103 protein-coding genes and 3 pseudogenes (2 of these 106 only partly in view) are annotated in these 115,343 nt (G+C 50.3%); 42 read left to right on the plus strand and 64 right to left on the minus strand.

Features of this window, described 5'->3' with window-relative positions; all coding sequences use genetic code 11:
• The 5 genes from DFR47_RS10310 to DFR47_RS10330 all read right to left on the minus strand — a co-directional run.
• Positions 1-162: the start of a 2-dehydro-3-deoxy-6-phosphogalactonate aldolase gene (locus DFR47_RS10310; RefSeq protein ID WP_113944323.1), read on the minus strand. 480 nt of this gene lie to the left of the window's left edge; 162 of the gene's 642 nt are visible here — the first part of the coding sequence; its start codon is at positions 160-162; its stop codon lies beyond the left edge, outside the window.
• 3 nt (positions 163-165) lie between these two features.
• Positions 166-1,116: a 2-dehydro-3-deoxygalactonokinase gene (locus DFR47_RS10315; protein WP_113944324.1), complete on the minus strand. Its 951-nt coding sequence runs from the start codon at positions 1,114-1,116 to the stop codon at positions 166-168.
• A 5-nt stretch (positions 1,117-1,121) separates the two neighbouring features.
• Complete coding sequence (gene araH / locus DFR47_RS10320; protein ID WP_113944325.1) at positions 1,122-2,072, minus strand: L-arabinose ABC transporter permease AraH; 951 nt, start codon at positions 2,070-2,072, stop codon at positions 1,122-1,124.
• A gap of 3 nt (positions 2,073-2,075) precedes the next feature.
• Positions 2,076-3,611 (minus strand): L-arabinose ABC transporter ATP-binding protein AraG, encoded by a 1,536-nt coding sequence (gene araG / locus DFR47_RS10325; protein WP_113944326.1) that lies wholly within the window; start codon positions 3,609-3,611, stop codon positions 2,076-2,078.
• A 104-nt stretch (positions 3,612-3,715) separates the two neighbouring features.
• Positions 3,716-4,717 carry an arabinose ABC transporter substrate-binding protein gene (locus DFR47_RS10330; RefSeq protein WP_113944327.1) on the minus strand — a complete coding sequence of 334 codons (1,002 nt, stop codon included), beginning with the start codon at positions 4,715-4,717 and terminating at the stop codon, positions 3,716-3,718.
• A gap of 249 nt (positions 4,718-4,966) precedes the next feature.
• Between DFR47_RS10330 and DFR47_RS10335 the strand changes: the two genes are divergently transcribed.
• On the plus strand, positions 4,967-5,701 hold the full coding sequence (locus DFR47_RS10335; protein WP_245416529.1) for a FadR/GntR family transcriptional regulator: 735 nt from the start codon (positions 4,967-4,969) through the stop codon (positions 5,699-5,701).
• A gap of 142 nt (positions 5,702-5,843) precedes the next feature.
• Here the strand turns inward: DFR47_RS10335 and DFR47_RS10340 are convergent, their stop codons facing one another.
• The 5 genes and pseudogenes from DFR47_RS10340 to DFR47_RS10360 form a co-directional block, all read right to left on the minus strand.
• Positions 5,844-7,046: a M20 aminoacylase family protein gene (locus DFR47_RS10340; protein ID WP_113944328.1), complete on the minus strand. Its 1,203-nt coding sequence runs from the start codon at positions 7,044-7,046 to the stop codon at positions 5,844-5,846.
• A 134-nt stretch (positions 7,047-7,180) separates the two neighbouring features.
• A complete protein-coding gene (locus tag DFR47_RS10345; protein ID WP_374788371.1) occupies positions 7,181-7,966 on the minus strand; it encodes an amino acid ABC transporter ATP-binding protein in 786 nt (261 codons plus the stop codon).
• Positions 7,963-8,880 carry an amino acid ABC transporter permease gene (locus DFR47_RS10350; RefSeq protein ID WP_113944329.1) on the minus strand — a complete coding sequence of 306 codons (918 nt, stop codon included), beginning with the start codon at positions 8,878-8,880 and terminating at the stop codon, positions 7,963-7,965. The genes DFR47_RS10345 and DFR47_RS10350 overlap by 4 nt, the downstream gene beginning before the upstream one ends.
• Positions 8,877-9,766 (minus strand): annotated as a pseudogene (locus tag DFR47_RS10355) (ABC transporter substrate-binding protein). Before DFR47_RS10355 ends, DFR47_RS10350 begins: the two are co-directional and overlap by 4 nt.
• 126 nt (positions 9,767-9,892) lie before the next feature.
• The gene (locus DFR47_RS10360) at positions 9,893-10,855 is read right to left on the minus strand and encodes a substrate-binding domain-containing protein (RefSeq protein ID WP_113944330.1); all 963 of its coding nucleotides are present in this window, start codon (positions 10,853-10,855) and stop codon (positions 9,893-9,895) included.
• A 102-nt stretch (positions 10,856-10,957) separates the two neighbouring features.
• Between DFR47_RS10360 and DFR47_RS10365 the strand changes: the two genes are divergently transcribed.
• Entirely contained in the window at positions 10,958-12,289 is a 1,332-nt protein-coding gene (locus tag DFR47_RS10365) for an aminotransferase-like domain-containing protein (RefSeq protein WP_210207292.1), read from the plus strand.
• Between the two features lie 49 nt (positions 12,290-12,338).
• Here DFR47_RS10365 and DFR47_RS10370 read toward each other — a convergent pair whose 3' ends face one another.
• The 4 genes from DFR47_RS10370 to DFR47_RS10385 form a co-directional block, all read right to left on the minus strand.
• The gene (locus DFR47_RS10370) at positions 12,339-12,785 is read right to left on the minus strand and encodes an iron-sulfur cluster assembly scaffold protein (RefSeq protein ID WP_113944331.1); all 447 of its coding nucleotides are present in this window, start codon (positions 12,783-12,785) and stop codon (positions 12,339-12,341) included.
• Positions 12,782-13,192 carry a DUF1641 domain-containing protein gene (locus DFR47_RS10375; RefSeq protein ID WP_113944332.1) on the minus strand — a complete coding sequence of 137 codons (411 nt, stop codon included), beginning with the start codon at positions 13,190-13,192 and terminating at the stop codon, positions 12,782-12,784. The genes DFR47_RS10370 and DFR47_RS10375 overlap by 4 nt, the downstream gene beginning before the upstream one ends.
• A 32-nt stretch (positions 13,193-13,224) precedes the next feature.
• Positions 13,225-14,415 (minus strand): NAD(P)/FAD-dependent oxidoreductase, encoded by a 1,191-nt coding sequence (locus DFR47_RS10380; protein WP_113944333.1) that lies wholly within the window; start codon positions 14,413-14,415, stop codon positions 13,225-13,227.
• 352 nt (positions 14,416-14,767) lie between these two features.
• Complete coding sequence (locus tag DFR47_RS10385) at positions 14,768-15,664, minus strand: LysR family transcriptional regulator (RefSeq protein ID WP_113944334.1); 897 nt, start codon at positions 15,662-15,664, stop codon at positions 14,768-14,770.
• A 105-nt stretch (positions 15,665-15,769) separates the two neighbouring features.
• Here DFR47_RS10385 and DFR47_RS10390 point away from each other — a divergent pair, with 105 nt between their 5' ends.
• Together DFR47_RS10390 and DFR47_RS10395 are read left to right on the plus strand one after the other, a co-directional pair.
• Complete coding sequence (locus DFR47_RS10390) at positions 15,770-17,182, plus strand: MFS transporter (RefSeq protein ID WP_113944335.1); 1,413 nt, start codon at positions 15,770-15,772, stop codon at positions 17,180-17,182.
• 16 nt (positions 17,183-17,198) lie between these two features.
• On the plus strand, positions 17,199-17,594 hold the full coding sequence (locus DFR47_RS10395) for a DUF4440 domain-containing protein (RefSeq protein WP_113944336.1): 396 nt from the start codon (positions 17,199-17,201) through the stop codon (positions 17,592-17,594).
• 31 nt (positions 17,595-17,625) lie between these two features.
• On the opposite strand, the gene DFR47_RS10400 is transcribed toward DFR47_RS10395, so the two are convergent.
• Positions 17,626-18,465 carry a LysR family transcriptional regulator gene (locus DFR47_RS10400; protein ID WP_245416531.1) on the minus strand — a complete coding sequence of 280 codons (840 nt, stop codon included), beginning with the start codon at positions 18,463-18,465 and terminating at the stop codon, positions 17,626-17,628.
• Between the two features lie 106 nt (positions 18,466-18,571).
• On the opposite strand from DFR47_RS10400, the gene DFR47_RS10405 reads away from it, so the two are divergent.
• The 11 genes from DFR47_RS10405 to DFR47_RS10455 all read left to right on the plus strand — a co-directional run bounded on the left by DFR47_RS10405 (position 18,572) and on the right by DFR47_RS10455 (position 31,721).
• The gene (locus DFR47_RS10405; protein WP_113944338.1) at positions 18,572-19,801 is read left to right on the plus strand and encodes an MFS transporter; all 1,230 of its coding nucleotides are present in this window, start codon (positions 18,572-18,574) and stop codon (positions 19,799-19,801) included.
• Positions 19,802-20,020: 219 nt separating this feature from the next.
• Complete coding sequence (locus DFR47_RS10410) at positions 20,021-22,351, plus strand: regulatory protein NosR (protein ID WP_113944339.1); 2,331 nt, start codon at positions 20,021-20,023, stop codon at positions 22,349-22,351.
• A 23-nt stretch (positions 22,352-22,374) separates the two neighbouring features.
• Positions 22,375-24,294: a TAT-dependent nitrous-oxide reductase gene (gene nosZ / locus DFR47_RS10415; RefSeq protein ID WP_113944340.1), complete on the plus strand. Its 1,920-nt coding sequence runs from the start codon at positions 22,375-22,377 to the stop codon at positions 24,292-24,294.
• Between the two features lie 125 nt (positions 24,295-24,419).
• On the plus strand, positions 24,420-25,751 hold the full coding sequence (locus tag DFR47_RS10420; protein WP_113944515.1) for a nitrous oxide reductase family maturation protein NosD: 1,332 nt from the start codon (positions 24,420-24,422) through the stop codon (positions 25,749-25,751).
• Positions 25,748-26,668 (plus strand): ABC transporter ATP-binding protein, encoded by a 921-nt coding sequence (locus DFR47_RS10425; RefSeq protein WP_113944341.1) that lies wholly within the window; start codon positions 25,748-25,750, stop codon positions 26,666-26,668. The genes DFR47_RS10420 and DFR47_RS10425 overlap by 4 nt, the downstream gene beginning before the upstream one ends.
• Positions 26,665-27,495 carry an ABC transporter permease gene (locus DFR47_RS10430; RefSeq protein WP_113944342.1) on the plus strand — a complete coding sequence of 277 codons (831 nt, stop codon included), beginning with the start codon at positions 26,665-26,667 and terminating at the stop codon, positions 27,493-27,495. The genes DFR47_RS10425 and DFR47_RS10430 overlap by 4 nt, the downstream gene beginning before the upstream one ends.
• Positions 27,492-28,028, plus strand: coding sequence for a nitrous oxide reductase accessory protein NosL (locus DFR47_RS10435; RefSeq protein ID WP_113944343.1), 537 nt, complete (start codon positions 27,492-27,494; stop codon positions 28,026-28,028). Before DFR47_RS10430 ends, DFR47_RS10435 begins: the two co-directional genes overlap by 4 nt.
• A 26-nt stretch (positions 28,029-28,054) precedes the next feature.
• Positions 28,055-29,065 (plus strand): FAD:protein FMN transferase, encoded by a 1,011-nt coding sequence (locus DFR47_RS10440; RefSeq protein WP_113944344.1) that lies wholly within the window; start codon positions 28,055-28,057, stop codon positions 29,063-29,065.
• Between the two features lie 97 nt (positions 29,066-29,162).
• A complete protein-coding gene (locus DFR47_RS10445) occupies positions 29,163-29,861 on the plus strand; it encodes a Crp/Fnr family transcriptional regulator (RefSeq protein WP_113944345.1) in 699 nt (232 codons plus the stop codon).
• Positions 29,862-29,977: 116 nt separating this feature from the next.
• Entirely contained in the window at positions 29,978-30,424 is a 447-nt protein-coding gene (locus tag DFR47_RS10450) for a pseudoazurin (protein ID WP_113944346.1), read from the plus strand.
• Between the two features lie 136 nt (positions 30,425-30,560).
• Entirely contained in the window at positions 30,561-31,721 is a 1,161-nt protein-coding gene (locus tag DFR47_RS10455) for an NnrS family protein (RefSeq protein ID WP_113944516.1), read from the plus strand.
• 7 nt (positions 31,722-31,728) lie between these two features.
• Here the strand turns inward: DFR47_RS10455 and DFR47_RS10460 are convergent, their stop codons facing one another.
• A complete protein-coding gene (locus DFR47_RS10460) occupies positions 31,729-32,253 on the minus strand; it encodes a DUF2249 domain-containing protein (protein WP_113944347.1) in 525 nt (174 codons plus the stop codon).
• A gap of 334 nt (positions 32,254-32,587) precedes the next feature.
• Between DFR47_RS10460 and DFR47_RS10465 the strand changes: the two genes are divergently transcribed.
• The gene (locus tag DFR47_RS10465; RefSeq protein ID WP_113944348.1) at positions 32,588-32,788 is read left to right on the plus strand and encodes a hypothetical protein; all 201 of its coding nucleotides are present in this window, start codon (positions 32,588-32,590) and stop codon (positions 32,786-32,788) included.
• Positions 32,789-32,919: 131 nt separating this feature from the next.
• Here the strand turns inward: DFR47_RS10465 and DFR47_RS10470 are convergent, their stop codons facing one another.
• The 6 genes from DFR47_RS10470 to DFR47_RS10495 all read right to left on the minus strand — a co-directional run bounded on the left by DFR47_RS10470 (position 32,920) and on the right by DFR47_RS10495 (position 38,904).
• A complete protein-coding gene (locus DFR47_RS10470) occupies positions 32,920-33,819 on the minus strand; it encodes a LysR family transcriptional regulator (RefSeq protein WP_113944349.1) in 900 nt (299 codons plus the stop codon).
• 197 nt (positions 33,820-34,016) lie between these two features.
• Entirely contained in the window at positions 34,017-34,850 is an 834-nt protein-coding gene (locus DFR47_RS10475) for an alpha/beta hydrolase (protein ID WP_113944350.1), read from the minus strand.
• 11 nt (positions 34,851-34,861) lie between these two features.
• Positions 34,862-36,106: a kynureninase gene (gene kynU, locus DFR47_RS10480; protein WP_113944351.1), complete on the minus strand. Its 1,245-nt coding sequence runs from the start codon at positions 36,104-36,106 to the stop codon at positions 34,862-34,864.
• A 41-nt stretch (positions 36,107-36,147) separates the two neighbouring features.
• Positions 36,148-37,068, minus strand: coding sequence for an ABC transporter permease (locus DFR47_RS10485; RefSeq protein WP_113944352.1), 921 nt, complete (start codon positions 37,066-37,068; stop codon positions 36,148-36,150).
• A 3-nt stretch (positions 37,069-37,071) separates the two neighbouring features.
• On the minus strand, positions 37,072-37,851 hold the full coding sequence (locus DFR47_RS10490) for an ABC transporter ATP-binding protein (RefSeq protein WP_113944517.1): 780 nt from the start codon (positions 37,849-37,851) through the stop codon (positions 37,072-37,074).
• Between the two features lie 72 nt (positions 37,852-37,923).
• Positions 37,924-38,904 carry an ABC transporter substrate-binding protein gene (locus tag DFR47_RS10495; RefSeq protein ID WP_113944353.1) on the minus strand — a complete coding sequence of 327 codons (981 nt, stop codon included), beginning with the start codon at positions 38,902-38,904 and terminating at the stop codon, positions 37,924-37,926.
• A 143-nt stretch (positions 38,905-39,047) separates the two neighbouring features.
• Between DFR47_RS10495 and DFR47_RS10500 the strand changes: the two genes are divergently transcribed.
• Positions 39,048-39,776, plus strand: coding sequence for a GntR family transcriptional regulator (locus tag DFR47_RS10500; protein ID WP_113944354.1), 729 nt, complete (start codon positions 39,048-39,050; stop codon positions 39,774-39,776).
• A 54-nt stretch (positions 39,777-39,830) separates the two neighbouring features.
• Positions 39,831-40,667, plus strand: coding sequence for a tryptophan 2,3-dioxygenase (kynA, locus tag DFR47_RS10505; RefSeq protein WP_113944355.1), 837 nt, complete (start codon positions 39,831-39,833; stop codon positions 40,665-40,667).
• 45 nt (positions 40,668-40,712) lie between these two features.
• Here kynA and DFR47_RS10510 read toward each other — a convergent pair whose 3' ends face one another.
• From DFR47_RS10510 to DFR47_RS10525, 4 genes are all read right to left on the minus strand, one after another.
• Positions 40,713-41,480, minus strand: a complete 768-nt coding sequence (locus tag DFR47_RS10510; RefSeq protein WP_245416532.1) for a DUF930 domain-containing protein — start codon at positions 41,478-41,480, stop codon at positions 40,713-40,715.
• 192 nt (positions 41,481-41,672) lie between these two features.
• Entirely contained in the window at positions 41,673-42,584 is a 912-nt protein-coding gene (gene prpB / locus DFR47_RS10515; RefSeq protein ID WP_113944357.1) for a methylisocitrate lyase, read from the minus strand.
• A 23-nt stretch (positions 42,585-42,607) separates the two neighbouring features.
• The gene (prpC, locus tag DFR47_RS10520) at positions 42,608-43,795 is read right to left on the minus strand and encodes a bifunctional 2-methylcitrate synthase/citrate synthase (RefSeq protein WP_374788372.1); all 1,188 of its coding nucleotides are present in this window, start codon (positions 43,793-43,795) and stop codon (positions 42,608-42,610) included.
• A gap of 126 nt (positions 43,796-43,921) precedes the next feature.
• Positions 43,922-45,436 carry an MmgE/PrpD family protein gene (locus DFR47_RS10525; RefSeq protein ID WP_113944518.1) on the minus strand — a complete coding sequence of 505 codons (1,515 nt, stop codon included), beginning with the start codon at positions 45,434-45,436 and terminating at the stop codon, positions 43,922-43,924.
• 279 nt (positions 45,437-45,715) lie between these two features.
• On the opposite strand from DFR47_RS10525, the gene DFR47_RS10530 reads away from it, so the two are divergent.
• The 3 genes from DFR47_RS10530 to DFR47_RS10540 all read left to right on the plus strand — a co-directional run bounded on the left by DFR47_RS10530 (position 45,716) and on the right by DFR47_RS10540 (position 50,485).
• On the plus strand, positions 45,716-47,137 hold the full coding sequence (locus DFR47_RS10530) for a short-chain fatty acyl-CoA regulator family protein (protein ID WP_113944359.1): 1,422 nt from the start codon (positions 45,716-45,718) through the stop codon (positions 47,135-47,137).
• Positions 47,138-47,292: 155 nt separating this feature from the next.
• Entirely contained in the window at positions 47,293-48,282 is a 990-nt protein-coding gene (locus tag DFR47_RS10535; RefSeq protein ID WP_113944360.1) for a TAXI family TRAP transporter solute-binding subunit, read from the plus strand.
• 154 nt (positions 48,283-48,436) lie between these two features.
• The gene (locus tag DFR47_RS10540; RefSeq protein ID WP_113944361.1) at positions 48,437-50,485 is read left to right on the plus strand and encodes a TRAP transporter permease; all 2,049 of its coding nucleotides are present in this window, start codon (positions 48,437-48,439) and stop codon (positions 50,483-50,485) included.
• A 32-nt stretch (positions 50,486-50,517) separates the two neighbouring features.
• Here the strand turns inward: DFR47_RS10540 and DFR47_RS10545 are convergent, their stop codons facing one another.
• The 7 genes from DFR47_RS10545 to DFR47_RS10575 form a co-directional block, all read right to left on the minus strand.
• A complete protein-coding gene (locus tag DFR47_RS10545) occupies positions 50,518-51,435 on the minus strand; it encodes a LysR family transcriptional regulator (RefSeq protein WP_113944362.1) in 918 nt (305 codons plus the stop codon).
• Positions 51,436-51,612: 177 nt separating this feature from the next.
• On the minus strand, positions 51,613-53,112 hold the full coding sequence (locus DFR47_RS10550; protein WP_113944363.1) for a serine hydrolase domain-containing protein: 1,500 nt from the start codon (positions 53,110-53,112) through the stop codon (positions 51,613-51,615).
• Positions 53,113-53,202: 90 nt separating this feature from the next.
• Complete coding sequence (locus DFR47_RS10555) at positions 53,203-53,943, minus strand: ABC transporter ATP-binding protein (protein WP_113944364.1); 741 nt, start codon at positions 53,941-53,943, stop codon at positions 53,203-53,205.
• Positions 53,943-54,770: an ABC transporter ATP-binding protein gene (locus DFR47_RS10560; RefSeq protein WP_113944365.1), complete on the minus strand. Its 828-nt coding sequence runs from the start codon at positions 54,768-54,770 to the stop codon at positions 53,943-53,945. The genes DFR47_RS10555 and DFR47_RS10560 overlap by 1 nt, the downstream gene beginning before the upstream one ends.
• An 8-nt stretch (positions 54,771-54,778) precedes the next feature.
• Complete coding sequence (nikC, locus tag DFR47_RS10565; RefSeq protein WP_113944366.1) at positions 54,779-55,681, minus strand: nickel transporter permease; 903 nt, start codon at positions 55,679-55,681, stop codon at positions 54,779-54,781.
• Positions 55,678-56,691, minus strand: a complete 1,014-nt coding sequence (locus DFR47_RS10570) for an ABC transporter permease (protein WP_113944367.1) — start codon at positions 56,689-56,691, stop codon at positions 55,678-55,680. The genes nikC and DFR47_RS10570 overlap by 4 nt, the downstream gene beginning before the upstream one ends.
• Positions 56,688-58,289, minus strand: a complete 1,602-nt coding sequence (locus tag DFR47_RS10575; protein ID WP_113944368.1) for an ABC transporter substrate-binding protein — start codon at positions 58,287-58,289, stop codon at positions 56,688-56,690. The genes DFR47_RS10570 and DFR47_RS10575 overlap by 4 nt, the downstream gene beginning before the upstream one ends.
• A 547-nt stretch (positions 58,290-58,836) precedes the next feature.
• On the opposite strand from DFR47_RS10575, the gene DFR47_RS10580 reads away from it, so the two are divergent.
• The gene (locus DFR47_RS10580) at positions 58,837-59,886 is read left to right on the plus strand and encodes a dipeptidase (protein WP_113944369.1); all 1,050 of its coding nucleotides are present in this window, start codon (positions 58,837-58,839) and stop codon (positions 59,884-59,886) included.
• A 68-nt stretch (positions 59,887-59,954) separates the two neighbouring features.
• On the opposite strand, the gene DFR47_RS10585 is transcribed toward DFR47_RS10580, so the two are convergent.
• A complete protein-coding gene (locus DFR47_RS10585) occupies positions 59,955-61,040 on the minus strand; it encodes an acyltransferase family protein (RefSeq protein ID WP_113944370.1) in 1,086 nt (361 codons plus the stop codon).
• A gap of 382 nt (positions 61,041-61,422) precedes the next feature.
• Here DFR47_RS10585 and DFR47_RS10590 point away from each other — a divergent pair, with 382 nt between their 5' ends.
• From DFR47_RS10590 to DFR47_RS10615, 6 genes are all read left to right on the plus strand, one after another.
• Positions 61,423-62,853 (plus strand): aldehyde dehydrogenase family protein, encoded by a 1,431-nt coding sequence (locus tag DFR47_RS10590; RefSeq protein ID WP_113944371.1) that lies wholly within the window; start codon positions 61,423-61,425, stop codon positions 62,851-62,853.
• A 235-nt stretch (positions 62,854-63,088) separates the two neighbouring features.
• Complete coding sequence (locus tag DFR47_RS10595; protein ID WP_113944372.1) at positions 63,089-64,015, plus strand: DMT family transporter; 927 nt, start codon at positions 63,089-63,091, stop codon at positions 64,013-64,015.
• 523 nt (positions 64,016-64,538) lie between these two features.
• Positions 64,539-65,849 carry a sn-glycerol-3-phosphate ABC transporter substrate-binding protein UgpB gene (ugpB, locus tag DFR47_RS10600; protein WP_113944373.1) on the plus strand — a complete coding sequence of 437 codons (1,311 nt, stop codon included), beginning with the start codon at positions 64,539-64,541 and terminating at the stop codon, positions 65,847-65,849.
• Positions 65,850-66,167: 318 nt separating this feature from the next.
• Positions 66,168-67,049 (plus strand): sn-glycerol-3-phosphate ABC transporter permease UgpA, encoded by an 882-nt coding sequence (gene ugpA, locus DFR47_RS10605; protein ID WP_113944519.1) that lies wholly within the window; start codon positions 66,168-66,170, stop codon positions 67,047-67,049.
• A gap of 9 nt (positions 67,050-67,058) precedes the next feature.
• Positions 67,059-67,907 carry a sn-glycerol-3-phosphate ABC transporter permease UgpE gene (gene ugpE, locus DFR47_RS10610; RefSeq protein ID WP_113944374.1) on the plus strand — a complete coding sequence of 283 codons (849 nt, stop codon included), beginning with the start codon at positions 67,059-67,061 and terminating at the stop codon, positions 67,905-67,907.
• Complete coding sequence (locus DFR47_RS10615) at positions 67,907-68,947, plus strand: sn-glycerol-3-phosphate import ATP-binding protein UgpC (RefSeq protein WP_113944375.1); 1,041 nt, start codon at positions 67,907-67,909, stop codon at positions 68,945-68,947. Before ugpE ends, DFR47_RS10615 begins: the two co-directional genes overlap by 1 nt.
• 262 nt (positions 68,948-69,209) lie before the next feature.
• On the opposite strand, the gene DFR47_RS10620 is transcribed toward DFR47_RS10615, so the two are convergent.
• The 6 genes from DFR47_RS10620 to DFR47_RS10645 form a co-directional block, all read right to left on the minus strand.
• On the minus strand, positions 69,210-70,265 hold the full coding sequence (locus DFR47_RS10620; RefSeq protein WP_113944376.1) for a polysaccharide deacetylase family protein: 1,056 nt from the start codon (positions 70,263-70,265) through the stop codon (positions 69,210-69,212).
• Between the two features lie 86 nt (positions 70,266-70,351).
• Positions 70,352-70,813, minus strand: a complete 462-nt coding sequence (locus DFR47_RS10625; RefSeq protein ID WP_113944377.1) for a Kazal-type serine protease inhibitor domain-containing protein — start codon at positions 70,811-70,813, stop codon at positions 70,352-70,354.
• Positions 70,814-70,936: 123 nt separating this feature from the next.
• On the minus strand, positions 70,937-72,172 hold the full coding sequence (locus tag DFR47_RS10630) for a saccharopine dehydrogenase family protein (protein WP_113944378.1): 1,236 nt from the start codon (positions 72,170-72,172) through the stop codon (positions 70,937-70,939).
• A 138-nt stretch (positions 72,173-72,310) separates the two neighbouring features.
• Positions 72,311-73,411 carry a carboxynorspermidine decarboxylase gene (locus DFR47_RS10635; RefSeq protein ID WP_113944379.1) on the minus strand — a complete coding sequence of 367 codons (1,101 nt, stop codon included), beginning with the start codon at positions 73,409-73,411 and terminating at the stop codon, positions 72,311-72,313.
• A gap of 310 nt (positions 73,412-73,721) precedes the next feature.
• Positions 73,722-74,597 (minus strand): carbon-nitrogen hydrolase family protein, encoded by an 876-nt coding sequence (locus DFR47_RS10640; protein WP_113944380.1) that lies wholly within the window; start codon positions 74,595-74,597, stop codon positions 73,722-73,724.
• Positions 74,597-75,190: a GNAT family N-acetyltransferase gene (locus DFR47_RS10645; protein WP_113944381.1), complete on the minus strand. Its 594-nt coding sequence runs from the start codon at positions 75,188-75,190 to the stop codon at positions 74,597-74,599. The genes DFR47_RS10640 and DFR47_RS10645 overlap by 1 nt, the downstream gene beginning before the upstream one ends.
• A 176-nt stretch (positions 75,191-75,366) precedes the next feature.
• Here DFR47_RS10645 and DFR47_RS10650 point away from each other — a divergent pair, with 176 nt between their 5' ends.
• On the plus strand, positions 75,367-75,768 hold the full coding sequence (locus DFR47_RS10650; RefSeq protein WP_113944520.1) for a ketosteroid isomerase-related protein: 402 nt from the start codon (positions 75,367-75,369) through the stop codon (positions 75,766-75,768).
• A 44-nt stretch (positions 75,769-75,812) separates the two neighbouring features.
• Here DFR47_RS10650 and DFR47_RS10655 read toward each other — a convergent pair whose 3' ends face one another.
• The 9 genes and pseudogenes from DFR47_RS10655 to DFR47_RS10695 form a co-directional block, all read right to left on the minus strand.
• On the minus strand, positions 75,813-76,571 hold the full coding sequence (locus DFR47_RS10655; protein WP_113944382.1) for an iron ABC transporter ATP-binding protein: 759 nt from the start codon (positions 76,569-76,571) through the stop codon (positions 75,813-75,815).
• Positions 76,568-77,464, minus strand: coding sequence for an iron chelate uptake ABC transporter family permease subunit (locus DFR47_RS10660; RefSeq protein ID WP_113944521.1), 897 nt, complete (start codon positions 77,462-77,464; stop codon positions 76,568-76,570). Before DFR47_RS10660 ends, DFR47_RS10655 begins: the two co-directional genes overlap by 4 nt.
• Positions 77,465-77,573: 109 nt before the next feature.
• Positions 77,574-78,533: an ABC transporter permease gene (locus tag DFR47_RS10665; protein ID WP_113944383.1), complete on the minus strand. Its 960-nt coding sequence runs from the start codon at positions 78,531-78,533 to the stop codon at positions 77,574-77,576.
• A 243-nt stretch (positions 78,534-78,776) separates the two neighbouring features.
• On the minus strand, positions 78,777-79,679 hold the full coding sequence (locus DFR47_RS10670; protein WP_245416541.1) for a siderophore ABC transporter substrate-binding protein: 903 nt from the start codon (positions 79,677-79,679) through the stop codon (positions 78,777-78,779).
• A 61-nt stretch (positions 79,680-79,740) separates the two neighbouring features.
• Complete coding sequence (locus tag DFR47_RS10675; protein ID WP_113944385.1) at positions 79,741-80,526, minus strand: siderophore-interacting protein; 786 nt, start codon at positions 80,524-80,526, stop codon at positions 79,741-79,743.
• 131 nt (positions 80,527-80,657) lie between these two features.
• Positions 80,658-81,788: an HPP family protein gene (locus DFR47_RS10680; protein ID WP_113944386.1), complete on the minus strand. Its 1,131-nt coding sequence runs from the start codon at positions 81,786-81,788 to the stop codon at positions 80,658-80,660.
• Positions 81,789-81,883: 95 nt separating this feature from the next.
• Complete coding sequence (locus DFR47_RS10685; RefSeq protein WP_147245533.1) at positions 81,884-82,402, minus strand: DUF6622 family protein; 519 nt, start codon at positions 82,400-82,402, stop codon at positions 81,884-81,886.
• A gap of 271 nt (positions 82,403-82,673) precedes the next feature.
• Positions 82,674-83,817, minus strand: a pseudogene (locus DFR47_RS10690) (branched-chain amino acid ABC transporter substrate-binding protein).
• Between the two features lie 329 nt (positions 83,818-84,146).
• The gene (locus tag DFR47_RS10695) at positions 84,147-85,091 is read right to left on the minus strand and encodes a helix-turn-helix domain-containing protein (RefSeq protein WP_113944388.1); all 945 of its coding nucleotides are present in this window, start codon (positions 85,089-85,091) and stop codon (positions 84,147-84,149) included.
• Between the two features lie 513 nt (positions 85,092-85,604).
• On the opposite strand from DFR47_RS10695, the gene DFR47_RS10700 reads away from it, so the two are divergent.
• From DFR47_RS10700 to DFR47_RS10710, 3 genes are all read left to right on the plus strand, one after another.
• Positions 85,605-86,132: an RNA polymerase sigma factor gene (locus DFR47_RS10700; protein ID WP_113944389.1), complete on the plus strand. Its 528-nt coding sequence runs from the start codon at positions 85,605-85,607 to the stop codon at positions 86,130-86,132.
• Between the two features lie 5 nt (positions 86,133-86,137).
• Positions 86,138-87,115 (plus strand): FecR family protein, encoded by a 978-nt coding sequence (locus tag DFR47_RS10705; protein ID WP_113944390.1) that lies wholly within the window; start codon positions 86,138-86,140, stop codon positions 87,113-87,115.
• Between the two features lie 128 nt (positions 87,116-87,243).
• Entirely contained in the window at positions 87,244-89,967 is a 2,724-nt protein-coding gene (locus DFR47_RS10710) for a TonB-dependent receptor domain-containing protein (protein ID WP_113944391.1), read from the plus strand.
• A 62-nt stretch (positions 89,968-90,029) separates the two neighbouring features.
• Here the strand turns inward: DFR47_RS10710 and DFR47_RS10715 are convergent, their stop codons facing one another.
• The 3 genes from DFR47_RS10715 to ahpC all read right to left on the minus strand — a co-directional run bounded on the left by DFR47_RS10715 (position 90,030) and on the right by ahpC (position 93,347).
• Positions 90,030-90,935 (minus strand): LysR substrate-binding domain-containing protein, encoded by a 906-nt coding sequence (locus DFR47_RS10715; RefSeq protein ID WP_113944392.1) that lies wholly within the window; start codon positions 90,933-90,935, stop codon positions 90,030-90,032.
• 13 nt (positions 90,936-90,948) lie between these two features.
• Positions 90,949-92,517, minus strand: coding sequence for an alkyl hydroperoxide reductase subunit F (gene ahpF / locus DFR47_RS10720; RefSeq protein ID WP_113944393.1), 1,569 nt, complete (start codon positions 92,515-92,517; stop codon positions 90,949-90,951).
• A gap of 266 nt (positions 92,518-92,783) precedes the next feature.
• The gene (ahpC, locus tag DFR47_RS10725) at positions 92,784-93,347 is read right to left on the minus strand and encodes an alkyl hydroperoxide reductase subunit C (RefSeq protein WP_113944394.1); all 564 of its coding nucleotides are present in this window, start codon (positions 93,345-93,347) and stop codon (positions 92,784-92,786) included.
• A gap of 416 nt (positions 93,348-93,763) precedes the next feature.
• Between ahpC and DFR47_RS10730 the strand changes: the two genes are divergently transcribed.
• Positions 93,764-94,465 carry an outer membrane protein gene (locus DFR47_RS10730; protein ID WP_113944395.1) on the plus strand — a complete coding sequence of 234 codons (702 nt, stop codon included), beginning with the start codon at positions 93,764-93,766 and terminating at the stop codon, positions 94,463-94,465.
• A gap of 94 nt (positions 94,466-94,559) precedes the next feature.
• Here the strand turns inward: DFR47_RS10730 and DFR47_RS10735 are convergent, their stop codons facing one another.
• From DFR47_RS10735 to DFR47_RS10760, 6 genes and pseudogenes are all read right to left on the minus strand, one after another.
• The gene (locus tag DFR47_RS10735; RefSeq protein WP_113944396.1) at positions 94,560-95,204 is read right to left on the minus strand and encodes a dihydroxyacetone kinase family protein; all 645 of its coding nucleotides are present in this window, start codon (positions 95,202-95,204) and stop codon (positions 94,560-94,562) included.
• A 9-nt stretch (positions 95,205-95,213) separates the two neighbouring features.
• A complete protein-coding gene (locus DFR47_RS10740) occupies positions 95,214-96,215 on the minus strand; it encodes a dihydroxyacetone kinase subunit DhaK (RefSeq protein ID WP_113944397.1) in 1,002 nt (333 codons plus the stop codon).
• Positions 96,216-96,238: 23 nt separating this feature from the next.
• Positions 96,239-97,261 (minus strand): ABC transporter permease, encoded by a 1,023-nt coding sequence (locus DFR47_RS10745; protein ID WP_113944398.1) that lies wholly within the window; start codon positions 97,259-97,261, stop codon positions 96,239-96,241.
• Positions 97,261-98,823 carry a sugar ABC transporter ATP-binding protein gene (locus DFR47_RS10750; protein WP_113944399.1) on the minus strand — a complete coding sequence of 521 codons (1,563 nt, stop codon included), beginning with the start codon at positions 98,821-98,823 and terminating at the stop codon, positions 97,261-97,263. Before DFR47_RS10750 ends, DFR47_RS10745 begins: the two co-directional genes overlap by 1 nt.
• 249 nt (positions 98,824-99,072) lie before the next feature.
• Positions 99,073-100,083 (minus strand): substrate-binding domain-containing protein, encoded by a 1,011-nt coding sequence (locus DFR47_RS10755; RefSeq protein ID WP_113944400.1) that lies wholly within the window; start codon positions 100,081-100,083, stop codon positions 99,073-99,075.
• 31 nt (positions 100,084-100,114) lie between these two features.
• Positions 100,115-100,995: pseudogene (locus DFR47_RS10760) on the minus strand (ABC transporter permease).
• Positions 100,996-101,194: 199 nt separating this feature from the next.
• Here DFR47_RS10760 and DFR47_RS10765 point away from each other — a divergent pair.
• Complete coding sequence (locus tag DFR47_RS10765; protein WP_113944401.1) at positions 101,195-102,247, plus strand: LacI family DNA-binding transcriptional regulator; 1,053 nt, start codon at positions 101,195-101,197, stop codon at positions 102,245-102,247.
• A gap of 105 nt (positions 102,248-102,352) precedes the next feature.
• Here DFR47_RS10765 and DFR47_RS10770 read toward each other — a convergent pair whose 3' ends face one another.
• Both DFR47_RS10770 and DFR47_RS10775 read right to left on the minus strand, forming a co-directional pair.
• The gene (locus tag DFR47_RS10770; RefSeq protein ID WP_113944402.1) at positions 102,353-103,486 is read right to left on the minus strand and encodes a sterol desaturase family protein; all 1,134 of its coding nucleotides are present in this window, start codon (positions 103,484-103,486) and stop codon (positions 102,353-102,355) included.
• Positions 103,483-104,103 (minus strand): phosphatase PAP2 family protein, encoded by a 621-nt coding sequence (locus DFR47_RS10775; RefSeq protein WP_113944403.1) that lies wholly within the window; start codon positions 104,101-104,103, stop codon positions 103,483-103,485. The genes DFR47_RS10770 and DFR47_RS10775 overlap by 4 nt, the downstream gene beginning before the upstream one ends.
• A 365-nt stretch (positions 104,104-104,468) precedes the next feature.
• Here DFR47_RS10775 and DFR47_RS10780 point away from each other — a divergent pair, with 365 nt between their 5' ends.
• From DFR47_RS10780 to DFR47_RS10800, 5 genes are all read left to right on the plus strand, one after another.
• Positions 104,469-105,377 (plus strand): 3-oxoacyl-[acyl-carrier-protein] synthase III C-terminal domain-containing protein, encoded by a 909-nt coding sequence (locus tag DFR47_RS10780; protein WP_210207294.1) that lies wholly within the window; start codon positions 104,469-104,471, stop codon positions 105,375-105,377.
• On the plus strand, positions 105,377-106,354 hold the full coding sequence (locus DFR47_RS10785; protein ID WP_113944405.1) for an NAD-dependent epimerase/dehydratase family protein: 978 nt from the start codon (positions 105,377-105,379) through the stop codon (positions 106,352-106,354). Before DFR47_RS10780 ends, DFR47_RS10785 begins: the two co-directional genes overlap by 1 nt.
• Positions 106,338-107,192, plus strand: coding sequence for an MBL fold metallo-hydrolase (locus tag DFR47_RS10790; RefSeq protein WP_170137481.1), 855 nt, complete (start codon positions 106,338-106,340; stop codon positions 107,190-107,192). The genes DFR47_RS10785 and DFR47_RS10790 overlap by 17 nt, the downstream gene beginning before the upstream one ends.
• Positions 107,193-107,194: 2 nt before the next feature.
• Positions 107,195-108,472, plus strand: coding sequence for a F390 synthetase-related protein (locus DFR47_RS10795; protein ID WP_113944407.1), 1,278 nt, complete (start codon positions 107,195-107,197; stop codon positions 108,470-108,472).
• A gap of 157 nt (positions 108,473-108,629) precedes the next feature.
• Positions 108,630-109,679, plus strand: a complete 1,050-nt coding sequence (locus DFR47_RS10800; RefSeq protein WP_113944408.1) for an LLM class flavin-dependent oxidoreductase — start codon at positions 108,630-108,632, stop codon at positions 109,677-109,679.
• A 167-nt stretch (positions 109,680-109,846) separates the two neighbouring features.
• On the opposite strand, the gene DFR47_RS10805 is transcribed toward DFR47_RS10800, so the two are convergent.
• The 3 genes from DFR47_RS10805 to DFR47_RS10815 form a co-directional block, all read right to left on the minus strand.
• The gene (locus DFR47_RS10805; protein ID WP_113944409.1) at positions 109,847-110,557 is read right to left on the minus strand and encodes an FkbM family methyltransferase; all 711 of its coding nucleotides are present in this window, start codon (positions 110,555-110,557) and stop codon (positions 109,847-109,849) included.
• A gap of 134 nt (positions 110,558-110,691) precedes the next feature.
• A complete protein-coding gene (locus DFR47_RS10810; protein ID WP_113944410.1) occupies positions 110,692-112,620 on the minus strand; it encodes a putative bifunctional diguanylate cyclase/phosphodiesterase in 1,929 nt (642 codons plus the stop codon).
• Between the two features lie 9 nt (positions 112,621-112,629).
• Positions 112,630-113,136: a putative pterin-binding protein gene (locus tag DFR47_RS10815; protein ID WP_374788373.1), complete on the minus strand. Its 507-nt coding sequence runs from the start codon at positions 113,134-113,136 to the stop codon at positions 112,630-112,632.
• A gap of 157 nt (positions 113,137-113,293) precedes the next feature.
• Between DFR47_RS10815 and DFR47_RS10820 the strand changes: the two genes are divergently transcribed.
• The 3 genes from DFR47_RS10820 to DFR47_RS10830 are packed head-to-tail and all read left to right on the plus strand — an operon-like array spanning position 113,294 to position 114,601.
• Entirely contained in the window at positions 113,294-113,608 is a 315-nt protein-coding gene (locus DFR47_RS10820; RefSeq protein ID WP_113944411.1) for an ArsR/SmtB family transcription factor, read from the plus strand.
• A complete protein-coding gene (locus tag DFR47_RS10825) occupies positions 113,605-113,961 on the plus strand; it encodes an SRPBCC family protein (RefSeq protein WP_113944412.1) in 357 nt (118 codons plus the stop codon). Before DFR47_RS10820 ends, DFR47_RS10825 begins: the two co-directional genes overlap by 4 nt.
• Positions 113,962-114,001: 40 nt before the next feature.
• The gene (locus DFR47_RS10830; protein WP_113944413.1) at positions 114,002-114,601 is read left to right on the plus strand and encodes an ATP-dependent Clp protease proteolytic subunit; all 600 of its coding nucleotides are present in this window, start codon (positions 114,002-114,004) and stop codon (positions 114,599-114,601) included.
• A 63-nt stretch (positions 114,602-114,664) separates the two neighbouring features.
• Here the strand turns inward: DFR47_RS10830 and DFR47_RS10835 are convergent, their stop codons facing one another.
• A protein-coding gene (locus DFR47_RS10835; RefSeq protein WP_245416533.1) for an alpha/beta hydrolase family protein crosses the window boundary here: on the minus strand, positions 114,665-115,343 show its 3' portion. The gene runs 209 nt beyond the window's last position; 679 of the gene's 888 nt are visible here — the last part of the coding sequence; its start codon lies beyond the right edge, outside the window; its stop codon occupies positions 114,665-114,667.

The following is a 115,343-nucleotide window of genomic DNA, read 5'->3' on the forward strand; positions in this document are numbered from 1 at the left end:
TTCAATCGAGACCCACGGTTCCGGTGAATTAAGCGGAATTTCAATAACCTCAAAACCTTCCGTAATCAGGGCTTCAAGAACCGGTTCAACCTCATCATTGCGGATACCGCGAATAATCGCGACCAGTGAGCGTTGTAATGATGGCCAGACGACAGAACCCATATTTTATTCCTTTGAACCCGACATGTTAGCAACCGGCCATAGCTGGCTTGCTGCTGCAAATAATCCCTGCCGGACGACTGTTTCACCATTATGCAAAATAATCTCAAAACCCGCCTTTTGTAGAACAGCCTGATAAAAACGGCCAAGCGTTCCCGAAGCCACCAATCCGATTGTACCGGTGCCATAGAGTTGCTTTACACGGCCGACCTCACTGCCGATCAGCAGGCCAGAGAGATGCGCTGCCCCATCTGATTGCTCTTCAAAACCAAGCAGTTGCGATGCGCGGACACCAAAGAGGCTTTCTGCCATAGATACCGGCTCTTTAAGCGCTGCTTCAACAGCACGGATAAAAGCAGGCGTGTTTTCATCGAAGCGCAAATCCGCTGCCACGGCATGCCGGAGAATGGAGTGCTGTGACAGAACCGCATATAATTCACCGGTCATGAAGGTGGTGAATTGGGTAACAATACCACCCTCAACTTTTGTCCATTTGCTGTGTGTGCCAGGCATACATACCAGACCATCGGGCATAGAAGCCGCGATACCTGCGAGTTGTGTTTCCTCACCACGCATCACATTTGCAGAGTGCTGTTCCCGCTGCGCTAAACCCGGCAGAATACGGATGTCCCGTGTCTGATGCTCAATTCTGAGGGCTTGCGTGGCCAGCCCGTCCAGTGCCGTCGGCAGGTTGATATAAGGTGCTTCCGCCCATCCCTGCCGAGCTCCGGCCATGCCGCAAATCATAACCGGCAGATTTACGGGCGCTGCCAGCTTTTGCAAATGCGTGTCCAGCACTTGCGCAAACCCCGCAGAGTCACCTGACGAAGCACAATGCATCATCCCTTCATCACTGCGGCTCTCACCCAGCACATGGCCTTGCGCATCCGTGACCCAGAGACGAAAGCTGCTCGTTCCCCAATCGACCAATGCGTAATTCATCACCGGCTCTGTCATGATGATTACCCTCGAAAGCCAATGATATTCGAGCGCAGATTATCCAGCAGCACCGCAATAAGAAGGATGCAGCCACGAACAACATACTGATAAAAAGCCTGAATATTCAAAAGGTTCATAACATTCTCGGCGATGCCCATAATCAGCACACCAACAATCACACCCAGCATCGCGGCGCGACCACCGGCAAGCGAAACGCCGCCGAGCACACAGGCCGAGATCACCGACAATTCCAGTCCGGTTGCCGCATTCGGCTGGCCAGATGTAATACGTGATGCCAGCAAAATACCGGCAATGCCGCATACCAGTCCTTGCAGCGCAAAAATCCAGATCCGCATGGAAACAACGTTGACACCGGCAAGACGTGAGGCTTCGGGATTACCACCGATGGCCAGTGTGTTTTTACCGAATACCGTACGGTTCAGAACAAAGCCAAACACCACGAACAACAATAACATCACCCAGATCGGTGTCGGAATACCAAGAAATTTTGACAGCGCCAGCTGATAGAATGACGGATCATTGATGCCGACAGCCCGTCCGTCGCTGGAGATCAGCGCCAGTCCGCGCACGATCTGCATAGTTGCCAATGTGGTAATCAGCGCATTGATACGAAATTTGGCAATGACAACGCCGTTAAACAGCCCAACGATAAAACCACCCGCCAAAGCAGCCAGCAAACCGAGAAGAATTGATCCCGTGGCATTGGAAGCCATCACCGCAATCATGCCGGTAAAAGCAACGGTCGAGCCAACCGACAAGTCAAAATCACGCGAGGCGAGACAGAACATCATCGTACAGGCAACAATGCCGATGGTGACCACAGATTGTAAAAGCCCGAGCATATTACGCTCAGTCAGGAAGTTCGGTACAGTCAGTGCGACCACTGCAAAAGCCAGCAGGAAGATAACCACAAGCCCTTGTTCACCAAGCAGAATTTTTTTAATTGAAGTCATCGTTCACGATACCTTTTGTAATGATCCGGCTGCCGCTTCAGAGACGGTCTTATCCGGTAGTGCCGCTTTGAGAATTGCACGGTCATTGAAATTGACGCGCTCAAAGCTGGCCGCAATCTGCCCTTCGCACATCACCATAATCCTGTCAGAAATGCCCATCACCTCGGGCAGTTCACTGGAAATCACCACAATCGCCATGCCGCTTTCAGCAAGCTGATAGAGAATTTCATAGATTTCAGCCTTGGCACCAACATCGATGCCGCGTGTCGGTTCATCAATGATCAGGACTTTGATATTCTGCTCGGCAAGCCAGCGACCAAGAATAACTTTTTGCTGGTTGCCGCCCGAGAGATTGACAATATCCTGCTTACGCGACGGCGTGCGAACCCGCAATTTTGCGATATAGGTCTCGGCCAGTTCTGCTTCCTTTTTCGGACGGATCAATCCGAATGGTGAAAAATGACGGCGGGCAGAAATTGCAATATTTTCCTCAATGGAACGTCCCTGCACAATACCATCGAATTTGCGATCTTCCGGACACAATACAATACCCGCACGGATGGAACTGCGCGGATCATCCGCAGCCACCATACGCCCCTCGACACTCACTTTGCCCGTGCGTCGCGGATCCGCGCCATAAATCAGGCGGCTCATTTCTGAGCGCCCTGCCCCGATCAGCCCGAAAAAACCTGTAATTTCTCCTGCCCGTACTTCAAAATTAACCGGAACCGGCAATTTGCTGCCACTGAGATTTTCAACCTTCAGCAGCACCTGACTGCCTATCTCACGGCTGCGCCAGCCCCAGATATTGCTGATTTCACGCCCGACCATCTCAGCAATGATCTGATCGCGTGTCACGTTTGCAAGGCTCGGGTGATGCGCAGCCAGTTTGCCGTCACGCAACACCGAGAGACTGTCGCAAAGCTGAAGAATCTCATCCAGTCGATGAGAAATATAGAGGATAATCTTACCCTCGGCTTTCAGCCGCCCGATCAAGCGGAACAGGATTTCGCTTTCCCGCGAAGACAGTGAAGATGTCGGCTCATCCAGCGCAATAATGCGCGCATCCAACATAACCGCCTTGGCAATTTCCACCATCTGGCGCTCGCCAATGGAAAGATGTGCAACTTTGGTGGCCGGATCAATGTCAATGCCGATCATCCGCAGCTTTTCACCAACCTCTTTGGCCAGCGTTTTAAAGCTGATAAGTCCGGCTTTTGCAGGATAACGCCCGAGCAATAAATTCTCAGCAACACTCAGCTCCGGCACAAGTTGCAATTCCTGATGGATCACGATCACACCGGCATCAAATGCATCCCGCACAGTGGCATATTTTTGCACTTCGCCATTAATAATAATGGTGCCGCTGTTCGGCTGCTGATCTCCTGACAGCACACGAATAAGCGTGGATTTGCCAGCGCCGTTTTCTCCCATCACCCCGTGCACGGCACCTTTAGCCACGTTGAAAGACACATCTGTCAGCGCTTTGACACCGGGATAGAATTTGGAGATATTTTTAAAAGTCAGGAAGTCATCCATGCTGCACCTGTCTCTCAGCAGTGGTTATGCCGTTTGAATAATATAGTCTTAGAAATAAGAGCCGGAATGTTGTGTCTTCCGGCTCTAAACCATTCAAAGCATAGTTATTCGATGCCAAGCTCTTTGCGGACAGCGGCATAATTATCGCGCAGTGCGAGCTGACCCGATGTCAAAGTCAGTTTTTCCGGCTCTTTACCATCGGCAAGCCATGCATACATATTCATGGCTGTTTCATAACCATGGCGTTTCGGTGAAATAATCACTGTGCCATAGAAACCCGTCGGGCTTGGCTTTTTGAATTCATTGATGGCAGATTCCGCACCACCAATACCAACTGCGACAACATTTTCCGAAGGAATGCCAACGCTTTCCGTAGCACGCACGGCACCCAGCACCGATTCATCATTCAGCCCGACTGCAACCCAATGCTTAATGCCGGCATTTTTATTGAGCACAACGGTTGAGGCATTCAGTGCCGCTTCTGTATCGGTTTTTGCCTGCGGAGCAGCGAAAATATTTGCTTCCGGCAGACCATTTTCTTTCAGGACAGAAAGTGCGCCCTCGACACGGTCAACAGCCGTCGGCAGCTGGTCATAGGAAACACGGATTGCACCGACATCTTTCCAGTCCCAGCCACGTTTTTTAACTTCTTCGCTGATTGCACGGCCAACTTCTTCACCAATTTTGGTGGCAGAAATGCCCATATGCACCACATCTTCGAGCGGCTTGCCAGCAGCACCGACAAGACGGTCATCAACAGTCATCAGTTTAAGACCATTGGCTTCTGCCTTGGCGATGATACCAGGTCCGAGTTTGACATCTGGCGTACAAATAATCACGCCCGTCGCACCCTGTGCAGCCAGATTATCCAGTGCAGACTGAACCTTTTCGCCGTCTTCCGCACCGATTTTAACCAGAGTGAAGCCTTTTTCCTTTGCCGCTACATCGGCAAATTTCCACTCATCCTGAAACCACGGTTCTTCCGGCTGTTTAACAACAAAACCAATCTTAACGTCTGCTGCATAGGCAGCCGATGATCCGGCAACAGCTGCAAAAACTGTTCCGGTCATAATACCGGCCAAAGCGGCCGCTTTCAGAAAATGCATTGCTTTCCTCCCAAAGAATGCCGCATCCAGTCTTTGCCTCCCGCGCAGAAAAAGATGCAATTGTTCTCCAACAATAAAGGAGGCTAAATCAAATCATCATACCAGTCAATATGTCTTGTATGATGATTTAAAATTCATCATAATACATAAGAAGACAAAAATATTATCTTGTGGCATATAACACCACAGATCAAAGCCCTGACGAATGAAATGCCTGTGATTCCAGCCATATCAATTGAGAGAAATAGCGTGACTGAAATATCGGAGCAGAAACAAACCGAGCCTTCCCGTGCGCAGCGTCCACGTGTGCAAAAAAATGTCACGGCAATGATGGCGGCGGATATTCTCAATGGCCGCTATGAACAGGGCACGATGCTGCCGCGGGAAAATGACCTCTGCGAAGAATATGAGGTGAGCCGCACCGTCATTCGCGAAACCATCAAGACTTTAGAGTCAAAAGGGCTGGTACGCGGCAAACCACGCATCGGCACTATGGTATGCGATCAGGATGACTGGAACCTGCTCGATCAGCAGGTGCTGGACTGGCTGGGGCCGCGCATTGTCGATCTTGATTTGCTGCTCTGTGTACTGGAAGCCAGACGCGCTATTGAGCCGGTGGCCGCAGAACTGGCAACCCAGCGTGCCTCCGCTATGGATATTGCCGCGCTGGAGATCGCGTGGAACCGTATGAATGAGGCGGGCGGCGATATAGAAGCATTCACGCAAGGCGATGTCGACTTCCACATTGCACTGCTGCGTGCCAGCCATAATCAGGTTTTTCGTCAGCTTTGCGGTATTATTGAAGCTGCGCTGCGCTATACGCTCTATACATCCAATGATGCTGTTCCGAGCCGTGAAGAGGCAATTTCCGAACATCTCGAGCTGATAGAAGCGATACGTCTGCGCGATAAAGAACGCGCCCGCAAAAGCTCGCACAAAATGCTTGATCTCGCAGCGCGTGATCTCGGAATGATCAATCAATAGCGCGATTAATCTTTGTAACGTTGCAGATTGCCCAAGGGTCAGACATACATATGCTTTATATGCGCCTGACCCTCGTGAATTAATTGAAATAACGATAAATTTTCTTATGAACTATTTTCGCTAAATCTTTGAATAAAAATAGTTATGCTTCAGCACCATTGCCGCCGGCTGCCAGATAGCGCTCTGCCAGACGTGCCCAGAGTGCGGAACCAACAGGCAGGTTTGCGTCATTGAAGTTGTATTTCGGATTGTGCAACACCGCTGAATCCACACCATTCCCCAGACGCAGGAAGCTGCCAGGTTTATGTTGCAGGAAATAAGCGAAATCTTCACTGCCCGGAATAAGCGGACAGGTTGAAACCTTATCGTCACCAATCAGTTCGCGCACAACTTCAGTTGCGAAGACTGTTTCCGCATCCGAATTGACCACGACCGGATAGCCCAGCTCATATTTTATCTCAGCAGTCGCACCATAGGCTGCCACGTGCTGTTCAGTGAGTTCGCAAACACGCTTTTGCAACAAATCACGCACAACCGGCGAGAAAGAGCGGATGCTCACGGCCAGATCAACATCATCCGGAATAACATTGGATGCTTCACCGCCGTGGATAGCGCCCACAGTGATAACCGCGGTTTCTGTCGGGTCAATATTACGGGCAACAACGGTCTGCAAAGCCATCACCAGACTACAGGCAACCATAACCGGATCAACGGTCAGATGCGGGCGGGAAGCATGACCGCCTTTACCGATAACTTTAATATAGGCTGTGTCAGCCGCTGCCATGATCGGGCCCGAGCGGGTGAGAACTGTGCCTTCCGGTGCACCCGGATGATTGTGCAGACCAAAAATCGCATCGCACGGGAAGCGCTCAAACAGACCATCGGCGATCATCGCCTGCGCACCGCTGATTTCACCGGCTTCTTCAGCTGGCTGGAAGACCAGTGTTACAGTGCCGTTGAAGTTTTTGGTACGCGCCAGATATTCCGCAGCACCGAGTAGCATTGTTGTGTGACCATCATGGCCACAGGCATGCATTTTGCCTTCAAATTTGCTGGCATAAGGCAGACCGGTCTTTTCTAAGATCGGCAGCGCATCCATATCCGCACGGATAGCAACACTGCGTCCGCCGGTACCAACGGTCAGGCAACCGACAACGCCATGACCACCAACATTGCGCGTGACTTCATAGCCCCAGCTTTCCAGTTTATCCGCAACAAAAGCAGCGGTTTTTTCTTCTTCAAAAGAAAGCTCCGGATTAGCATGGAGATGATGGCGGATTTCTTCCAGTGCCTCGCGGCGTGGTTCAAGATCGGCGAGACGGGCGAAATTATCGGACTGTGTCATGGTCTGCTCCCGTTATCAGAACGGGATCTCCTGTATTGGTTATCGGCAGGCATGCTGCATTGCGGTCAGAGACTCAAACTACTGCACTATATATGCAAAACACGCCGGTTTTGTCTCCGGCGTGTTGTTTTTTATCAAATAAAACGGCTGAGGAAGCTGCGGGTACGCGGATGCTGAGGATTTTCGATCACCTCTTGCGGTGTTCCCTCTTCAACCACCTTGCCGCCATCCATAAAGACCACTCGGTCAGCCGCTTCACGGGCAAAGCCAATCTCGTGAGTAACCACGATCATCGTTTGCCCCTGATCGGCAAGGCTGCGCATTGTGGTCAGCACTTCACCCACCAGTTCCGGATCGAGTGCCGATGTCGGCTCATCAAACAGGATCAGCTTCGGCTTTACAGCCAGTGCACGCGCAATCGCCACACGCTGTTGCTGGCCACCGGAAAGCTGGCGCGGATAAGCGTTGATCTTATGCGACATGCCGACTTTCGCCAGCAGTTCCTTTGCCGTTTCAATAGCTTCGCTTTTGTTACGGCCATGAACACCAACCGGCGCTTCAATCACATTCTGCAAAACCGTCATATGCGGATAGAGATTGAATTGCTGAAACACCATGCCGATCTGGCTACGCTGTTTAGCAATAGCGCGATCTGACAAAGGCAGCAGCCGGTTGTTTTTGTACTGATAGCCGATCTGTTGCTCATCGACAAAGATCGAACCTTTGTCGATGGTCTCAAGGCGGTTGATACAACGCAGGAACGTGGACTTGCCTGAGCCGGAAGGCCCGAGAATAACCACGACTTCACCGGAGCGCACTTCCAGATCAATGCCGCGCAGCACTTCAATACCATGAAAGGCTTTATGCACATTATTGGCGCGAACCAGAGGTTTTTGCATATTGGTTGTCTTATCCATCATGCATTCTCCTGCACTTTGGCCGGTGCTTCGTCCTTGGTCGCATCACCGCGTTCGCCACGGTTATAATGACGCTCAATCGCACTTTGTCCGACATTCAGAACCGACGTGATCAGCAGATACCAGATAACGGCAACCATCAGCATCGGAATAACTTCGAATGTGCGGTTATAGATCGACTGCACAGAGTAAAGCAGATCAGCCATCGCAATCACACTGACAAGCGATGTCGCTTTGATCATGCTGATCAGCTGGTTGCCTGTTGGCGGCACAATAGACCGCATTGCCTGCGGAATAATTACACGACGCAAAGCGCGTGCCCGTGTCATGCCAAAGGCTGCGGCTGTTTCACCCTGTCCTTTATCAACAGACAGCAGACCGCCACGAATAATTTCCGCCATATAGGCAGCTTCATTCAGAGCGAGACCAACAATTGCCGCCGTCAGCGGTGTAATAATGTCATTGGTGTTCCAGCTGATCAGTGTCGGACCAAAAGGAATGGCCAGCGAGATTTTTGGAAACAATGTCGAAAGATTGTACCAGAAGATCAGCTGCACCAGCAAAGGCGTGCCACGGAAGAACCAGATGAAGAGGTTAGAAAGCGAGCTTGCGAGCCTGTCCTGCGACATGCGGGCAATCGCCAGAATAAGACCGAGCGCGACACCGATAACCATCGCAATAACAGTCAGGCCGAGCGTAATTGTCAGCCCTTCCATCACTGTCGTATCAAAGAAATACGCGGCGACAACCGGCCAGCCAAAATTCGGATTATTGGCGACAATAATACCGAAATCGAGCGCGACGCCGAGAATGACGACCCACAGGATCACCCGTCGCAGCGGAAAAGGCGGGCGCGCCCGAGCGACGTCGAAACGCTCAACATCACCCGCAGCTGCATTGGAGACAGACGCGCTCATTGCGCGGTCTTTCCGGCCAGATTAATACCTGCTTTATCAATCATATTCTTTTCGAGACCCCACTTTTTCATGATCGTGGCATAGGTGCCGTTGTCGATCAGGATCTGGATACCATCGCGGAAGACTTCGCTCAGCGGCGAGTCTTTCGGCAAAACAGCACCCTGATACAGGTCGTCAAAGCCGTTTTTCTGTCCGGTTGCCGCAAGTTCCAGCTGGCCATTGGACTGCTGCACAAAATAGGTCAGCGGCGCCTGCGAAGAGAAGAAAGCATCAGCACGGTTGGAACGCACAGCCAAAATAGAGCTAGGCTGATCATTGTAAGACTGCACTTCAATCGGTTTGCCGTCGGCAGTGCATTTCTCGTTCTGATCCTTGATCACTTTTTCAGCAGAACCACCAGCCATCACTGCAACGCGTTTACCGCAAGCAGTATCCAGCGAGGTAATGCCTTCCGGATTGCCGGTTTTCACCGCGAAAACCACATATTCACGCACCCAGTCAACGAAATCATTAGCACCTTGGCGTGATGGGAAATCACCGTTCGGCCAAAACCAAGCTGGTAGCGTCCGGCGGAAATACCGCTGAGAACAGATGGCAGGCCACTGACTGTGGAATGAGTGATCTTAATTCCCATCAGCTGCCCCAGTGCATCAGTCATATCAGCCGCTGCACCGTTGACTTCCTTACCATTGATAATCTGGTATGGCGGGAAGGAACCGGAATTCACATCATTGATAACACCGGCTTTGATGATTTCTTCCGGCAGACGGGCGCGCAGCGCTTCATTCAATGCCTGTTCCGGAATTTTCACATCTTCAGCCAAAGCCTGTTGCGCAAAAATACTGCCAAATACAGCAGCAGCCAGCACGGTCTTCTTCATTCTCATTCTCCCAATAGTTCAGAGCACTTCCAGTTTGTCTGCAATGATAGGAAATGCTCTATCTGTTTGTTTTGGCGCGTATCTTATCCGAAAACCGCTTACACTTTTCGGGATACGCTCCGGTAAGCGTTTTCACGCCTTGTTCGCATAAAACGGAAACAGTTCTTCAACGCTCAGCTTGCGTTGCAAGATGCCTTGCAGGTGCAGTTCTTCTGCAAAATCATTGATCATCGCCTCATTGGCCGCAATACCGCTAACATTCCAGTCTTCCGGCAGATCCTGCGCACATTTCAGCAATTCATCGATCATCCATGGCGTGGTTTCAGCATATTTGCGACGCTTGGCCGTCCACATACGCTGGCTCTCATCCAGCAGATCGCTCAGTTCCTGTGCAACCCACGGATGCTCTGCCAGAATTTCCGGCTTGATACCCATCAGATGCATACCCGGCACGTAGCCGACATCATTGAAATAATTCAGCTCCGCACTGCGAAAATCAGGCAGAACCTGACGGAAACCTGCATTCTTGCCAAAATAACCATCCGGCATAAAAGGCGTGAACACGGCATCCAGCGCACCTTCACGCAAGGCATCCATCATTGGCTGCTCACCCGGCATGACTTCAATCCGGCCTTCACGGCCAAAACCATCCAGACGATCGGTGATCGGATGCGCTGCTGTCAAACGGCCTGCATACCAATAGGCATCTTCAACACCAATATCATGACGGCGCAGGGCAGCTCTTGTCCATGTATTACCGGAATCACGCCATCCGGTTACACCGATCTTCTTGCCAGCCAGTTGCTCAAAACTGGTGATACCACTGTCGACACTGGTAATGACACAGCGATGACGAAAGCCGCGCATGATGAAATTCGGAATTCCGACAATGCTGGTATCGCCTTCATCACGCAATGAAACATAGCGGCTGAACGACATTTCCGAAGCTTCATGCGCTTCATCCTCTCCCGGATCGGAAACCAAAGTGCCGACACGATCAACAATCACATCAAGTTTTTCCGAACGAATATCGCCAAGTGCCAGCGGTGTCAGATAATCCCAGTCACGTACAGCGATACGCAGTTTAACCGTCATAAACAGTCCCTCAAAATTTCCTCTGTACAAATGAGGTTAAATGTTCAAATTAAACTGATCAAATGTTATTATGTTACTGAACATTAAATCGGATAATGAGCTATGGTGCCTGATTTTTCCAGCGCGTGGTTTGCCAACCACCTCGAAGACCGCACAATGCGTGGTATTGCCCGCGATATGGCTGGCCTTATCAGACGCGGCACATTGCCGGTCGGCACCAAATTACCACCAATCCGTGATCTGGCTTATGTGCTGGGGATCAGCCCCGCCACGATCTCGGAAGCGCTGAGCGAATTACGCAAACTCAAAATCATTAATGGCAAAGGACGAAACGGCACTTGGGTCAGCGGCGATCATTTTGCGGCCAAACCTGCGCGTTTGATGAGCTTCGGCAATTACGGAGACGATGTACTGGATCTCTCGATGGCTATACCGGATACGGCATTACTGCCGTCTCTGGAACTGGCGCTCCGCCATGGTGCACAGGCGGAAGGCCTCAATAGCTATCAGCGGGTTCGTATTTTGCCGGAACTTGAGGAGGCTGTACGCCGCGACTGGCCCTATGAACCTGAAGCTTTTCTCGCGACCAATGGCGGCTATAATGCCACTTACACGCTAATCCACGCTCTCCTCACCCCCGGCGCATCAATTGCGATTGAAGATCCGACAGCCATGCGCCTTCTTGATATTATTGAGGATTTTGGCGCAAAGATCATCCCTGTACACTGTGACGATCAGGGGCCTCTGCCCTCTTCCCTTGCGGCAGCGCTTGAAAAGAAACCGGCAGCCTTTTTATTCCAGCCACGCGTTCATTCTGTGACCAGCCACTGCATGAGCAAGGAGCGCCTGATGGCGCTGGGCGATGTGCTTGAAGGCCACGATACATTGATTATCGAAGATGACGGTGTTGCTGATATTGCCGCATCGCCCCGTCAAACACTCGGCGCACGTTTTCCTGACCGCGTAGTCCATATTCTGTCTTACTCCAAGACACTGGGACCGGATTTACGTCTGGCTGTACTTTCCGGCTCCGCCAGCCTTGTGGAGCAAATTCAGTCTTACCGCAGCTTCAGCTCGGGCTGGACAAGCCGTATTCTGCAATCTGCTGTCGCTTGGCTTTTGAAAGATGAGGCAACACAACATAGTTTGGAACAGGCACGGCAAATCTATCAGCAACGCGCCCGCCATTTTCAGCAGGCACTGGCTGCTCATGGTAAAAGAATTCCGGATAATCATGGTCTGTGCTGCTTTATGCCGGTGGAATCCGAGCAATTCGCGCTGATCACACTGGCAGCACGCAATATTGCTGTCGCACCGGGCTCCAAATTCTCAGTCAGACCACTGCCTGCTGTGCGTATTGCAACCAGCACATTACAGGATCATCAAGTCGAGGCGGTGGCTCATGCCGCATATCTTGCAAGCAAGCCAGTATAGATCTTCGTCTCAAGGTTTAACAACGGTACCGTGCTGCAATGCCACTACATCAAAGCCTTCGCTTTAATTGTTCAGCAGCATCTTCAAGCACCTGAAACGGCAGCAGAATAGAACCGTGACGTGCTTTAAAAGAGCGGGCAGCAATAAACATTTCCAATGCACGCCATTCTTCCGGAAAGCGCACATCTTCACCTGCCAGCAAACGGCCAAGTTTTTCGCCAATTTCATGAACAGCTGAAAAACTGCAACCCGGCGCTACTACCACAACAACGGCAGTCGAAGCCATACCAAGCGTACAAGCCCGCGCCTGATAACCAAGCTCTGTAATCACTTCCTGATTATGACGAATATCGAGAGTAACAGCACTGCCACAGACAGGACTGATGCGCCGAACACTCAGATCTGCAGGAACGAGACGGACGTCATTACGAGATTTCCGTGCCCATTCACGCACATTATTCTCATAAAGACGCCCGATTTCCGTTTCAGTTGTCATTCTTCTGTTGTTTTGTCCATTTGTCGGCCAAGCACAGCAAGAAACTGCAACACAAAATGCAGTCCCCGCCGCACATCCTCATTACCGGCAACTTTCAACAAACCAAACAGGGACGGCAAAGGTAAAGTCGCGGTCTGGTTTTGCGCATAACGCGCAGCATTACCTAATGCCCACGCTGCACCGACGGATTCTTCATAGGCTTTCATCAGCTTTTGCACCATGGCATCGTCAAACATATCAACGCCGTCAGAAGCCAGAGACAGCAGATCGACCACATTATGAAGACGCTTGCCCTGTAAAAGTGGTGAAACTTTTTCCAGCAGGTCTTTCAGACCTTGTTCTGTCGCCTCATCCATCATTGGCGACAATGTTGCAAATTCGTCCGGATTGGATTTATTCAAAGTCATGTCCTCCCCTGAGGCTGCATCTTGCCAAAACTTTAGATGATACCGCGTGCGACAGACCAATAAATGCCGCGATTGAAGGCCTTACGCAGCAGCCCTCCCACTTTTGTTGGTGGCGTAGGATGCACATCCTCATCATAATTATACCAAAGCGGCATACCAGCCTCGAGCCCCATCTGCGCGACGGCCTGTACCTTACCGTCATAAGCATCGACAACTCGGCCGAGACGAATATCACCGGCAATATTATTGGCGATCACAGGGCACTGATTATGGCAGGAACCACCCGCCTTAGAGATCGGCAGATCAACCGTATCGCCCATAACATAGGCATTCGGATAGCCATCCAATTGCAATGTTTGCCGGTTTGTCGGCAGCCAGCCCTCATTATCCGCGGCTTGTGAAACGCCGCTTTCAAGAACTGCATCCACAGCTCTGATAGGCGGTGTACACATCAAGAGATCGAAGTTCTCCTCTTTACCCTCTTCAGAAACCGCCGTTTTACGCTCCGGATCAACTGAAGCCAGTGTAAAGCCACGCTGGAATTTAATGCCTTTGCTCTCGAAAATCGCAGGCATTACTTCACATACTTCCTGCTGGAGGAAGAGACAGTTTCGCAAGAGCTGAGAAACCGTCGGATAGGTATAGACGATCTCGACTTGATCCCGCACACCTTTACGCCGCAGATATTCATCCAGCATCAGCGTGGTTTCTACCGGTGCGATACCGCATTGATGCGGGACATTCGGGGTTTTCGGGAAATTCACCGTAATGAAAATACGGCCCTTTTCGAAGTTACGCAGCTTCTCTGCCATCTGCAGCGCCGGCTTCTGTTGATAGAAGTAATCTCCGGCCTGCTTCAAACCCGGAATACGTTCCGGAGCCGGTAAACAACCGGTAGACACCACGATATAATCATAGCCGATCGTCTTACCGCTCTCGGTTGTAACGGATGAACCGGCAAAATCGAAACGGGTGACTTTATCGACCTGAAAGTTAATTTCCGGACGCAGCAGTGTCTGTTGCTTGCGCCGCAATTCGCCTTCAAAAAACATATCGAAGGCTACATACATAAAAGCAGGCTTATAGTAGTGCCACGGCGAATCCGACAATAATGTTACTTTGACAGAACCGCGCGCTACTTCCGGATAAAGTTTAGCGACGATACTATTGGCAGTCATAGTGCCGCCAATACCGCCTCCGACAACGATAATATGCTTGGTCAAGAAAGCCCCCTGTTGCTGATGATTTATGCATGCGTGGTTACATTCTCAAAATCAGGCTAACACAGGTAATTTATTGCAACAAGCATAGTTTTTTACATAAAAATATTTCTAAAAATAAGAAAATATATGAAATTCATTTTTTAATATTGTAGCGGTCAAAATATCTCATGAGTATTACGCATCAAAATATTGTAATAACAATAAAAAACGAAATTTCAGAAAATTTATACGGCCGTAAATGCCATAACCGGCAAGATTAATACAAAACTGACCTGATCCAATCTCAGTTCAGGCAACAAGGCAGACATAAGAAAACGTTCAACAGACTCCGCTTAAACAGACAGAAATTTTATCATTCAACCCTGTTTTTCAAGAAATCAATGAACGCTCTGACCTTTGCCGGTATGTGACGTGTATTCGGATAAATCGCTGACACTGCTTGTTTCGGAAAACGAAAATCCGACAACAAATGGATTAAACGCCCTGCAGCGATATCGTCAGCGACCAACCATTCGGGCAACAATGCCACTCCGGCGCCGCGCAACGCGAACTCCCGCAACGCTGAAGAACTATCTGCCGTTATCATTGCCTCCGTTTGCATATCCAGCACCTCCTGAATTTTGTTTGGCGCTTCAACCTTCCAGATTAATGGTGTGTCCAAACGGCTATGTGCCATCCACCGTAAAGCTTTGAGCTCAGGAAGGTCGGAAGGCTCCTGAATATTTTGATTTTTCAGATAATCCGGCGATGCGACCGGAAGAATGGAAAATGTTTCAATCAGAGCTGCTCGATAGCCTGTATCGGCAATCTGCCCCAGACGTATTGCAATATCAAAACGCTCTGCAACCAAATTGACATGATGGGATGATGCGCTGTGCTGTATTTTCAATTGCGGGTGCATTTGAGAAAATGTTGCAAGTGCAGGAACGATTTTGTGGACCCCATATTCGAGCGTGGTTGAAATCCGTAACAGCCCGTTCAGTTCCTGATGTCCGCTCCGCGCATCCTCCTCAGCTAAAGCGGCATCTTGCAACAGCCTTTGCCCGTGTGTGTAAAACCTCTGCCCGGCTTCAGTCAGCATTAAACGCCGTGTGGTTCGGATGAGCAGTGATACGCCGAGATCAGCTTCAAGTTGCTTGATATTAAAGCTGATAACCGCCCGCGTCTGACCAAGCAACTCCGCCGCTGCTGTAAATGATCCGCTATCAACAACCGTCACGAAAATATTGACCCGTAGTAAATTGAGCATGAGAACAGTGCCTATTGTCAAAATTATTTTGCTATTTATTTCAGAATTGTCTGACTTATCATCATTATCATAAGGCGTATAGACGGATCTTCATAAGGAGATCCCATGTCATACCGGACTAAAATCGCGACTGTTTATCTGCTGGGTTTCTTTCTGGACCTTATTAATCTCTTTGTAGCAAGTGTTGCTTATCCGCTCATCGCACGCGATCTTAATGCAACGGTGACAGAACTTAGCTGGATTGGCACGGGCTACATTCTCAGCCTTACACTGATTATTCCCTTAAGCAGCTGGTTATCCAAACGCTACGGTGCCAGACCCATATTGCTGCTGTCTCTGACGCTGTTTGCAGTTGCTACAGCGGGCGCAGGCATGGCCGGATCAGTTTACGTGCTGATTGCATGGCGGGTACTGCAAGGCTTGGGCGGCGGTCTGCTTATTCCGGTTGGCCAGACTTTGACATATCAGCATTACCGGCCGGATGAACGGGCCGGACTGTCCTCGGTCATCATGCTCGTTGCCTTACTCGCGCCAGCTCTTTCGCCTGCGGCAGGCGGGATCATTGTTGATTATCTTGGCTGGCGCTGGATATTCTTTCTCAACCTGCCACTGGCACTTTTAACGCTCTGTCTTGCCAGTATCTGGCTTAAAACAGATAACCGGCATACCAACCCTGTTCCGCCATTCGACTTTTTCAGCTTTCTTACCGGATCGCTCGGTTTGGTATTTTTATTGTTTGGCCTGTCGCAACTTGCCGATCCGCAAACACTCTATAACGGAACACTTAGTGTTGCAGCAGGGCTGGCAGCTATAGCCCTGTTCATTCGCCTCAGTCTGAAAAAACCGCAGCCCGTCCTGAATTTGCGCTTAACCGCAGATCTCCTGATGAGGGCCTCAATGCTTGTGTATTTACTGATCCCCGGTGTGTTTATCGGCATCAGTATGATTACAATGCTTTATCTTCAATCAGTACTGGGAATGTCTGCTGCAAATACCGGTCTTCTGATGCTCCCCTGGTCACTTGCTTCTTTTATTGCCATCAGCCTGACCGGAAAATTCTATAATCATTGCGGGCCACGCCCGCTGTTTATGATCGGATGTGTCCTTCAAGGCTGCGGTATTGCTATGCTCTCTCAAACACAGAGTTCAGACCAATATTCGCTGTTCATAATTGCCTTCGCTTTTATGGGCTTCGGCGGCAGTCTGTGCAGCAGTACCGCACAAAGCACTGCCTTTATGCAGGTTCAAGCATCCGATCTGGCAGATGCCAGCGCAATCTGGAACATCAACCGGCAGCTGGCCTTTGGTTTTGGCGTCGCTCTTCTGTCGTTGTTTCTCAACGTCATTTTATCCTGGCACAATGTTGCTGATGTAACCGACCCGTCCCAGACCAAAGCAGCGATACAGGCTTTTCATAGCTGTTTTTTGATCATCGCCCTGACTGCTTTAATCCCGCTCGCGATATGTGCGCGACTACCAAACCGCAAAATTCTCGACAATCTTCAATCCCGAACCTAAGCAAAAGAGATACTCAATGACGCAATCCGATATGTATTTTGACCTTATCCGCAACACAGTCAGTATGATTGAAGATTGGTTCAGCGGTGCAGATAACAGTGCCAAACTCTATGAAAAACTCATGGCCGATTTTTCAGCAGATTTCACAATGATCACGATGAGCGGTTCAGAGCTTGGCTATCCTGAAATCGGTGCCTTTTTCAAAGCACAGGCCGGTGCAAAATCAGGGCTGAAAATTACCCTCGAAAATATGTCTGTTATCTATGAAGGTTCTGACGGCGCGGTTGTAACCTATCATGAAATTCAGGAGCAATCAGGCCATGAACCAACAAAGCGCGTAGCGACAGCCTTCCTGAGCAGCATAGGCGCCCAATTGCAATGGAAACATTTGCATGAAACATCCGTTGCTTAAACTGAGACGCAAGCGGTGAAGTTAGCCCGTTTTACAAAGCCTGAAATGCAAGGACGAGGCGGCGCAATACTGACGCTGCCCGTTCACCGGTAACACTTGAAACAAGAACAATGTCCCGTTTCGGCAATGGCGGTAATTTGGTCTTCTCACTAATATCGACCAGTTGAGAAGGTGCAGCTTTATATGCCAGCAACGCCACGGCCAAACCAGCCTCCGCAGCAGCAGAGACAGATATAGCGCCTGTTCCGACAAATGCTTCCCGCCAGGCAATGCTGCCGCTATCAAGCGTTTTAAGCGCCATAGCACGGAGATTACAGGGTTCGGCCTGAATCGCGAGAGGCAAAGGCGCTTCGTCCGGTATTATGAAATCCGGAGCGGCGAACCAGCCAAAACGTTCCTCTGTCAGAAACTCGCCATCCCGCCGGCTTTCATCGTATCGCAGAATGATAACTGCATCCAAATCTCCTGCATCATACCGATCCAGCAGTTCCCTTGTACCGGCAGTGCGCAAGTGCAGCGTCACACCGGTTTCCCGTTCATTCATACGGCTCAGCAATTTTGGAAGATTTGGCCCGACCAGATGATGGGTAATGCCAATAGAAAGGCGCGCAGGTGTTTGTGCAAAAATTGCAGCCGCTCGTCTGCCGCTGGCCATATAGTCTTTGGCCGGTTGCAGGAAATGCGCACCGGCCACAGTAAGCCGCACGTGTCGCGGCGTACGCTCCAGCAAACGCTGACCCAGCCCCTCTTCCAAACGCCGAAGGCGTAAAGAAATGGCCGCTTGTGTCGTATTCAGTGCGCCTGCTGCCTTTGTAAAAGACTGCAATTCTGCAACAAGAAGAAAGGCTTCGACGGCTTCAGGATCAAGCAAGGCACATCCCAACCATAAACAATAGTTATCATTGAAACATATAATAGCATGTTTCTGTTTATGTCGCTTTAGGGCTTATTGAGAAAATAACAGGAAATGCTTTCTCATGACTCAGTCCGCCATTCAAAGCGCCAGCACCTCCGCAAATACAGATTCCCGCATCTGGGGCATTCTGGCAATCGCCGTCGGAACACAAGCAGCCGGATCAATCGTATCGCAAGGAATCTATATTCTGGTTCCTTTTTGGCGGGAGGCCTTTGGGGTGACGCTGGCTTCTGCTTCACTTGCGGTCACCGTTATGAATGGCGTCCAGATCATCACAATGTATAGTTTTGGTCGTGCTATCGATATGTATGGCGAGCGTAAAGTTGTCGGCATTGCAATGACAGCAATGGCGGCAGCAATGGCTGCAACGGCTCTTTTCGTCGACAATCTGGTCAGCCTTTTGATCTGCATGGCCTTTTTAGGCGGCACTTATTCAGCCGTACAGCCTGGCGGAACCCGCGCAGTTATGCGGTGGTTTCCACCACATAAGCGCGGCATTGCTACTGGCTTCCGTCAGGCTGCGGTTCCTTTCGGCACTATGATTGCAGCAGCCGTGTTACCCTATTTCGCCGTTCATTATGGCTGGCACAGCGCGGCATGGGTTGGTGCCGGTGTTTCAATATTTGGTGCTCTTCTGTTTTGGGGGCTTTATCGCGAACCCGACAGCATCGCCACCAAAGCAGCAGCACCCCTCCCCCTGAAAATACTTATTCGCACCGTTGGCGAAGAGAAAAATTTCTGGCCGGTTTTACGGCTCGGAATAGCTATGTCCGCTTTTCAGTTCACCTTTACCGCACATATGATCAGCTATTTAACCGGTCATTTCAGGATTGATATTGTGTTAGCTGCATTGCTTTTCGCATTAATTCAATGCGCAGGCATTCCGGGACGCGTATTGTTGCCGTGGCTCAGCGATTATTATCGCCCTGCAAAAAGAGCGCACTCACTCGCTTTTATTTCACTGATCGCCGTCGGCACAACAGTTTTGCTGACACTGTTACCAGCCATCATGCCAATGGCAGCTATTCTTGTGTTGCTGGTACTGCTTGGCTTTTTCGGAATTGGCTGGTTTCCGCTCTATTTACTAGAAATCGCAGAAGCTGCGCCAAAAAGCTCAATTGCATCAACGGTTGCTTTCGCCTCGACAATCTGTCTCGCGGTCATGGCGCTCGGCCCTTATCTGTTCGGCTTAATAGCTGATTGGTTTGGCTATCAGGCAGCCTGGTTCAGTTTAATAGCGCCTGTTCTGATAACAGCCGGTCAGCTTTTACGATCCAGATCGCCACAATAATATGCAGAGCACACGAATATACTCCACATCAGCCTGAAATGCTCACCAGCCGGTTCAGGTGGTGTGGAGTAATTTAATATTAGAAAACAGGTATATTCATCAAATAATGATCAGTTTGTTCTGACGCAAAGACGCTTTCTGCCGCTTCATTAAAGTCCGTTGCATAGATCGCCTAGTGGCCCTGCCACTACGCGTAATGATTTGCAGCGAGCCTTTGATATGAACCGCTTTCATGACCGTCCGGCACTCACCTTCAGAAAGCTGTTTCAGCTGCTCTGTGTTCTGGTTAGCGTTTTTTTTAGTCTGCAATCAACAGCTCTGGCCGCCCAGCTGGACAAGTATCTGCCTGCACTGAAGGTGCAGGAAATCTTTCAGGATGCCGATCGTATCGGCACGCCGCAAGGTGAGCCGCCGATTGCGCCGGTCTATAAAAATCAGGATCTGCTCGGCTATATTTATCTGAACTCGGACTTTACCAGTGCCGTCGGCTATTCCGGCAAACCGATCCATATTCTTGTCGGCATTGATCCTAAAGGCATTATTCGCGGCATCAAACTGGTAGATCATAAAGAACCGATTGTTCTCATTGGTATTCCTGAAGCAAAAGTCGTTGCGGCGCTCAATTCCCTGATTAACAGCGATTTCAATGCCGTGGCTTCAGGCACTGCCAAGCCGCCTCAGGTCGAGATTGTCAGCGGCGCCACGGTCACTGTTCTGGTGATGGGTGACAGTGTAGTGCGCTCTGCTGTCGGGCTGATCCGTAGCGGACGTCTTGGCAATCAAATTTCCGCCAACTTGACCGCAGCTCCGCAAGAAATCCGCACTGTCGATCTGTCGAAACAGGATATCCGTGACTGGCAGGAACTGACCGGCGATGGCTCTGTCCGCAGCTTGAAACTCAGTGTCGGCGAAGTAACGCAAGCTTTTCTTGATGCTAAACAGCCGCAAGCCGCAGGCAATCCTGAAACATCCGATCCTGAAGATCAATTCATCGAACTTTATATCGCGCCGGTATCGGTACCCTCTATCGGCCTCAGCCTGCTTGGCAAGGCCGGTTATGACCAAATGCAAAAACATCTCAAACCCGGTCAACAGGCCGTGCTGGTTGCCGGTGATGGTGCCTATTCTTTCAAAGGATCGGGCTATGTACGCGGCGGTATTTTCGACCGTATCGAACTTTTGCAAGACGGTCAGGGCATCCGCTTCCGTGATAAAAACCACACCCGTATCGGTGACATTGCTGCCGACGGCGCACCTAAATTACGCGAAATCGCTCTGTTCACAGTACCGGAAGGCTTTATTTTTGATGTAACGAAGCCGTGGGAACTGCAATTGCTGGTACAGCGTGGCTTCGGCGCCCGCGACAAAGCCAGTATCTTCTATGACCTAGGTTATAATCTTCCAGACCAATATGTGACCATCACCGCTCCTGCCAAACCTGCTCCGGCTTCCGTGCAGCCTGCACAAGATGCTGCCACAGCAAATAACCCGCATGTCAGCGCGCCGGTCGGTGAAGCATCCATGCCTGATTTCTTCGGTGAAGATAATCCGCTGTGGATTCAGATGTGGCAGATGAACAAAATCAATATTGTGATTACTGCCTTCGCCATTCTGATGTTGGTCGCAATCTTCTTCTTTCAGAACCATCTTGTCAGACGTCCGCGATTCTTCGCATGGGTCAGACGCGGCTATCTCCTGTTCATCCTTGTCTGGCTTGGCTTCTACACCAACACTCAATTGTCGGTCGTCAATGTCCTGACTTTCACCAATTCGCTCATCACCGGTTTCAATTGGGAATTCTTCCTGACCTCGCCGCTGACCTTCCTGTTATGGGGCTCGGTTGCAGCCGGTCTGCTATTCTGGGGACGCGGCCCGTTCTGCGGCTGGCTCTGCCCTTTCGGCGCAATGCAGGAGCTGAGCAATAATCTGGCACAGTGGCTGAAAGTACCACAGGTCAAACTGCCATGGGGTCTGCATGAACGTCTGTGGCCGATCAAGTATATTATCTTCCTCGGCCTGTTTGGTCTGTCGCTCTATTCCGTGGCTCTGGCTGAAGTTTTCGCTGAAGTCGAACCGTTCAAAACCGCAATCATCCTGAAATTCGCCCGCGAATGGCCTTTCGTCATCTATGCCCTAACATTGCTGACTGCCGGTCTGTTCATTGAGCGCTTTTTCTGCCGCTATCTATGCCCGCTCGGTGCAGCACTCGCCATACCCGGCCGTATCCGCATGTTTGAATGGCTCAAACGCTGGCCGGAATGCGGCTCGCCATGCCAGCGCTGTGCTGTCGAATGTCCGGTGCAGTCCATCCATCCGGAAGGCCAGATCAATGTCAATGAATGTATCTACTGCATGCATTGTCAGGAACTCTACCACGATGACCAACGCTGCCCGCATATGATTCAGGTGCGTGTCAAACGTGAGAAATTCGCTGCCCGCAACGCGCCTTACATTCCACCGGCAGAAGGCAGCAGCAGCCAAACCAAGACCATCATCACCCATAACGGAAAGCCTGTTACCGGTGCGCCTGCACCGGACGCAGCATCCTGAAGTTTTCAACTGGAGACAAAGCAATGTCTGAGCAAGAAAATAAAACCCGCATGAGCAGACGGCAATTACTCGGCACCTCGGCCTTTGTGGCTGCGGCTGGTGCCAGTGGCATGGGCGGCGCACTTGTCATGGCCGGCGCTCCGAAACAAGCCTTGGCTGCAAGTGCAGCATCCGGCGCAAGCGCTGAAGTCAAACCGGGTGAACTGGATGAATATTACACATTCTTTTCCAGCGGTCAGACCGGTGAAGTCCGTATTGTCGGCCTGCCTTCTATGCGCGAGCTGATGCGTATTCCGGTTTTCAACCGTGACAGCGCCACCGGCTGGGGACAGACCAATGAAAGCCGGAAAATCCTGACCGAAGGTATGCTGCCGGAAGACCGTGAATTCATGAAAGACCGTGGCGGCATTTTCGACAATGGCGACCTGCATCACCCGCATCTTTCTTTTACTGACGGCACCTATGACGGCCGTTATCTTTACGCCAATGATAAGGCCAATACCCGCGTCTGCCGTATCCGTCTTGATGTGATGAAATGTGACAAGATCATTCAGCTGCCGAACCAACACACGGTTCATGGCCTGCGCGTGCAGAAATATCCGAAAACCGGCTATGTATTCTGTAATGGTGAAGACCGTGTGCCGATCCCGAATGACGGTACCAATCTGACAGACACCAAAAACTATCATGCGATTTTCACTGCCGTTGACGGTGAAAGCATGAAAGTTGCATGGCAGGTGATGGTCAGCGGCAATCTCGACAATGTCGACTGCGATTATCAGGGCAAATATGCATTCGCCACTTGCTACAACTCCGAAGAAGGTGTGACACTGGCCGAAATGATGGGCAGTGAGCAGGACTGGATTGTTGTCTTCAACCTGAAACGGATTGAAGAAGCCGTTGCCAAAGGCGAGTTCAAGGAAATGGGCGGCGTTCCGGTCATTGACGGGCGGAAAGGTTCTAAATTCACCCGCTATATTCCCGTACCAAACAGCCCGCATGGGATGAATACCGCACCGGACGGTATCCACATTGTGGCCAATGGTAAATTGTCGCCAACCGTCACTGTTTTCGACGTTCGCAAATTCGATGATTTGTTTGACGACAAAATCAGCCCGCGTGATGCCGTTGTGGCAGAGCCGGAACTGGGTCTCGGACCTTTGCACACTGCCTATGACGGTAAGGGTAACGCCTATACAACCCTGTTTATCGACAGTCAGATTTGCAAATGGAACATTGAAGATGCCAAACGCGCCTTCAAGGGCGAAAAGGTTGATCCGATCCGCCAGAAACTGGATGTGCAATATCAGCCGGGGCACAACCACACCTCAATGGGACAAACCAAAGAGGCGGATGGCAAATGGCTGATTTCTCTCAATAAATTCTCCAAAGACCGCTATCTCAATGTGGGACCTCTCAAACCGGAAAATGACCAGCTCATTGATATTTCCGGAGACAAAATGGTGGTTGTCCATGACGGACCAAGTTTCGCCGAACCGCATGACGCAACAATCGTACATCGCTCCAAGATCAATCCGGTCAATTTCTGGAGCCGTGAAGATCCGTTCTTCGCCGATGCCGTTGCACAGGCAAAGGCCGATGGTGTCGATCTGATGGAGGCTGCGGAAGTCATCCGCGACGGTAATAAAGTCCGTGTCTATATGACCTCCGCTGCACCGGCTTTCAGCCTTGAGGAATTCACCGTCAAACAGGGCGATGAAGTCACTGTCTATGTGACCAATATTGATGAAATTGAAGACCTGACCCATGGTTTCGCGATCATCAATTACGGGATCAACATGGAAGTAGCACCGCAGGCCACCGCCTCGGTTACCTTCATCGCCAATAAGCCGGGCGTGTGGTGGTATTACTGCTCGTGGTTCTGCCATGCCATGCATATGGAAATGAAAGGCCGTATGCTTGTTGAGCCGAAAGGCGCTTAATCATCATGAAGCATCAGCGCCATAAGGAAAAACACAATCCCGCAGCTTTACCGGAGCAAACAACGCCCGCACTGAAGCACTATGCTTTTGCCACGGCTTTATGTTTTTCCGGCCTGTTGCCCGCTATGATTTCTCCGGCACTGGCCGGAGAGATCACCGTTTCTGCCGGACAAAATCTGCAAACCGTCCTTGATCAGGCACCGGCGGGGGAAACTATCCGCCTGCTCAAAGGACGGCATGACGGGTCAGTCGTCATTGACAAGACAGTCATGCTTGAGGGGGAAGCCGGAGCCGTGCTTTACGGCTCCGGCACCGGCAATACAATTACCGTCAATGCACCGGAAACCATCATTCGCGGGTTGGAAATCCGTGGCTCCGGCGACAATCTCTATGATCTCAATTCCGGTATTTTCATCGCCAAAACCGCTACCGGCGCACGGGCTGAAAATAACCGACTGATTGATAATCTTTACGGCATCTATCTGCATGGCGCCAAGGATTCCGTGGCCGAAGGCAATGAGATTATCGGCAAGCGCGGTGTACGCATGGCACAAACCGGCAGCGGTGTTTCCATCTGGAATGCACCGGGTGCAAAAGTGCTGAATAATATCATCCGCTATGGCCGCGACGGCATTTATACCAATGCCAGCCGTAAGAATATTTTCCGCGGCAATCTCATGGAAAATGTGCGCTTTGCTGTCCATTACATGTACACCAATGACAGCGAAGTCAGCGATAATATCTCGCGCAATAATTCCGTCGGCTTTGCCATTATGTATACCAGCCGGCTTAAAATTACCGGCAATCTTTCCGATGGCGACCGCGATCACGGCTTATTGCTGAATTATGCCAATAGTTCCGTTATCACCGGCAATCAGGTGATCGGCAGAATGCAATCCGCTGACCGCTGGATAGATGCCGGTGTGCAAAGTGCCGAGCACGGTATGCCAGCACCGGAAACAGACCCGTCTGCCGATGCTGGCAGTATGCGGCTGGGACCAGAAAAATGCGTTTTCATCTACAACGCCAATAAGAACAAATTCACCGGCAACCAGTTTGAAAATTGCAGCATAGGCATCCATTTCACTGCCGGTTCCGAAGGCAATGTGATGAGCGGCAATGCCTTCATCAACAACCGCAATCAGGTCAAATATGTCGGGACACGCAATCTCGACTGGTCAACCAAAGGGCGTGGTAATTTCTGGAGCGACAATCCCGCTTTTGACCTCAATGGCGATGGTATTGCAGACAGCCCCTACCGGCCGAATGACCTGATCGACAAAGTACTGTGGACAGCTCCACAGGCCAAAATCCTCATCAATAGTCCGGCGATCCAAACAATACGCTGGGCGCAGATGCAATTTCCCGCATTGATGCCGGGTGGTGTCATCGACAGCTATCCGCTGATGAAACCGCCTGCGATGCCGGTCAAATCCGGAGGCGAAAATAAATCATGACTGAAACCGTAAAGCTTGCCGGTGTCACCAAAACCTATGGCACATTCAATGCCATCAGCGATGCGTCCTATGTGCTGAATGCCGGTGAAAATATCGCCTTGGTCGGCCATAATGGAGCAGGCAAGACCACGATGATCAAGCTGATGCTGGGACTGATCCGCCCGACACACGGCAAAGTGCTGGTGCTGGGTGAAGACCCTGCAGCCGGACAATTTGCGGCACGACGCAAGCTTGGCTATCTGCCCGAGCATGTCTCCTTCAACATGGCACTGACCGGACGGGAAACCTTGTCCTTTTACGCCAAGCTCAAATCCGTTCCTGTGAAGGAAACCGCTGCACTGCTCGATCATGTCGGCCTGTCCCATGCGGCAGACCGCCGTGTCGGCACCTATTCCAAGGGCATGCGCCAGCGGCTTGGTCTGGCGCAGGCTTTGCTCGGCAAACCCGCCGTGCTGCTGCTGGATGAACCGACAACTGGCCTTGACCCTGCCTTGCGCAAAAACTTCTACGATCTGCTGGAGGTTATACGTGCGGAAGGCACCACTATTCTGATGTCCTCTCATGCGCTCACCGAACTGGAAAATCGCGTCGGACGGGTAATTATCGCCAATCGTGGTAAGGTCATTGCAGATGGCTCGCTGGATGATCTGCGCCATATTGCGCGTCTGCCGGTGCGTATCCGTGTCAGCTTAGCCGAAGGCGAAACCGCACCGCAGAGCATCGGACAATCCCTGCGGATAGGTTGGCGGAAAACCGGCTTTGCAAGTTTTGAGGCGGATGTCTCAGCCGAAGACAAAATGCAGATTTTGAACTCCGTTATCGCTCAAAACCATAACATCACGAATATTGATGTCATGGCGCCTACTCTGGATGAGCTTTACGCCCATTTCCTCACAGTTAAAGAGGCCGCGGAATGAAAAACCTCATTCATATTGCCGGTAAGGAAATTCAGGAAGGTTTACGCAACCGCTGGGTACTGGCAACCACGCTGCTGCTAGCTGCTCTGGCACTCAGCATGAGCTTTCTCGGCAATGCACCGACCGGCAGCACCATCGGCTCCAACCGGCTGGATGTGGTGATTGTCAGTCTCTCCAGCCTCACCATTTTTCTCATCCCGCTAATTGCGCTGCTGATCTCTCATGATGCCATTGTCGGCGAGATGGAGCGCGGCACCATGCTGTTGCTGCTGAGTTATCCGATCGGGCGCAAACAGGTCATTCTGGGCAAGTTTCTCGGACAGCTCACAATTCTCGCTTTCGCGACCCTGTTCGGTTATGGCAGCACCGCCGTGGTGCTTGCGCTGACTGGCCGCGGCATTGATGCGGCAAGCTGGCTGGCTTTGCTGTCATTGATCGGCAGTTCTGTCCTGCTTGGCGCGGTATTTATCGCCATCGGCTTTTTCGCCAGCACAATCGTGCGTGAGCGCAGCACGGCTGCGGGTATTGCCATCGGTATCTGGCTGCTCTTTGTGCTGATCTATGACATGGCGCTGCTTGGCTTACTGGTCTTCGATCAGGGGCAGATGATCGGCACAACCCTGCTCAATATGCTGCTGCTTATCAACCCGACAGATGCCTATCGCCTGCTCAATTTCGGCACAGGCGGCGCCGGTGCCCTCACCGGCATGGGCGGCGTTGCTGGCACCACAACTCTGAGCGCAGGTACCATCACTCTGGCGCTGGGATTATGGACTGCGATCCCGCTCGGCCTGTCCGTACTCATCTTTTCAAGGAAAGAACTATGAGACTGATCTCCCTTTTCATCCCCGTCATTGCCGCTCTTACCCTGTCGGCCTGTTCACCGGAAAAACAGGCTGAGGCACCGGCACCTTTTGCGCTGACAGACGCCGCGATGGGGCGCTATTGCGGCATGAATGTTCTGGAACATAGTGGTCCGAAAGGTCAGATCATTTTGCATCCGGCAAGCGAAGCCATCTGGTTCTCCTCTGCCCGTGATACGCTGGCTTTTACCATGCTGCCGGAAGAGCCGAAAAACATCGCGGCAATCTATGTCTCCGATATGGCCAAAGCACCAAGCTGGGAACAGCCGGGTGCACAAAACTGGATTGATGCGAAAAAGGCTTTCTTCGTCATCAACAGCAATGCCACCGGCGGCATGGGCGCCAAGGAAGCTGTACCGTTCTCAGTCCGTGAAGCGGCAGAGAAATTTGCCAAGGATAAAGGCGGCGACATCGTTACCTTTGCCGACATCCCGCAGGACTACGTTCTCGGCACCTCAGACGCGCCTGCTGAAGCACCAATGAGCGCCCATCATTAACATAAAGACTATACTGGGAGGCTGCCATGACAAGCCTTATCAATCGCAGACGTTTTATCGGTATCAGTTGCGCTGCTACCGGTCTCAGCCTCCTGCCTTTTCATGCTGGCGCAACAGCGCAGAGAGATACCCTGATCTGGCAGGGTTTTGCCCTTGGCGCACCGGCAAAAATCATTCTCCATCATCCGGATAAGAAGGTCGCAGAAGCTCTTCTCCGGCAAGTTCGCGCGGAAATCGCACGTCTGGAAGGTATTTTCAGCCTTTACCGGCCAGACTCTGAACTTGCCTCGCTCAACCGCTCCGGTGGTCTGGCTATGCCATCGCCGGAGCTGGTTGAGTTGCTGGAAAAATGTCGTGGCTTTTGGGAAAAAAGTGGCGGTCTGTTTGACCCGACCGTGCAGCCGCTTTGGGCATGTCTTGCGCGGCATTTTTCAGCAGAATATGCAGCTGCTTCCGGCCCCTCTGCACAGGAATTGCAACAAGCGCAGTCTTTAATCGGCTTTGATGCCGTGCGTTTTAGTAAAGACCGGATTGTCTTTGCCCGCCCGCAAATGGCTATGACCCTCAACGGTGTTGCACAGGGGTATATTACTGATCTGATAACGCAATTACTGGCGTCTCACGGCATTACCAATACACTCATCAATCTTGGTGAATATCGCACATTGGCGAACCATCCGGATGGGCACCCTTGGCAAATCGGTATCGCCGATCTTGAGACTGATCCGCAACCCGATGAAATGCTGGAACTCTCCGGTAATGCTTTAGCAACATCAGGCAGTGCCGGTTTCCGTTTTGACGCCGCCGGTCGTTTCAATCATCTGCTTAACCCAAAAGCCGCGAGTGAAAATAATCTCTCCGCATCACTTTATCAGCGTGTCACGGTCATCGCTCCCGATGCCGCGTCGGCCGATGCATGGGCAACCGCTTTTTCATTGATGGACGAAAACCGCATTTCAACAGCTTTGAAAAATCTTCCTGCAACCAGTGTTCATCTCAAAACGGCTGGCGGCACCCTGCGAAAGATCAATACCTGAAAATTATCATAGCACGGTGAATTGCACCGCGACGCATGAAGCATTACTACTCATTCTGAAAATTCGGCCTGTTCAGCAACAGGCCGATCGCTAAGGGATGAGTATGATCGACCGGACTCTTGTCAGTACATTGCCAATCTTTGCAGGCATGGAAGAAAACGCTTTGGATAAGCTGCTTTCCGATGCCGTGCAGCGCAATGTCCCGAAAGGAGCAAAGGTCTTTGAACAGGGCGAGAAAGCCAAACTGTTCTATCTGCTTCTCCAAGGCCGGTTGAAAGTCATGCAAGTTACGGCAGACGGCCAGCAACTGATTGTACGCGTGGTGCATCCCGGCGATTTATTCGGTTTCGCACTGGCAATCGGGCGCGCAGAATATCCGGGCACACCACTGGCAGTGATGGATAGCGTAGTACTGGCCTGGCCAATGCATATGATGAACGGTTTTCTGGCACGCAACCCGACTTTAGCAATCAATGCGATGCAGATGATCGGCCAGCGGCTGGATCAGGCACATAACCGCATCCGTGAAATGTCTACGCAGGAAGTAGAACGTCGCATTGCCCATACAGTTATCCGTCTGGCACAAGACGCTGGTATTCATGAAGGCGCTGATATCCGGATTGATTTCCCGATTTCGCGGCAGGACATTGCCGAAATGACCGGCACTACATTGCATACGGTCTCACGGATACTCAGCAACTGGGAAAGCAAAGGACTGGTCAAAGGCGGCCGGCAATTACTACTGGTTTCCAACCTGTCCGGTCTGAAACGGCTTGCAGAACACGATGACGACTGAACACAAAAGCTGTATGTAATTTTCAACTTTGTTTGCGCCCCGACAAAGAGCAAGTTTATAAATTGTCCTAAATATCCGGAAGCCGCTGAAGCGGTTATATTATTCCGGAGAGTGACATGAAACTTACCGCAACAAAACTGGCTCTGACAGCAGGCGCTTTCGCCCTCTTTACTCTGCCTGCTCTGGCTGCCGATATTGAAGTCCATATGCTCAATAAAGGCGCAGAAGGTGCAATGGTCTTTGAACCGGCCTATATCAAAGCCAATCCCGGCGACAACATCATCTTCATCCCGACGGATAAAGGTCATAATGTTGAATCCGTCAAAGATATGCTCCCTGAAGGCGTTGAAAAATTCAAAAGCAAAATCAACGAGAACTACACGCTGACAGTTCAGCAAGACGGCGCTTATCTGGTCAAATGCACACCGCATTATTCCATGGGCATGGTCGCGCTGATCGTTGTCGGTGACAATCCGGCTAATCTCGATGCTATCGTCGCGGCTAAAAAACCAAAGCCGGTGCAGAAGCGTCTCGAAAGTGCAATTGCCAGCGCACAAAAATAATAGCCCTGCCTGACACAGGTTTGCATGCCGGCCCGCATGTTGAGATGAGGACATTGCTGTGAACGCCCCTGATACCGCTGATCATCTGAAGAACGAAAATACTAAAACCAGAAAACCGGTACCGCGTGGTCTGAAAATGACCGGCCCCGTACTTTTCAGCTATGGTTTCAGGCCGTTTTTCCTCGGTGCCGGTATCTGGGCTGTGCTTGCCATGCTGTTGTGGATTTTATCCCTCACACTCGGCATGCCGCTGGGCGGCTCCTATGATGCACTCAACTGGCATGCCCATGAAATGCTGTTCGGTTTCGGCTCTGCGGTTCTGGCAGGTTTTCTGCTAACCGCTGTGCCGAACTGGACAGGCAGCCTGCCGGTCTCCGGCACACCGCTGATCATTCTTGCCGGTTTCTGGCTGGCGGGACGTCTGGCCTTTCTCTATCCTGACCTCATCCATTTCTATGCGGCAATCGCATTGGAAAGCCTGTTTCTGCCTCTGTTGCTGGTCATTTGTGCAAGAGAAATTATTGCCGGAAAACAATGGAAAAACCTGAAGGTACTGATCGGCGTTACCATTCTCACCATTGCCAATCTGATCTTCCATTATGGCGTAATATTCGATGGTGATGTTGCTTTTGCCAGTCGTATCGCTGTCAGTGCCTATGTGCTGCTGATCATGATTATCGGCGGACGGATTGTACCGAGTTTCACCCGTAACTGGCTCAACCGCAATCAGAAAACACGCTTTCCGGTGCCATTTAACCGCTATGATGCCATTTGCATAATCATCGGTGCGTTTGCGTTGTTGAGCTGGATATTTATACCGGAAACAATGGTCACACTGCTGCTCGCCTGTCTGGCTGCTGTCATGCATATTGCGAGGCTGATACGCTGGCGCGGCTGGGAAACAGCACCCGAGAAACTACTGGTCATTCTGCATATTGCCTATGCTTTCATACCGGCAGGTTTTATCGCTATCGCTTTGTCTGCGGCTGATATGCTCAATGCCTATTCAACATTGCATATTCTGACTGTCGGTGCTGTCGCTATGATGATGTTGGCGGTAATGGGACGTGCAACCCGCGGACATACCGGTAATGCACTAACCGCATCTCCGCTCACTATTTTGTCCTATACCTGCCTGATCGCCTCTGCACTTCTCAGGCCATTTGCAGAAATTATCCTGAATTATTTCCATACAATTCTGGCACTATCAGCGCTGTTATGGATCGCGGCATTTGCTTTATTTCTCATCGAATATGCACCAATGCTGTTACAAGATCGCCGCCAGCGTGCAGAATAAAAACCAATCACTGAGCGCCAGCGCGGATCATCATCCGATAGGCTTCACCGCTGGCGTCAAAATTGCCAACCCATTGATGCCCTGCTTTTTCCAGCTCCGGCACTAAAAAATGCGGTTCGGCAGAAAACAAAGCAAAAATCACTGCACCTTCATCAATTCTGCCAAGTAAACGCAGAATTTCTTCGGTAACCGCGCCCTGATCAGGCAATGAATAGTCCAGATAATGCATTGGATCCGGCCAGATTTCCGGTATAACTGTCTGCGCGGAGCGGTTGACAGGCTTGCATTGCTCCGATGCACTTTCAGCTCCGATTGGTGTAAAGATCACTTCCCAGTCACCATGCCCGATCTCACGATCAGCAAAGGAAAAGCCCTTTTTCTGCATGACCTGACACAAAGGAACCGGTCGGAAATTAGCAATCAGTTTTAGAGGCTGACCTGCCTTTAAGCCGGCAACGGCCTGCATAATCAATGGAAACGGCTCTCCGCCATCCCGCAGCACGGCACGCACATCAAGTTCAACCGGTTGCATCAAAATACAATCTCCGCTCAAAACAAAAGCTTCTCCATATATGCGATAACCTGCATATATGTGAAAGTATAGGTATAGAATTGAATTCATATTTTGTGCTAACGCAAATTCATCATATTCTGTCTTCTCAAAATACAGATACAACGCTCCGGAGGCGCGAACGCTTGTTAAGCAAAAACGGTGTACACAACGATTATATTAATTGCATAAGATGACTCGTTTTTTTCAATTTTATGAATTATAGTGCGCAGAGAAAATTCTATGCAGATTTAAATGCATAGTACTCATCAATACATTTGAGTTTGCAATCAACCCACACAGAAGAATTGTACCCATGGGAAATGAAATTAATAAAAAAATTAAAGATAAACTTATTAATCTATCCAACATTATTCGCGCAGAACAAAGAGAACTTTTAATAGAAGCCGCCAATTTCAATAGTATGCCGAATAAAAGCCTTCTGCGTCAAATTGCTGAACTTGAACTGAATATCACAGCGATTGACAATACTATTGCGGAATATGAAGAAGAATAATTTCAAATTCCGTTTTTATAAAAATAAATGACTGTTACGATCTATGTTACCGTAACAATTACCGCCTTATAAAAGAAAATCAAAGATTGCCTATAAAACCGAGCGTCTAAACAACTTACGCGTTGTTCAGATCAATGCGGAGTTGTAACTTTGGTCACGCGGGAGATATCAAGAAAACCGGCAATATAGTCTGTCTTATTCTCACCGGTCCGGATGCCTAAGTGAATATTTTTATGAATACCACCCTGTCCGATCCGTACAGCCCGGATATTCAGTTCTTCTGTGCGTTCACGCAGCAACCAGTCGGGCACGGCACTGATACCACGTCCGGCAGCCACGAGCTGTAACATCATTTCTGTTGTTTCAACTTTGCGATGTTTGTAGGGATAACAATGTTGAGGCAGCAAGAACTGGGTAAATATATCCAGTCTTTCAGGCTCAATAGGATAGGTAATCAGAGTTTCAGACAATAAATCCTGCGGATTTGCAAAACCGGCCTTTGCAAGCTCATGATGCTCCGGCACTGCCAGCACCAGTTCATAGGCAAAAACCGGTGTGAAATGGATATGCCGCGTTTCATAAGGATCCGGCGTAATCAAGATATCAATATCATGCGCCAGCAGATCCGCGACACCGCCCGTATGAAAAGCCGTTTTGAGGTCTATATCCACATCCGGCCATGCCTCAAGATAAGGCTGCATGACCCGCATCAACCATTGATGACACGGATGGCACTCCATACCAATGACCAGTGTCCCGCGCTGTCCGGAGCGGATATCTCCGAGAACCTGTTCAGCACGCTCCAGCTGCGGTAAAATTCGTTTTGAGAGCTTAAGCAGATATTCACCCGCCTGGGTAAGACGCAGCTGACGACCATCTTTTTCCCACAAAGCCGTACCGCAACGCTCTTCCAATTTACGGATCGCATGACTTAATGCCGATTGTGTCAGGTTTAGCTGACGAGCAGCAGCCGTAAGACTTCCCAGCCTGTCAACTTCAAACAGGATTGCAAGATGCTGGCGCTCAAGCATGTCTGGTAACTTTCATAATCATCCCGAAACAGGAAGCGTAACACTCTGAAAACTGCGATTATGCTCCAAAGGTATTACGGATAAAATATGCAAAACTAAAATGGTCTCCGTCACCTGTAAGTGAAAGCCCTGAAAAGGTCAAAGAGAAAGGGCGATATCATTCTCCCGCCCCTCCTCAGAAGCTTGTTATTGCATTGTCATTCCGAAAACAAAAAACGCTTGATGAGCGGATGGGAGGGATCGGATAAACCATCAAGAACATCGAAATGATGTTTATCCATCTCTTCAATACAGGTTGTGGTTGCACCAAGCCCAAGCCAGATATTCGCCAGAAGTTTCGATTGCCGGATGAATTCAGGCCGTTCATTGCTGCCGTACCAGCAGGTCAAACGTGTTGCCTCACATGGGCGTAACAGCGCCGGACTCTCGGCCAAAGCTTCATCCTCATCAATATGCAAAGAGGCATTCATCTCCGTCTGCATCAGAGGGCGCAGATCATGCAAGCCTGAAATGGACAGGACATGCCGGATACGCTGCCGCGTGAGCGGACTGAGCGGGCCGGATACAGTCATCATACGGCAGGCGAGCTGCCCACCGGCAGAATGCCCCGCAAGATAGACAGGTCCCGATATTCTTGCTGCGGCATGTTCAATGGCTTGGGCGACTTCTGCCGCAATGCCCGATAGTGTCGCCTCAGGGCACAGAGTATAAGACGGCATGGCAACGGCAAAACCATGCTCTACCGAGCCATTGGCAAGATATGACCAGTAGCTTTTATCTGTCTCCGTCCAAAAACCACCGTGAATAAAGACGACCAGCCCCATCGCCTCTCCTTCCGGCATAAACAGGTCATAAATATTGCGTGGTTTTTCCCCGTAGGGCACGTCGAGATATGCCCGCTGTACTGCAAGTTTCGCTAAACGAAACTGCTCCGAGCGCTGCTTCCAGATATCGCCCCACTGATCACCGCCAACGATATGAATACCATTCGCATAGGCATTGTCCCAGTCTGAAATATGTCGGTCATACATGGTGTGCCTCTTCAGGTAACAGCGGTGCGAACAGCATATTGTGCATCGCGCCAGACACCACTTTTCATCACATCTTCCAGAACCTGCACAGCCTGCCAGACATCCTCATAGCTGGTATAAAGCGGCGTAAAGCCAAAACGCATACTGGATGGTGCACGAAAATCACCGATAACACCACGGGCGATCAATGCCTGCATGATCTCATAGCTATTCGCATGACTAAAGGAAACCTGACTGCCGCGCTTCTGGCCATTCCGGTTGCTTTCCAATTCAAAGCCATAGTCAGCGCATTTTGCCTCAACGAGATTGATAAACAGATCTGTGAGCGCAATGCTTTTTTGACGAACAGTTTGCAGATCAACCTGCTCCCAAATGCTCAATGCGCCTTTAAGCGCACGTATGGACAAGATCGGCTGGGTACCACACAAAAACTGTCCGATGCCGGCGGAAGCATCATAAGTTTGTTCAAATGCAAATGGCCGCGCATGTCCCCACCAGCCGGATAAAGGCTGCCGGATTTGTCCTTGCAAATGTTGCGCGGCATAGATGAAGGCCGGAGCACCGGGGCCGCCGTTGAGATATTTATAGGTACAGCCGACAGCAAAATCTGCCTTGGCTTCGTCGAGATGAACCGGCAAAGCACCGGCACTGTGGCAAAGATCCCAGATGATCAAAGCACCGGCATCATGCGCCTTTTGCGTGAGCGCTGCCATATCCCGCAATTCGCCGGTTTTATAATTGACGTGGTTGATCAGAACCACGGCAACACTCTCATCAATCAGGCTTTCAATATCCGGTGCATCAACACCTTCCAGTCGCATTGATTTGCCGGACAGGACGGACATCACGCCCTCAGCCACATAGAGATCGGTCGGAAAACTCCCGCCTTCAGCAACAATCACCGAGCGATCCGGTCGCATAGCCAAGGCTGCATGCAACACCTTGTAGAGGTTCGATGATGTAGTATCGCAGACGACAACCTGCCCCCGCGCTGCGCCGATCAACTGGCCGATGCGATCGCCAAGCACCAATGGCAACTCAAACCAGCCGGCCTTGTTCCAGCTTTTGATCAGATCTTGGCTCCACTCTTGTGTGGCTTCCTGCAAGCTTTGCAAAACTGCTGCGGAAGCCGCGCCAAGCGAGTTGCCATCCAGATAAATAACACCTTCCGGCAGGATGAACTGATCCCGCATCGCGCGTAACGGATCAGCTTTATCCATGGCTTTGATCTCGGCAAAGTCAGGACTATGTTTCATAATTTATCTTTCCTGTATCAGAGCAGCATTGAAAAACTGCTTTATCGAAGAATTTCACGTGCGGGTGCCGGTCCCCGATTGCGGCGCAGATTAGGAAGTGCCAGCATCGCGAGAACGAATAATCCGGTTGCAAGTTTCAAATCCGGCGGCGGCATGCCTGCGGCCAGACACAAAGACACCAGCTGATAATAAACAATCGCCCCAATGAAAGGCGCCAGAAGCTGCCGGAATACGGTCTGTTTGCCAACAAGCGCTTCGCCGATCATCAGCGATGCCAGACCGTTGATCAGAATACCAAGCCCCATATTCACATCGGCAAAGCCCTGTGATTGAACCATCAGCGCACCGCCGGTTGCGGAAAATGCTCCCGCGAGTCCCACGCCGCCAATCGTGGCAAGCCAGACATTAATGCCTTGCGCTTCGGCCATATCCGGATTTGCACCAACAGCACGCATCCCTGTGCCTTTTTCAGTTTTGAAAAAGCTGTTCAGCCCTAAGAAAACCAGCAATCCCAACAAGCCTGCGACAACGATTTTGCTGGCCGTAAAGCCCGGCGTGGTGAACGGCACCCAATCAAAAACGGTCGGCGTACCAAAAACTGAAAGATTGGATTTTCCCATGATGCGCAAATTGATGCTGTAGAGCATCGTCATCATCAAAATACCGGCCAGAAGCGTATGAATCCGAAACCGCAAATGGATGAAAGCAGTACAGCAGCCTGCAACAAAACCGGCAAGCAAGGCAAATCCGATTGCCAGCGGGGCAGAAACGCCTGCAGCAAGCAACACCCCGCAGACACAGCCGCCGAGCGGAAATGCCCCCTCACTCGTTAGATCGGGGAAATTGAGCATGCGAAACGGGATCATAATCCCGAGCACGACAAATGCCAGAATAAGGCTTTGTGCCAGTGTGACCGGCACAAGACTGATAAAGCTGGCAAGAACAGTTTGAATAAATTCCATGCTTCAGCTCGCGAGTAACATATGGTCGGATTTAACGGAAAAATGGTTGATCAGATCAGGAATACTGGTCTGCTCCTTTTCCGCACCGGCAATTTCCAGCTGCACCCGCCCTGCATTCAGCATGAGAATACGATGACCAAAATCAACGGCATGCTGCATATTATGCGTCACCATCAATGTGGTCAGTTGCAGCGCATTCACCGCACGAATTGTTGCCTGCATAACAATATCCGCCGTACGCGGATCAAGAGCAGCAGTATGCTCGTCCAGCAACAACAGATCAGGCGAGCCACCTACTGCCATAATGAGAGACAGTGATTGCCGCTGGCCACCGGAAAGCAACTCAACCCGTGTATTCAACCGGTCTTCGAGGCCTAATCCGAGCAGAGCCAGCCGCTCTTTATAGGCAGCGATCCGCGTGGCATTTAAACCCTTGCGGAATGAGCGTTTCGAACTGCGTAATTCTGCAAGAAGCATATTTTCCGCAACCGTCATGCTCGCCGCTGTGCCGCGCATCGGATCCTGAAAAACACGAGCAAGGCGAAGTGCGCGTTTGTGTACCGGCATTGCGGTGACATCATTACCATTGATGATAATCTGACCGCTATCCAGTTGCAGTGCACCGGATATGGCATTCAGCATACTGCTTTTACCGGCACCATTTGAGCCAATAACAATACCAAATTCACCTGTGGCCAGAGACAATGAAAGATCATTAAGCGCAACTTTTTCGTCGGCCTGACCTTTATAGAAAACCTTACGTGCTGATTTAATTTCAAGCATTTTTTGCTCCCCTGCACCGGATTGGGCTGCATTGCGGGGCAATGCAGCCTGTCTACACATGTGGAGACACGATCACTCAACAAAACAATTACAATCAGCCAATGCTGCAGGCAGAGTTATACCAAAAGTTGCGAGTGCCTTTTTCGAGATCAGCGGTCTGTGGTCTTCATAAGTTGGCCGTGACGGCGGAATGGTTTCAGGTGCCTTGCCTTTCAGAATTTCAACGGCAATTTTACCTGCGTTTTCACCGACCTGCTCATAATTCACGGCAAAACTGGCCGGCACAATGTCCTTGGTAACCGCACTCTCATCTACATTCATCACCGGTACGGAGATTTGGCGGGCAGCGGCCGCAACAGCAGCAATAGCCGGCTGCAGGAGATTTGATCCCGGCGTATAAATGACATCTACTTTACCGGAAAATGCCGTAATGCGTTGCTGGATATCATTAATATTATCAATGCCCACCGGAACGACCGTGAAACCTGCATCCGAAGCCGCTTCTTCAAATTTACGTAACAGAGCCACGTCATTCGCTTCACCCGGATTATAGGCCACGCCAAAGCGTTTTGCCTCCGGCAGCAGCTTTTTGGTAAAGGCCATAATGGCAGCAACATCTTGCAAATCGGTTGCGCCGGTCATGCCTTTATCACCGGCATCCCACGAGGGAACCAGCTTTGCTTCCACCGGATCGGTCACGGCGGCAAAGACCACAGGGGTATCCGAACCCCACAGTGCTTTCTTGGCAACCTGCGAGACTGGTGTTGTAATCGTATAAATAAGTTTCGGCTTCTCAGATTGCAGCTTAGCAATCATTTGCGGAACCAATGATATGTCGAAATTAGTGTGGCTTTCACTATAAACCACATCCGTGCCTTCAATATATCCGGCAGCAGTCAGCGCATTTTTGAAACCTTGCACTGCAGTATTCAGTTGCGGATGTTCTCCGAAATTTGCAATACCAATTTTAATCGGATCAGCGAACGCGGTGGAGGCCGCAAAAGCACCGGCAAACATAGCGCTCAAAAAAGCAAGTTTACGTATCGTTCCCATTTTATATCCCCATTATTGGCGATGCTGCTTATTTTTGCAGCGTATGGGCAGTGTATTCTCCTGCAAGCGCGTGTCAATCATTATATATATTATTGACTAGATGGGCTTAAAATATATATTTTACCCTGACAGGGGCAGGAAAAATGCAAGAGAACGAAACTTCAACAAAAACTCAGCAAGCCTATCAACAGCTGCGCAATGACATTTTGTCGGTACGGCTGCGTCCTGGTGCCCCGTTGAAATTAAAAGCCTTACTCGAGGATTACGATTTTGGCTGGACGCCCTTGCGTGAGGCATTATCCCGCCTTGAAGCAGAAAAACTGGTAACCGCGTCCAGCAATCGAGGCTTTGCAGTCGCTCCGGTTTCGCAAGGTGAGCTTGAGGATTTAACGCAAGCCCGTATGGTGATTGAAGTCCCGCTTTTGCTTGAAGCCATGAAGCATGGCGACAATGATTGGGAAGCCGCGATTGTCACAACCCATTATCGGTTGTCACGATGCTCAATCGTAACGACTGATGCCACTGAAACTGCCATTGATGAATGGGAAGAGCGGCACACAGCCTTTCACAATGCTTTGCTTAGTGCTGCAACATCGGATTGGCTGAAGCATTTTTATACGACAATCTGGCATCAGTTACGCCGCCATCACAGGTTTTTAAGCCTCGCTCCGACCATTCGCGCTGCAGCTTTGCTGGATGAAGCCGGGCAACGCGCTTGCACAGCCTTGGAAGACGCTATGGGGCTGGCGCATCACACTGAATTAATGAACGCAGTGCTCAACCGGGATACCGAGCAAGCGCGCAAACTGATGAGCGAACATATCGGCTATACGCTGGATGTTTATCTGCAATCAGAGTGCAGCATAAAGTAACCGAACACGATTTTCCTTCGAAATCCATACGACAATTAATAAGGTATATGTGGCATGACAACGTCTTATGATCCTTCAAAAGAAGGCGCGCAAATGTCTTTCAAAGACCGCATGTCCTATGGTGATTATCTGTCTCTGGACAAAATTCTCGATGCGCAAGCACCGCTCTCACAAGCCCATGATGAATTGTTGTTTATCATTCAGCATCAGGCTTCTGAACTTTGGATGAAGCTGGCTATTCATGAAATCCGCTCGGCTATTACCTGTATCCGCAATGACCAGCCTCAACCGGCGTTTAAAATGCTGACACGGGTTGCACGAATTTTTGAGCAGCTCAACAATGCTTGGGATGTTTTGCGTACCATGACACCGAGTGAATATACAGAATTCCGCAACTCACTCGGCCAGTCTTCGGGCTTCCAGTCTTATCAATACCGGATGGTTGAATTTCTGGCAGGCAATCGTAACGCTGCAATGCTGCAGCCGCATAAACATCGTGAAGATATTTCGGCTTTGCTGGAAGGTATTCTTGCTGCGCCCAGCCTCTATGATGAAGCATTGCTGTTACTGGCGCGCAATGGTTTCGATATTGGTGAGGATGCAAACCGCACGAGCTGGCGTGAAACACGCACCGAAAATGTGCAGGTTCTCAATGCATGGAAAGAGATTTATCAGGCACCTGAAAAATACTGGCAGCTTTATGAACTGGCTGAAAAACTGGTTGATTTTGAGGATTATTTCCGGCGCTGGCGCTTCAACCACGTGACGACAGTTGAGCGCATCATCGGCCTGAAACGCGGCACCGGCGGCACCGGCGGTGTGTCTTATCTGCGCAAAATGCTGGAGGTTGTGCTATTTCCTGAGCTTTGGAAAGTGCGCACCGAGCTGTGACGCTGCCTAATCTGCTTTGCAGTTTTATCGCGAAAATGAATGTAATTAATCCCGCGGCAAGTCACGCGCCTGCCACTCACTTTCAGGAATGGCTTGCCCGATATTATAGCGAAACTCCTGAATGCTCATGGCATCCGCATTGACCTGACATTGAAAGCGAACCTCATACCATTTCCCCTGACTGCGAAAAGCACCGTTTTTGACCTCAAAACGTGTTCCCTGTGTTTCACTCCCGATAGGCGCCAGAATATCCGGAAAAGCACCTGCTTTTTGGCGACGTATTTGCTCCAGCGCTTCAATGCTACAAACCTGAACCATCCGGTCTTTCATCAGTAATTTGCCAATCGCCTGTTTGACACGCGGGTCGGAAAGCATATCCTTGGAGTGAATTTCTTTCGCTTTTTTCAGCTCCGGATCAGATTTGACAGGTTGTAAAGTAACCGCCTCTTCTTTCGGCTCAGCAACCTTATCTTCTGCTGTCTCGGTCTGCGTCTGCGGTTCCTCTATTGGTGTCGTCTCAACCGGCTCTTCGGGTTGAGGTTTGTCATCCTCCGGTGCCGCGCTTTCAAAAGCCTGCGGTTTTTGCTCCTGAATCTGCTCAGCGGCAGGCTCCTCAACCTGAGAAGTCTCAGGCTCACTAACCTGCTCCGGCGATGGTGCAGGTTCCGGTTCTTTTTCTTCAGGTTCAACCAGTTCTACATGAATGCTCTGTTCCTCTGCCGGGGGAAACACATCCGGCACACCGAAAAGCAAAACAGCAATCAATAGCAGATGCAAAATAACCGAGGCACCAAGCCCCCATCTGTATCTCACCGGAATGTCTTCTGAGGAATTTTGCATAAGATCAATCGTATGGTGCCGGATGAGAGAAGTGCAAGAATTTAAACAGGCACTTACTCATAACGACGATACGATCGAAAGCAACACCGGAAACCACGTTATCCGGATAAAGAAAACGCGATGACTATGTCACCGCGTTTTTCCCATCAACATCAGCTATAATATTCAGTCGAGTGTCGGCACGATGGTTTTAATAATCGTGCGGTCGAGCTCTTCATAATGATGCAAACCAATCGTATCATAGAGCTCGGCACGGGTCTGCATTTCATCGACCATTGCCTTGGTAGAGGCGTCACGCTTGAGCGTCGCATAAAGCTTTTCCTGCGCTTTATTGGCAACGCGCAGCGATGACACCGGCCAGATCACCATTTTATAGCCCATTTCCTCAAATTCCTGCGCAGTAAAGAAAGGGGTGCGGCCAAACTCGGTCATATTAGCTAAAAGCGGCACACCCGGCATACGCTTGGCAAATTCACGGAACATTTCTGCCGTGTTCAGCGCCTCAGGGAAAATCGCATCGGCACCGGCATCCATATACATTTTGGCACGTGCAACCGCACCGTCCAGTCCTTCGCTGGCTGCAGCATCGGTACGGGCAATCAGATAGAGATGACGGCGTGCTTTGGCGGCAGCAGCTACTTTGGCCGCCATATCATCGGCAGTTGCCAACTTCTTATCGTTCAGATGACCGCATTTTTTTGGCAGCAACTGATCTTCAATATGCACAGCGGCAGCACCGGCATCTTCGAATGTGCGCACCATATGCATCACATTCAGTGCCTCGCCATAGCCGGTGTCACCGTCAACAACGAGCGGCAAACCACTGGAGCGGGCAATCTGACGAATGAAGAAAGCCACTTCATCGACCGTGATAATGCCGAGATCCGGCAAGCCCATCGAAGCTGTCATCGCAGCGCCGGAGAGGTAAAGCCCTTCAAAACCGGCATTGCGCGCCTGAATGGCCGCCATACCATTATGCGCGCCCGGCAATTGCACAATGCCGGGTTTGCTCATCAATTCACGGAACCGCTCTCCGGCGGATTTGGTTGGCAGATCGGAAGCAGATAAATAAGGCATGATACTCACTCAGACTGTCTCAGTTAAATAGACTTGGGAGTTGCTGCGGATCGTTCGTCAATCGGGATAAAGGTCAGATTGTCGGGGCCGATATAATTGGCGGACGGACGGATAATCTTGTTATCAATGCGCTGCTCGATGATATGTGCTGCCCAGCCGGAAGTGCGGGCAATCACAAACAACGGCGTAAACATCGCTGTCGGCACACCGAGAATGTGGTAGGAAACAGCGCTGAACCAATCGAGGTTCGGGAACATTTTCTTATTGTCCATCATCACCGTTTCAATACGCTCGGCAATGTCGAACATCTTGGTTGTGCCGGCCTCTTCCGACAGTTCCAGTGCGACTTTTTTGATGATCTCATTACGCGGATCAGCAATCGTATAGACCGGATGGCCGAAACCGATCACCACCTGTTTCTGCTCCAGCTGGCGCAGAATATCGGCCTCTGCTTCATCAGGATCAGAATAGCGCTGCTGGATTTCCAGCGCCACCTCATTAGCACCACCATGTTTCGGGCCGCGCAGCGCACCAATGGCACCGGCAATGCAAGAATAAACGTCTGAACCTGTGCCTGCGATGGTACGGGCTGTAAAAGTAGACGCGTTAAATTCATGCTCAGCATAGAGGATCAGCGAGATATTCATCGCCCGCACGGCAGCCGGTGTCGGCTCTTTGCCGTGGAGAACACGCAGAAAGTGGCCACCGATCGTATCATCATCGGTTTCCAGCTCCACCCTGCGGCCATGATGGGCAAAGTGATACCAATAGAGTAACATCGAACCAAGCGAAGCCATCAGCCGGTCGGCAATATCTTTAGCGCCCGCTTGCGGATGGCCGCTCACCTCCGGCAGTACACAGCCAAGAACGGAGACGCCGGTGCGCATCACATCCATCGGATGGCTCGCCGCAGGCAGCAATTCGAGCGCCGCCTTCACATTTGTCGGCAGACCGCGCATGGCTTTGAGTTTTTGCTGATAGGCAATCAATTCGCGTTTGGTCGGCAATGTGCCATGCACCAGCAAATGCGCGACTTCTTCAAAATCGCACTGCAATGCGAGATCATGAATATCAAAACCGCGATAATGCAGATCATTACCACTACGTCCGACAGTACAAAGGGCAGTATTACCGGCAACCACGCCGGACAAAGCCACGGATTTCTTTTTTGGCGGCGTTACCGTTGTTTCACTTTCTGCAATGCTCATCATTCTCTCCCTTGGTTGCAAAGCACCATTTCCGATCCCTCCCGGATCATTACGGAAAACATGCCTGCAGCTCAGATTTTGCGTTGCGGATGACGGGTGCCATCAAATGTGGCACCCGCAGAGACCGGCTCAACCCTGCCAGTCGAAAATACCGTGCGCCTTGCCCGGTTCGCATTTACCCGGCAGCGCCGTAATATTGAGACCAGCCAGTTCATCGGTGGTCAGCTCTGTCAGACGTTCAACTGTTTTGATGAAACGATCCTGTTCTTCCTGCCCGATAATCCCTTCAGCCAGAGTACGGAATTTACGGACATAATCCGGACGTTTGAACGGGCGGGCACCTAACGGATGTGCATCGGCCAGCGCCAATTCATCTTCGATCACCGAGCCGTCCTGCATGGTAATAACCACACGGGCACCGAAGGCTTTTTCATTCGGATCATGGCTGTGATAGCGCTTAGTCCATGCCGGATCTTCCACCGTACTGACCTTGTGCCAGAGCGCAACTGTCTCCGGACGTTTGGCACGCTCCGGTGCATAGGAATGCTCATGGTGCCATGTGCCGTCTTCCAGTGCGACCGCGAAAATATACATGATCGAATGATCAAGCGTTTCACGACTGGCATTCGGATCCATTTTCTGCGGATCATTGGCACCGGTACCAATCACATAATGGGTATGATGGCTGGTATGCAGCACAATGCTGGCAATCTTAGAGAAATCCTTGACACTTGAACGCATACGACGTGCGAGATCGATCAGTGCCTGACTCTGATACTCAGCCGAATGTTCTTTGGTATAAGTATCCATGATCGCACGTTTGCGCTCACCGATTTCCGGCACCGGCACAAAATATTCAGCTTTCGGACCACCGAGCAGCCATGCGATGAAACCGTCTTCACCTTCCCATGCAGGAGAAGGTGCGCCCTCACCGCGCATAATGCGGTCAACAGCTTCCACAGCCATTTTACCGGCGAAGGCTGGCGCATAGGCTTTCCAGCTGGAAATCTCGCCCTTACGGGACTGACGCGTAGTCGTTGTGGTATGCAGACCCTGCTGAATAGCCTGATAAATCTGCTCGGTGCTTAAACCCAACATGGTGCCGATACCGGCTGCAGCCGATGGCCCCAAATGGGCAATGTGGTCAATTTTAAACTCGTGCAGACAAATACCTTTCACAAGATTGACCTGAATTTCATAACCGGTGGCAATACCACGTGCCAGCGCGGAACCATTGAGGCCGCAATGCTGCGCCACTGCCAGCATCGACGGAATATTATCCGCCGGATGGGAGTAATCGGCAGCGAGAAATGTATCGTGGAAATCCAGTTCGCGTACTGCAACGCCATTCGCCCATGCCGCCCATTCCGGTGACACACGCTGATCCGCAGGCAAACCAAAAACAGTGGCACCGCGCTTATAAGGATGGGCGAGCGCCTGCATACGCGCACTGACAACCGGACGGCGCATCAGTGACGCAGCCGCAACGGATGCGTTGTCAATGATACGGTTCCCGATCATCTCAACCACATCATCATCCAGTGGCACATCATCGGCGGCCATGGCAGCAAATTTCCATGCCAGCTGATCCTCACGTGCCAGATGTTCAGCCGATTTATAGGTACGCACTTTATGGAGTTTCACAGAGATTTCCTTTTCTGTCATAGCAAAAACTATGACGGTCCATTTCTGTCATAGCCAAGGCCATGACGACCCATTGTGTAATTTGCGAAGCCGAATGCCCTCTGAAACCAACTATACCGTGACAAAATTTTGCGACTATGGCTGAAAAAGCGAAGTGACGGCGGTGACTTTTTGTGAAATTGTGAAGTTTGCGAAGTCGATACCGACTGATCAACAACAGGCATGCATAAGGAACAACACATCTCAGCGTTAATCTGAAAGGTCGGGAGGGCCTGAAGAATGCGTAAAACTTTTGTAGGTATTAAACTTAAAAAACTGCGGGAAGAGCGTCAGCTCACTCAGATGTCACTGGCCAAAAGCCTTGGTATTTCTTTGAGTTACCTCAATCAGATTGAGAATAATCAACGCCCGCTGACAGTGCAGGTTTTGCTCCGTCTCAATGAGGCTTTTGGCATTGATGTGCAATTGTTCTCTGAAGCCGAGGAAGCCCGATTATTCAGCGATCTGCGTGAAGTCTTTGCCGATCCGCGCCTCAATGAGCAGCTTGGCAAAACAGAAATTCGCGAATTAGCTGCCAATATGCCCGCAGTCGGGCGGTTGCTTGTGGAAATGCATAAACAACTGGGCGAAGCGCAGGAACAATCTGCATATCTTGCGAACCAGCTTGGCAATGACCGCTCTGCTGATTTGCCGGTAATGCTCTCCACCCCCTATGAAGAAGTGCGGGAATATTTCTACGCACACCGCAATTACATACCGGAGCTCGACCATGAGGGGGAAGCGCTAAGCCGCAAGCTCGGCCTGCCAGTCGGCAAGATGAAACATGCTTTGGCAGAGCGCCTGCTGCAAATGCACGGTGTGCGGTTGGTTGAACAGGCTGGCACCGATAGCACCGACACTGTTCGTCATTTTGACAAGAGTACCCGCCTTCTTGCCCTGTCGCCGCGTCTGGATGAAGGTCAACAGGCCTTTCAGCTTGCAACGCAAATCGCTTTTCTTGAACAAAAACAACTGCTCGATCAACTTTTAGAGAAAACAGCATTCTGCAGTCCTGAAGCACTGGTGCTGGCACGTATTGGCCTCGCCAATTATTTTGCCGGTGCCGTGCTGATGCCCTATATGCATTTTCTGCAAAGCGCAGAACAATTGCGCTATGATATTGAATTGCTTGAACAACGCTATGCGGTAAGCTTCGAGACTATCTGCCATCGCCTCAGCACGTTGCAACGGCCTGAAGCACGCGGTGTGCCGTTCTTCTTTATCCGCGTGGATCGTGCCGGCAATATCTCCAAGCGCCAGTCCGCTACAGATTTTCACTTTTCGCGTTTTGGCGGCACCTGCCCGCTATGGAATATTTATGCAGCCTTTTCCTCACCGGATCGCATTCTGACGCAACAGGCCGAAATGCCGGACGGGCGCACCTATTTCTGGATCGCCAAAATGATCAGACACCGGCAAGGCGGCTATAAAGCACCATCGAAAAGCTTTGCGATTGCACTGGGCTGCGACCTGCACCATGCCGACCGGCTGGTCTATTCCAAAGGCATGATCCTTGATGATCCTGCTGCACGCACGCCAATCGGTGCCGGTTGCAAAATTTGCGAAAGACAGAAATGTCCGCAACGCGCTTTTCCTGCCCTGTATTCGACAATTCAGGTCGATGAGGCACAAACAAACTTCGCCCCTTATATGACAGCCTAAGATTAAATTTCACGCCTTTCATGTATTTGAAAAGCAATATGAAATTTATTATCATACTAAAGTATAATGTGGTTTTCACCTATAGCTCCAAGGTTGACATTTCGCGCTCATCTTTTCATGTTCAGCACAGAGGAAATTCTTTTGGGAGAGAGAAGATGAAATTGGGCAAGACTTTTCGCCGCTTTATGACCGCCGCAGTTCTGGGAACAGCTGCAATTGGCGTGACCGTTGCAGCTGCACAAACACCAGCCTTTTTCCGTATTGGCACCGGTGGCACTGCGGGCACCTATTATCCGATCGGCGGGCTGATCGCTAATGCGATCTCCGGTAATGGCGATCAGGGCGTTCCGGGTCTTGTCGCGACCGCAGTCTCTTCTAACGGCTCTGTCGCCAATATTAATGCGGTGAAGAGCGGTGGCCTTGAAGCCGGTTTCACCCAGTCGGACGTTGCTTACTGGGCCTATACCGGCACCGGTCTTTATGACGGCAAAGGCAAAGTGGAAGATCTGCGTCTGATCGCAACACTCTATCCGGAAACCATCCATCTGGTTGCCCGTAAAGATGCTGGCATCAAATCCGTTGCTGATCTTAAAGGCAAACGCGTTTCCCTTGATGAGCCGGGTTCCGGTACCATCGTCGATGCGCGTATCGTGCTGGAAGCCTATGGTCTGACAGAAAAAGATGTGAAAGCTGAATATCTGAAGCCGGGTCCTGCCGGTGACCGCCTGAAAGACGGTGCGCTGGATGCCTATTTCTTTGTCGGCGGATATCCGACCGGTGCAATTTCTGAACTCGCCAGCACCAACGGCATTGCGCTTGTGCCGATTGAAGGTGCCGAAATGGATAAAATCCTCAAGGACTACAGCTTCTTTGCCAAGGATACCGTACCGGCTGATACCTATAAAGGCGTTGGTGAAACCAATACAATTTCCGTTGCTGCACAGCTGGTGACAAGTGCCAAACAGTCTGATGATCTGATCTATAACATCACCAAGACCATGTGGAATGACGCATCCCGTAAAGCACTGGATGCCGGTCACGCCAAGGGCAAAATGATCACTCTGCCAAATGCAGTGACCAGCCTTGGTATTCCGCTGCATCCGGGTGCCGAGCGTTTCTATAAAGAATCCGGCTTGCTGAAATAATAACAGCACAGCTCTGCACCGGAGTGCAACGCTTCCGGTGCAGAGCCTTTCTCTTAATCTTACAATACGTATTTTTAATTAGGCTCAGATGTCCCGCCTGCGCAGGCAGCCAATGACAGCTATGCCTATAGCTATATTTTCAGGAAATTTGCCGATGACCGCAGAGCAACAATCGTTAAAACCGATGGAACTGGACGAGGAAAAAGCGCGCGAGCTCGAAGAAAAATTCGACTCCGAAATCCGCTTTCGCCCGTTGTTGCCTGTTACTGCCCGTATTGTCGGCGCTCTGCTGATTATTCTTTCACTTTTTCATTATTATACGGCAGGCTTCGGCATTTTATCCGAAACCATGCATCGCGGTATCCATCTCGCCTTTGTGCTTGGTCTGGTTTTTCTGGTATTTCCGTTCTCTCCCAAAGGCTACGGGGAACCGGCTAAATCAACGATTCTCCGGCCACTTGGCATTTCAATTATCGACTGGGCACTGGCGATCGGCGCCGTTATTGCAGTTATGCATGTGCCGCTTATTCCGCTGGATGACCTGGCCTTCCGCGTTGGTAATCCGACACAAACCGATGTGATCCTTGGTGGTCTGCTGATTATCGTGCTTCTGGAAGCCACCCGTCGCTCGGTCGGCTGGCCGCTGCCGATTATCGCTATTTGCTTTATGCTCTACGCCTATTTTGGCCCTTCTATGCCGGGCATTCTAGTGCATCCGGGCTCGTCTGTTTCACAGATTGTCGATCATCTCTATCTCACAACACAGGGCGTTTACGGGATCGCGCTTGGCGTTGTCGCCACTTATGTGTTCCATTTCGTGTTGTTCGGTGTTTTCGCTACCCGTATCGGTCTCGGGCAATTGTTTCTTGATTGTGCCGCATGGGTTGCCGGCCGCTATGCAGGCGGACCTGCCAAAGTCTCGATCTTCGGGTCGGCACTGTTCGGCATGATTTCCGGCTCATCCGTGGCAAACACCGTCACCGTCGGCTCGCTGACCATTCCGGCGATGATCCGCCTTGGCTATAAGCGTAATTTCGCAGCTGCAGTGGAAGCCGCGTCCTCAACAGGCGGGCAGATTACGCCGCCGATCATGGGCGCTGCCGCGTTTCTGATGATTGAGTTCCTCAATCTGCCTTATACCACCATTATTATTGCTGCGATTGTTCCGGCATTCATGCATTTCTTCGGCGTTTTGATGCAGGTGCATTTTGAAGCCAAACGCACCGGCCTGCGTGGTATGACGCCGGAAGAAATGCCCGATCTGAAAGAGGCCTTCAAACGCGACTGGCCAACCGTTATTCCACTGGTTGTGCTGATCGGTATCTTGCTGTCCGGTTACACACCTTATATGGCGGCATTCTGGGGTATTACGCTCTGTATTGCGGTAGGTTTGCTCAACCCGCGCAAGCGTATGTCCATCAAAGAGGTTCTTGACGGTCTGCGCGACGGTGCAAAATATGCGCTGGCAGTCGGTGCCGCCGCCGCAACCGTTGGTATTGTGGTCGGTGTGGTTACTCTGACCGGTGTCGGCTTTAAAATTTCCTATATTGTCACCACAACCGCTGCCGATATTGCGACCTGGTTCGGCACATTCCTGCCAGCATCACTGGTTGGCGGCGCAACACTGACATTGCTTTTCACACTGATTATGACCGGTATCGTGTGTATTTTGATGGGTTGCGGTATTCCGACAACTGCTAACTACATCATTATGGCAACTATTGCCGCACCAACTCTGGCAATGCTAGGGGTTGAACCACTCGTCGCCCATTTCTTCGTGTTTTATTACGGTATTCTCGCGGATATTACCCCACCAGTGGCGCTGGCCGCTTATGCTGCGGCAGGTATGGCAGGGGCTGATCCGTTTAAAACAGGCAACACGGCCTTCCGTCTCGGCCTTGGTAAAGTGCTGGTACCGTTCGTGTTTGTGTTCTCGCCATCGCTGTTGCTGGTCAATGCCAATTTCTCATGGAGCGAATTTGTAATCGCATTCCTCGGCTGTGTGATTGGTATTACCGCGCTTGGTGCTGCGCTCTCCGGCTTTATGCTGGTTCGCACAAAAGTCTGGGAACAGGTACTGCTGGTAATTGCGGCTATCCTGCTGGTGGTGCCGGAAATCTATTCCTCACTCCTCGGCTTGGCCTTGCTGATACCGGTACTGATGCGTCAATTCACCGTTATGAAACAGCCACAACTGGCATAATAAAAAGGGGCGCTTTTAGCGCCCCTTTTCGCTCAATTATGATCTGAGCTATTTCGCAGATCCGGCAGCCGGTTCCAGAACTTTTCAATCACGCCACGCTGATTATTTCTGGATCGGTACAAACGGATTTCCAACGGAATATTCCACGACGGGTCAGCCCCCTGCACCAACTGTCCGTTTGCCAGTTCTTCAGCAATCAGGCTGTGCGGCACCCATGCCACACCCCATCCCGCGATTGACATGCCTTTGAGGCCAATCGACATGCTGCCCTCATGCACCAGCCGGTGTTCCGGCATTTTCAAAGCGAATAATTCGCTCAGCAAATGCCCGAAGAATGATGATTTTTCATAGCCGATATAATCAAACGGCTGCTCATCACGACCTACCATATGCAGCGGATTGCCATCGGCATCCGGCGCGCTGATCGGGATAATCTGCTCAAAACCGACGACCTTGTAATCAAACTCAGAGGCATCCAGCAGTAAAGGCACCGACGGATGCACATAAGTCAGAAGAAAATCGCAATCCCCGTCGACAAGGGCATTCACATTGCCTTCAACACTACCGCTGTCAGGGCGCAGACGCGTAAATACCGGCGCGACAGCATCGCTGATCTCTTTCAGCCAAGGCGGGAAGAAAGTGAATGATAATGTATGCAGCGCAATGAAGGAGATTGTCTGCGCTTCCAGTGTCTGATTGGCCTGAAAACCGTGACGCACCTGATAAAGTGACTTCAGTGTTTCCTGCGCAATCGGAATAAATTTTTCACCCGCTTCAGTCAGACGCGACGGATAGGTAGCGCGGTCAATCAGTGTCGTACCAAGCCATGTTTCAAGCTGCTTGATACGGCGGCTGAAGGCAGACTGTGTCACATGCCGCTCATCTGCCGCTTTGGAGAAATTCAAAGTATGAGCAAGCGCGAGAAAGTCTTCAACCCACTTAATTTCCACAATACTGATCCTTCGTCACGATTGCCTGTTTTGCATATGAGTATGCAAGTTCAGAATAGGCCTTATACGATATGCGGGCATATTTGAACAAGGGCTTACATATACTAGATATGAAAATGCCCGCTTTGTTAAAGTGCTGATACTTCTACAAAGCGGGCGGATATAAATAGGTATGGTTTAGCGGGTATATTCCAGCATACGGCTGCGGTTCAATACCAGTTCTATGCGGTTATCGCTCAGACGATTGATGCAGACACGTTTTACCCACGGGCCGTCATGCAGCGTAAACAAATAACGGCCATTGCCCAGATCGGTAACCGGCATTGTCTGCTGAACAGGGCCGACACCCATGATTGCAGTGCCATTGATGATCTCAAAAGCAGCGCCGTAGACTGACTTCCAGCTACCGTCGAGTTCATTACCGGCAGGCTTTGGTACCACCGGATAAAGAACACGTGGCGCATGTCCCAATTCACCTTCCAGCACTTCGCCTGTCCAGCGCAGCAGGATTGGCGAGGTAGCGGAACGCGATGAGAACCAGCCATTGCCTTCGTCATAGAGGGCATCTTCATTGTCGATATAAGTGACGTTTCCGCCCTTCATCTCAACCCAGTGATGGCCGGTTTCAGTCAGGTAAAAACCATCAGGGATCGTGCTGCCGGCCTGCGGTAACGAACGACTTGCAAGCGCGGCCATTGCAGCTTGCGCCATCTTGCTGCCATTGGCGTCATCACGATTGGCAACAACCACAAAACCACACTGGTGCTCAGGGCAGATCAGCACATAGCTCTTATAGCCCGGATGCGAGCCGCCATGACCAACCAGTTTCAGGCCATCAAGCTCAGAACCAACAAAACCGAGACCATAGGCAGACAGTCGGCCATCAGCCATTTTGCGTGGTTCGCTGATCTTATCAATCCCACCCGAAAGCTGACCTTTGCCGCACATTAATGCATGTGCCCAGGTTGCCAGCGCTGTACCGCTACCGGTCAGACTACCGGCCGCAGAAATATAAAGACCGGCTGAACTGAGCTGCCATTTTTTGCCATCATGCCAGTAACCCGGCACCAGACCATCCACCGGATCATTCCAGACATCCGGTGCTTTCAGTTGTACGCCGAGCAATGGTACGATTTCATTTTGTAGATAGTCATCAAAGCGCAGGCCAAGGCGTTCCAGCGCAATTTCCACCAGACGGTAACCGGTATTGGAATAGGACACCTGCGTACCGGCTTCAAAGTTGAGACGTTCCATCATCGCATGGAAATCCATCAGCCGGTCATTATGGGTTTCCGTATAGATCGACAAGCCGAGCAAAGTCAGACATTCGCGGGTATCCGGCAGGCCGCCGCTCATATCCAGCGCCCGACCAACGGTCACTTCGCTCAAAGGCTTTTTCAGTTCCGGCAGATGTTTACCCAACGGGTCATCAAGGCTGATTTTATCTGCATGTTTCAAAACCATGGAAACGAAAACATGCTTGGTCACAGAAGCATAACGCACAACGCTGTCAGCGGAAAACGGCTTATAGGTTGCCAGACTTTCCACGCCGCTTGCAGCGTTGAAACGGATACCATCCGCATCAAAACCGATAATCACGCCTCCCGGCTCATTCGCAGGCCATTGTGCGGCCAGTTTTTGTGCGGTTGATAAGGCGGCGTCCCAGTTCATAGCCATGATCGCTTCTTCCCATGCCCTGTTCGTACAGGTTTTGTAATTCAATCTTGCATAAAGAACAGGCCGGAAAATCCGGCCTGTTGCATATTCTTATTTAGGTTCTTCAACCGTTACGCTCAATTCGCGCAATTCAGTGGTATGCGGATGGGTGGTACGGCCTGCGCGCAGATCTTCTGCACTTAGCTGCTCAACCATAATACCATTCTGCATCACACCAACCTGCGGGCAGAGATGGGCAATAACCGCGAGGTTATGGCTCACCAGCACATAGGTCAGGTTGCGTTCTTCGCGAAGATCCGACAGCAGGTTGAGAATTTCCGCCTGAACGGAAACGTCAAGTGCCGAGGTCGGCTCATCGAGCAGCAATACCTGCGGATCTGCAATCAGAGCGCGGGCAATTGCCACGCGCTGACGCTGACCACCGGACAATTGGTGCGGATAACGGAAACGTGCCGTCTGCGGCAGAGCCACATCGGACAGAGCCTGCTTGATGCGCGCTTCAACATTGTCGATCTTATGAACCAGCAACAGCTCGCTCAGAATACGGTCAATGGTCTGGCGCGGATGCAGTGAGCCGAACGGATCCTGAAACACCATCTGAACAGAACGGAAAAATTCCGGTGTCCGCTTCAGCGGGGCGTCTTTACCGTCAAAGGCAATACGTCCGCTCCAGCTTTCATTCAGACCGGCCATCGCACGCAGGATTGTCGACTTACCCGAGCCGCTCTCACCCACGATACCAAAGCTGCCGCCTTTTTCGACGTTAAAAGAAACGCCCTTAACGACCTGCTTGTCACCGAACTGAATTTTCAGATTATCAACTTCAATCATTATTTCAGCCACTCCGGATCACGGGTCATTACCGGCAGACGATCACGCGGATGCGTCAGCGACGGAATACAGTTCAAGAGACCCTTGGTATAAGGATGCTGAGCACTATTGAGTTCTGATGCTTTCAGCTCTTCCATCACCTGTCCCATATACATAACCATAACGCGGTCACAGAAATGGGAAACAAGCGGAAGATCGTGACTGATCAGGATCAGACCCATGCCGCGGCTGTCGACGAGATCATCGATCAGGCGCAGAATTTCTGCCTGTACAGTCGCATCAAGCGCCGAGGTCGGCTCGTCAGCAATCAGCAGCTCCGGATCCGGTGCCAGCATCATAGCAATCATGACGCGCTGTCCCATGCCACCCGATACTTCGTGCGGATAGGAATAAGCCACTTCACGCGGATTGCGGATTTTAACCTGATCGAGCAGGTCAATCGCCGCTTCCATAGCTTGTTTTTTGCTGCCGCCTTTGTGTGTGCGCCAGGCTTCCGCCACCTGCACACCAATGGTTTTAACCGGATTCAGCGAGTATTTCGGATCCTGCAGAATGAAACCAACGCGTTTACCGCGGATCTGACGCATCTGCTTTTCAGAAGCAGTGAGCAGATCCTGTCCGTCAAAGCTGAGCTTGTCAGCTTTGACTTCCGCAATATTCGGCAGGAGTTTCATCAGAGCGCGGGCAGTCAGAGATTTGCCCGAGCCGCTTTCGCCCACAATACCCAGCTTTTCACGACCGAGCTGCAGAGAGAGCCCTCGCACCGCTTCAAAGCGTGTGGTGCGGGTTTCAAATGCGATCCGTAAGTTTTGAATATCTACCAGCATTTTCACCCTCAATTCTGCTTCGGATCGAGGACGTCACGCAGACCGTCGCCGAGGAAGTTGAACGCGAGTGAAACGAGGAAAATCGCAATACCCGGAATTGTAGCAACCCACCATTGTTCAAAGATGAAGCGTTTGGCTGTTGCAATCATTGCACCCCATTCCGGTGACGGCGGCTGCGCACCCATACCGAGGAAGCCAAGGCTTGCGGCGGTCAGGATGATCGAGCTCATATCCAGCGTAATACGCACAATCAGGCTCGGTACGCACAAAGGTGCAATATGACGCGTGATAATACGGGCAGCGCTGGCACCGGTCAGACGGTAAGCTGCAATATAGTCGGTGTTACGGATGGTCATGGTTTCCGCACGGGCCAGACGCGCATAAGGCGGCCAGGCTGTGAGTGCAATCGCCAGAATCGCGCTTTCAACGCCCGGTTTCAGCGCGGCCACGAAAGCCAGAGCCAGAATAAGACGCGGGAAAGCGAGGAACACGTCGGTTACGCGCATCAGAATTGTGTCGACGACACCGCCGAAATAACCTGCCACACAACCGATGATCAGACCAAGCGGTGCAACCAGAATAACCACGGCAATAACCATGCCGAGTGTTACGCGGCCACCATAAAGGATACGCGAGAAAATATCGCGACCCAGCTCGTCCGTACCAAACCAATGCTCGGCGGAGGGAGCCGCAAGACGATTGCCGAGATTCTGAATGCTCGGATCATGCGGTGCCAGCCACGGGGCAAAAATGGCGATGAAAACAAAGACTGCAATGATGAACAGGCCGATCATCGCCAGCGGATTTGACTTCAGGTTGAGCCAGATACGATAGCGTCGGCCCCAAAGAGCCTGCGACGGCGAGGACGGAGTTTCGTCCAGCGCCCAGTTATGAAAATTAGAGAAAATCATCTGACGCGTGGATCCAGTACCTTGTAGAGAATGTCAGCGAGCAGGTTAAGCCCGACATAGATGACACCAATCAGAAGAGTGGCGCCGACGACAGGGTTCATGTCTGCATTCATCAGCGAAACTGTCAGATACTGGCCAAGACCGGGCCATGAGAACACAGTTTCGGTCACAACAGCACCTTCAAGCAGACCGGCATAGGTCAGTGCAAGAACGGTTACCAGCTGAACAGCCACAGTCGGGAAAGCATGTTTCCAGATCACGGATGTAGCCGACAAACCTTTAGCGCGGGCTGTGATAACAAATTCACCTTTAAGCGCATCCAGCATGAATGCACGGGTCATACGGGTGATGTAGGCCATGCTGAAATAAGCAAGGATGATAACCGGCTGGGCCATATGCGCGAGCGCATCCCAGAAGGCATCCATATCACCGTCGAGCAGCGTATCAATGGTCAGAATACCAGTGACATGTGGGATCATGTCCTGAAAAATAATATCCTGACGGCCAGGTCCCGGTGCAATACCGAGCGCGGCATAGAAAACCAGCAGCGAAATCAGCGCCAGCACGAAAGTCGGCACGGAGTGACCGGCCAGACAAATCACGCGGATCGTCTGATCCGTCAATGTGCCCTGACGCACCGCAGCCCAGACACCCAGCGGAATACCGATGACGGCAGCGAGGAGGAGCGCTGCTGTTGCCAGTTCAAGGGTTGCCGGGAAGTAGCGGGCAATATCCGTTGTAACGGGGTTACGGGTCAGAATGGAGTTGCCGAGATCACCCTGCAAAACCTGACCAATATAGTGGAAGAACTGTACGACGAGAGGCTGATCCAGCCCCATTTCCGCACGCACACGCTGAATAACAGCCTCCGGCGCATTATCGCCGACGGCTGCAATCACAGGATCAACCGGCATAACGCGGCCGATCATGAAAGTGACAATGGCAAGTCCGAACAGCGTGATTAACACGCTGCCCAGAGTACCAGTCAGAGTTTTCAGTCTCTTATTCAAGCTTTCGCAATCCCTGCGTAAGAGTGGGTGTCAGACAGAACGCCAAGACGCATGCCGGTCACATCTTTGCGGCAAGCAGCGGTCATGACAGTCTGCAGCATGACAACAAACGGGCTGTTGTTCATGAATTCGCGCTGCAGGTCTTCGTAAAGTTTAACGCGTGTTGCCGGATCTTTTTCATCGCGTGCTGCCAGAGATTTCTTAGCGAAATCTGCATTCTGGTAGTTTGAGCGCCATGCAAAAGGCTTGTTCTTAGCATCATCCGACAGGTCGGTTACATTGCAGAACACGTCCGCATTGGTGTTTGGATCAAAATAATCCGAACCCCATGAGGTCAGTGCAATTTCATGCTCGCGGGCACGCATTTTGGTGAGAACCTGACGGTTTTCAGCAGCGCGCAGTTCCAGCTTGATGCCGATTTCTGCGAGGTTGGCCTGAATCGCCTGAGCGATATCCGGCCAAGGCTGTGCAGAATAGTGATCCATGCTGATGGAGAAACCATCGGCCAGACCTGCTTCAGCCATCAGTTCTTTCGCCTTAGCTGTATCTTTCTGGAACGGCAGATCGTTAACCGCACCCGGGAAGCCCTCAGGAATAATGGTCTGGTGCTGCTGATGGGTCAGCGGCACGATGTTTTCCTGAATACCCTTATAGTCGATCGCCCATTTGATAGCCTGCCAAAGCTTAGGATTGGTCAGCTTTTCAACTTTCTGGTTGAGCGACATCAGGCCGATACCGGCAACGCCTTTACGAACGAGCGTAAAGTTTTCGTCTTTCTCAATCACGCGCAGCTGCTCGGAAGTCAGGTTACGGGCAATATCCACGTCACCTTTCTGGAGCATCAGCAGCTGTGAAGAAGGATCAGCAACGTGACGCAGAACGATACGCTTTACATTGCCTTTATAGGCGCCGTGCGGGTTCAGGTTCAGCATAACGCTTTCGCTTGGCTTCCATGCAGCCAGTGTCCACTCAGCGGAACCGGCGCTGTTTTTGCGCAGCCATTCGTTGCCGAGATCGTCGCCGGCAGCATTTTCCATAACCAGTTTCTTCTCAACAACGCTACCAACGCTGGAGGACAGGCAATAGAGCAGGAACGACAGGGAAGTCGGAGTTTCGAGAGAAATAGTCAGAGTGCCGGCTTCAGTATTCGCAACGACAGACTGCTCAACATTCTCAGGGGTCAGACCGAACTGACCGATAATGAAAGCTGGACCTTTGTTCATTTTGATCGCGCGGTGCAGCGAGAACGCAGCATCTTCAGCGGTGATCGGATTACCGGTCGCAAATTTTGCATCAGGGTTGATTTTGAAAGTATAAACTTTACCTTCAGCATCGGCTTCCCATGAAGAGGCTACGCCGCCTTCAATTTTCTCTGGGTTTTCATAGCTCGGATGCACAAGACGCTGATACATGTTGTTGCAGATTTCGCTGCCGACAGCTTCAAAGCTCTCATGCGGGTCGAGCGAAGTCATGTTGTCCAGCTGCATTGCCACAACCAGAATGTCCTGACGACCGGCAGCGATCGCAGGCAGAAGACCGGCATATGACAGGAACGGAACAGCTGCTGCGCCCGCCAAAAAATTACGTCTTGAAATCACGGTGATTTCCTCTTCCCTATCCGTAAACGCAAGAAACCGGCCGGGTCGCCCCTGCCAGTGGTTAAGTTTTCCAACAGTTTTGCAAATGAGTTATCTTCGCGGGAGATGGTCCACCGGACTGGTTTTATCCCGCTCCGATCCACCCTAAACTGCATCAAAACAAAGTGTATAAGAAAACCGACTAATGTCGTGTTCAATTATCATGAAGCCCAATAACGCGGCCAATGCAGATTTTGCCAGTGCTTATGCACGGTTTGCATGTAAATTTTTGTTTACAACTTTATAATTGTATAAAAAAGGCGTCATGCGCATACGGACTATGGCCTGTACGAAAAGGCATTTGCATTTTTGCGGCAAAATAGTCAGTCTGGCAAATCACGTAACAGCGGATTTTAGCGGTAGAAACCGTGAGAATCGCTGGCTTTCTCATGAAACGACGGGAAAGCGCCATTACGACACAGATATAATAACAGGATTTATTCCGCTAAATGTTTCTGTTTGCGACATAATTTATGTCGCCATACGGGAAAAGTAAGGTTCCTCCTCTATGTCCAGTTCTTCATCGGCAGATAATTTCACACCGGTTTTTGACGGTCACAATGACGTGCTTCTGCGTCTGTGGGCATCAACCGAAGCCAATCCAGTTGACCGCTTTATTAACGGCGAACAGGTCGGCCACATTGACCTGCCACGTGCCAAAAAAGGCGGTCTCGCCGGTGGTCTCTGCGCAATCTATGTTCCGTCACCTTCGATGGAAAAAGATGCCAATGGCGATTATCCGACACCTGAACATGGTGAAGCGCTGAGAATCACTCTCGGCATGGCAGCCCTTCTGGCGAAGATTGAAGCCAAGTCGAATGGCGGCCTGAAAATCTGCCGCGACGCCGATGATATCCGCACAGCAATGGCCGATGGCGCATTTGCGTCAGTGCTGCATATTGAAGGTGCTGAAGCGATCAGCGCTGATCTCGATGAACTTTACGTATTGCATCAGGCAGGTCTGCGCACTTTGGGTCCGGTCTGGAGCCGTCCGAATATTTTCGCTTACGGCGTTCCGTTCCGCTTCCCGAGCACACCGGATATCGGCCCAGGTCTTACCGACGCCGGTAAAGCCCTGATCCGTGCCTGTAACGAACTGAAAATCATGGTCGACCTGTCGCACATGAATGAAAAAGGCTTCTGGGATATTGCAGCCATTTCCGATGCACCGCTCGTTGCCAGCCATTCCAATGTGCATACGCTTTGCACACACAGCCGTAATGTCACCGAAAAACAGATGGACGCCATCAAAGAAACCGGCGGCCTGATGGGCATCAACTTCGGTGTGTCCTTCCTGCGCGAAGACGGTCAGAAAGTCACCGCCACACCGCTCAGTGAAATGGTGCGCCATATTGATTACATCATCAACCGCATCGGTGTTGATCATGTGGCTCTCGGTTCCGACTTCGACGGCACAACCATTCCGGATACTCTGGCCAGCGCCGCTGACCTGCAGCTGCTGATCGCAGAACTGCGCAAAGCCGGTTACGATCAGGACACCATCGACAAGATCGCCTATAAAAACTGGATCCGCGTTCTGGAAAAGACCTGGGCTTAATCACCTAAAGCCTGAACCCAAAAATAAGAAAGCCTCCGGCAGCAATGCCGGAGGCTTTTTTATAATTCTTATGTCGGCTGCGTCACGGGTTGTTGAGAGGGGCGTTTTTTACGCCCTAAACGCATAAACGGCTTCTCAATAATCAAATAAGAAATTTTAGCACCGACAATGCTGGCAACGATAATTCCAACAACCGCAAAGGGAAACGCCCAATCCCCTAATCCGAGACGATTAAAGACTGCCCAGCCTGCGCCAACCACGAACATATGCGTCAGATAAAGAGAATAAGAACTGTCGCCAATTTGTATGAACAGGTTTCCCGGCGACAAATGACGGAACCAACGATCTGTACAAAGCGCCGTTACAACAAGCAGTATTGATGCAATCAGATATGCAAGACTCTCAATGAAGAATGGCAATGCTGTCAGATCAACACTCAAGAGCAAGGCAATGCTAACTGCGACAGAAAACAGCAACACAGGTAAAGAGTTAACAGAGAAGCCGCTCCAGAAACCCCGACGCTGCAACTCCGCCAACCACATGCCGGCGAGAAACGGCATCAGATTAAAATTGAGATAAAAGGCTGCAAAACTACCATTTCTTTCAACAAAAAATGCCCCTGCAATCAGTACTCCGAGTACAGCGCTCATCAATATTGAGCGGCGGAGACTGCTTTCACACCACCAGAACAAGATAAAGAGAAGATAAAAAAACATCTCATAATTGAGAGACCAACCCGGTTTTAATAGCGGCCGCCAATCATCCAGCGTCCCCGGCACAAGCACCGGAAGAAACGCCAATGAACGTATCAAGTAATCCGGTGTGAAGCTTGTTGATTTAAACAAGCTCGGCAAATAGATCGCACAAAAAGCCAAAAAAATTGTACAAATCCAGTATAGAGGCACGACACGTATAATTCGTCGCCACAGAAAACTTACAGGTGCAAAGCGACCAGCATTGATATAGCTGATGATAAATCCGCTTATGACAAAAAAGATGGATACGCCATAAGCTCCAAACACACCAAGTATTCGTGGCGGCTCTGCTATTGGATGTTGTAAAGTGTGTCCTAAAACGACCAGTAAAGCTGCCAGTCCGCGTAAAATTTGCACAGAGTAAAATTTTTCACTCTGACTGCCAATATTTGTTTGCATATGTCCCTCAGCAAATTTTCAAAATACGCCAGTTAAATACATGCACGTATTTATTGTTTCGCTTCGGACAAGAATAATAAAATTGTATTTAATAATATAAATTTTTATATCAACATAATTTAAGAATATATAAAATACCGAAACTTATATTTTATAAAATCATATAAATGAAAGAGTCAATATTTTTACTTTACTTCATTGTTAACTTAATAATAAATAAATAATAAAAAAATTACTTATTCAACATGATTAGAGGCGTAATGACAAAACCAATATTTTCCGTCACCATTCTTTTTATGGAGTTGTAATACTAAGGTTTAGGTCTAAACTGCGCACAAAAATCACTGCAAAACCGCATGAATAGCATGACAGGATGGGAACTATGGATCACGCACTCAAATTTTACATCAACGGCGAATGGGTTGATCCGGTACAAAGCCCAGTAACGACACTGGATGTTATCAATCCGGCAACAGAGCTGCCTTTCACCAAGATTGCTATGGGCACGGCTGCCGATGTGGACAAGGCCGTTGCGGCTGCAAAAGAAGCATTTGTCAGCTTCTCTCAGACCAGCAAAGAAGAGCGTTTAGCGCTGCTCAAGCGTATTCTCGAAATCTTTATCCGCCGGTCGGATGAAATGGGCGCCGCAATTTCTCAGGAAATGGGTGCGCCGCTGGCTATGGCCAAGGCAGCACAGGCAGGCTCCGGCACCGCACATCTGATGGAAGCGATTAAAGCAGCTGAAATCTTTGAATATGCCTATATGCAGGGCACAACCCGTGTTGAGCATGAGCCGATCGGCGTTGTCGCCATGATCACACCTTGGAACTGGCCGATCAACCAGATCGCCGCTAAAGTGGCACCGGCTATTGCAACCGGCTGCACAATGGTGCTGAAGCCATCAGAAATCGCACCGGTCAGCGCCATTTTGTTCGCAGAAATCATGCATGAGGCTGGTGTGCCGAAAGGCGTCTTCAACCTCGTCCATGGTGACGGACCAAATGTTGGTGTCGCCCTTTCCGGCCATAAAGATGTGGATATGGTGTCCTTTACCGGCTCTACCCGCGCCGGTGTCAATGTTGCGCAAACCGCAGCACCGACTGTGAAGCGTGTACATCAGGAACTTGGTGGTAAATCCCCAAACATCATTCTGCGTAGCGCCGATCTCGACAAGGCTGTTCGTACCGGCGTTGCCCGCTGCTTTGGCAATAGCGGCCAGTCCTGCAATGCACCGACACGCTTGTTCGTGCCGCAGGAAGCGATGGATGACGCAATTACAATCGCCCGTGATGCGGCTGAAAAATTCCGCACCGGCGATCCGACTGCCGCTGAAACCGATCTCGGCCCTGTGGTGAGCCAACTGCAATTTGACAAGATTCAGGATCTTATTCAGGCAGGCATTGATGAGGGTGCAGAACTGGTAACCGGTGGCACAGGCCGTCCGGCTGAGCTCAATGCCGGTTATTATGTGCGCCCGACCATTTTTGCCCGCGTCGGCCATGATATGCGCATTTCCCGCGAGGAAATCTTCGGCCCTGTGCTGTCCATTCTTGCCTATGACACGCTGGATGAAGCTGTTGAGATGGCCAACGACACAGTCTACGGCCTCGCCTCCTATATTCAGGGCGACCTGAAGGAAGCGCAGGCTCTGTCCAAACGTTTGCGCACCGGCAATGTCTATATCAATGACGCGCCTTGGGACGGTGCTGCACCATTTGGCGGCTACAAGCAATCCGGTAACGGCCGTGAATATGGCGTTTTCGGCCTTCGTGAGTTTGTCGAGATCAAAGGGATCGTCGGCTACGAAGAATAAGCCCGAAATATCCGGACAACAAAAAGCGCGTCTCTTAAAAGACGCGCTTTTTTATCAATCCGCTTTGATATATATCAGAGATACAGAATATCTGCATCCGGCGAAATCCGCGTCTGAAGAACATCGCCTGTCGCAGGCAGCAGATCAATTTTTCTAAACTGCTTGTTACTATACCCGCAGCAAAATAGCTGCGTTTCTCATATATAAGGCTGCTTTAGCAGGCGGCAGGTACACAATGAACAAAACAATCCCAGAAGCCGCCACCGCCAATACATCCGGCCTGCTGCAAAATACGCCTGAAACCCAGCGTAAAGCTATTATTGCACTTTTACTCGGCGGCTTGCTGATCAGCTGCTCCCCTATTCTGGTGCGTTTTGCGGAAACCGGCCCGATTGTTACGGCTTTCTGGCGTTTGGCATTGGCTGTTATCCCGATGCTGATCCTGAACAACCGCATGAAACATGGTGCGGATCAGGTAAAGCCCAACTCACTAGCTGATATTGCTATCCTTGCCGTGCCGGGCATTCTGATTGGCTTGGAACTGGTTGTTTGGCATATCTCGCTGACAATGACATCGGTTGCCAATTCCACTTTGATTGTAAACCTGTCCCCGATTTTTGTGGCACTGGGCGGTTGGCTGTTTCTCAAGCAAAAAATCAGCAAAATTTTTGTCAGCGGGCTGGCCTTGGCCATTGTCGGAGTGCTGATTTTGAAGGGTGGCCCCGATCTGTCCGGCCATAGCAGCCTGAAGGGTGACGCTGTCGCCCTTATCGCGGCGATCTTATACGCAGCCTATATTCTGATGCTCGGTTTCACGCGCCGCCGTTTTTCCACTTCCACTATCATGCTCTGCACAACCATCAGCGCAACCCTGACAATTCTGCCGCTCGCACTGATTTTTGAAACACAATATTTTCCGCTGACTTTGTTTGGCTGGTTTATTGTCTGCGCTCTGGCCTGGATGACACAGGCCGCAGGGCAAAGCCTGATCACTTTCGCGATTGCATGGCTGCCGGTGGCGTTTTCTTCTCTGACGCTGCTGATACAGCCCGTTGTTGCCGCTATTCTGGCGTGGATTTTGCTCTCGGAACCACTCAGCATCTGGCAAATTTGCGGTGGTTTGGTGGTCATTGCCGGTATCATGCAGGCAAGGCGCGGTTGAATTTCACGCCTGCCAGCACGGTTTATCCTAAATTATTTTACGCTTTGGTCAAAAAAACTGTGTTCAGCATCTTGAACTTCTTTGAACCTTGCTCCATATGAAGCTCACTTGCTGGCGCGCTTCCTCCCATTTCGCGCTGCAAGTGTTCCCCTCGAAGGCATCTAAATGCCTTCTTAAATTCAGCCGGGCTTTTTAGTCCGGCTTTTTTTCTGCCTGTATTACGGCTTCGTCCTCAAATTTCTCGGCAGAATCACCCGGCAAACGGCATATTTTTGAAATCATGCATTTTATGGCACGTAATTTTATTATCGCTTGTTTTGTGCCAGACTCTTCGCCAAAATGAGCTTCAGCATAGAATTATGCGTGAATAGCTTTCGTAATTGTGCTTTTCTCTTTCGTATTAAATGTTATATGCGCTAAAACGAAAGAGCCTTTGACAACCACAGAACCGCCGTACTCAACAGAAGTCACAAGACAACTGTTTATTCCGGTGTTTCGTTTCATTGAACTTCAGGGAGAAGTCATGTCCAAACGTCTGATGACTGTTTCAGTAGCGGCACTCACCATGTCCGTCGCATTTGCATCCAACGCATTTGCAGTGACTGAGCTGCAATGGTGGCACGGTATGGCCGGTTCTAACAACGAAGTTGTTGAACAGCTCTCCAAGGAATTCAATGAAAGCCAGAGCGAATTCAAAATCGTTCCTGTCTATAAAGGCAGCTATCCTGAAACACTGAATGCCGGTATTGCTGCATTCCGTTCCAAGCAGGCTCCTGCCATTCTGCAGGTTTTCGATGCCGGTAGCGGCGTGATGATGGGCGCTGAAGGTGCAGTTCTGCCGGTTGCAGATGTGCTGGAAAAAGGTGGTTTCAAATTCGATAAAGCGAAATACCTTGCCGGTATCACCGCTTATTATTCGAAGCCGGACGGCACAATGCTGTCTTTCCCGTATAATTCTTCTTCACCAATCCTTTACTACAACAAAGATGCTTTCAAAAAAGCCGGTCTCGATCCGGAAGTAGCGCCAAAGACATGGCCTGAAGTTTTTGAAGCTGCCCGCAAAATTAAAACCAGTGGCGCTGCAAATTGTGGCTTTACCTCCACATGGCTGACATGGATTCAGACTGAAAACTTCGCTGCATGGAACAACGTACCATACGGCACCAATGAAAACGGCCTTGCAGGTCTCGATGTGAAACTCGAAATCAATGCTCCGCTGTTTGAACAGCATTTTCAGGGTCTCGCAGACCTCGCTAAAGATGGTGCATTCCGTTACGGCGGCCGCACATCCGAAGCCAAACAGCTCTTCACATCCGGTGAATGCGCAATGCTGACAGAATCTTCGGGTGGCCTGGGCGACGTGGTTAAATCCGGCCTGAACTATGGTATCGGCCAGCTGCCTTATTATGAAGGCGAAGGTCGTCCGCAGAACACCATTCCGGGTGGCGCCAGCCTCTGGGTCTTCGCAGGCAAGAGCGACGAAGAATATAAGGGTATTGCCCAGTTCTTCAATTTCCTGTCGCAGACAGACATTCAGGCTCGTCTGCATCAGGTTTCCGGCTACCTGCCGGTAACACTGGCGGCTTATGAAGAAACCAAAAAATCAGGTTTCTATGACAAGAACCCGGGTCGTGAAACGCCGATCCTGCAGATGATGGGCAAAGAGCCAACAGCCAATTCCAAGGGCGTTCGTCTGGTAAACCTGCCGCAGGTTCGTGATATTCTCAACGAAGAATATGAAGCGATGCTGGCCGGTAAACAGGATGCGAAAACCGCACTGAAAAACGCTGTAGAGCGTGGCAATGCAGCGATTGCTGAAGCAGCAAACCGCTAATTCATAAAGGCCGCGTGTCCCGTGAGGGGCGCGTGGCTTTCTTCATACTGCATATAAACCCATCTTCAGAATGCTTTTGAGGATTGGCTTATATGCCAGAGCGCATCGCGGAAACGACCAATCTGTTTTCGCAACAGGATGTGCAGAATCCAAGAGGCAGAGAGCTTTCAGTGTTTTAATTTCAACTGAAAGTGCTCTGACTGACCAGCACAGTCTCTGCCTGTCCATTACAACAGGAACTGTGCAGCATTTCAAAAACTTGCCGTGCCTTTTATGCGCCTTTTCGGTGTGCGGCACTGCAATTTGAAGGAGATCTTTGTGCAGCGTGTTGTCTTTCCCAACAAGGTGCTACCCTATTTATTAGTTGCACCGCAGCTCATACTCACTTTTGTTTTCTTTTTCTGGCCGGCCAGTCAGGCGATTTATCAGTCGACGATGCGCGAAGATCCGTTTGGTCTGCGCAGCACCTTTGTCGGTTTGAAAAATTTCTCTGCCCTGTTTGCTGATCCGAATTATCTGCACTCGTTCCAGATTACGATTTTCTTCAGTATTGCCACGGCTGTACTGTCGATGGCTGTTGCGCTGTTTCTGGCAACAGCCGCAGAAAAAGTCGTGCGAAGCAAAAACCTCTACCGCACATTGCTGATCTGGCCTTATGCCGTCGCACCAGCGATTGCCGGTATTTTGTGGCTGTTCATGTTCTCGCCTGCAATGGGTACCCTCGCCTATCTGCTACGCAATGCCGGTTTTGACTGGGATCCGCTGCTGAAAGGCGATCAGGCAATGGCACTGGTGGTCTTTGCCGCATCATGGAAGCAGATCAGCTATAATTTCCTGTTCTTTGTTGCCGGTCTGCAAGCTATTCCGAAATCTCTGTTGGAAGCAGCAGCGATTGACGGTGCACGCGGTATGAAGCGGTTCTGGTCGATCACCTTCCCGTTGCTCGCTCCGACCACTTTCTTCCTGCTGGTTGTGAACACGGTTTATGCGTTCTTCGATACGTTCGGTATTATTCATGCGGTAACCGGCGGTGGTCCTGCCAAAGCCACGGAAACACTGGTCTACAAAGTGTATAATGACGGCTTCGTCAATCTTAACCTCGGCTCATCAGCAGCACAGTCTGTGATCCTGATGGTGATCGTTATTGCCCTTACGGCGTTCCAGTTCCGCTTTGTTGAAAAGCGCGTGCATTATTCCTGAGGTCAGACAATGATTGAACGTAATCCCGTTACTATCGCAATCAGCCATCTGGCGCTGATAATCGGCATCATCATTGTTGCCTTTCCGATTTATTATACATTTGTGGCCTCAACCATGACGTCGGCGGAAATTCTCCGCCCTCCGATTTCGCTGCTGCCAGGTGACCACTTTATTGAAAACTACCGCGATGCTCTGAGCGGCGGTGTGGAACGCACCGTTGGTGTGAGCCTTGAACGTCTGCTGTTCAACTCCACTGTCGTGGCGCTGGCAATTGCCATCGGTAAAATCATCATTTCTTTCACCTCGGCTTTTGCGATTGTGTTTTTCAATTTCCGCTTCCGCATGGTGTTCTTCTGGATGATCTTCATCACGCTGATGCTGCCGGTGGAAGTGCGTATTCTGCCGACCTATAAGGTTATCGTCGATCTGGGCATGATTGATACCTATGCCGGTCTGACCTTGCCATTGATGGCTTCGGCAACAGCGACCTTCCTGTTCCGCCAGTTCTTCCTGACTATTCCGGGCGAACTTGTGGAAGCCGCACGCATTGATAATGCAGGGCCGTGGCGCTTTATGAAAGACATTCTTCTGCCATTGTCCAAAACCAATATTGCAGCACTTTTTGTTATCCTGTTCATCTTCGGCTGGACACAATATCTCTGGCCTCTGCTGGTCACCAATGATGCAAAGATGAACACAATCATCATCGCTTTGCGTAAAATGGTGGATTTCGCCGACGCCGCAACACCATGGCATTTTGTAATGGTGACAACGATCCTTGCGATCATCCCTCCGATCATCGTCGTGGTTCTGATGCAGCGATGGTTCGTCAAAGGTCTTGTTGAAACGGAAAAATAATGGCTCGTATTTCTCTTGATAATGTAAAAAAAGTCTATGGCGGCAATGTCGAGACCATTAAAGGCATCTCGCTGGAAATCGCCGACGGTGAACTGGTCGTTCTGGTCGGGCCTTCCGGCTGCGGTAAATCCACTTTGCTGCGCATGATCGCCGGTCTCGAAAGCATTACTTCCGGCACCGTCTCGATTGCTGACCGCGTGGTGAATGAACTGGAACCGGCAGAGCGCGATATTGCGATGGTGTTCCAGAATTATGCGCTCTATCCGCATATGACTGTGCGCCAAAATCTGGCCTACGGTCTGAAGAACCGCAATACGCCGAAAGCCGAGATCGAACAGCGCATCGCCAAGGCTGCGAAAGCACTGGAAATTGAACAGTTTCTGGAACGCAAACCACGTCAGCTTTCCGGTGGCCAGCGCCAGCGCGTTGCCATGGGGCGTGCGATTGTGCGTGAACCGGCAGCCTTCCTGTTTGACGAACCGCTCTCCAACCTTGATGCCAAATTGCGCGTGCATATGCGTGTGGAAATCAAGCGCCTGCAGCGCTCATTGGGTGTGACCAGTGTTTATGTGACCCATGATCAGATGGAAGCAATGACACTCGCGGATCGTCTGGTGGTACTGAATGCCGGTCATATTGAGCAGGTCGGCACACCGATTGAGCTTTATGAAAAACCTGCGACAACTTTCGTTGCAACCTTTATCGGCTCGCCATCCATGAACCTGTTGTCTTGTAAAGATGCGCCATGGATGCAGCAGCTCAGCGCAAAAATTCCTGCGGAAACAGCGACCATCGGTATCCGTCCTGAAGGTTTCACCATCGGCGAGCAAAGCGCCACTTTCACAACCGATGTCACTGTTGATGCGGTTGAGCTGGTTGGCGCTGAAAGCTATGTTCATGCCCGTCTGGCTGATGACACTGCAATCATTTTCAGTGTTGCCGGTCGCAGCCAGATTACTACCGGAGAGAAGCTTAAGATCAGTGCAAGTCAATCTGCCATTCATTGCTTCGACAAAGACGGCAAACGCATTGAAATGTAAATATAAGGTATGGCGAATGATATTCTTGGAAGAAATTTCAGGAATATCGTCGCCGATTGTCTGCACTAGACAGACAGTCGGCGACGCCATGAAATCATGCCCCCGTATGAACTCTCATGGCAACCCAATTGGGATCCTGAAAAGCAAACTTATATTTATTTGCTCTTGTGTATAAAACTTAACTGCAAAATTCTGTTTAATTAAATTTATAATTTTGATCGCCTGCATCACAAATATTCATAATGTGGCTATTTCTAAATTATCATATGTTTATGAATGGGATACCGGAAATCAGCGCCCTGATATAGCGTTGTTTTTGGAAATATCCGTTCAAAGATACACGCGGAAACGATTGCGGATGGCTTAAAACAGCAGGCTTCAACATAGCTGGCTGGGTAGTAACGGCAATTGAAAAGCCAGAATCATACGCCTGAGAAAATGTATTTTTACTCACTGCCGTCTTCCATCCGTAAGGATAGGCAAAGGATAAGGGCGCTTCTGCAAGACTAGTTTTCAGCCAATCTGCCGATACTTCTATCTCTTGTCTTATACGCTGATCATCAATACGGCTAAGATTAATATGGCTGACCGAATGGGCGCCAAAATGCACCAAAGCACCATCGCGTTTTTGCAATGCCCGTAATGCCGCAAGATCCATCGTCAGCTCACGGGTGATACGCAACGGATCAAGCCCGTAGCTCAGCGCCAGCTTTGCGATCTGGTGCACAGCGTCATCCTCAGGCCGGACATCCACATATTGCGCAAAACGCGCGAAAGCGGCTTGCTTCTGCAGTGTCGTTCTGAGCGGAAGGTTCATTTCTCCCGCACCGAAATCGAAGGTCAGGTTCTCCTGCTGCCGCAGGAGCTGTTCGACCACTTCCCACCATAGAATATGACTGCGCTCGGCAAAGCCTGAGGTAATGTAGATTGTATAAGGGATATTATAGCGCCGAAAAATCGGAGATGCATAATCCGCATTGTTGCGATAACCATCATCCAGCGTAAAACAAACATAGCGTTTGTTTTCGGGATTATTTCGCAGCAATTCGGGCAGATCATGCACATGGACAGGCAGCATCCCTGCTTTTAAGACTTGCTGAATTGCCTCTTCCAAAAACTCAGGCGTAATTGAGAGAATGGCATTGGGCTCAAATTTCTGCGGGCTCGTATTTGGGCGCACATGATGCAGCGTAAAAATCAGTCCGTTCTGCGCAGCGGAAGGCAACAGCTTGTCGAGGCGTAGCAAAGATATTGCTTCCAGCCCCATACGGATGGCTGAATATCTCAGCAGGCGCTTTATTTCATGCAAGCCATTCATTTATTCCACCCAAAATTTAAAGGCTGCGACAGCTATACATATCGCAGCCTGAAAATCTCTATAGAACAGAAGCCGTAAGGACTATGTTAACGGCAGGCGCCGTTTCTCATATTACTAAAGCCGGCATTACGCGCGACACAGGCATTCGGAAATGTCTGGCTGCGACCGCGGCTGGTCGCACAGACCGGTGCATATTCACGCGTACAAGCTGTTTGCGGACGGTTATGTCCCCAGTTGCCATTCGGCCGATCCGGACGATGCTGCCATTGCGGCGGACGCGGCTGCGAAACACGGCATTCGCCTCTATTGACAATGCGATAACCCTCAGCACGCGCATGACAGCTATTGCCGAATGTCCGGCTGTTGCCATTACGCTCACCACAAACCGGCATATATTCCATCGTACACATTTGCGGCCTGTCCGGTCGTACCGGCGGACGATGATGCGGCCCTCCCTCATCAACGGCAACAGTACAGGCCGAAAGAAACAAAAGCGCCGCAAGCGGTGCGATCAGGCGTTGTAAGCGTGTAAGGCCGGAAAATCTCATGCTCTATCTTTCTCAGATCATCTGCAGATATTGCGCGATAGTAAACTATCTGTGATCCAGCACAATAAAAAAGCTCAGGAGCTTGCGCCCCTGAGCCTGATCTTAAAACGAAAACAGCTATTATCAGAAAATCTGACGTTCGCCCTGCTCGTCACGGATCCATGTGGTCAGACCGATCTTGCTCATCTGAGCGAGGAACGGACGCGGATCAAGTTCTTCAACATTGACCATTGTCTTGGCATCCCACTCGCCGGTCGCAACCAGCATAGCAGCCGCTACCGGCGGCACACCGGCAGTGTAGGAAATACCCTGTGAGCCAACTTCATTATAGGCATCCTTGTGGTCTGCCACGTTATAAATGAAGACTTCACGGTCTTTGCCGTCTTTGCTGCCCTTAACCAGATCACCGATACAGGTTTTACCGGTGTAATCCGGTGCCAATGATGACGGATCCGGCAACACAGCTTTCACCACTTTCAGCGGAATAACTTCCAGACCTTCAGCGGTTTTCACCGGCTGTTCAGACAGCAGTCCGAGATTATTCAGCACGGTAAAGACGTTGATGTAATGATCACCGAAGCCCATCCAGAAGCGCACATCCGCGCCTTCGATGTTGCGTGCCAGTGAGTGCACTTCATCATGACCGGTCATATAAGCTTTCTGTTTACCGACGACAGGAAGATCATATTCCTTGCCGACTTCAAACATCTTATTGACCTGCCATTCACCCTTCTGCCACGAATAAACGCGCCCGGTGAATTCACGGAAATTGATTTCCGGATCAAAGTTGGTGGAGAACCAACGGCCATGCGAACCCGCATTGATATCAATGATATCAATATCGGTAATCTTATCGAAATACTCGTCCTGAGCCAGTCGGGCATAGGCGTTCACAACACCCGGATCGAAGCCGATGCCGAGAATAGCGGTAATGCCTTTTTCAGCGCAGATTTCACGGCGCTTCCACTCATAGTTTGCGTACCACGGCGGGGTCTCACAAATCTTGTTCGGTTCTTCATGGATAGCGGTATCCATGTAAGCCACACCGGTATCAATACAGGCCTGCAGCACAGACATATTGATGAAAGGCGATCCGACATTGATCACGATCTGTGAATTTGTCTTGGAAATCAGTGCCTTCGTGGCTTCAATATCCAAAGCATCCAGTGCATGGGCTTCTAAAACGCCCTCAACCTTCATACTTTTCTTTTCACGAACACTGGCGATCATATCATCGCACTTAGATTTTGTTCGCGAAGCAATGTGAATATCACCCAGAACATCGTTGTTCTGCGCACATTTATGCGCCACAACCTGCGCCACGCCTCCGGCACCAATAATCAGGACATTTTTTTTCATTTCACGCGGTACGCTCCATAGTAGCCTTTTCGGCATAATCTCAGGATTTTCTGATGAGAATTATGCACTAATCAATGATACGCCCTGAACAGATTGCTCTGCACAAAGCGCATCGGTTGCATTGTTATAGTATCTGCCTCAGGAAAGGGCGGCAGCAAAATCGTCAAAGGTAAACTCTTTGACAAGCTCTTCAGTTCCGTCGAGCTGACGGACAACGATGGATGGCATTTTAACGCCGTTAAACCAGTTTTTCTTGACCATTGTGTAACCGGCCACATCCTGAATGGAAAGGCGGTCACCGATCTGCAACGGTTTTTCAAAACGGAATTCGCCGAAAATATCACCGGCAAGGCAGGATTTGCCGCAGATCATGATTTCATGATCACCGGTATTCGGTTCCATTTTCGCGGTCTGACGATAAATCAGCAGATCAAGCATATGGGCTTCAATCGAGCTGTCGACGATGGCGAGATTTTTGCCGTTGAACAGCGTATCAAGCACGGTCACTTCCAGCGTCGCGGATTTGGTAATCGCTGCTTCACCTGGCTCCAGATAAATCTGTACACCATATTTCTCGGAGAAAGCTTTAAGACGTGCGCAGAACTTATCCAGCGGATAATTATCACCGGTAAAGTGGATACCGCCGCCAAGGCTGACCCATTTCACACGCGCAATCAGATGGCCGAAGCGCTCTTCGATAATGCCGAGCATCTCATCGAAACGCTCAAATTTGTCGTTCTCACAATTATTGTGGAACATAAAGCCGGAGACTTTATCCATCACAGCTTCGATCTTCGTGGCATCCCATTCACCAAGACGGCTGAACGGGCGCGCAGGATCGGCCAGTGTAAAGTCCGATGTGGAAACCTGCGGATTTACACGCAGACCACGGATATGGTTTTTTGATGCTTCATCAAAACGGGTCAGCTGGCCGATAGAGTTAAAGATGATTTTGTCGCTGTTTTTCAGCACATCTTCAATTTCATCATCCGCATAGGCCACGCTATAAGCATGGGTTTCACCCGGAAATTTTTCTTTGCCCAGACGAACTTCATAAAGCGAAGACGATGTTGTGCCATCCATATATTCGCTCATCAGATCAAACACAGACCATGTAGCGAAACATTTCAAAGCCAGCAACGATTTCGCGCCGGATTGTTCACGCACATATTTAATCTTTTCCAGATTAGGCAGAAGTTTGCTTTTATCGATGAGGTAATACGGGGTATTTGTCGTCAATTCGTTTGTCCGGTCCGTTACAGTTACGCATTGTGGCGGGGAAAGATCATCCTGCGGGCAGGAATCCGCGAGACAAAATTCGTCTGGCTGCGGTGCCTCTTCTTTACTGCATAATCTTCAAAACCGAAACTGATTTTATAAATTTACACAGTTGCTATACAAATTCTGCTTCTCACCACGCCGTTCATAGTTTCTCCCCTTATATAGGGGCTTAATATGACGATTTAAATACGAGCAACACACAAGGCCAGTTTTCAGCCGGTCATTTTGTAAACTGCTCCGGCCAGTCGGAGTCAACAAACTGCTCAAATCAGTCGCGGTCGATAAACTGCTCCGGCCAGTCGCGGTGGGTAAACACCTGCCCCTGCTCCCGCAAGCGACGAACCTGCGCCAGATCAATGCTGCAATGCATCCAGCAGCTAACCGCTGTTGTATCCGTTTCGCTCTCAGCAAAAACACCGCTTGGCGGCATTCCATAATCCGACGGCACATAGAGTGCGGCGCGGCCACTGTTTTCATCCAGCGCCGGTGACCACAAAGCCTCTCCTGCTGTCGGGGAAACTAACACGGCAAACTGGTTTTCCAGCGCCCGCGCCTGCGCGCCGATACGCACGCGATAATAGCCCGCCAGCGTATCTGTGCAACTTGGTGCTAAAATCAGCTCTGCCCCCTGATCACTCAGACGGCGTGACAGCATCGGAAACTCATTATCATAGCAGATCAGAATCCCGATCCTGCCAAATGCAGTTTCAAAACAATGCACATCTTCAACACCGCCGCTGATACCCCATTGCTCGCGCTCAAAACGGGTCATGATGATTTTGTCCTGATGCCCGATCAGACCATCCGGCCCGAACAGCCATGCGCGATTGCGATATTTGCCATCCGGATCAAGCACCGGTGCACTGCCGGGTTGCAAGACAATCTCATGCTCACGGGCAATCGCCTCACAAAGTTCCAGCCAACGCGGGATAAGCGGCTGAATGCCGGAAATAGAACCGTGCAGGTCACTGCGAACCGCCGGCTCTAACTGGCCGGACAGCACAAGCCCCGCATATTCCGGCAACAGCAGCACCTGCGCCCCTTGAGCAACGGCATCGGCACAAAGTGCTCGCAGGTGTTGCTCATAGGCATCCCAGGCCTCAATCAACTCAATCACATATTGGCAAGAAGCAAGATGCAGCATCAGCTCAGTTCCTTCACCCAGAATGACATTGGCTTATCGGTTTCATGAACATCTCCCACATCACGCCAGCTATACTGTGTGCGTAATTCCGGCCGATGGAAGAAACCGCGCTTATTCCAGAAGCTGTCCAGCGGCTGATAGTCTGCCGGTCGCAGCGGATGATCCTGCGGGCGCTCCACCGCGCAAAAACAACAGGTCGTAAACGCACCGTTTTGACGCGCATAGTTTTCGCGCTCTTCAAAAAAGCGCACACCAAGACCGGTGCCGCGATAGGCGGGTAACAACACAGATTCCCCGAAATAAAAGATCTTAGCCGGATCATAACCAAGCCCGATAAAGGGCGCTTTGAACGCCGGTGTTTCATCGCGCATCGGAATACCGGTAGATGCGCCAATGACATCAAAACCATCAATCGCCAGCACAAAGAGACTGTCAGGAGACTGCGCATAAGTCGCAATGTAATTGGCTTCGTAATCCATTTCCCCGTCATAAAGATAAGGAAAATCGCGAAAAACCTGAATGCGCAACCGTGCCAGATCATCAATATAAGGCGCGATCGCGCGGCCTGAATAGGTCTCAATTCTGACAGTCATACACTATCCTCCAGCTCCCCTTCTCTATAAGCGATCACACTGAAAAGAACAGGACTGGTTACGGCAGAGATTTACGCAAAAGTGCCATTTCCCTGCGCATTTACGCCTTTCCTTTGAACGTACAAGGCGTAAGAAGGATCAGCAAATATTCGGGAGACATTGCCATGACCGCTTCAGTGACTGCGACACAAATTATCCGCGCCTATTATGATGCTTTTAATGCGCAGGATATGGAGACTTTTATCAGCCTTCTGCATGATGAAGTCGTGCATGACATTAATCAGGGCGAGCGCCATCAGGGTAAAGAGCATTTCCGCTCTTTCATGGCGCATATGAACCGTTCCTATAAGGAAAATCTCACCGAAATGGTGATCATGGCCAATGCGGAAGGCACACGCGGCGCAGCGGAATTTATCGTAAATGGTGAATATATAGCCACAGACGAAGGCTTGCCGGAAGCAAAAGGCCAGAAATATGTGCTGCCTGCCGGTGCATTTTTTGAACTTCGCGACGGCAAAGTTGCCCGCATCAGCAATTATTACAATCTCAATGACTGGATTGCACAGGTAAACAAATAACAGAAAGTGCGCCGCTTTTTATCAATTGAGAAGCGGCGCAGCTTTTACATGAAATAGGTAGCGATACGTTTGCCTTCGACATCCTGCACTTTAAACACTGTGCCATAGATGGATTCCAGCACCACAGGGCAGACAATCTCTTCCGGTGTGCCCTGACAAAACAATTTACCGTTCAGCATTGCAACAATATGGTCTGAATAGCAGGACGCGAAATTAATATCATGCAGCACGACAACAACCGTCTTGCCCAGATCATCCGCCGCCTTGCGCAATAGCTTCATCATCTCGACCGAGTGTTTCATGTCGAGATTATTCAGCGGTTCGTCAAACAGCGTGTAATCCGTATCCTGACACAGCACCATCGCCACATAGGCACGCTGGCGCTGACCACCGGACAACTCATCCAGAAAACGGTCGGCAAGATCGCTCAAATTCAGATATTGAATAGACCGTGCTACGAATTGCGCGTCTTCTGCGGTTGGCCTGCCTTTGCTATATGGATAACGGCCGAAGGTCACCAGATCACGCACGGTCAGACGCGCAGTCATGTGGTTTTCCTGCCGCAGGATCGACAGGCGTTTTGCCAGCACATCTCCGGCAGTGCGTGCCACATCCATATTATCGACCAGCACCTGCCCCTGATCCGTCGGAATAAGACGGCTGATCATCGACAGCAATGTGGATTTACCGGCACCGTTAGGGCCAATAATCGACGTGATGCCGCCCGATGGCAATGTCAGCGAGACATTATTGACCACCAGAGTTTCGCCATAGGTTTTACTGACGGCTTTGACCTCAATCATCGGGCAACTCCTCGTACCAGCATCAGAATAAAGAACAGGCCGCCGACAAATTCAATCACAATGCCCAAGGCGGTATTAAAGGCAAACACACGCTCAAGAATAAGCTGCCCACCAACCAAAGCGATCACAGCCAGCAGTGCAGCGGCAGGAATAGTATAGCGGTGACGCGTCACCGGCATGATCATATAAGCCAGATTAGCCACCAGCAGACCGAAAAATGTAACGGGACCAACCAAAGCCGTTGACACAGAAACCAGCACTGCAACCATCATCAGAATGATCATTGTTGTGCGCTTGTAATTGATACCAAGACCAATTGCTGTCTCACGCCCCAAAGACAGAATGTCAAAACGATGACCAATGCGCCATGCGATCACAGAGACCACAGCGACAATCGCAGTCGACAAGCCCAGCAACTGGCTGTCTATCGTATTGAAAGATGCAAATAGCCTGTCTTGCAGCACCACAAAATCATTCGGATCGATAATGCGCTGCATAAATCCGGTACCGGAACGGAAAAACACACCGAAGATAATCCCCACCAGCATCAAAAGATGCAGCGAGCGCCCCTCACCGGCAAACAGCCAGCGATAAAGCAGACCGGAAAAGCCCATCATCAGCACGATTTCGACCAGAAACATCAGTTTCGGATTGGCCATAGAAACGGCATGAGCACCGAGCGCGAAAACCAGCACCGTTTGCAACAGCGCATAGAGCGCATCGAAACCCATGATCGAGGGCGTCAAAATCCGGTTATTGGTGATGGTCTGAAACAGGATCGTCGACAAGGCGATGGAATAGGCAACCAAAATCATCGCGGCAAGCTTGGTGCCGCGAAACGGCAGCACAAAGCTCCAGCTGCCCTTAGCGCCAATCGTCATAAAGCCTGCCATCGCAATCAACGCAAGCAGTGCGAGCAATGCCAGTCTTTTCAACGCGCTGCGGCGGTTGGCCGGATTTTCAACCGGCAATGTGCTTTCACTGCGCACCGGATAGATTGTTTCATGCACCACGGGCGGACTTCCTTAAAACGAGATACAGGAAGAAGGCACTGCCCAGCACGCCAAGAATTGTACCGACCGGAATTTCATAAGGCGCATTAATTGTGCGTCCGATCATATCGCAGATCAGCACCAGACCGGCACCAAGCAAGGCAATCCACGGAAGTGAGCGGCGCATACTGTCGCCCATCACCATGCTCACCACATTCGGCACAATCAGCCCAAGGAATGGCACAATGCCCACGGTTGTCACCACGCAGGCCGTGACCATAGCAACGATTGTCAGACCCAGCGTCATCACACGGCGGTAATTCAAACCGAGATTGGTCGTAAACGCCTCGCCCATACCGGCAACGGTAAACCGGTCAGCGGCAATATAGGCTGCTACCGTCAGACCGAAAGACAGCCACAATAGCTCATAACGGCCACGCAGCACGGCGGAAAAATCGCCGGTCGTCCATGCGCCCATCGACTGCAGCAAATCAAAACGATAGGCGAAGAATGTGGTAATTGCGGAGATCACCCCGCCAAGCATAATCCCGACAAGCGGCACAATCACCGGCGAACGCAGCGGAATTTGACGCAAAATCAGCATAAACAGCGCAGTACCGGCCAGTGCAAAACTTGTCGCCACCAGCATTTTGCCGAAAACCGGCAAGCCCGGCGCCAAAATCATAACTGTCAGAATACCAAGAGAAGCTGAATCCACCGTGCCGGCAGTTGAAGGCTCAACAAAACGGTTGCGCGCCAAAATCTGCATGATTGTACCGGAAACAGCCATGCCCGCACCGGCAAGGATCAGTGCAAGGGTGCGCGGAATACGGGTTTCCACCAGAACGAATTGCGCGCGCCGAGCGGTTTCATCACCAAACAGACTTTGCAAAGACACATCACTCACACCGATAAACAAGCTTATCAGCGCAAGAACGATCAGCAGGCATGTGGCAGCAATCAACTTCACAAGGACAGCAACCGTTTTAAGCGTTTCACTTCACAGACATAGCTGCATAAGCGATCAGCGGTGGACACAATACAAGCATAATAAAAAGGCAGCAGTGACAATGCATTGCTGCCTTTTCAAGAGTCTTGCAGACAATCCGGATGCTTTAACCTGAAAGAACCGGCGGGGTAAAGTCAAAACACGACATATTTACTCCGCTTATCCGTTAAGATCACGCATTTTGCCGGATATTTGCCTTTCAGTTTATTTTTTGAGACCGGCGATCAGCTGATCAACGATTTTTTCCATCGAGGTCAGACCACTGGCATTGAGATACCATGCAGAGCCGTCCAGATAGATAACCTGCTTGTTTTTCCACGCATTGGTCTGGGCAATCACTGCATTATCGAGGAATTTTTCAGCGGCAACGCCTTCACGGCCAATCGCTGCATCACGATCGATAACATAGAGCCAGTCCGGATTTTTCTCGAGAATATATTCGAATGAGATCGGCTGACCATGACCGCCCGGCTTGATATCATCCGCAGCAGGTTTCACACCGAATTCGCCATACAGCACACCAAAACGGGAGCCCGGACCATAGGCACTCATTTTACCGCCGGTTGTCAGGATGAGAAGACCGGTACCGGATTTGGCAGTCAGTGTTTTCAGTTCGTCCTTTTTAGCGTTCAGCTTGGTCAGAGCATCTTCAGCTTCTTTGTCTTTGCCGAAGATATTGGCCAGCGTGCGGATATTGTCTTCCGAGCTTTTCACAAAATTTGCAGCATCCGCTGTCAGATCAATGGTTGGTGCAATCTTGGCCAGCTCAGCATATTTGGCAGCAGAACGACCACCAACAATGATCAGATCCGGCTGGGCAGCGTTTACCGCCTCATAATCCGGTTCAAACAATGTACCGACCTTGATGTAGTCATCAGCAGCATATTTGCTCAAATAATCCTGCATTTTGATGGTCGGAACACCGGCCACTTTAACGCCCAGCGTGTCCAGCGTATCAAGGGATGAAAGATCAAAGGTGATCACTTTCTGCGGAACATCCGGCAGTTTGGTTTCACCCTGTGCATGTTTTACGGTGACTTCACCGGCAAGAGCTGCGCCTGCAAACAGAATGGCACCGGCAGCGATGCTTGCGAAAAGTCCTGTCATGCGTTTCATCTTATTTCCTTTTCACCTGAATATTTCAATTCAATTTGAATCGTCTCGATTATCAGTCTTCAACGTGGTCATGGCCGCCGATACGGCCCGGACGCCAGTAACCTTCAGACGCAATCTGCTCACGGGTCAGACCGCGCGAAATCAAATTCTGGCGCTGTTTGCGCACATTGCTTGTTTCACCGATCAGGATGGCATGGCCACGACCATGCGGAAGCATAAAACGACCGACAGCGTCTGCCATAAAGTCATTTGGACCTGCTTTCAGCTCACCACGATGCAGCCATGTAATCTGCGTTGCGGTCAGACCTTCACGAATATCATTCAGCGCGATTTCTGAATCGATATTGTCCACTTCGACCAGCACATGCATCTGCGCTTTGGCAGGCATAGTCTCCAGAATATGGACAATCGCAGGCAGGCAGCATTCGTCACCGGTGATCAGATGCCAGTCTGCATCCTCACGGAAAGACGCACCGCCGCGCGGGCCACGCACATTGATTTTGTCGCCGATCTTGGCATCACGGGCAAAAGCAGGCCCTGGTGTCAGATTATTGGCATCGCCATGCATGAAGAAATCAACAGCCAGCAGACCTTTGTCCTTGTCAAAGCTGCGGATTGTATAATCGCGGCGGCCAAATTCACTGTCAGCAGTTGGCAGCATCATTACGATGGCCTGTCCCGGACGATAGGTAAATTCTGCAATATCAGGCGCGGTAAAAGTCACACGACGCATATTAACCGGCGCATCAGCCACTGCCGTTACTGTCAGTTCCCACTGGCGCAATTGCGGGCGTCCCATTGGCGGTGTCGGAACCTGAGGGGCTTGATCTTGTGTCATATATGCTCACTCCCTGATAGCATGGTGCGCTCAACCATTTTCACGCTGAACAGCAGATGTGCCATTTCTGAACACATCTTATCGCCTTATGCTATAGGTAAGTTGAGAAACTAAATCAACTTTGTATTATCTTATAACGTCTTTTCCACTGATAGAGCCGTTTGCACCAGACGGGCAAGCGCTGCAAGCAAGTCGGTTTGAGAGATCAGACCAACCACCTGATTATCCGTATCCGTGATAATAACAGCATGGGAACGGCCATTGGTCAGCACCGGCAAAAGACTCAGTGCCGGATCCTGCGGTCGGGCAACCGGCGGCACAATCATCAGTGTTTCGACTGCACCTTTACCCTTCAACAACTCACGCAAGCCCACCGTACCCAGCAATTTATTGGTATCATCCACAACTGGCAGCGAGCGAATATTATGCTTCAGCAACAAAGACCGCGCATAATCATCCGTATCAGCTGCTTTAACCGACACCACATGGCGCGACATGATAGAATTGCAATCAGGCCCCGCTTTACCCGATGCATTATTACGCATCACCGTCTGCATTTCGATCTGGCGTAGCAGAACTTCCAGATCTTCGCGGGTAATATCAAAGCTCTCCTGCATTTCAGACAAAGCCGCATCAATATCCGCAGAAGTCGGGCCGCCACGCATCTGCGTCGGCGTATCCTGTGTCTGATGCTGGTTTACCACCGGTGTTACATGCGGATAAGGGCGGCGCAGAATTTTATGAAATGCGATGCCAAACAATACGACAATCGCAGAATCCAATGCGACAGGTGCAAAGGGAAACAGGAATCCTGCCTCTGTAACAGTATGGCCGCCAATAACTGCAGTTAGCGCAATCGCCCCACCCGGAGGATGCATCGCACGCGCCAGCGACATCGCCAGAACAGACAGCGCTACTGCCAATCCTGCGGCCAGCAGTGGTTCTTTCACAAACTGGTAGACCAAAACACCGACAAGTGCGGAGATCGTATTACCGCCAATAATTGCCCAAGGCTGCGCCATAGGGCTGGACGGCACCACAAACAGCAAAATGGCCGATGCACCTACCGGCGCAATCAGAAAGGCATAATGCGTTGTATGATTATAAAGCCACGCACTGACAATACCGGTAAAAGCCACACAAAGCAAAATACCGACAGAAGCAATCAGGCGGGAACGAAAGGTAGCGCCAGCCAGTAAGGGCGCGAAAAGACGGTCTGCCGTGCGTTTAAGCCGGCCGCCATTTTTATCAGGCGAAGTCATTGGAAAAAGCCGTTATCATATTCCGGATAGCTGTGATTAACAGCTTGCCAGTCAGATGAACAGACCGGATAAGGAATTAATAATCTAAAATGGACTTAATCAGCAGGATGCATGTCATAGCCGGCAAATGCTTTCATTAAGATTGCCAAGGACATGCCCCAGAAAAACCCACTCGTTAAACCTGAGGCCACACTATAAATTGCTGTGAAATTTAGCTCTTGCAAACTATTCGGATGATAGGCCGCATAAACACTCAAGCCATAGAGACAGCCGAAATTCAGCAAAATAACGATGATGGGCACCACAGAGCCGGGACGCTGAACCATGCCGGTGCCGCTGTCGAAAATGGCAGGCTGTTGCATTGCCATAAGTATTCTTCCAAGCAACAGGCCAACAATCAATGCAACAGCAAAGATTAAAAGCGCCGTCCATGGCATAGCAAGCTTGTTAAAAATTCCATAGATGCCCCAAAGCAGGAAAATAGACGGCATCAACAACATCCCCTTGGGAGAGACTGTCGTTGGCGACAGAAGACGAACACCGACGTAAACAAGATATACCAGCAAAACCCACACCCACCAAGGTGTATGCGTCAATATCTCTGTCACTTGCATGGCCACCTCTTAAAAATTCTCTGAACTATAGATGGCTTTAAAAAGCGGCCAGTCCGTTCTGTTGCTCGCTAATTTTAATATTAAGCGCTAAAAACCTTCCGGAACTGCGAAATTTGTGGAAAGCTGCCGAGCGCACTCAGCACCACAAACATGAAAAACTCCTCAACATGAGCAAGAGTTTCAATCGCCACCTCAAAACTCCACTAAAATTGAAAATCCGCCATTTGCAGTTAAATGGCGGATTTTCAATGACGCTGTATACTAACTAAGTTTAGCCACCCTGCTTCTGCTGTTCATAAGTGAAGCTGCCATCCGGCATTTTCTTCCACTCATACATCACATAGCCCGGCAGTTTGGCATCGCCTTTTTCATCAAATGCCAGCTCACCAAGCGCAGTTTTAAACGGCCCTTTTTCCTTCATCGCCTTGGCGACTTCCTGCGGGTCGTTAGAACCGGCAGCCTTGGCAGCTGCAGCCAAAGACTGTGCTGCCGCATAGGAATAAAGTGTATAGGCTTCCGGCTCGAAACCGCTGTCGCGGAACTTCTTCACCAGCTCGGCATTGGCCGGATCAACACGCGGATCAGGTCCGAATGTGTTGAGCGTCCCGACAACCGCATCACGGGCAATCGAAGCCAGTTCATTATTGACGATCGCATCACCGGAGATAAACGTGACCTTGAGACCCTGATCTGCCAGCTGACGGATAATCAAGCCGCCCTCTGTATGCACACCTCCCCAATAGAGTACGTCAATACCGGCCGCTTTAGCCTTGGTAATCAGTGCCGAGAAATCCTTCTCACCGGTATTCACCCCTTCATACATAACCTCTTTCACGCCGAGATCATTGAAAGTTTTCTTGGTGGCATCCGCCAGCCCCTGACCATAAGGTGTCTTATCGTGAATGACCGCGATTTTTTTGTCTTTAAAATGATCATTGATATAATTACCGGCAACAATGCCCTGCTGGTCATCACGGCCGCATGTACGGAACGTATTCCAAAGACCTTTTTCTGTATAAGCAGGATTGGTGGCACCCGGGCTGATCATCAGAATACCGTTTTCGGCATAAACATCTGATGCCGGAATAGTAACACCGGAATTATAATGGCCGATGACAAATTGTACGCCATCCGCAGCAAACTTGTTGGCAACAGAAATACCCTGTTTCGGGTCGGAAACATCGTCACCGATGACGATCTTTACCTGTTCACCATTAATACCGCCATTGGCATTAATTTCCGCAATTGCAGCTTCTGCTCCCTTCAGAATCTGCTCCCTTCAGAATCTGCTGCCCGTAAGTGGCATTCGGGCCGGTCATCGGTGCTCCCACACCCATGAGAAGCTCTGCCTGCGCGGTTGCTGTCCAGGCTAAAACGGCCGCTGTTGCGACACCGGACAAGAATTTCAAGCGCATAAATTATTCCTCCCACTTAAACTGTCATATATTCTAAATCATGCTATTTCCGTATGCTGTATATGCAGATGCCAACATATGATAAGCATCTGAATTCATTATAATTTCAAAAAATATGCAGATTATTTTTCTGCATATTGCATGTAAAAAGAGTATATTTTAACGTTTCAAAATATATCTCTTATTACATCATCTTCACTATGACTAAGGCATCTGTCAACTTACTTTCAAGTGACTGACATTTTGCCTCACTGCCCCCATCAAGCGGGAAATAGGAGGTCAGGAAAACACTAGGAGCAACATCACACTTCATCAATGCACGTCAATTGTCAGGATTTTTTACCTGTACTCAGACGCTTGCGGCGTAATTCACCTGGCGTTGTTGTGCGGCATTTTTTTAAAGCAGTTGTCATATGGCTCTGACTGGAAAACCCTGTCCTGTCAGCGATTTCAGCCAATGAAATATCCGTATTTACCAACATATCCTCTGCTGCACTCAAACGCAGTATCAGTAAAAACTGATGCGGTGTCTGGCCAAAGCTTTCACGAAAAGATGTCAGGAAATGGCCGCCGGACACCCCCAAAACAGCTGCCATTTTCGCAATTGACAGTTTACGCATATAGTTTTCACGTAAATACGCTTCGATACGACGTGATGCCTGATAAGAAAGCCCGCCATTTTCCTGTTTACCACTGCCCGTTCTTAAAAAAGAGTGGTTTTGAACCAACTGCACCATTAAAACGGACAATAAAGCCTGAAGATATCCGGCGCTCACCGGAGCATTTTTCAGCAATTCAGCACGCAATAAATTGGCCAATAACAGTGCTTTGGGATTAGGCAAACGTGAGGGATGCGGAAAGAGTTCAGAAAGCGATAAATTTCCGGTTATATCCTTCAATTCACGGAGTAAATGATCATCCAACGCCAGCTGAATATAATCCGTTTCCATCGGCCATTGCAGTGTATAATCCGTATGTGGCGGCACAATCAGCACGGTTCCGGCCGGCGCATCAAAACTCTCGCCGAATTTACCCTGTAAAGACCAGTGCAAGTCTTTAATCGCCGCCAAAACGATGATCACTGTGTAATGATCATGGCGATAACTGAATTTACCGTTATAACTAACAATATATGCAATTTTATTTTGATGAATGACTAAATTTTTGAACGTATCAGAGAGATTATTCTTTAGATCAGCCGGATTTTCGTGAAATAAAAAACTCTCTTCGGCTGCAGAGTAGTTATTTTCAGCTTCTGCGCTTAAATTATTCATTCCCCACCCCTACTGTCAAAATATGTTTATATGGAAATTTGAAACCAAGCACTCGGCATGCGAGACAATACCCTCACGCATCAATGCACAAATAACTACCATAGGTTGTAAATAATCTGCAACCGAATTTTATCGGAAATAGCAATTTCTAATTTCGGTATGTTATTTTTTTATCTTCAGTTTCTATAAAATCTTGTTTAATAGTAAGAATTCATAAAAAACTCCCTAAATACGCCAAATCCTCAACATGCCAAGCAACAATTATAGGTTGTAAATTATAAGTAATATCATTCAACAACTAATCACAGCCGCATTCCTAATTTAATTTGATAACGATACACCTTCCTGATCACAGAGCTGGTCTCACGGTAAACCGGATAGCCATCGGCGCAGTACTAGCCATTGTCGCAGTCAGTATTGTTCTCGAGACATCACCGAATTTTCCCGCTATTAAACTTGAGTAAATTTGTATAGTATTTGTAAATCCGACTGAATCGCACGACAGACCACACGATGACCATTCAATCCAGTGACAGCCCTGACGCATTGATGTCCGTATATTTGCGACAGCTCAAATATTTGCGGGACATGCTGAAAAAGCGCACCAGCTCTCATGAGCTGGCCGAGGACGCTTTGCAGGAAACATGGCTGCGTCTATCAAAAATTGAAACACATGCCTATGAAGTGCGCGATCATCGTGCCTTCATTATGCGTGTCGCCAATAATATTGCGATTGACCTGCTGCGCAAAGAACGCCGCCATCATCAGGCCTGCCTGAGTGACGAAGAGATTTTGCAAGCAGTGGCAGATAGCGCACCGACACCTGAAACCTATGCTATAGACCGTGATCATTTACGACAACTGGTTTATGCATTGCTGCAATTACCGCCAAAGCCTCGCACCGCCCTGCTACTGGCACGCTGTGATTTACTCACGCATCATGAAATTGCGCGGCGTTTAGACGTCTCTGAAAGCATGGTCGCCCGCTATCTCGCGCAGGCTTTACGCCATTGCCGCGATCACTTTCGCACGATTAGTTAATCCGTATGATGAAGCAAAAAACTTTCGCCGACATCAGCCTGAGCGACGAAGCGATCGACCGCATCGTGTATTTAAGTTCGGGTCGTGCAACGGAACAGGATCACGCGCAATTTATCCATTGGCGCCGCCAAAGCCCGCAACATGAAATGGCCGCGCAAGAAGCCGAAGCTCTATGGCTGGGCATAGGTACGGCCGGTAAAAACCTGCGCAGTTCAGAAAAGCGTCGCCATATGACAAGGCGCACAGTTTTGGGTCTAGGCGCTTTTGTCGTTGGCGGGGCGGCTCTGCATCAAACAGGCCTCATTGGGCCACGCCTCTATGCCGATTATACCACCGGTATTGGCGAGCAACGCACAATTACCCTGACAGACGGCTCTGCTGTCACCCTCAATGCCGGCAGCGCACTTTCTGTTCATATGACAGAGACAGAGCGGCGGCTGACTTTGTATGAAGGACAAGCCCTCTTTACCGTCGCCAAAGATCATACAAGACCATTTATAGTCGAAGCACAAAATGGCCGAACCCGCGCTTTAGGCACGATCTTTGATATCGACATTAAACCAGAACAAGTTGTTGTTACTGTCATTGAAGGAACAGTCGGCGTAACACCTGCTCGAGCTCAGCCACAAAATACGAACAACATGGTGATCGTGCAGGAAAATTCCCGTGTTCAATATGCAAAGACAGGTTCTGTCTCCGCCCCTGAATACATAGATTCCAACATCGAAACTGCGTGGCGCAGAGGTAAATTAATTTTCAACGCTAAACCGCTTGGCGATGTGGTTGCGGAACTTGAACGTTATCGGTCGGGAAATATCATTCTCACCAGCAAGCAATTATATGCTTTGCAAGTGACCGGCGTCTTCGATCTCTCGCAGCCGGAAGAAATTCTGCAAGCAATCGAAACCACACTTCCTGTCAGTGTAATACGCCTGCCTTTTGTCACAATTTTACGTCCGAACGCTGCTTTAAATAATTTATGATAAAAAATATCAAGTTTTTTCATTTTTGCTGTGCAAGATCACATGCCCCGTTTCGTCTTTAAATTATAAGGCCGGAAAATCTGTCTTTGCGGATACCGGAAATAATAAATGACAAGGCGGTAAACTCTATGCAGGGCACAACAAAAGCGAAGCGTCTCTCTTCATCTCAGCAGACCAAGAAAGCCGGTCTTCTGACCTCTGTCGCATTCATTGCCATTCTACAAGCAGGCTTTGATAGCAGTGCCCATGCACAGACGACTGCACCACAAACAATCAGTTTTAATATTCGTTCTCAGAATCTGGGTTCGGCTTTAACCGCTTTTGCTGATCGCGCCGGCTTAAAATTGCTGCTGCGATCCAATATGATATCCGGCAAACGCAGCCCTGCTGTGCAAGGCAGCCTGACCAGAGAACAAGCACTTGGTCAGCTCCTGAACGGTTCTGGACTAAACTATTCGATACAGGGCAGCACGCTCACAATCAGCGATCCGGCCAATAATGCTCGCGCGACGAGCGCGCCCGAGGGCAGCATCCTTCTTGACACAATCACCATTAGCAATGGCGGCTCTGTTGCAGCAGCCGAGGCTCCTTACCATACAGCAGCGCCAACATCCTATATTTCGGAACAGACTATTGAGCGTTTTCGCGGCTCCAGTCCGGCAGATATTTTCCGCGGTACGCCGGGCGTAATGTCCGGCGAATCCCGCAATGGCGCCGGAGCCATTGATGTGAATATCCGTGGTATGCAAGGTATGGGACGTGTGGCCACCACCATTGACGGTGCAGAAAATGCCATCAATGTCTATCAGGGTTATCAGGGCATTTCTAATCGCACCTTTGTCGATCCGGATTTTCTCGGCGGTATTGATATCCAAAAAGGCTCCGATGCTGCATCTAGCGGCATTGCCGGTACTGTGGCCATGCGTACACTTGAAGCAGGCGATATTGTTAAAGAAGGCAACCGTTTTGGTCTTCGGGTCAAAGGAGGCTTCGGCACCAATTCCAGCAAGCCTGAAGAGGGAAACGTTGCTGGCTACAAAATTGTGAACAAGGGGTATCCTCTCCCTCAGCAGCCAGACATAGACTATGTCGACAACTCCAAATTTTCTGCCTCCGATAGCACAATGAACCGCCCGGCTTTTCTCAAGCCAACCAATGGCTCAGGCAGTATTGTAGCAGCAATGCAGGATGAAAATATCGAATTGCTGGCCGGTTACGCCTATCGTAAGCGCGGCAATTATCATGCCGGTAAAAACGGCCCCGCTGCGGATATTAACAATCGCGGCGGCATGATAGCTTGTCTTTCTTACTGTAATGTTCCGTCTAATTACCAATGGTTCCCTAACCTTATTGAGAACACTGGTATTGCCAATTACAGACCAGGCGAGCAGGTTCTTAACACACAGCTGGAAACAGAATCTCTGCTACTAAAGAGCAAGGTGATGTTTGGTGATGGTCATAGTATCCAGCTTGGCTATACCGGCTTTGAAAGCAAAGCGGGCACCTTTAAGGCCAATGCTTTGAATTCACTTACTCTACAAGCCGTACAACAACGCCTCACAACTGATGTGGAAGCGCATACCGGTACATTTAAGTATCGCTGGGATCCAGCCGATAACGACCTGATTGATCTGAAAGCCAATCTCTGGGGTACGAAACTCAAACAACGCAATGCAGTCGATTGGCCGGCAAGCGGCGCCCCGAAAGATTTTAAATCCGGACCGGATCTGTGGACATGGGGTGCCGATATCAGCAATCACTCGCAGTTCAGCACTGCCTATGGCGATATTGATATGACCTATGGTGTATCGTACAAAAAGGAAGATACCAAACCGACAGAAGCCACGAGAAAATGGGACACATTTCTTGACCTGCGTGACGGCACACGTGAAGAAACCGCGGCCTATATTAAAACAGCATACAAACCGGTTGATTGGCTGACAGTTAATGGCGGGATGCGTTATTCTCATATGTGGTCACGCGATCGCAGTCGCACAAAAATGGTTCACCCTGACATGGTCTATGGCAAGGCCCGTTTCAAACAGGGCGGCTTCAGCCCGTCACTGGGGGTAACAGTTGAGCCGTTTGAAGGCACACAGTTCTATGCTAATTATTCCAGCACCCTGCGGGCACCAAGCATTATGGAAGCGGTTTCCGCCTTCAACATGACGGTCAATGAAGACACCAAAGCTGAACGTGCAAATAATTGGGAAATCGGCGCTAACTTCATTGAAACCAACCTGATCGCAGATACAGATCAGGCTATGCTTAAGCTTGGATATTTCAACTGGGATATTAAAGATTACATTGCCCGCGAGTTTCACTTTTATCCGAACTCTTCAAACGTGCGTATTTTCAATATTGATCGTGCACGCTTTTCCGGCCTGGAAATGTCGGCCAATTATGAACTCGACGGCTTTTCGGCAACACTGGCAGCCAATTATTATCTGAACGTGGAATTCTGCCGCACAGCAGAAACCTGTGAGAATAAATCCCTTTATGCAGACTATGCAACTAATCAGGTACCGCCGAAATATGGCATAGATCTAACTCTGACTCAAAAACTGCTGGATGATGCACTCACCGTTGGCGGGCGCATTTCTTATACTTCGTCGCGCGCATCCGGTCACGGTGATGTCACAGGTCAGGGCATGTCGCAGTTTATCACAATGATCAATTGGCAGCCGTACACGTTGGTGGACGTGTTCGCTGAATATAAAATCAATGACAACTATACCGCCAGTTTCCGCGTAGAAAATCTGACAGACCGGTTCTACGTCGATCCGCTCAGCCTTGCACAACAACCGGGACCGGGACGTACATTCTATGCCTCTATGACAGCAAATTTCTGATTATGATCCAGCCAGTCAGCCCTGCGCGCAACGCGCAGAGCTGACTGGTAAACAACAAATTTTCAGGTTCCGGAGGCGATCAGCTCTGATGCTACATCAGCAATCAGGTCTGCGAGCTTGCTCATATGATCATTGGCATTGCTAGATTTGCGCCAATATAAACCAATATTGCGCTGAAAACCGTCCGTTTCCAGTGGTAGCAGGGCAATATGATTTCGGGAGCCGCCCTCATAGCAAGCCAGTTGCGGCAACAATGTCAGCCCCATACCCGCAATGACCATTTGCCTTAATGTTTCAAGGCTGGTTCCGCGAAAACCGTCATATTCACGTGCACCATAGCGATGACACAAAGTCAGCGCCTGATCACGCAGGCAATGCCCTTCTTCCAACAACATCAAACGCTGACCAGACAAAGCATTAGCTGATAAGCGTTCTTGCTGAGCAAGCGCATGGCCGCTTGGTACAGCCAGACGGAAGGGTTCCGTGAATAATTTACGCCCAGTTATATGCGGGTCTTCAACGGGCAAAGCCAGCAACGCCGCATCAATCTGCCCGTCAATCAAACGCTGCAACAAAACCGTACTTTTTTCTTCAGTCAGCAGAATTTCTGAAGACGGAAAAATCTCCATAAAACGTGGCATAACATGAGGTAGAAGATAGGGCCCCAGTGTCGGGAATACACCCAGATGCAGCCGCCTTGCACCATCCGCGCAATGGCCTGCCGCATCATCACGCATTTGCGTCACTTCATGTAACACTGTGCGCGCACGGCTCACCGCAGCTTCACCTGCCTGGGTCAGAATAAGACCACGTGGCGAACGCTCAAACAGGATAACACCAAGCTCTTGCTCCAGCTTGCGTATCTGGGCAGAAAGCGTCGGCTGGCTGGCATTGCACAGCTCAGCCGCACGATGAAAGTTGCGCTGTTCAGCCAGCGCAACAAGATATTCCAGATCGCGCAAATTCATGTTGCGCTATACCTCAGGCTGCCTGTTCTTCGGCAGGTAACCGGATGAGATAGTCAAAGGCCGCAAGTGATGATCTCGCTCCCTCACCCATCGCAATTACGATCTGCTTATAAGGCGCAGTCGTGCAGTCACCCGCAGCAAAAACGCCCGGCACAGAGGTTGCCCCATGATTATCGGTGATAATTTCACCGCGATCATTCAATGACAGCGTGCCTTTCAGCCACTCAGTGTTCGGAACCAGACCGATCTGCACAAAAACACCTTCAAGTGCCACATTGTGTTTTTCACCACTGACGCGGTCTTCATAAACCAGACCATTGACGCGCTTACCATCACCGGTCACTTCAGTGGTCTTGGCAGATGTAAGGATTGTCACGTTTGGCAAGCTTTTGAGCTTGCGTTGCAGCACTTCATCAGCACGCAACACTTTGTCATATTCAATCAGTGTCACATGGCTGACGAGACCTGCCAGATCAATCGCGGCTTCAACACCGGAGTTACCGCCCCCGATAACCGCAATACGCTTGCCTTTAAACAACGGACCATCGCAATGCGGACAGAACGCTACGCCTTTATTGATATATTGCTCTTCCCCTGGAACACCCATTTTGCGCCAGCGGGCACCGGTTGACAGAATGACCGAGGTACTGGTCAGCGTGGCGCCGGATGCCAGCTCCACTTTAAAACCTTTTGAAGTACGCTCAAGCTTTACAGCCTGCTGGCCGCTCATAATCTCAGCATCATAGTCGCGCACATGAGTTTCCATAGCGCGGGCAAGCTTTGGCCCTTCCGTATGGCTGACGGAGATGAAGTTTTCGATCGACATCGTATCAAGAACCTGTCCGCCAAAACGGTCGGCGACGATACCAGTGCGAATGCCTTTACGAGCGGCATAAATTGCTGCAGCAGCACCGGCAGGACCACCACCAACAACAAGAACATCGAACGGCGCCTGAGCGCTTACAGCATCGGCAGCGCGTGCTGCGGCACCGGTATCAATTTTAGCCAGAATTTCTTCTGCGCCCATACGGCCGGAACCGAAAACCTCACCATTGAGGAAAATTGACGGAACCGACATGACCTGTCGATCCGCAACTTCATCCTGAAACAGCGCGCCATCAATGGCGACATGCTCGATACCAGGATTAAGAACAGCCATCAGATTGAGCGCCTGCACCACATCAGGGCAGTTCTGACAGGACAGCGAATAATATGTTTCGAAACGGAATGTACCCTTCACACCGCGGATCTGATCGATCAGCGCCTGCTCTACTTTTGGCGGATAACCGCCAACCTGCAAAAGAGCCAGCACAAGGGATGTAAACTCGTGGCCAAGCGGCAAGCCGGCAAAAGTCAGATGAATATTTTCACCCGGTGAAGTCAGCGCAAAAGAAGGAATGCGCGCGCCTTCGACATCACCGCGTTTAACGGTGATTTTATCCGACTGTTCACAGATTTGCTCAAGAAGCTGCAGCAGTTCGAGCGATTTAGCGTCATCACCGGCATAAGCAATGATTTCAACCGGCCGCACCAGACGTTCCAGATAGCCCTTCAGCTGGGTTTTCAAGTTCGTATCGAGCATACTGTGTTCCTCTTGCAAAATTGTCCTGCTGCGTATCCGGGAGTGGAATATCTTCGGAGCATGTGACGCGAAAAAACAAACAGATGGAGCATTTTCATAAACCACATGAGGGGCAAATGCTCCGAAACATGCCGCGCGGTGAGATATTCTCACCTCAAACTGTGCAGGCATGAAAATCGGTAATAAGCGGCGCGCTATAATGAATTACAGCGCGCCACAAATCATCAGGCAGCTATGGGAGACAACTACCTGTTTATGTTGCAAAATCAGATTTTGCCAACCAGATCGAGCGAAGGAGCAAGTGTTGCTTCACCTTCCTGCCACTTAGCAGGGCAAACTTCACCCGGATGTGCACGCACATATTGTGCAGCTTTGATCTTACGTACGAGATCAGCAGCATCACGGCCAATACCTTCAGCAGTGATTTCCATAGCCTGAATGATACCATCCGGATCAACGATAAAGGTAGCGCGGTCTGCAAGACCCTGACCTTCGCGCATAACACCGAAGTTATTGGTTACAACACCACTTGGATCGCCGAGCATGGTGTAGTTAATTTTGCCGATTGTGTCGGATGAATCGTGCCATGCTTTGTGGGTGAAGTGTGTATCGGTCGATACCGAATAAACTTCAACGCCCATTTTCTGCAGTTCGTCATAATGGTCAGCAACGTCACCCAGTTCAGTCGGGCAGACGAATGTGAAGTCAGCTGGATAGAAGAAAAATACAGCCCATTTTCCCAATACGTCTTCTTCGCTCACGGAGATGAACTTACCCTGGCGGTAAGCCTGCGCGATAAAAGGTTTGATCTGTGTGTTTACGGTTGCCATTGTGCACTCCTGTCAGAATGATTTCTGCCACTCATATAGGTGTTAATGCGCAATATGCAAAATCAATTAAATTTTGAAAACCGATAGATAATATCTATATCGATAATAATGCCGCTAAAAACCCCTTTTTAGCATCAATACTTGATGATTTTGAGTGAATTTCAATCATTCATGCAAAATTGCATAGCAGACATGCAAATTTATTCATACTGTGGATAAGAGGCTCATGAAAATCACGTCACAAACTATAGTGTCTCTAAAATTTCACATTCATTCTCAGGAATATATCGCACAGCATTAATTATATAAACAATAATCAAATTCAAAATACAAACAATACAAAAGTGATATTTTTACTACATCAAGAGGATAGAAACAAATGTATATTTAGATGTTATTTGAAAAAGGACTTTTCCATGAATAATAAAATCTTATTGCTTTTAACTATATTTGCAATGCAAAATGCAACTTACGCTTTAGCTGCCGACGCCATATATGCAGCACCGGAAGCACCCGTTTATGAAGAAACCTTCAGCTGGAATGGCGCATATATCGGCGCTCAGGCCGGATTCAGTGCTGCACGCAACAAATTATCATTTACCGGCCTTCCTAATGAAGCCAGCGCCAATTCCAATGGCTTCGTTGGCGGCATCTTTGCCGGTTACAATTGGGCTATTACAGACACTATTATATACGGTCTGGAAGGAGACATAAATTTTGCGAATTTGAAAAAGGATACCACGTTATTAAGCAATCAAAACGCCAATTTTAACTGGAATATAAAAACTGACTTTGAAGGTGCTATCCGCGCCCGTCTTGGCGTCAGTTATCAACGGTGGCTTCCATATATTGCCGGTGGTGTTTCTATTGCGAGATTAAAAGACAGTTTCTCCCTCAACAATGCGACGAATACAGTACCAGTCGCTGAAAGTACCACCACTCGTGTCGGTTTTACTATCGGCGCTGGCGTTGACTATGCAGTAACAGATAATATTCTTTTGCGCGCGGAATACAGATATAATGATTACGGCAAGAAATCCATCAGTGCCGACAATCTTAGTCTCGACAGAAAGCTTTCAAGCAACAATGTACGTCTCGGTATAGCTTATAAGTTTTAAAATAAGAAAGCTGTGAGCGTATAATGTCACATACGAATAAAGCCCTGCATTTATTCAAATGCAGGGCTTTATTCTTTACTTATTCAAATCAGGTTCAGCTCTTTGCAGAAACAAAAGCAGACATGCTGGTAATCAGCAGCATACCCACTGTGGCACCGGCATCCTGAAGACCAATGGTCTTTTCCTGAAACGCTGCGGCTTTACCATGCTGTGCAACCATCGTCTTGGTTGCTTCAAGAGCATCTTCACCAGCTTTGGCAGCGGCTGCAAGTGCATCTTTCAGGGAAGCGCCAGAAGCAGCCTGTGCTTCCAGTGTCACCGCAATCGGATCAAGCACATCGAGCAGTGTTTTATCGCCGACTTTGGCTTTGCCGCGCTCGGCAATACCGTCACGATATGCACGCCAAAAAGCAGCCACTTCATTTGTGCCAATTTCGCTCACGCCTTCACAAACTTTACTTGCACGCAGAAAACCGGTTGCAGTCAGTGTGCCCATTGTTGAAGGTGCAACGCGCGCCATAATGGCACCAGCCACACGCAGCAGCTTGGCAATACCTGCATCTGCGCCTTCGCCATGTACAGCTTCAGCAGCTGCTGCAAAGGCTTTGCTCATGGTAATGCCAAGATCGCTGTCACCCACTTTGCCATCCAGCGCGATCAGAAAATCGCGTTGTTCTGCAAACAGGTCTTTCCAGTTGTCAAAGAGATTGATCAGATCGGATGCGGTAATAACATTCATGATCAGACCTCAACCGGCAATATGTTTGAAGAATGGGGTGTTGGCGGAAGCTGCAACCAGAGGCTCCAGCTCATCATCCAGATGCAGAACGGAGATCGAAGCACCGGCCATTTCCATCGATGTTGCAAATTCACCGAGCCAGACGTGCTTAACTTTAACGCCACGCTCGTCAAACAGCTGCGAAACGCGACGGAACATGATGTACAGCTCTTCCAGCGGTGTACCGCCAAGTCCATTCACCAGAACAGCAACTTCGTCGCCCTGCTTGTAGTCCTGCTCTGCGAAAATACGGCCCATCAGCTCGTCAATAACGGCATCAGCATTGGCAAGCTTCTTACGGCTGATACCTGGCTCGCCATGGATACCCATGCCGATTTCCATTTCATCTTCACCGATGGAGAAGGTTGCATGGCCGATTTCCGGCACAACACAGCTCGACAATGCAACACCCATGGTACGGGTACGCAGACGGGCTTTGTCAGCAAGACGGGTTACTTCATCCAGCGACAACAGCTTTTCAGCAGCAGCACCGGCAACTTTATAGACGAAGTAAATACCTGCAACGCCGCGACGCTTGTGTTCTTCACCAACAACGGAAGACGCCACGTCATCATTGCCGACAACCTGCTTAACGGCGATACCGTCGAGGTCAGCGAGTTCTGCAGCCATGTCAAAATTGATGATATCGCCGCTGTAGTTACCGTAGATGTAAAGAACGCCGGCGCCCTGATCGATCGCCTTGGTGACCTGATACATCTGTTCGGAACTCGGCGACTGGAAGACACCACCGACAGCTGCGCCATCAAGCATACCTTCACCGATATAGCCGAGGAACAGTGGCAAATGGCCAGAACCGCCACCGGTTGCAATACCGACTTTACCTGGCTTTTTATTGGTTTTAACCATGCAGCGCTTGTCATTATCGACATAGCTCAGCTCGGGATGTGCCCGATAGATGCCTTCAAGCATCTCATCCACGAAATTGACGGGATCGTTCAGGAATTTCTTCATGATTTCCTCTTGAGAGTATCGGGTTATTTTTTGCGTTGACGGGTGACGAAGAAGGCCGCAGCAAGCAGAATGAAGCAGCCGACGACAAGACGCTGCCATGTGCTTGGGATGCCAACCAGCACCAGAACACTGTTAAGAACGGTAATAAGAAGCACACCAAGAAGCGTGCCAAAAACGGAACCTGTGCCGCCGGTAATCCGCGCGCCGCCGAGAACAACGGCAGCAATCACACCAATTTCGGTACCAACAAAATCAAACGGGCTGGACTGGCGGTTGGCAGAGACGTGGATGATACCGGCCAGACCGGCCAGACCACCGGCATAGCCAAACAGGAAGATATGGATGGTGCGCAGATTATAGCCCAGACGGCTGGCGATCTGACTGTTACCACCCATTGCGAAAATCGCGCGACCCATCATAGTACGATTGAGAATCCACCATGTCAGAAGGGCAGCCGCAGGCAGCACCAGAAAATATACCGGCAGCGTAATCGTTGCACCATTGGCAGATTCAAACTGCAACAGCGGCAGACGACCGAAGGCGCTCATGGTCGGCGGCAGCGTCATAATCCAGACAGTACCGACAAAAGCCAGCAGGAAGCCGCGGAACAGATATTGTGTGCCGATAGTTACAATCAATGATGGAACATTGAGATGATGCACCAGCAAGCCATTGAGAACACCGAGAAAAACACCACCGGCAATTGCCATCAGGATGATAAAGATAATCGGCAGTTCGGGCATATAGGCCTGCACCAGCAGTGTCAGCGAATAGACCGTGGTGGCAGCAATAGCCGTAAAGGAAACATCAATCCCGCCTGCAGCAAGAATGATAAAGACACCAAGAGCAAACAGCCCCATCACCACACTGGCGCGGCCGATATCAATCAGCGTTGATGCCTGCAAGAATGCCGGATTAACAATCGACACAACAGTACAGATTGCCACGAGCAGAAAGAACGTGATCGATTCAGGGTGTTTGCGAATGAATTCACCCAGCTTGAAAGATCCGGTGCGAGCCGTATCTTGCTGATATTGCGCGCTCATTAGGCAGTTTCCTTCTGCGATGACATCATGGCTTGATAAAGCTGGTCTTCAGTGGCCTGCGCCGCATCGAACTCTGCGGTAATGCTTCCGGAATTCATGACGAGAATACGGTCAGCATTTTGCAAGAGTTCCGGCAGGTCATCACTGACGATGATTAGCCCCATACCGGCTTTTGCCAGTCCCTGAATAACACGGTAAATTGTATCTTTCGAACCAACATCAACACCAACTGTCGGGCCATGCAGCACCAGTAGTTTCGGGCCGATACTCAGCCAGCGACCGATCAGAACGCGCTGCTGGTTACCACCGGACAGTGCACCGACCGGCAGATCGAGGTTCGTGGTGTTCAGGCGCATATCCTGCATCAGAGATGCAGCAATGGTGCGGCCCTTTTTCTGATCAACAATGCCAAGGCTGTTGCAGAGCTTGCGGAAGATCAGGGCAATTTCATTTTCAAAAATCGACTTATCGAGGAACAGACCTTCAGCAAGGCGATCTTCCGGCACATAGCCGATACCGTGTTCAATCGCAGCGGCAGGGCTTTTCACCTGTGTTGCCTTGCCCTCAAGGCTGATCGTGCCGGACTCTGCCGGCACAACACCGGTGATCGCCATAGCCAGCTCGTTACGGCCAGAATCTGCAAGACCGGTAATACCGAGAATTTCACCCTTGCGCAGGTTAAGACCGATATTCTTAAAGCCGGAAGCCGTCAGACCATCAAGTTTCAGCAGCTCCTCTGCCGCCGGTTTACCTGTGCGGTAGCGCTCGGCATCAATTTCACGACCGATCATCAGTTCGGAAAGCTGCTTCTTAGTATAATCTTCAATCGGTCCCTGCGCCACGCACTGACCGTCGCGGAATACAACCGCATTACCGCCGATGCGGTAGCACTCATCCAGCTTATGGGTGACAAAGAGAACAGCAACGCGCTCCGCACGCAGACGCGCAACCACTTCAATCAGATTGTCGACTTCACGGCGTGTCAGCGAGGTGGTCGGCTCATCCATAATTACGAGCTTGGCGCGTGTTGCAATCGCACGCGAAATCGCCACCAGCTGACGCATGGCCAGCGGCAGTTCGGATACAACCGTATTCAGAAAAGCTTTATCGCTTGGCAGGCCAACAGCAGTCAGCGCGCGCTCAGCAGTCTCATGCAGTTTCTTCAGATTAAGACGACGGAACAGTCGGCCATTGCCTTCAACAAGCTGCTCATTCAGCGCTACGTTTTCAGCAACAGTCAGGTTCGGAATAAGTGACAAGTCCTGATAGACGGTCTCGATACCGGCTGCCAGAGACTGGATCGGATTCAAAGATGTATAGGTTTTGCCATCAAGAATGATCTCGCCTTCGCTCGGGCCATGAGCGCCGGACATGATCTTGATAACTGTACTCTTGCCGCAACCATTCTCACCCAGCAGATGATAGGCTTCGCCAAGGTCGATTGTCAGGTCAACACCACGCAACGCGTGGACACCGCCAAACCGCTTATGAATGTTGCGCAATTCGAGAAAACGGTCCGCAGGCCGGTCGTTGCTCGCTGCAATGCTTGTCGTAGTTGACACGTTTAATTCCTTTGCCGCTGCACCGTCTCGCTCATCGGCGATTGGAACCGCTTAGAAACCGGCTGATTTTACAGTTTAACGTCTGTCATTTGGAATGTGACAGGCACTTCAAGCTGTTGGTTTCATTTACTCTTCAGCCGGATACAGATATCCGGATGCGCGCTTCGGGAGGGCGCATCCGGATCTATGACCCCGCCGCACGGGATGGAACGACATTCCGGCAACAGGATCAGATCTGTTCAGGTTTTCTTAGAACAGGTGTTCTTTGTAGGTAGCCTTGTCAGCGATAACCATGCCGTTACCGATAACCAGAAGACCTTCACCTGCACCCTTCTTCACGCGAACGCTGTTGTAGCCTTCAACGCCAAGATCGGTACCGTCTTTAACTTCTTTCTTTTCGATGAACATGCGAGCAAGCGCATTCATCGCCATACCGGCTTTCTGCGGATCCCAGAAACCGATTGCAGTGATTGCACCGGATTCCAGCAGATCAGCTGAAGGATTTGGCAAGCCGGTGCCGACGAGGCAAACTTTGCCGCTCAGACCAGCTTCATCAATCGCACGGCCGATACCGAGAACGTCATTACCGGCAGAAGTCTGGAAGCCCTTCAGATCAGGATGCTTGCGCAGAATTTCTTTGGCTTTTTCATAAGTGCCGTTTGCATCGTCGAACGATTCATTGTTCGGATCAACGAGCTGCATTTCTGGGTATTTCTTGGCATTTTCTTCAGCAGAAGCAACCCACTGCATGTGGGTACGGCTGCCGAGCGAACCAACGAAAGTTGTCCACTTGCCGGTGTTGTTCATGCACTGTGCCAGACGCTCATTAAGCGCTGTACCGTAATCAGAATTATCAAAGGCTTCTACGTCAGCCATTGTATTGATCTGGTTGTCAGCTTCATGGGTCACAACAACAATGCCACGCTCCATAGCGCGCTTGAAGGTGCCTTCCAGAACAGCCGGATCCATAGGAACAACTGCCAGCGCGGTTACGCCTTTAGCAACCAGATCCTGAACGATCTGCAGCTGCTGGGCAGCATCGGATGTTGCCGGACCACTCTGAGTGGCAACCACATCAGGATTGGCCTTCTGATAGGCTTCAACACCGGTATTCATACGGTCGAACCAAGGAATACCGCTGATTTTCACCACGGTCGAGATAACAGGCTTTTCCTGCGCGACCAGAACGCCAGCGCTGCCTGCAACCATAGTTGCGCCAATGATGCTACCGGCGAGCAGTTTTTTCGTAGTTGCTTTCATTATTTCCTCCAGACGGACTGACCCTCAGTGTCTATGTTCGGGTGCCTGAGGGTTGAGCACCGATCGTTCCCTGTTGGCGATTGCCAAAGGTAAAGAAACCCGCAATGTCGTATTTTCCGACTGCAAGGAAAGCGAGCAGCAGCAGGCCCCATGCAAAATCGCGGACAAAATTGGAAAGACCGCCAAAGTTAAGCAAGCTGGACATCAGCTGCAGGGCAATCGCGCTGAGCACAACGCAAATAACACGGCCATAACCACCTTCCGGCTTCACACCCGCCATAACGGCGATGAGAATGGCAACCAGAAGATAGGAGCTGCCGTAATCGAATTTTACGTTCACGTTACGCGCAGCGATAATAACACCGGCGATACCCGCCAGAAAACCACTGGTGGCATAGGTTGCAATCAGCACGGCATTGCGCGGAAAACCGGCGAATTCCGCAGCTTTCGGGTTGCTGCCCATCAGCATCAGCCAACGACCATAGGGCGTGAAACGCACCACAGCACCGATAACAGTCGCGATAACAATAAAGATGATGAAGCTGATCGGCACGCTCAGGAACATATCATTACCGATGCGCGACAACAGATCAGGGCTGCCGACCATAACAGCGCGGCCACCGGACACAACAACGGCAAGACCTGTAAAGGCCATCTGCGTTCCGAGTGTGCAAAGGATAGGCGTGATTTTAAAGCGCGCAATCAGCACACCATTGACGATACCGCCTGCAAGACCGATCACAAGTGCCAGACCGATAAAAGCAAGGCTGAACGCCATCGGGCTTTCTGCACTGCCATCGACTGCAGATTAAACAGCGACAGGAACGAACCACCCGAAATATATGCGCCGAGCGCAAGCAATCCGAGATTGATGACAACAAGCATAGCAAATTGATTGCTTGTCTTTTGCATTGTCTCTGCCCACCGTGTTTACTAAACAAAACTATTATTCACTAAATAAATTACCGGATGCCTAGGGGATGTCAAGCGTGCTATCAGGGAATTGTGGTTGCCTTACACATGAAACTACCTTAATCGTTTTAAATGGGAGCGATTTTGTTTAGTAAACGAAAATCTTTCTTGCCAGCATCGAAAAGCAGTCCGGAACAAAATGAAAAAGAAAAAGTCCTTTACGATCAGAGATATTGCTGAAAATGCGGGGGTTTCGCCCGCTACCGTTTCTCTTGTTCTCAATGGTAAAGGTGAAATTTCCGGCGAAACCAGAGCTCGGGTTCTGGAATCCGTATCGCGCCTCAATTATGTGCCGCGCATCGCAAAAACAGGCTCCGGCGGCGCCGGAACGATTCGTTTTTTGAAGATCGCCAAACATGGCGGCACTGTTAACCGCGATCATAGTGTTTTTGTTTCCGACTATATTGATGGCATGTCACTGGAAGCAACGAGTCGCAATTATGCGCTTGAAGTTGTCAGTTTTGAGGGACAGCCGATCAGTGCCGTGGCAGAAACTTTAGCAGGCGCGCCTATTCGCGGCGTGATCGCGCTGGGCACCGAATTGTCTTCCTCAGACATTCATATGATTCAGGGGTTGGGCTTTCCGACCGTCTTTATCGACACGTTTTACGAAGTGGTTGAGGCCAATTTTGTCGATATGAACAATGAAGATGCAGTCTTCAAAGTGCTGTCGCGTTTCAAACAGGTTGGTTTCAACCGCATTGGCTTTGTTGCCAGCCACACGGAAACCACGAACTTCCGCCTGCGCCGCGATGCGTTCTTCAAGAATATGCAGCGCCTCGATCTGAAGGCTCAGGACTGCGATATCCTCTCGGTTGAATCCACCTATGAAGGTGCCTATCGCGATACCTGCGCGATGCTCAATGCGGGGCTGGAACTGGCGGAATGCTATTTCTGCACCAATGATATTATCGCTTATGGCTTCATCAAAGCGCTGAAAGAAAAAGGCATCCGGATACCGGAAGATGTCTCGGTTATCGGCTTTGATAATCTGCCGCAAAGCGCCACGATGGAACCGGGCCTGACGACCGTTGAAGTATCCAAGCGCAAAATCGGCAATCTCGCCGTGACCATCCTCGATGATCTCATCAACACCACCGATACGCAGCCACCGGTAAAAATTCTCGTCGGTGCCAATCTCGTCATGCGCTCCAGCGTTGCGGATTTAGCCACCAAGGCACTGACAGACTGATCTTAGAGCATAATTCCTTAAACTTGGATCGGTTTAAGGTGAAATTATGCTCTCATTTTAAAGTGTTAGAGCGACCTTTGTGTGCCAATTTTGGCACACGGCGCTCTAGTCTTGAGCTGTATCGTCGTGCGTAATTGCACGACGCCCCCAACCGAGCATGACGGCTGTACTATGCAGAGCTAACAAGCCCATGCCGGTCATCCAGAACGGGTGATGCCATTGAAAATAGGCGGCAAAACTCAGCAACATCAGCCACGTATTTACAAACCAGCTGATCACAGCCCATTGCCTGCCCTCGCTGATGCCACCAAGCGCAACGGAACCCGCCGCGAGCAGAACAAACAACAGCACCTGTTCCGATAAAGTCTGGCTGATCTGATAGCCGTAAAGCCAGATATAACCGGTGACGAGTGCGAACAAAATGACAGCACCGCTTAACACCACAAAACCGGAATTGATGAAATCCGGCTTTTTATGCTGCTTTTTCTCTCGGCGTGCCTGCAGATATTTACGGAACGGCTCATTGCTTGCAACAAACGGATTTTGCGAGGATTTAGCGCCTTTCACACCATAAGCGAAGTCCGTTTCCGGCAGATCCGGCCGGTAGGTGCCGAACAGCCGGTCAAAAAAGGCAAAGCTACCTGCATAATTGGAATCCGAATAAGCGCGGTCATTCACATGATGAATTCGGTGATGTGCCGGTGTCACCAGAATATATTCCAGAAAACCGAGACGCGGCGTAAGCGCACTATGGTTCATCAACTGGATTGAGTAATGCAGCACCGAAACCGTGATAAACACCGGTAACGGTACGCCCAGCAAAGCCATAGGAATGAAAAACGGAATAGACGCCAGCGAAGAATACCACGAATTGCGCACCGCCAGCGACAGATTGAAATGCTCTCCCTGATGATGCACCACATGCACCGCCCAAAGCAGCGCGAATTTATGATGCAGACGATGCAGCCAGTAAAAACAAAAATCCCACATCAAAATCGCAAACAGCCATAACCAGACCGGCGGCCAGTCCGACACGATATTCAGGCTGAAATTTGCAACAATAAAGCCATAACAGGCCAGTTCCAGCCCGCGAAACAACCAGAGCATCAGATGTCCGGAGTTCAGATTGAACACGACATCATGCCAGTCGACTTTTTCTTTGCCGGTTCTGCTCAGGATCAGCATTTCACTAAGTACAAGGATAATCAGCAGAAAAATCGGAAATGCAATCGCCATCATGTTGTCTGTCCCGCCACTTTATCCGCTTTACGACTCAGTATCCGCTGCGCAAGTAATCCCGCAGCTATTGCAAGCACCGCGCCGCCCAGCAGGTCAACAAACTGATGACGGTGCAATTGCAGAATAGAGACTGTAATTGCCAGCCCCCACACCGCAAAAAACAGGCTGCGTAATGGCGTATGTTTTTGCCAGAGTGCGCAGACAGCCAGAATTGTCAGTGTGACATGCAAGGACGGCAGACAATTCTGCAATGAGTCAAAACTGATCAGCAGCTTCAAAGCGGCTGCGCTGATTGTATCCTGCGTCACCGGCGGAAAGATCATTGTCGTTGGCCAGAATATAAACACCACACCTGCGCCTAATGCGGAGAGCTGCATGGAACGTGCCAGCCAAAGCAAGCGTTGCGCCGGACAGAGTAAATAGCCCAATGCAACGAGCGGAAAGAACGACAAATAGAGCCAGATCGCATTCGGATCAAAATCAAACCACAGATCGATTGCTGAAGGTTGCAGCATAATGGCAGATGCCTGATCCTGACTGCTCGTCAGACTATAAACCAGCCCTACAGCGCCCCAGCCGGTCAGCATCATCCAGAGGCGAAAATACAACGAATTCATACAATCTCCCACCGGAATGCCATATACTTACAGCCACGAACAGCACGTCAACACGTGATACTTACAGCATAATTTTACCGGAAACCGGCTCAGATTTAAGCAATTAGACTGTAGCGAAATATACGTTTTCGCTGAAGCTCAAGCCGCTAAATAGCCTGACTTTGTCGCAATTGTCACTAAACTCTGTCGCAAAACCTCTCTTGACGGGCGGGGATGATCATGCGACCCCGTAAGATAACGCCACAAATTAAGTGCGAGTATTGATGACCATCCTTAAAAATGGTGCGGGGAAACCCGGATTGCGAATTGCCGGAACGGGGGCGTACCTGCCCAGAAAATGCGTTCTTTCGTCAGACATTGACAAAATGCTGGGTTGGCCGGCAGGAACGACAGAAAATCGTTTTGACCTTACCGCCCGTTATGTAGCTGAAGGGGATGAGACCAGCTCCTACATGGCAGAACAGGCGGCTTTGCAGGCACTCGATGCTGCAGGTATTGCACCGCAGGATCTTGATCTGATCCTCGGTGCCTGCGGCGTGATGGAACAGGTCATCCCCTCCACCGCAACACTGGTTCAGCACCGACTGGGTTTGGGAAAATCCGGCATTCCTGCCTATGATGTCAATGCAACATGCCTCAGTTTCATTCAGGCGCTTGATCTGGCGGCCATGAAAATCCAGCTGGGTCTTGCCCGCAATGTACTGATTTTTTCTGCTGATATTGCCTCTGTCGGACTGGACTGGAAAGAGCCCGATGTGGCGGCTATTTTCGGTGACGGCGCTGCGGCTGTGGTACTCACCGCTGATGGTGACGGCCTGCTCGCCAGTCGTTTTGAAACCTATTCGGAAGGGCGCGATGCCTGCGTGCTTGCCGGTGGCGGCACCCGCATATCAGCGGCGGTTGATCCGGTTGCGGCAGCTGAGGCGTCTTATTTCCGCATGAACGGGCAAGCAGCCTTTCGCGTCACTGCCCGTTATCTGCCACGCTTTTTAAAGCGGCTTTTTGCACAAGATGGTCTGAATATCACTGATATTGATTGCATCATTCCCCATCAGGCAAGCGGCCTTTCTCTCACGCACGGGCTGGCGCGCGTCGGGCTTGATCCAGACAAGGTTATTCAGACTTTCTCCCGTTTCGGCAACCAAATTGCCACTTCTATTCCGATGGCGCTGCACACAGCAATTTGTGAAAAACGGCTGCGGCGGAATGATCTGGTTCTGTTAGCCGGTACATCTGCTGGTATCTCCATCGGCGGCGTGGTGTTGCGATACTAATGGCTAAAGTGCTTGTCACAGGCGCCACAGGCTGCCTCGGAAACCGTCTCGCCCAACAATTATCGGCACAAGGACATCACGTGCTTGCGCAAGGGCGGGATGCGCAGGCCGGCCAATTGCTTGAAACGCAAGGCATTGAGTTCATTCCCTTTGATCTGCAAGGTGATTATCCGGCGCGGGCCTTTCAGCAAGTTGAGATTGTTTTCCATTGTGCTGCACTTTCAACCGCATGGGGTAAGGCGCAGATTTTTCAGGCTGTGAATGTTACCGCCACACAGCGTTTGCTTGATGCGGCGCGTAAAGCCGGTGCAGCACGCTTTGTTTTTGCATCCTCACCGAGTATTTATGCCAACGGACAGGATCGCTTGAACCTGACGGAAAATGCCGCGTTGCCAGCACATTTTCCCAGTCATTATGCCCGCACCAAATATGAAGCGGAATGTCTCGTCCTTGCAGCAGATCAGACTGGGGGAATGCGCACAACCGCTCTGCGCCCCAGAGCCATTTACGGCACCGGTGACCGCTCGTTGATGCCGCGTCTGTTACAGGCGATTAAGCGCGGCCGTGTACCGATGATCGGCGGCGGGCAAACTTTAATCGACATCACCCATGTGTCGGATGCAGCGCGTGCAATGGCACTGGCCGGCTTCAATGACAATGCAAATGGTGAAATATTCAACATCACCTCCGGCAAAGCCTACAAGTTTTCAGAATTACTGGCCGCTGTCTGTGCCCTAAACCATTCTGCACCGAAGGAAATCCATATTTCCTATGACAGAGCCATGAAACTGGCCAAAGGGCTGGAATTTCTGCATCGTATTTTTGCACCGCATCAGGAACCGGTTCTGACTTGTCAGGCGGTCGCATCGCTTGGGCGCAGCCTGACACTGGATATCAGCAAAGCGCAGCAAAAGCTCGGCTATAACCCTGCTGTATCGATTGAAGATGGTATTAAAGACTATGCAGCCAGTCTCTGAAACCGTTCTGGATTTTACCTCTTTTCGTGTCGGTTATTGCAGCGGCCCGCTGGCAATGACCCAACGCGGGGCGCCTTGGCGTATTGCCCGCTTTCCGGCCGGTATTGCAGTACTGCGCCATCCTGAGCGTGGGACAATTTTATTCGATACCGGTTACGGCGCTTTGTTCGCACAGGCCACGAAGCCCTTTCCCGAGCGGATTTATCGCTGGCTGACACCGGTTACGTTTCAGCCAGCCGATACTCTGCCCGATCAGCTTGCAAAGCGCGGCTTCGGCGCGCCGGATCTGGTGTTTCTTTCACATCTGCATGCCGATCATGTCGCTGGCCTGTTTGATCTCGCCACCATACCACCGGTCATCACATCGCGTGCCGCAATTGAAAAACTGGACACCGGCCGGATTGCAAGTTTGCAGGCCGGCTGTCCGGCAATGATCCGCGACAAACTGCAATCTCTGGACTTGCAAACGGTGGAAACCTTGCCGCGTATCAGCCTTGCGCCTTACGGGCTTAGCGCTTTTGGCGATGGTTATGATCTGCTCGGCGATCAGTCAGCGTTGGTTGTAGCACTGCCGGGTCATGGCTTTGGCCAGACAGGGTTGTTTTTGCCTGCGACGACACAGGGCGCGATCTTTCTGGTTGCCGATGCGATCTGGAGTCTTGAAGCCCTCAAAGCCAACCGGCTGCCACCGGATATGACTTTGCGCCGTCTTGGTGACCGCGATGCTTTTATTGATACATTTGCCAGACTTCGCGCATTTCATCTCTCATATCCACAAGTGCGGATTATGGCGTCCCATTGCACCGAAGCCTATCCTATGAATGACGGCGAGGTGTGAGAATGAACCCGCTTTCTGTCTTTCTACGTACCCGTTATGGCAAGGGTTTCGCCTCGCGTGATGCGATTGAACACCATCAGAATAAAGCGTTCCAACATCTGCGCCGCAATATTATGCCGCGCTCGCCCTTCTATGCGCCTTATGCCAATAAGCCGCTATCTGAATGGCCTTTGATGAATAAAGCGCTGATGATGGAGCATTTCACAGTGATCAACACCGCCGGTATTACCAAAGAAGAAGCGCTGAAAATTGCACTGACTTCGGAGCAGGAGCGCAATTTTGCTCCGATGATCGGCAATATTGCCGTCGGCCTTTCCACCGGTACGTCAGGACAGCGCGGGCTTTTTGCGTCGAACAAACGCGAACGGGCGCTGTGGGCAGCACTAATGCTGGGGCGTTTCTCACCGTCATTTTTGCAACGGCAGCGTGTGTCACTGTTTCTGCGTGCCAATAATATGCTCTATGAGCGGCTCGGCAATGCTCTGATCAGCTTTGAATTTTATGATTTGTTGCAGATTTTCAGCGAGCATCTGCCAAGACTGACCAAACAACAGCCAACTGTTCTGATTGCACCGGCACAAATTCTTGGCCTTCTCGCGCAAGCACAGCAAGATCGTATCATCAATATTGCACCGCGCTGTATTATATCAGTGGCGGAGGTGCTGTCGCCTGAAGATCAAACCGCGATTGAAGCAGCGTTTGGCACACGCGTCGATCAGGTCTATCAATGCACAGAAGGCGTGCTCGGCATGACCTGCCGCGCCGGTAATATGCATCTCAATGAAGCCTATGTGCATATTGAACGTGATGTGATTGATGAAGCCAGTGGTGCTTTCGCGCCGATCATTACCGATCTGACACGCGAAACCCAACCGGTGCTGAAATACCGGCTATTTGATATTCTGATCCTTGATCCTGAGCCCTGCCCTTGTGGTTGTGCCAGCTTACGGCTGAAACGAATTGAAGGTCGCTGCGATGATATTCTCTATTGGCACGGGGACAATGGCGCACCACAAATGATCCCGTCCGATCTCATCCGGCAGGCTATGGCAACCAGCAGGAGCTCTATTCGGGATTACAGAGCCGTGCAACACGGTCAGGATAGGTTAGACATCTGGTTGGAAACAACCGATTTTAAGCAGGCATCTCAGGATGTGAGTCGGAATTTACAGAAACAGGCTTTTGCAATAAAGGCGCGCTTGCCGGAACTGCAGTTTCATACCGGCATATCATTGCAGCCCGATCAAAAACGCCGCCGCGTCATCGCTGAAAAACAATAAGATCGCTCATAGTAACAGCTTTAACAACACATTGTGGCTCATGCAGAAGCCACAGGGTGAACACAGTGTCCTATTTGCAAGCTTTGTCTCCGTTCCCTGTCCATACTATATCCAGACCAACAATTATTGAAACCGCTTTGGCGGCAGGAGACATTCCATGAGAGCCTTTGGTTTTTTAAGTTTTGGTCACTACGTAAACGCACAAGGGTCACAAACCCGTTCAGCCAGCGATATGCTGAAACAGGCTGTTGATATTGGTGTGGGTGCTGATGAACTCGGTGTAAATGGTGCTTATTTCCGCGTGCATCACTTTGCCCGTCAGCAGGCTTCGCCAATGCCGTTGCTGGCAACAATCGCAGCCAAAACCAAACATATCGAAGTTGGTACCGGCGTTATCGATATGCGCTATGAAAATCCGCTCTATCTGGCGGAGGAAGCTGCCGCGCTCGACATTCTCGCAGACGGACGTATTGCCCTTGGCATCAGCCGTGGTTCACCGGAAACAGTGGTACGCGGTTATGAAGCCTTTGGTTATACCGGTTCAACCGATCCGCGAGGTGCAGATATCGCCCGCCCGAAATTTGATCTGTTTATGCGTGCGATTGACGGCGAACCTCTGGCCAAAGGTGAGCGCAGTATGACCGGCGGTCAGTTCATGCCGATTGAGCCGCGCTCAAGCACATTGCGTGATCATATCTGGTGGGGTTCGGCAACAAGGGAAAGCGCAGAATGGACAGGCCAGCAAGGTCTGAATCTGATGTCCTCGACCTTGTTGACGGAAGATGCTGGCATGCCTTTTGATGAGCTACAGGCGGAGCAGATCCTTCGTTTTCGTGAAGCTTATCGTCAGGCCGGTCACAAGGGCGCACCGCGTGTTTCGGTCAGCCGCAGCATTTTCCCGATTGTGAATACGCAGGATGCAGCTTATTTCAGCAATGCGGGTGAAAAGCATGACGGCGTTGGCATGATTGATGGCTTCCGCTCCACATTCGGACGCACCTATGCAGCGGAACCGGACAAGCTGATTGAAGAGCTGAAGAAAGATCGCGCCATTGCTCTGGCCGATACACTAATGCTGACCATTCCGAACCAGCTTGGACCGGAATATAACCTGCATATTCTGGAGTCTTTCGCCAAATATGTGGCTCCTGAACTTGGCTGGAAACCAAACTGGGAAGGTCCGGTTACCGGAGACGAAATCAAGTAATACTAAAGCCCAAACCATTACTGGTTTGGGCTTTTTTTTATTTAAGAATTACCAACCTAGAGCGGTTTACATTCATGTTGGATCACTGTGCTCGCTCTAGATTCTTTAATTTGTCGCATTATCCCGACGTCAAGTTGATCCAACTTGACTGTGAAATGCTCGAATGCTCAGGCAATCGCAGTTTCTGCATCATCGTCTTCATATTCACGAATAGCTTCATCTTTGGAAAACAGGACACAAGGACCGTAAGAACCGCGCGGGTCATAGGCATAGCCTTTTGCAGCCAGTGCCTGTGTCATATCGCGGATACCGGCTAACCCGTAAAGATGGTCGTGAAGTTCGAGGAAAATACGCTCAACACCGTTCAGATCGGCCTTTTGCAGCAGATCGCGCTCAGCGCCTTCAATATCCATTACCAGAACATTGATCTTATGTTCCGCGATAAAATCATCAATATTGGCAGAGGCCAGCGAGATTTCACGCTCATAAGGCCCCTGATCTTTATCCATTGAGGACATCCAGAGATCTTTACGCACATAAAAACGATGGTCTGCCGGTGCACCTGCAGTCAGAATACCTTGCGATAAAGACACATTGCCGGTGGTGTTGAGATCAATCACACGGCGTGCAAGGTCTGCGGTTGAAGGATTGGCTTCAAAAGCCCAGATCTGCACATCCACAACTGTCGCCATCAGCGATGTGATCACGCCAATGCCGGAACCAAGCTCCAGAACCCGGTCACCGCTCTTAACAGCTTTAAACACCCATTTGGCTTCTTTTGCTTCATAGCGTCCGCTGACAATCGCCTGCCAGATCACAGGAGAAACCTCATCCGGCGATAATGGGATTTTAATTCCGTGTAACGTGACGGTGCTCACGGCAGCTCTCCTTTGACACTTGAGATTTTCAAAGACGTCAAAGCAAAGCACAGCCGTCCATGTTCTCTCCCTTATAGGACAGTTTGCAATAAACAGTTCCACAAGAAATTGTACATTTCTAATATTATTTTTAGTTATTGCAGATGTTTAAGCTCACAGGCCGGAACCGGATGCCCGAACAGATAACCCTGCACCTGATCACAGCCAACCTGTTTAAGACATTCCAGTTCTTCTTCGGTTTCAATACCTTCTGCGATGGTAATCATACCAAGGCTTTGGCCGATACCTGTCACCAGTTCGACAATGGCCCGTGCATCCGGATTGGTTGTCAGATCATGGATAAAGGTGCGGTCAATTTTGATTTTATCAAAAGGAAAGCTGCTGAGACTGCCGAGTGAGGAATAACCGGTACCAAAATCATCCATCGCAATCTGGATACCCATCGCTTTAAAGCCGCGAAGCGCCTGCAATGTCAGTTCATTTTTATTGAGCAGAGCAGATTCCGTGATTTCCAGCTCAAGACGTTGCGGAGCAAGTCCGGTTTCCCGCAAAATCGCCTCAACGCGCTGCACCAGATCGGGCGCAATAAATTCGAAAGGCGATAAATTCACCGCGATTTTGAGTGGCTCGCGCCAGCTCGCAGCCTCTTCACTGGCCACTTTGAGCACCCAGTCACCCAGTTCATGGATTAGGCCGATTTTCTCTGCCACCGGAATAAATTCAGCCGGTGAGACTGAGCCGCGTTGCGGGTGTTTCCAGCGCAACAGCGCCTCATAACCGCAAATCTCGCGCGTATAGGTATTAACCTGTGGTTGATAAAAAACTGCCATTTCATTGTTCTTCAAAGCACTCAGCAAATCGGCTTCAAAGGCTTTTTTCTCCAGCAAGCGCGTCTGCATATAAGGCTGGAAAATCGAAATATGGCCGGTGCCCATGGCTTTTGCTTCGTAAAGCGCAAGGTCTGCGTGCTTAAACAACTCTTCCATTTCCGGCTCATCGGAGAAGATTGCAACACCGCTGCATGTTCCGATTTTAATTTCATGATCATTGATCAGGTAAGGCAGGCTGATAACCTCCATCAGATGCTGAGCATAGGCATAGGCAGATACGGGACATAAATCCGCAGATATCACCGCAAACTCATCACCGCCCAGACGGCAAATCAAATCGCCTTTTTCGCTGGAAGCTCTGAACCGGCTGGCCACCACTTGCAGCAACAGATCGCCGACATCATGCCCCAGCGTGTCATTGACGTCTTTAAAGCCGTCAAGGTCGAATAACAGCACCACTGCAACCGGCCCGCCGTCTCGTGAAAACTGCATACGGGCTTCAAGATTTTGGCGAAATAAAACGCGGTTAGGCAGACCTGTCAGCGCATCATGATGAGCGGAGTGTTCCAGCAGGTCGTTTTGTGTTTTTAACTCACCGGAAGCTTCCTGCAAATTTTCAGTCAGGCGCTGCATGCGGCCATGCGCACGGTTCAGCAACACATTCTGACGCATGAGTAAAACAACCAGCGCAATCCCGAAAATGATCAGCCCGCCTGCAACACCCGTATAGATCAAATGTAACTGCCGCACTTCCTGTTGCGCATTATTAATCACGCTGACATCATAGGTTACGGAAGACGAAGCAAGTGCTGTCAGCGGCTTATCGAAACTGTTCATTTCAGGCAGCAGCGCTTTAATTTTCTCTGCATCCAGCTCATCAAACTGACTGTCAATTTTCGTCAGCAAATTGCTCAGGTCTGAAATCAACTGGGAATGTTCGGGGTTCCGTTCAATAAAATCCTGTAAAGTGCCCTGTTCCATCGCTTCCAAACGGCTGAAGATAATATCCAACCGTAGCTGCACTTCATCGCGATCAGCTCCTTCTGCCCCCAGAGCAAAGGCGGCAAGCCGTTCCTCAAGGCGCAGATATTCAGATAACATCTGGCTGATCGCCCAGGAGTCATTATAGCGCAAAAATGTTTGCAGGGATGTTTGTCGTTCAGCAATGACATAGGCGATGTAGCCCGTTGCCAGCATAAAACAACAAATAATGACCCCGAGTATGCGCCTCACATACAGCCCCTATTCGACGATAATTTCAGAGACCTGCCACGCCGATCGCGTATAATAGGTCTGGCTTTGCAGTTGCGGATCGCTGTCATATGGATAGATGATAAAAAGCGGGCCTTTTTCGCGTACGGTTATAAAGTTGCCATCACGTTTCATCGCCAATATGACTTTGAATTTCTTAAAATCGTCCAAAGGAATCGTGGTCACATAATCATTAAGCGCCACAATCCGGATTGTCGTTCCTTTGGCACCCACCAGCTTCATCAACTGATCGAGGTGCACGCCTTCAAACCGTGTTTTGCCGTCATACCAGGGATTGGTGGTTTCAACGACCTGCAGACCGAGCGCAATGAGCATTTCACGATCGAACTCTGCGGTTTTTTCTTTGTTTTTATTTTGAATAGAGCCGGAAATCACCAGGATTGGTTTGTTCGCCGGCTTAGATAGCGTTTGCGCTGCAGCACCGGATACCACCATACAAATCAGAATCAGATTGATAGCGACGCGCTTGAATAACACTATATTTCTCCTTGGTAATTTAGAACAATATAACGATATCTGCTAATCCGTATATAGGAATTTATGCACATCCCGTTTTATATGTTTTATGGTGAAAATTTCGGAATTTTAATGGAAGCCCTTGCGAATCACATAAGTATTGACTTATGTGTAGTTCATGAGCGAAAATGATATCTTCAAGGCTTTAGCCGATCCGACACGACGTACTATTTTCGAAAAGCTGGCGTCAGGCAGTATGAATGCCAGTTCTTTACGAGAAGGTATGGAGATCAGCCAGCCGGCCATGTCTCAGCATCTCGCTGTCTTGCGGAGCGCAGGACTGATCAGAGAACAACGCTTTGGCCGCTATGTGAATTATGAAGTCGATCCGGACGGGCTTGCTTTGATTGCGCAATGGCTCACAAAATACCGCATTTATTGGCCTGCGCGTATGGATGCTCTCAAGACCTTGCTGAAGGATATGGATCAATGACTGAGAAAGACAATACGGAAGCAGCTGTCAGACTGGTCTTTGAATATGAGTTCGACGCCAGTCCGCAAAAAGTCTGGCGCGCCATCAGCATTCCTGAGCTGCGGGCAAACTGGCTGCCGGAACAGGATTTATCCCGATCTGAGCCGGTAGCACTCATACCGGAAAAACAAGCCTCCTACCGGATGCGGGAGGCAGAACCGCCCTTTCTTGAAAGTGTGGTTACCTTTCAGATTGCAGCAAATGACAATGGCGGTACCAGCCTCACCATTATCCATGAGCTTGATGATGCGCGCCTGCATCTGAAACCGCAAGCGGCGAACATCAATCTGCAATCCGTCATGCGTGCCGCGTAAAACAGCATAATTTTAAATCATTGAAGAACGGAGCTTGCCGATGCGCGAGATGATGCAACTCGTCCCTATGGTCGTTGAACAATCGGCACTGGGTGAACGCTCTTTCGATATTTATTCCCGCCTGCTGCGCGAGCGGATCATTTTCCTCAATGGTGAGGTCAATGACACAATATCGGCGCTGGTCTGCGCACAATTGCTGTTTCTGGAAGCTGAAAACCCGAAGAAACCGATCAGTCTTTATATCAACTCCCCCGGCGGCTCAATCACCAGCGGCTTGGCCATCTATGACACGATGCATTATATTCACGCACCGGTGCACACCTTATGTATGGGAACAGCACGTTCTATGGGGTCGTTTCTGCTGATGGCAGGCGAACCGGGGCAACGTGCAGCATTGCCCAATGCCAGCCTGCATGTGCATCAGCCGCTTGGCGGTTTTCAGGGGCAGGCATCGGATATTTTCATTCAGGCGGAAGAGATGCGCAAAACCAAGCATCGCGTTATTGAATTCTATGCCAGACATTGCGGCCGTAGCTATGAAGAGGTCGAGCAAACACTGGACCGTGACCGGTTTATGAGCGCAGAAGAGGCACTGGAATGGGGACTGATTGATAAAATCCTCAATAACCGATCGCTCTGATCGCCAAAACTATGAGTACAGGGCAAAGCCGTATGGTTTTGCCCTGTACAAACCAGCTCTGAACTATTTGGCTGGGGTACAAGAGACAACCGGCTTGCCGTTTGCAAGTTGCTTTTTGAGCCAGAAACCGGCCTGCGCAAGCACATCAGCCATACGGCTGGTACCCTGTGCATCCTGCATCCCGTGGCTATAACCGGCAAATTCCCAATATGTCAGATTACAACGTTTGGCTTCATCAAACGCATCCAGTGTCATACGTGCATTGCTTACCGGCGTTGACGTGTCAGCACTGCCCTGAATGAGCAGTAGGGCAGCATCGGACTGTAACATTGCATCAACCGGCCGGTGATCAATGGCATCCGCCCAGAAACGATAGCTGGAACCTGCCCATGTTTCGCTGCTTTGCGGATTGGCTCTGGCATGAGCGAATTCTTTATCAACTTGCGGCCAATGTTCCTTTGGCACCTTGTTGAGCAGCATCTCGCCTTCCATTGACTGTTTAACCATCTCACCGAAGCTCGTACCACCACCGGTCGATAACAGGATCACCGCATCGGCCTTGGTTTTAGCGGCCAGTCGTGCTGCAATATCCCCGCCCTCAGAGCCGCCGAACAATACCAGCTGGCCATTCCACCATGGCGCCTGTTTGAGGCTCTCCAGCACTTGCAGATAATCCTCAACACGCTGCGTCATCGTGTGATAGGCTCGGAAAGAGGCTGAGCAATCCTTGTCAAAAGGATCC

This window comes from Pseudochrobactrum asaccharolyticum (assembly GCF_003314995.1).
In the GTDB taxonomy this organism is placed as follows: Bacteria; Pseudomonadota; Alphaproteobacteria; order Rhizobiales; family Rhizobiaceae; genus Pseudochrobactrum; species Pseudochrobactrum asaccharolyticum.

Coding starts and splice junctions, on each gene's coding strand:
- DFR47_RS10680 (WP_113944386.1), bottom strand. CDS start 81,788: ATGACTTCGCCTGATAAAAATGGCGGCCGGCTTAAACGCACGGCAGAC.
- DFR47_RS10555 (WP_113944364.1), bottom strand. CDS start 53,943: ATGATTGAAGTTGATAATCTGAAAATTCAGTTCGGTGACAAGCAGGTC.
- DFR47_RS10425 (WP_113944341.1), top strand. CDS start 25,748: ATGACTGAAACCGTAAAGCTTGCCGGTGTCACCAAAACCTATGGCACA.
- DFR47_RS10830 (WP_113944413.1), top strand. CDS start 114,002: ATGCGCGAGATGATGCAACTCGTCCCTATGGTCGTTGAACAATCGGCA.
- DFR47_RS10660 (WP_113944521.1), bottom strand. CDS start 77,464: ATGGCAGGCTTTATGACGATTGGCGCTAAGGGCAGCTGGAGCTTTGTG.
- DFR47_RS10825 (WP_113944412.1), top strand. CDS start 113,605: ATGACTGAGAAAGACAATACGGAAGCAGCTGTCAGACTGGTCTTTGAA.
- DFR47_RS10705 (WP_113944390.1), top strand. CDS start 86,138: ATGATGAAGCAAAAAACTTTCGCCGACATCAGCCTGAGCGACGAAGCG.
- DFR47_RS10500 (WP_113944354.1), top strand. CDS start 39,048: ATGCAAGAGAACGAAACTTCAACAAAAACTCAGCAAGCCTATCAACAG.
- DFR47_RS10645 (WP_113944381.1), bottom strand. CDS start 75,190: ATGACTGTCAGAATTGAGACCTATTCAGGCCGCGCGATCGCGCCTTAT.
- DFR47_RS10775 (WP_113944403.1), bottom strand. CDS start 104,103: ATGAATTCGTTGTATTTTCGCCTCTGGATGATGCTGACCGGCTGGGGC.
- DFR47_RS10585 (WP_113944370.1), bottom strand. CDS start 61,040: ATGCAAACAAATATTGGCAGTCAGAGTGAAAAATTTTACTCTGTGCAA.
- DFR47_RS10730 (WP_113944395.1), top strand. CDS start 93,764: ATGAATAATAAAATCTTATTGCTTTTAACTATATTTGCAATGCAAAAT.
- DFR47_RS10390 (WP_113944335.1), top strand. CDS start 15,770: ATGTCATACCGGACTAAAATCGCGACTGTTTATCTGCTGGGTTTCTTT.
- DFR47_RS10365 (WP_210207292.1), top strand. CDS start 10,958: ATGGTGCCTGATTTTTCCAGCGCGTGGTTTGCCAACCACCTCGAAGAC.
- DFR47_RS10375 (WP_113944332.1), bottom strand. CDS start 13,192: ATGACTTTGAATAAATCCAATCCGGACGAATTTGCAACATTGTCGCCA.
- DFR47_RS10685 (WP_147245533.1), bottom strand. CDS start 82,402: ATGCAAGTGACAGAGATATTGACGCATACACCTTGGTGGGTGTGGGTT.
- DFR47_RS10765 (WP_113944401.1), top strand. CDS start 101,195: ATGAAAAAGAAAAAGTCCTTTACGATCAGAGATATTGCTGAAAATGCG.
- DFR47_RS10745 (WP_113944398.1), bottom strand. CDS start 97,261: ATGAGCGCGCAATATCAGCAAGATACGGCTCGCACCGGATCTTTCAAG.
- ahpC (WP_113944394.1), bottom strand. CDS start 93,347: ATGGCAACCGTAAACACACAGATCAAACCTTTTATCGCGCAGGCTTAC.
- DFR47_RS10700 (WP_113944389.1), top strand. CDS start 85,605: ATGACCATTCAATCCAGTGACAGCCCTGACGCATTGATGTCCGTATAT.
- DFR47_RS10330 (WP_113944327.1), bottom strand. CDS start 4,717: ATGCATTTTCTGAAAGCGGCCGCTTTGGCCGGTATTATGACCGGAACA.
- DFR47_RS10670 (WP_245416541.1), bottom strand. CDS start 79,679: ATGACAGGACTTTTCGCAAGCATCGCTGCCGGTGCCATTCTGTTTGCA.
- DFR47_RS10740 (WP_113944397.1), bottom strand. CDS start 96,215: ATGAAGAAATTCCTGAACGATCCCGTCAATTTCGTGGATGAGATGCTT.
- DFR47_RS10340 (WP_113944328.1), bottom strand. CDS start 7,046: ATGACACAGTCCGATAATTTCGCCCGTCTCGCCGATCTTGAACCACGC.
- ugpB (WP_113944373.1), top strand. CDS start 64,539: ATGTCCAAACGTCTGATGACTGTTTCAGTAGCGGCACTCACCATGTCC.
- DFR47_RS10580 (WP_113944369.1), top strand. CDS start 58,837: ATGTCCAGTTCTTCATCGGCAGATAATTTCACACCGGTTTTTGACGGT.
- DFR47_RS10640 (WP_113944380.1), bottom strand. CDS start 74,597: ATGCTGCATCTTGCTTCTTGCCAATATGTGATTGAGTTGATTGAGGCC.
- DFR47_RS10445 (WP_113944345.1), top strand. CDS start 29,163: ATGAGTATGATCGACCGGACTCTTGTCAGTACATTGCCAATCTTTGCA.
- DFR47_RS10530 (WP_113944359.1), top strand. CDS start 45,716: ATGCGTAAAACTTTTGTAGGTATTAAACTTAAAAAACTGCGGGAAGAG.
- DFR47_RS10785 (WP_113944405.1), top strand. CDS start 105,377: ATGGCTAAAGTGCTTGTCACAGGCGCCACAGGCTGCCTCGGAAACCGT.
- DFR47_RS10550 (WP_113944363.1), bottom strand. CDS start 53,112: ATGGCTATGAACTGGGACGCCGCCTTATCAACCGCACAAAAACTGGCC.
- DFR47_RS10625 (WP_113944377.1), bottom strand. CDS start 70,813: ATGAGATTTTCCGGCCTTACACGCTTACAACGCCTGATCGCACCGCTT.
- DFR47_RS10490 (WP_113944517.1), bottom strand. CDS start 37,851: ATGCTTGAAATTAAATCAGCACGTAAGGTTTTCTATAAAGGTCAGGCC.
- ugpE (WP_113944374.1), top strand. CDS start 67,059: ATGATTGAACGTAATCCCGTTACTATCGCAATCAGCCATCTGGCGCTG.
- DFR47_RS10630 (WP_113944378.1), bottom strand. CDS start 72,172: ATGAAAAAAAATGTCCTGATTATTGGTGCCGGAGGCGTGGCGCAGGTT.
- DFR47_RS10615 (WP_113944375.1), top strand. CDS start 67,907: ATGGCTCGTATTTCTCTTGATAATGTAAAAAAAGTCTATGGCGGCAAT.
- DFR47_RS10460 (WP_113944347.1), bottom strand. CDS start 32,253: ATGCAACCGGTTGAACTTGATGTGCGTGCCGTGCTGCGGGATGGCGGA.
- DFR47_RS10590 (WP_113944371.1), top strand. CDS start 61,423: ATGGATCACGCACTCAAATTTTACATCAACGGCGAATGGGTTGATCCG.
- kynU (WP_113944351.1), bottom strand. CDS start 36,106: ATGAAACATAGTCCTGACTTTGCCGAGATCAAAGCCATGGATAAAGCT.
- DFR47_RS10770 (WP_113944402.1), bottom strand. CDS start 103,486: ATGATGGCGATTGCATTTCCGATTTTTCTGCTGATTATCCTTGTACTT.
- DFR47_RS10540 (WP_113944361.1), top strand. CDS start 48,437: ATGACCGCAGAGCAACAATCGTTAAAACCGATGGAACTGGACGAGGAA.
- DFR47_RS10695 (WP_113944388.1), bottom strand. CDS start 85,091: ATGAATAATTTAAGCGCAGAAGCTGAAAATAACTACTCTGCAGCCGAA.
- DFR47_RS10620 (WP_113944376.1), bottom strand. CDS start 70,265: ATGAATGGCTTGCATGAAATAAAGCGCCTGCTGAGATATTCAGCCATC.
- DFR47_RS10360 (WP_113944330.1), bottom strand. CDS start 10,855: ATGACGGTTAAACTGCGTATCGCTGTACGTGACTGGGATTATCTGACA.
- DFR47_RS10370 (WP_113944331.1), bottom strand. CDS start 12,785: ATGACAACTGAAACGGAAATCGGGCGTCTTTATGAGAATAATGTGCGT.
- DFR47_RS10350 (WP_113944329.1), bottom strand. CDS start 8,880: ATGAGCGCGTCTGTCTCCAATGCAGCTGCGGGTGATGTTGAGCGTTTC.
- DFR47_RS10435 (WP_113944343.1), top strand. CDS start 27,492: ATGAGACTGATCTCCCTTTTCATCCCCGTCATTGCCGCTCTTACCCTG.
- araH (WP_113944325.1), bottom strand. CDS start 2,072: ATGACTTCAATTAAAAAAATTCTGCTTGGTGAACAAGGGCTTGTGGTT.
- DFR47_RS10795 (WP_113944407.1), top strand. CDS start 107,195: ATGAACCCGCTTTCTGTCTTTCTACGTACCCGTTATGGCAAGGGTTTC.
- prpC (WP_374788372.1), bottom strand. CDS start 43,795: ATGATGAGCATTGCAGAAAGTGAAACAACGGTAACGCCGCCAAAAAAG.
- DFR47_RS10780 (WP_210207294.1), top strand. CDS start 104,469: ATGCTGGGTTGGCCGGCAGGAACGACAGAAAATCGTTTTGACCTTACC.
- nosZ (WP_113944340.1), top strand. CDS start 22,375: ATGTCTGAGCAAGAAAATAAAACCCGCATGAGCAGACGGCAATTACTC.
- DFR47_RS10710 (WP_113944391.1), top strand. CDS start 87,244: ATGCAGGGCACAACAAAAGCGAAGCGTCTCTCTTCATCTCAGCAGACC.
- DFR47_RS10475 (WP_113944350.1), bottom strand. CDS start 34,850: ATGTATGACCGACATATTTCAGACTGGGACAATGCCTATGCGAATGGT.
- DFR47_RS10450 (WP_113944346.1), top strand. CDS start 29,978: ATGAAACTTACCGCAACAAAACTGGCTCTGACAGCAGGCGCTTTCGCC.
- DFR47_RS10735 (WP_113944396.1), bottom strand. CDS start 95,204: ATGAATGTTATTACCGCATCCGATCTGATCAATCTCTTTGACAACTGG.
- DFR47_RS10715 (WP_113944392.1), bottom strand. CDS start 90,935: ATGAATTTGCGCGATCTGGAATATCTTGTTGCGCTGGCTGAACAGCGC.
- DFR47_RS10345 (WP_374788371.1), bottom strand. CDS start 7,966: ATGATGGATAAGACAACCAATATGCAAAAACCTCTGGTTCGCGCCAAT.
- ahpF (WP_113944393.1), bottom strand. CDS start 92,517: ATGCTCGATACGAACTTGAAAACCCAGCTGAAGGGCTATCTGGAACGT.
- DFR47_RS10755 (WP_113944400.1), bottom strand. CDS start 100,083: ATGAAAGCAACTACGAAAAAACTGCTCGCCGGTAGCATCATTGGCGCA.
- DFR47_RS10495 (WP_113944353.1), bottom strand. CDS start 38,904: ATGGGAACGATACGTAAACTTGCTTTTTTGAGCGCTATGTTTGCCGGT.
- DFR47_RS10440 (WP_113944344.1), top strand. CDS start 28,055: ATGACAAGCCTTATCAATCGCAGACGTTTTATCGGTATCAGTTGCGCT.
- DFR47_RS10465 (WP_113944348.1), top strand. CDS start 32,588: ATGGGAAATGAAATTAATAAAAAAATTAAAGATAAACTTATTAATCTA.
- prpB (WP_113944357.1), bottom strand. CDS start 42,584: ATGCCTTATTTATCTGCTTCCGATCTGCCAACCAAATCCGCCGGAGAG.
- DFR47_RS10675 (WP_113944385.1), bottom strand. CDS start 80,526: ATGACACAAGATCAAGCCCCTCAGGTTCCGACACCGCCAATGGGACGC.
- DFR47_RS10485 (WP_113944352.1), bottom strand. CDS start 37,068: ATGGAATTTATTCAAACTGTTCTTGCCAGCTTTATCAGTCTTGTGCCG.
- DFR47_RS10405 (WP_113944338.1), top strand. CDS start 18,572: ATGACTCAGTCCGCCATTCAAAGCGCCAGCACCTCCGCAAATACAGAT.
- DFR47_RS10655 (WP_113944382.1), bottom strand. CDS start 76,571: ATGATTGAGGTCAAAGCCGTCAGTAAAACCTATGGCGAAACTCTGGTG.
- nikC (WP_113944366.1), bottom strand. CDS start 55,681: ATGATTTTCTCTAATTTTCATAACTGGGCGCTGGACGAAACTCCGTCC.
- DFR47_RS10315 (WP_113944324.1), bottom strand. CDS start 1,116: ATGACAGAGCCGGTGATGAATTACGCATTGGTCGATTGGGGAACGAGC.
- araG (WP_113944326.1), bottom strand. CDS start 3,611: ATGGATGACTTCCTGACTTTTAAAAATATCTCCAAATTCTATCCCGGT.
- DFR47_RS10410 (WP_113944339.1), top strand. CDS start 20,021: ATGAACCGCTTTCATGACCGTCCGGCACTCACCTTCAGAAAGCTGTTT.
- DFR47_RS10395 (WP_113944336.1), top strand. CDS start 17,199: ATGACGCAATCCGATATGTATTTTGACCTTATCCGCAACACAGTCAGT.
- DFR47_RS10385 (WP_113944334.1), bottom strand. CDS start 15,664: ATGCTCAATTTACTACGGGTCAATATTTTCGTGACGGTTGTTGATAGC.
- DFR47_RS10595 (WP_113944372.1), top strand. CDS start 63,089: ATGAACAAAACAATCCCAGAAGCCGCCACCGCCAATACATCCGGCCTG.
- DFR47_RS10820 (WP_113944411.1), top strand. CDS start 113,294: ATGAGCGAAAATGATATCTTCAAGGCTTTAGCCGATCCGACACGACGT.
- DFR47_RS10430 (WP_113944342.1), top strand. CDS start 26,665: ATGAAAAACCTCATTCATATTGCCGGTAAGGAAATTCAGGAAGGTTTA.
- DFR47_RS10470 (WP_113944349.1), bottom strand. CDS start 33,819: ATGCTTGAGCGCCAGCATCTTGCAATCCTGTTTGAAGTTGACAGGCTG.
- DFR47_RS10790 (WP_170137481.1), top strand. CDS start 106,338: ATGCAGCCAGTCTCTGAAACCGTTCTGGATTTTACCTCTTTTCGTGTC.
- DFR47_RS10800 (WP_113944408.1), top strand. CDS start 108,630: ATGAGAGCCTTTGGTTTTTTAAGTTTTGGTCACTACGTAAACGCACAA.
- DFR47_RS10455 (WP_113944516.1), top strand. CDS start 30,561: ATGACCGGCCCCGTACTTTTCAGCTATGGTTTCAGGCCGTTTTTCCTC.
- DFR47_RS10535 (WP_113944360.1), top strand. CDS start 47,293: ATGAAATTGGGCAAGACTTTTCGCCGCTTTATGACCGCCGCAGTTCTG.
- DFR47_RS10560 (WP_113944365.1), bottom strand. CDS start 54,770: ATGCTGGTAGATATTCAAAACTTACGGATCGCATTTGAAACCCGCACC.
- kynA (WP_113944355.1), top strand. CDS start 39,831: ATGACAACGTCTTATGATCCTTCAAAAGAAGGCGCGCAAATGTCTTTC.
- DFR47_RS10420 (WP_113944515.1), top strand. CDS start 24,420: ATGATTTCTCCGGCACTGGCCGGAGAGATCACCGTTTCTGCCGGACAA.